The 115,343-nt window shown below is 44.4% G+C and carries 85 protein-coding genes, 2 tRNA genes, 1 pseudogene and 2 other annotated features (2 of these 90 running past the window's edge); of the genes and pseudogenes, 74 read left to right on the top strand and 14 right to left on the bottom strand.

The window, feature by feature from the left end:
- Positions 1–1,216, top strand: partial view of a YcdB/YcdC domain-containing protein gene (locus MHH52_RS23655; RefSeq protein ID WP_340004727.1) — the 3' portion only. The gene continues 1,151 nt to the left of window position 1, outside the view; 1,216 of the gene's 2,367 nt are visible here — the last part of the coding sequence; its start codon lies beyond the left edge, outside the window; the stop codon is at positions 1,214–1,216.
- A gap of 222 nt (positions 1,217–1,438) precedes the next feature.
- On the opposite strand, the gene MHH52_RS23650 is transcribed toward MHH52_RS23655, so the two are convergent.
- Positions 1,439–2,260 carry a TerC family protein gene (locus MHH52_RS23650; RefSeq protein ID WP_340004726.1) on the bottom strand — a complete coding sequence of 274 codons (822 nt, stop codon included), beginning with the start codon at positions 2,258–2,260 and terminating at the stop codon, positions 1,439–1,441.
- Between the two features lie 519 nt (positions 2,261–2,779).
- Between MHH52_RS23650 and MHH52_RS23645 the strand changes: the two are divergent.
- From MHH52_RS23645 to MHH52_RS23605, 9 genes and pseudogenes are all read left to right on the top strand, one after another.
- Positions 2,780–3,598 (top strand): annotated as a pseudogene (locus tag MHH52_RS23645) (nitrogenase component 1).
- A gap of 223 nt (positions 3,599–3,821) precedes the next feature.
- A complete protein-coding gene (locus tag MHH52_RS23640) occupies positions 3,822–5,609 on the top strand; it encodes a sensor histidine kinase (protein ID WP_340004725.1) in 1,788 nt (595 codons plus the stop codon).
- Positions 5,599–6,702 carry a response regulator gene (locus MHH52_RS23635; RefSeq protein WP_340004724.1) on the top strand — a complete coding sequence of 368 codons (1,104 nt, stop codon included), beginning with the start codon at positions 5,599–5,601 and terminating at the stop codon, positions 6,700–6,702. Before MHH52_RS23640 ends, MHH52_RS23635 begins: the two co-directional genes overlap by 11 nt.
- Positions 6,703–6,775: 73 nt before the next feature.
- Complete coding sequence (locus MHH52_RS23630) at positions 6,776–8,077, top strand: extracellular solute-binding protein (protein WP_340004723.1); 1,302 nt, start codon at positions 6,776–6,778, stop codon at positions 8,075–8,077.
- Between the two features lie 92 nt (positions 8,078–8,169).
- A complete protein-coding gene (locus tag MHH52_RS23625; protein ID WP_313641063.1) occupies positions 8,170–9,051 on the top strand; it encodes a sugar ABC transporter permease in 882 nt (293 codons plus the stop codon).
- On the top strand, positions 9,048–9,875 hold the full coding sequence (locus tag MHH52_RS23620) for a carbohydrate ABC transporter permease (RefSeq protein WP_340004721.1): 828 nt from the start codon (positions 9,048–9,050) through the stop codon (positions 9,873–9,875). The genes MHH52_RS23625 and MHH52_RS23620 overlap by 4 nt, the downstream gene beginning before the upstream one ends.
- A 248-nt stretch (positions 9,876–10,123) precedes the next feature.
- Positions 10,124–11,815: an alpha-glucosidase gene (locus MHH52_RS23615; RefSeq protein WP_340004720.1), complete on the top strand. Its 1,692-nt coding sequence runs from the start codon at positions 10,124–10,126 to the stop codon at positions 11,813–11,815.
- A gap of 150 nt (positions 11,816–11,965) precedes the next feature.
- Complete coding sequence (locus tag MHH52_RS23610) at positions 11,966–12,700, top strand: methyltransferase domain-containing protein (RefSeq protein WP_340004719.1); 735 nt, start codon at positions 11,966–11,968, stop codon at positions 12,698–12,700.
- 96 nt (positions 12,701–12,796) lie between these two features.
- Positions 12,797–13,837: an MBL fold metallo-hydrolase gene (locus MHH52_RS23605; RefSeq protein ID WP_340004718.1), complete on the top strand. Its 1,041-nt coding sequence runs from the start codon at positions 12,797–12,799 to the stop codon at positions 13,835–13,837.
- Between the two features lie 758 nt (positions 13,838–14,595).
- Here the strand turns inward: MHH52_RS23605 and MHH52_RS23600 are convergent.
- A complete protein-coding gene (locus MHH52_RS23600; protein WP_340004717.1) occupies positions 14,596–15,204 on the bottom strand; it encodes a phosphatidylglycerophosphatase A in 609 nt (202 codons plus the stop codon).
- Between the two features lie 272 nt (positions 15,205–15,476).
- Here MHH52_RS23600 and MHH52_RS23595 point away from each other — a divergent pair, with 272 nt between their 5' ends.
- The 15 genes from MHH52_RS23595 to MHH52_RS23525 all read left to right on the top strand — a co-directional run bounded on the left by MHH52_RS23595 (position 15,477) and on the right by MHH52_RS23525 (position 36,497).
- Positions 15,477–16,598 carry a GerMN domain-containing protein gene (locus MHH52_RS23595; protein WP_340009798.1) on the top strand — a complete coding sequence of 374 codons (1,122 nt, stop codon included), beginning with the start codon at positions 15,477–15,479 and terminating at the stop codon, positions 16,596–16,598.
- 164 nt (positions 16,599–16,762) lie between these two features.
- Positions 16,763–17,521, top strand: coding sequence for a ribonuclease PH (gene rph, locus MHH52_RS23590; protein ID WP_340004716.1), 759 nt, complete (start codon positions 16,763–16,765; stop codon positions 17,519–17,521).
- A gap of 1 nt (position 17,522) precedes the next feature.
- Positions 17,523–18,164, top strand: a complete 642-nt coding sequence (locus MHH52_RS23585; RefSeq protein WP_313636628.1) for an XTP/dITP diphosphatase — start codon at positions 17,523–17,525, stop codon at positions 18,162–18,164.
- Positions 18,165–18,569: 405 nt separating this feature from the next.
- On the top strand, positions 18,570–18,998 hold the full coding sequence (locus MHH52_RS23580; RefSeq protein ID WP_340004715.1) for an NfeD family protein: 429 nt from the start codon (positions 18,570–18,572) through the stop codon (positions 18,996–18,998).
- Complete coding sequence (locus MHH52_RS23575) at positions 18,998–19,933, top strand: SPFH domain-containing protein (protein ID WP_340004714.1); 936 nt, start codon at positions 18,998–19,000, stop codon at positions 19,931–19,933. The genes MHH52_RS23580 and MHH52_RS23575 overlap by 1 nt, the downstream gene beginning before the upstream one ends.
- Before the next feature lie 102 nt (positions 19,934–20,035).
- Complete coding sequence (locus MHH52_RS23570; RefSeq protein ID WP_313636630.1) at positions 20,036–20,491, top strand: cupin domain-containing protein; 456 nt, start codon at positions 20,036–20,038, stop codon at positions 20,489–20,491.
- Between the two features lie 233 nt (positions 20,492–20,724).
- On the top strand, positions 20,725–21,675 hold the full coding sequence (locus tag MHH52_RS23565; RefSeq protein ID WP_313636631.1) for a sugar ABC transporter permease: 951 nt from the start codon (positions 20,725–20,727) through the stop codon (positions 21,673–21,675).
- Positions 21,676–22,491: a carbohydrate ABC transporter permease gene (locus MHH52_RS23560; RefSeq protein ID WP_313636632.1), complete on the top strand. Its 816-nt coding sequence runs from the start codon at positions 21,676–21,678 to the stop codon at positions 22,489–22,491.
- Positions 22,492–22,522: 31 nt separating this feature from the next.
- Positions 22,523–24,883 (top strand): glycosyl hydrolase family 65 protein, encoded by a 2,361-nt coding sequence (locus tag MHH52_RS23555; RefSeq protein ID WP_340004712.1) that lies wholly within the window; start codon positions 22,523–22,525, stop codon positions 24,881–24,883.
- The gene (gene pgmB, locus MHH52_RS23550) at positions 24,867–25,559 is read left to right on the top strand and encodes a beta-phosphoglucomutase (RefSeq protein ID WP_340009796.1); all 693 of its coding nucleotides are present in this window, start codon (positions 24,867–24,869) and stop codon (positions 25,557–25,559) included. Before MHH52_RS23555 ends, pgmB begins: the two co-directional genes overlap by 17 nt.
- Positions 25,560–25,710: 151 nt before the next feature.
- On the top strand, positions 25,711–27,507 hold the full coding sequence (locus tag MHH52_RS23545; protein WP_340004710.1) for a sensor histidine kinase: 1,797 nt from the start codon (positions 25,711–25,713) through the stop codon (positions 27,505–27,507).
- A complete protein-coding gene (locus tag MHH52_RS23540; RefSeq protein ID WP_340004708.1) occupies positions 27,504–29,108 on the top strand; it encodes a response regulator in 1,605 nt (534 codons plus the stop codon). Before MHH52_RS23545 ends, MHH52_RS23540 begins: the two co-directional genes overlap by 4 nt.
- Positions 29,109–29,219: 111 nt before the next feature.
- Positions 29,220–30,494 carry an extracellular solute-binding protein gene (locus MHH52_RS23535; protein WP_340004706.1) on the top strand — a complete coding sequence of 425 codons (1,275 nt, stop codon included), beginning with the start codon at positions 29,220–29,222 and terminating at the stop codon, positions 30,492–30,494.
- 78 nt (positions 30,495–30,572) lie between these two features.
- A complete protein-coding gene (locus MHH52_RS23530) occupies positions 30,573–35,423 on the top strand; it encodes an S-layer homology domain-containing protein (protein ID WP_340004705.1) in 4,851 nt (1,616 codons plus the stop codon).
- A 237-nt stretch (positions 35,424–35,660) separates the two neighbouring features.
- On the top strand, positions 35,661–36,497 hold the full coding sequence (locus tag MHH52_RS23525) for an aldo/keto reductase (protein WP_340004703.1): 837 nt from the start codon (positions 35,661–35,663) through the stop codon (positions 36,495–36,497).
- 101 nt (positions 36,498–36,598) lie between these two features.
- On the opposite strand, the gene asnB is transcribed toward MHH52_RS23525, so the two are convergent.
- Entirely contained in the window at positions 36,599–38,443 is a 1,845-nt protein-coding gene (gene asnB, locus MHH52_RS23520; protein WP_340004702.1) for an asparagine synthase (glutamine-hydrolyzing), read from the bottom strand.
- Between the two features lie 145 nt (positions 38,444–38,588).
- Here asnB and MHH52_RS23515 point away from each other — a divergent pair, with 145 nt between their 5' ends.
- The 4 genes from MHH52_RS23515 (at position 38,589) to MHH52_RS23500 (ending at position 42,357) form a co-directional block, all read left to right on the top strand.
- On the top strand, positions 38,589–38,945 hold the full coding sequence (locus MHH52_RS23515) for a hypothetical protein (protein WP_340004700.1): 357 nt from the start codon (positions 38,589–38,591) through the stop codon (positions 38,943–38,945).
- 171 nt (positions 38,946–39,116) lie between these two features.
- Positions 39,117–39,190, top strand: a tRNA-Arg gene (locus MHH52_RS23510).
- A gap of 271 nt (positions 39,191–39,461) precedes the next feature.
- Positions 39,462–40,822 (top strand): IS1182 family transposase gene (locus MHH52_RS23505; RefSeq protein WP_340003511.1). Its coding sequence is split into 2 segments (ribosomal slippage): positions 39,462–40,032 and positions 40,032–40,822, totalling 1,362 coding nucleotides; the frame shifts between segments, so codons are not numbered across the junction.
- A 326-nt stretch (positions 40,823–41,148) separates the two neighbouring features.
- Positions 41,149–42,357 (top strand): IS4 family transposase, encoded by a 1,209-nt coding sequence (locus MHH52_RS23500; protein WP_340004463.1) that lies wholly within the window; start codon positions 41,149–41,151, stop codon positions 42,355–42,357.
- Between the two features lie 426 nt (positions 42,358–42,783).
- Here MHH52_RS23500 and MHH52_RS23495 read toward each other — a convergent pair whose 3' ends face one another.
- The gene (locus tag MHH52_RS23495) at positions 42,784–43,692 is read right to left on the bottom strand and encodes a serine hydrolase (protein ID WP_340004699.1); all 909 of its coding nucleotides are present in this window, start codon (positions 43,690–43,692) and stop codon (positions 42,784–42,786) included.
- Between the two features lie 405 nt (positions 43,693–44,097).
- Between MHH52_RS23495 and MHH52_RS23490 the strand changes: the two genes are divergently transcribed.
- The 4 genes from MHH52_RS23490 (at position 44,098) to MHH52_RS23475 (ending at position 51,538) form a co-directional block, all read left to right on the top strand.
- A complete protein-coding gene (locus tag MHH52_RS23490) occupies positions 44,098–45,111 on the top strand; it encodes a LacI family DNA-binding transcriptional regulator (RefSeq protein ID WP_340004697.1) in 1,014 nt (337 codons plus the stop codon).
- Positions 45,112–45,136: 25 nt separating this feature from the next.
- Positions 45,137–45,886 carry an alpha/beta hydrolase family protein gene (locus MHH52_RS23485; RefSeq protein ID WP_340004695.1) on the top strand — a complete coding sequence of 250 codons (750 nt, stop codon included), beginning with the start codon at positions 45,137–45,139 and terminating at the stop codon, positions 45,884–45,886.
- Positions 45,887–45,980: 94 nt separating this feature from the next.
- Positions 45,981–48,146, top strand: coding sequence for a glycoside hydrolase family 3 N-terminal domain-containing protein (locus MHH52_RS23480; protein ID WP_340004694.1), 2,166 nt, complete (start codon positions 45,981–45,983; stop codon positions 48,144–48,146).
- Between the two features lie 47 nt (positions 48,147–48,193).
- The gene (locus MHH52_RS23475) at positions 48,194–51,538 is read left to right on the top strand and encodes a cellobiose phosphorylase (RefSeq protein ID WP_340004693.1); all 3,345 of its coding nucleotides are present in this window, start codon (positions 48,194–48,196) and stop codon (positions 51,536–51,538) included.
- Positions 51,539–51,598: 60 nt separating this feature from the next.
- Here the strand turns inward: MHH52_RS23475 and argS are convergent, their stop codons facing one another.
- From argS to MHH52_RS23445, 6 genes are all read right to left on the bottom strand, one after another.
- Positions 51,599–53,464: an arginine--tRNA ligase gene (argS, locus tag MHH52_RS23470; protein ID WP_340004692.1), complete on the bottom strand. Its 1,866-nt coding sequence runs from the start codon at positions 53,462–53,464 to the stop codon at positions 51,599–51,601.
- Between the two features lie 40 nt (positions 53,465–53,504).
- Positions 53,505–53,721, bottom strand: a binding site (T-box leader).
- Positions 53,722–53,801: 80 nt separating this feature from the next.
- Entirely contained in the window at positions 53,802–57,146 is a 3,345-nt protein-coding gene (locus MHH52_RS23465; protein ID WP_340004691.1) for an SNF2 helicase associated domain-containing protein, read from the bottom strand.
- An 83-nt stretch (positions 57,147–57,229) separates the two neighbouring features.
- Positions 57,230–57,919: a TetR/AcrR family transcriptional regulator gene (locus tag MHH52_RS23460; RefSeq protein ID WP_340004689.1), complete on the bottom strand. Its 690-nt coding sequence runs from the start codon at positions 57,917–57,919 to the stop codon at positions 57,230–57,232.
- 56 nt (positions 57,920–57,975) lie between these two features.
- Positions 57,976–59,031, bottom strand: a complete 1,056-nt coding sequence (locus tag MHH52_RS23455; RefSeq protein ID WP_340004687.1) for an ABC transporter permease — start codon at positions 59,029–59,031, stop codon at positions 57,976–57,978.
- Complete coding sequence (locus tag MHH52_RS23450; RefSeq protein WP_340004685.1) at positions 59,028–59,759, bottom strand: ABC transporter ATP-binding protein; 732 nt, start codon at positions 59,757–59,759, stop codon at positions 59,028–59,030. The genes MHH52_RS23455 and MHH52_RS23450 overlap by 4 nt, the downstream gene beginning before the upstream one ends.
- A 459-nt stretch (positions 59,760–60,218) precedes the next feature.
- Entirely contained in the window at positions 60,219–60,872 is a 654-nt protein-coding gene (locus MHH52_RS23445; RefSeq protein ID WP_340004684.1) for a GntR family transcriptional regulator, read from the bottom strand.
- 224 nt (positions 60,873–61,096) lie between these two features.
- On the opposite strand from MHH52_RS23445, the gene uxuA reads away from it, so the two are divergent.
- The 6 genes from uxuA to pstA all read left to right on the top strand — a co-directional run bounded on the left by uxuA (position 61,097) and on the right by pstA (position 68,302).
- Positions 61,097–62,173: a mannonate dehydratase gene (gene uxuA / locus MHH52_RS23440; RefSeq protein WP_340004683.1), complete on the top strand. Its 1,077-nt coding sequence runs from the start codon at positions 61,097–61,099 to the stop codon at positions 62,171–62,173.
- Positions 62,174–63,796, top strand: a complete 1,623-nt coding sequence (locus MHH52_RS23435) for a mannitol dehydrogenase family protein (protein ID WP_340004682.1) — start codon at positions 62,174–62,176, stop codon at positions 63,794–63,796. It abuts the gene before it with no gap.
- Positions 63,797–64,042: 246 nt separating this feature from the next.
- Positions 64,043–65,479, top strand: a complete 1,437-nt coding sequence (locus MHH52_RS23430) for a stalk domain-containing protein (RefSeq protein WP_340004681.1) — start codon at positions 64,043–64,045, stop codon at positions 65,477–65,479.
- Between the two features lie 54 nt (positions 65,480–65,533).
- A complete protein-coding gene (locus MHH52_RS23425) occupies positions 65,534–66,394 on the top strand; it encodes a phosphate ABC transporter substrate-binding protein (protein WP_340004680.1) in 861 nt (286 codons plus the stop codon).
- Positions 66,395–66,476: 82 nt separating this feature from the next.
- Entirely contained in the window at positions 66,477–67,424 is a 948-nt protein-coding gene (gene pstC / locus MHH52_RS23420; RefSeq protein WP_340004679.1) for a phosphate ABC transporter permease subunit PstC, read from the top strand.
- Positions 67,421–68,302 carry a phosphate ABC transporter permease PstA gene (gene pstA, locus MHH52_RS23415; protein ID WP_340004678.1) on the top strand — a complete coding sequence of 294 codons (882 nt, stop codon included), beginning with the start codon at positions 67,421–67,423 and terminating at the stop codon, positions 68,300–68,302. The genes pstC and pstA overlap by 4 nt, the downstream gene beginning before the upstream one ends.
- A 71-nt stretch (positions 68,303–68,373) precedes the next feature.
- Here pstA and MHH52_RS23410 read toward each other — a convergent pair whose 3' ends face one another.
- A complete protein-coding gene (locus MHH52_RS23410) occupies positions 68,374–68,604 on the bottom strand; it encodes a hypothetical protein (RefSeq protein WP_340004677.1) in 231 nt (76 codons plus the stop codon).
- 874 nt (positions 68,605–69,478) lie between these two features.
- A tRNA-Arg gene (locus MHH52_RS23405) sits at positions 69,479–69,552 on the bottom strand.
- A 280-nt stretch (positions 69,553–69,832) separates the two neighbouring features.
- On the opposite strand from MHH52_RS23405, the gene MHH52_RS23400 reads away from it, so the two are divergent.
- From MHH52_RS23400 to MHH52_RS23265, 28 genes are all read left to right on the top strand, one after another.
- Positions 69,833–70,678 carry a hypothetical protein gene (locus tag MHH52_RS23400; RefSeq protein ID WP_340009794.1) on the top strand — a complete coding sequence of 282 codons (846 nt, stop codon included), beginning with the start codon at positions 69,833–69,835 and terminating at the stop codon, positions 70,676–70,678.
- 98 nt (positions 70,679–70,776) lie between these two features.
- Positions 70,777–72,111: a trigger factor gene (gene tig, locus MHH52_RS23395; protein WP_340004675.1), complete on the top strand. Its 1,335-nt coding sequence runs from the start codon at positions 70,777–70,779 to the stop codon at positions 72,109–72,111.
- A gap of 387 nt (positions 72,112–72,498) precedes the next feature.
- Positions 72,499–73,089 (top strand): ATP-dependent Clp endopeptidase proteolytic subunit ClpP, encoded by a 591-nt coding sequence (gene clpP / locus MHH52_RS23390; RefSeq protein ID WP_036685049.1) that lies wholly within the window; start codon positions 72,499–72,501, stop codon positions 73,087–73,089.
- Positions 73,090–73,101: 12 nt separating this feature from the next.
- The gene (gene clpX, locus MHH52_RS23385) at positions 73,102–74,358 is read left to right on the top strand and encodes an ATP-dependent protease ATP-binding subunit ClpX (RefSeq protein ID WP_042130648.1); all 1,257 of its coding nucleotides are present in this window, start codon (positions 73,102–73,104) and stop codon (positions 74,356–74,358) included.
- A 109-nt stretch (positions 74,359–74,467) separates the two neighbouring features.
- Positions 74,468–75,595: a flavodoxin-dependent (E)-4-hydroxy-3-methylbut-2-enyl-diphosphate synthase gene (ispG, locus tag MHH52_RS23380; protein ID WP_340004673.1), complete on the top strand. Its 1,128-nt coding sequence runs from the start codon at positions 74,468–74,470 to the stop codon at positions 75,593–75,595.
- A 129-nt stretch (positions 75,596–75,724) separates the two neighbouring features.
- The gene (locus MHH52_RS23375) at positions 75,725–76,396 is read left to right on the top strand and encodes a BlaI/MecI/CopY family transcriptional regulator (RefSeq protein ID WP_340004672.1); all 672 of its coding nucleotides are present in this window, start codon (positions 75,725–75,727) and stop codon (positions 76,394–76,396) included.
- A 733-nt stretch (positions 76,397–77,129) separates the two neighbouring features.
- On the top strand, positions 77,130–78,839 hold the full coding sequence (lonB, locus tag MHH52_RS23370) for an ATP-dependent protease LonB (RefSeq protein ID WP_340004671.1): 1,710 nt from the start codon (positions 77,130–77,132) through the stop codon (positions 78,837–78,839).
- Positions 78,840–79,154: 315 nt separating this feature from the next.
- The gene (lon, locus tag MHH52_RS23365; protein WP_340004670.1) at positions 79,155–81,518 is read left to right on the top strand and encodes an endopeptidase La; all 2,364 of its coding nucleotides are present in this window, start codon (positions 79,155–79,157) and stop codon (positions 81,516–81,518) included.
- Between the two features lie 12 nt (positions 81,519–81,530).
- Positions 81,531–82,199 carry a ribosome biogenesis GTP-binding protein YihA/YsxC gene (gene yihA, locus MHH52_RS23360; protein ID WP_340004669.1) on the top strand — a complete coding sequence of 223 codons (669 nt, stop codon included), beginning with the start codon at positions 81,531–81,533 and terminating at the stop codon, positions 82,197–82,199.
- 104 nt (positions 82,200–82,303) lie between these two features.
- The gene (locus MHH52_RS23355; protein WP_340004668.1) at positions 82,304–83,086 is read left to right on the top strand and encodes a CpsB/CapC family capsule biosynthesis tyrosine phosphatase; all 783 of its coding nucleotides are present in this window, start codon (positions 82,304–82,306) and stop codon (positions 83,084–83,086) included.
- Positions 83,087–83,227: 141 nt separating this feature from the next.
- On the top strand, positions 83,228–85,252 hold the full coding sequence (locus tag MHH52_RS23350) for an S-layer homology domain-containing protein (protein WP_340004666.1): 2,025 nt from the start codon (positions 83,228–83,230) through the stop codon (positions 85,250–85,252).
- A gap of 125 nt (positions 85,253–85,377) precedes the next feature.
- Complete coding sequence (locus tag MHH52_RS23345; RefSeq protein WP_340004664.1) at positions 85,378–86,169, top strand: Wzz/FepE/Etk N-terminal domain-containing protein; 792 nt, start codon at positions 85,378–85,380, stop codon at positions 86,167–86,169.
- Complete coding sequence (locus MHH52_RS23340) at positions 86,150–86,836, top strand: CpsD/CapB family tyrosine-protein kinase (RefSeq protein WP_340004663.1); 687 nt, start codon at positions 86,150–86,152, stop codon at positions 86,834–86,836. The genes MHH52_RS23345 and MHH52_RS23340 overlap by 20 nt, the downstream gene beginning before the upstream one ends.
- A 41-nt stretch (positions 86,837–86,877) precedes the next feature.
- Entirely contained in the window at positions 86,878–88,710 is a 1,833-nt protein-coding gene (locus MHH52_RS23335; RefSeq protein ID WP_340004662.1) for a nucleoside-diphosphate sugar epimerase/dehydratase, read from the top strand.
- A 25-nt stretch (positions 88,711–88,735) separates the two neighbouring features.
- Positions 88,736–89,431, top strand: a complete 696-nt coding sequence (locus MHH52_RS23330) for a hypothetical protein (RefSeq protein WP_340004660.1) — start codon at positions 88,736–88,738, stop codon at positions 89,429–89,431.
- 2 nt (positions 89,432–89,433) lie between these two features.
- Positions 89,434–90,435, top strand: coding sequence for a stalk domain-containing protein (locus MHH52_RS23325; protein WP_340004659.1), 1,002 nt, complete (start codon positions 89,434–89,436; stop codon positions 90,433–90,435).
- 98 nt (positions 90,436–90,533) lie between these two features.
- Positions 90,534–91,091, top strand: coding sequence for a sugar transferase (locus tag MHH52_RS23320; protein WP_340009792.1), 558 nt, complete (start codon positions 90,534–90,536; stop codon positions 91,089–91,091).
- A 6-nt stretch (positions 91,092–91,097) separates the two neighbouring features.
- Positions 91,098–92,069, top strand: a complete 972-nt coding sequence (locus MHH52_RS23315; protein ID WP_340004658.1) for an NAD(P)-dependent oxidoreductase — start codon at positions 91,098–91,100, stop codon at positions 92,067–92,069.
- A gap of 106 nt (positions 92,070–92,175) precedes the next feature.
- The gene (locus MHH52_RS23310; RefSeq protein WP_340004656.1) at positions 92,176–93,291 is read left to right on the top strand and encodes a glycosyltransferase family 4 protein; all 1,116 of its coding nucleotides are present in this window, start codon (positions 92,176–92,178) and stop codon (positions 93,289–93,291) included.
- 52 nt (positions 93,292–93,343) lie between these two features.
- A complete protein-coding gene (locus MHH52_RS23305) occupies positions 93,344–94,144 on the top strand; it encodes a glycosyltransferase (RefSeq protein ID WP_340004655.1) in 801 nt (266 codons plus the stop codon).
- Between the two features lie 18 nt (positions 94,145–94,162).
- Positions 94,163–95,374: a glycosyltransferase gene (locus tag MHH52_RS23300; protein ID WP_340004654.1), complete on the top strand. Its 1,212-nt coding sequence runs from the start codon at positions 94,163–94,165 to the stop codon at positions 95,372–95,374.
- Positions 95,375–95,432: 58 nt separating this feature from the next.
- Entirely contained in the window at positions 95,433–96,617 is a 1,185-nt protein-coding gene (locus MHH52_RS23295; RefSeq protein WP_340004653.1) for an O-antigen polymerase, read from the top strand.
- Between the two features lie 24 nt (positions 96,618–96,641).
- Positions 96,642–97,967, top strand: coding sequence for an oligosaccharide flippase family protein (locus MHH52_RS23290; RefSeq protein ID WP_340004652.1), 1,326 nt, complete (start codon positions 96,642–96,644; stop codon positions 97,965–97,967).
- Positions 97,968–97,982: 15 nt separating this feature from the next.
- Positions 97,983–99,620, top strand: a complete 1,638-nt coding sequence (locus MHH52_RS23285) for an asparagine synthase-related protein (protein WP_340004651.1) — start codon at positions 97,983–97,985, stop codon at positions 99,618–99,620.
- Positions 99,621–99,640: 20 nt separating this feature from the next.
- Positions 99,641–100,867, top strand: coding sequence for a nucleotide sugar dehydrogenase (locus tag MHH52_RS23280; RefSeq protein ID WP_340004650.1), 1,227 nt, complete (start codon positions 99,641–99,643; stop codon positions 100,865–100,867).
- Between the two features lie 302 nt (positions 100,868–101,169).
- Entirely contained in the window at positions 101,170–102,567 is a 1,398-nt protein-coding gene (gene hemA / locus MHH52_RS23275; protein WP_340004649.1) for a glutamyl-tRNA reductase, read from the top strand.
- 5 nt (positions 102,568–102,572) lie between these two features.
- Positions 102,573–103,400, top strand: coding sequence for a cytochrome c biogenesis protein CcsA (gene ccsA, locus MHH52_RS23270; protein WP_340009790.1), 828 nt, complete (start codon positions 102,573–102,575; stop codon positions 103,398–103,400).
- A 5-nt stretch (positions 103,401–103,405) separates the two neighbouring features.
- Positions 103,406–104,053 (top strand): NAD(P)-dependent oxidoreductase, encoded by a 648-nt coding sequence (locus MHH52_RS23265; RefSeq protein ID WP_340004648.1) that lies wholly within the window; start codon positions 103,406–103,408, stop codon positions 104,051–104,053.
- On the opposite strand, the gene MHH52_RS23260 is transcribed toward MHH52_RS23265, so the two are convergent.
- On the bottom strand, positions 104,038–104,385 hold the full coding sequence (locus tag MHH52_RS23260) for a hypothetical protein (protein WP_340004647.1): 348 nt from the start codon (positions 104,383–104,385) through the stop codon (positions 104,038–104,040). The genes MHH52_RS23265 and MHH52_RS23260 overlap by 16 nt on opposite strands.
- Before the next feature lie 173 nt (positions 104,386–104,558).
- Here MHH52_RS23260 and hemC point away from each other — a divergent pair, with 173 nt between their 5' ends.
- The 5 genes from hemC to MHH52_RS23235 all read left to right on the top strand — a co-directional run bounded on the left by hemC (position 104,559) and on the right by MHH52_RS23235 (position 110,842).
- Positions 104,559–105,518 carry a hydroxymethylbilane synthase gene (hemC, locus tag MHH52_RS23255; protein ID WP_340004646.1) on the top strand — a complete coding sequence of 320 codons (960 nt, stop codon included), beginning with the start codon at positions 104,559–104,561 and terminating at the stop codon, positions 105,516–105,518.
- A 5-nt stretch (positions 105,519–105,523) separates the two neighbouring features.
- Positions 105,524–107,083 carry a uroporphyrinogen-III C-methyltransferase gene (cobA, locus tag MHH52_RS23250; protein WP_340009788.1) on the top strand — a complete coding sequence of 520 codons (1,560 nt, stop codon included), beginning with the start codon at positions 105,524–105,526 and terminating at the stop codon, positions 107,081–107,083.
- Positions 107,084–107,531: 448 nt separating this feature from the next.
- On the top strand, positions 107,532–108,530 hold the full coding sequence (gene hemB / locus MHH52_RS23245; RefSeq protein ID WP_042191201.1) for a porphobilinogen synthase: 999 nt from the start codon (positions 107,532–107,534) through the stop codon (positions 108,528–108,530).
- Positions 108,531–108,623: 93 nt separating this feature from the next.
- Entirely contained in the window at positions 108,624–109,910 is a 1,287-nt protein-coding gene (hemL, locus tag MHH52_RS23240) for a glutamate-1-semialdehyde 2,1-aminomutase (RefSeq protein WP_340009786.1), read from the top strand.
- Positions 109,907–110,842, top strand: coding sequence for an RluA family pseudouridine synthase (locus tag MHH52_RS23235; RefSeq protein WP_340004644.1), 936 nt, complete (start codon positions 109,907–109,909; stop codon positions 110,840–110,842). The genes hemL and MHH52_RS23235 overlap by 4 nt, the downstream gene beginning before the upstream one ends.
- 152 nt (positions 110,843–110,994) lie before the next feature.
- Here the strand turns inward: MHH52_RS23235 and MHH52_RS23230 are convergent, their stop codons facing one another.
- Positions 110,995–111,222, bottom strand: a complete 228-nt coding sequence (locus MHH52_RS23230; RefSeq protein ID WP_340004642.1) for a hypothetical protein — start codon at positions 111,220–111,222, stop codon at positions 110,995–110,997.
- A 76-nt stretch (positions 111,223–111,298) separates the two neighbouring features.
- Between MHH52_RS23230 and MHH52_RS23225 the strand changes: the two genes are divergently transcribed.
- Both MHH52_RS23225 and MHH52_RS23220 read left to right on the top strand, forming a co-directional pair.
- Positions 111,299–112,672, top strand: coding sequence for a LysM peptidoglycan-binding domain-containing protein (locus MHH52_RS23225; protein WP_340004641.1), 1,374 nt, complete (start codon positions 111,299–111,301; stop codon positions 112,670–112,672).
- Positions 112,673–112,916: 244 nt separating this feature from the next.
- Positions 112,917–113,200: a binding site (T-box leader), on the top strand.
- A 252-nt stretch (positions 113,201–113,452) separates the two neighbouring features.
- A protein-coding gene (locus MHH52_RS23220) for a valine--tRNA ligase (RefSeq protein WP_340009784.1) crosses the window boundary here: on the top strand, positions 113,453–115,343 show its 5' portion. 746 nt of this gene lie beyond the right edge of the window; only the first 1,891 of its 2,637 coding nucleotides appear in the window; the start codon lies at positions 113,453–113,455; its stop codon lies beyond the right edge, outside the window.

Raw genomic sequence — 115,343 nt, 5'->3', positions numbered from 1 at the left:
CATTGGTGCTGGCTATCCAGATCAATCCTCTGCCGAGATAGATGCAAAGACCGGTGAAATATTGCAGTACCAGGCTCAAGCCTATGGTGTTACTCAGGATAAGAAGAAGGAAGAGCAGGCTCCTGCTGGAGGGAAGAAGCTTAGTGAGGCTGAAGCTAAGACTAAAGCGCTTAGTATAATTAATAGCCTATATCCTCAGGCGAGCCAGAAGCTAAAGCTTGTAGAATATGGAGATAACTCAAGCGTGACGTCAGACGGATCAGGATACAGATATCAGTTTATTAGATATCATCAAGGGATTCCTGTGAGTGACAGTACCCTTACGGTAAGCTTGGATCTATACGGCAGACTGATCTCTTACATGGGGAATCGGATAAATGGTATCGATGAAATCAAATTATCGCCTGATGCTACAATATCCAAGAAGGAAGCGCTCGAAAGTTATAAACCTAAATATCAGACTAAGCTAAGATACACTCAGGTTGGTGGATACAATACTTATAATAGCTATGTCGCGCCAAAGGTGAAGCTGGTATATGATACAACCTTTAATGAATCTAATGGATTGTATCAGGTTTTAGATGCAGCCACTGGAAAATGGGTTGCGGTCTATGATTACCTCGGTCAGCAAGATGCTCAAATATCTGCGACGGATATCAAAGGCCACGCAGCGGAACAACCATTATCAGAATTAGTAAAATACCATGTGATTACTCCGGATGCCGATGGTAAAGTGAACCCGGATCAAGAAATAACGGTTGGCGATTGGTTAACCTATCTTGCCAAGGCTTCTAATCCGAATTTCAGCAATTATTATAATAATAATGAACGAAAAACTGTGGCAGGCGTGAAGCCTGAGAATTCATATTATGATGCTGTTACTTATGCTGCAGATCGTAAGTGGATCAACAAGGATGAAAGCCTGCAAATAGAGAGTAAGTTAACCCGGGAACAGCTTGCTGTTCAGCTAGCTAATTTTTTGAAATACAACAAACTCACAGCCTATCTTGATAAAGATGTAACTGTAAGTCAATTTAGCGATAGTTCATCTATTAACAATAAGGGAGCAGTGGCTCTTGTTGTGAAATTGGGAATCCTAAAGGATGACAACGGCAAGTTTAATCCGCAGCAGACGGTAACGAAAGCGCTGGCGGCATCAGCGATTATGAAGCTAGTGGAACTGCAAGGAAAGACCGATCAGATTATAGGTCAATAAGAATATTTAATGCAAAGCCTGCTCCCCATTTGATGGTGGAAGCAGGCTTTTTTATTATGAAATTATTTACATTCTTCCGATTCTTCAAAAAAACCGTTGGCTGCACACCGCAGGAATATCGGGAGCAAAATAGGGGATAAAAGAAAATAACCCGAAAGACGAACACCTTTACTGAAAGGGTGCGTCTTTCGGGTTATATTTGTTTCTGTGATTCAAAAAGGATTAATTGAGCTGTTTATCTACTTCTTTAACTGGATTTTCCCCAACATTCTCTTCTAACTTGCTGCTCATAAACCAACCAATTGCAGCGATGAGTACGAGTACAACATAGAAGGTGAGTTTCCACCAAGTGCTATGCGCGAAATCCTCGGAAAGAACACCAAGTGAAGGGTGTGCCAAGGTAATGACGGCCAGCTTAACTCCGACCCAACCTACGATGAAGAAGGCTGCAATTTCAAGTCCTGGACGGGTGTGAAGCAGCTTAACGAAGAAGGAAGCTGCGAAACGCATAATGACCAGACCGATAAATCCACCGGCAAAGATGACGAGGAATTGTCCGCCGTCAAGTCCCCCGATTTTTGGAAGACCACTTGCAGGAAGCGCAACAGCGAGGGCAACTGCAGCCAAAATGGAATCAACCGCGAAGGCGATGTCAGCGACTTCTACTTTAAAGACAGTAAACCAAAAGCTAGATTTCTTTTTGCTGACTGCAGCGTCAGTACCACTTTCAGCTGCTTCATCCGTAACTGGTTTCTTGAACAATAGTTTTCGGAAGATATGGTTCCCTGCGATAAATAATAAATAAATCGCGCCGATGGCTTGTACTTGCCAGATATCAACCAGGTAGGAGATGACAAATAGTGAACCGAAGCGGAACACAAAGGCTCCGGCTAATCCGTAGAATAGCGCTTTTTTTCTTTCCTCATCAGGAAGGTGTTTAACCATAATTGCCAATACCAGTGCGTTATCTGCGGCTAGTAGTCCTTCAAGTGCTACAAGAACGAGCAATACCCAGCCGTACTCTAATAATAATCCCCAATCCATTACTGTTGTCCTCCCTTTTCTAATGCAAATATCTACTAAAAGATATTCATCATACCATCTTAACCAATTTTATATAAAAAAGACCTTTACCAAACAGATTAGCCTTTGGAATAAAGGTCTAACCTGATTGGTAAAGGTCTCGCTAACAATGTTGAATTGCCAATAAAGCCGGAGAATATCCTCATATTCTCGTATTGACGACTTTATTTAACAGCTACTCCCCTTTACGGGATATATTAAATTTCAAGTTTATTCATTGCACTTTTGCCTAATGAGATCATATACGAGTTGAAAGTTAATGTCAATAATAGTTTAAAGAAATAACTGGGATTCTATTCTCTTCGAATCAAAAAGGTGATCACAAACATGACATCGTTATGGAGAATAAAAATGAAATAAATAAAATGGAAACGGAAACATGATATACTTATGTTATATAACATAACATTTAACATGACGAAACTGCAAACATAAGGAAAAATAAGGGTTTTTAAGGGAAGTCTTAGTTGGCGATAACCGGTGGGGTTGATCGGAGACGATATTGAAGCTGTGTCCAAAAAAATATCCACCGAGCTAGACATTCCGATCATTCCCGTTCGCTGTGAAGGATTTCGTGGGGTCAGTCTTTAGGCCATCATATCGCTAATGATGCAATTCTTGATTTTTTTGATGGGAAAGAGAGAGCTTGCGGAGTGTGGTCCTTACGATATCAATATTATTGGGGGTTATAACATCGGCGGGGATGCTTGGGCTTCGCGTATACTGCTGGAGGAAATGGGACTGCGTGTCATTGCTCAGTGGTCCGGGGACGGTACCATCAACGAACTGGCTATTGCCCATAAGGTGAAGCTCAATCTGATTCACTGTCATCGTTCCATGAACTATATAGTAACTACGATGGAGAGGGATTATGGCATTCCGTGGTTGGAATACAACTTCTTCGGGCCTACTAAGACCGCTGAAAGTCTTCGAGCCATCGCCGCGCTGTTTGATGAGCATATTCAGGAAAATTGTGAGAAAGTGATCGCTAAATATACTCCTCAAATGGAGGCGATTATTTCTAAATTCAAACCCCGTTTGGAAGGGGACAAGGTCATGCTGCTGGTAGGCGACCTGCGTGCTCGTCATACACTGGGGGCTTATGAGCTGGAAGAGCTGGCGCAGAGGCTAGATATTGATTTGATGGGGTTGGGCGTGAAGAAGAAATACGTGTGTATCACAAGATGGGGATTCCTTTTCGGCAAATGTTTTCTTGGGATTATAGTGGTCCTTATCATGGTTATGATGGGTTTAAGATTTTTGCCAAGGATATGGATATGGATATGGACATGGACATGATCATAAACAGCCCTGTGTGGAGCTTGATCAAGCCAGGAAAAGCAGGATCACTCCATAAAAAGGTGGCAGTCCTTATATTTATGCGCTAGGCGTACGAATGTGCTGAATATGAAGAAGGATTGACAATTCAAGGAACCTTGATGTAGTTTACCTAGACCTATACAGCCGAAGGCTGGCACTCTAAAATATACTAACGCATAGCAGTTATGACTGAAGGGAAGAGATGCTTTTGAAATGGCTGGGCTATATCTATCGAATGCTGTCAGCGCCGTTCAAACGAACGATTCGCAGCAAGCTAATTATCATTATGCTTTGTATATCCGTTATTCCGATTGGGGTGGTGACTTTGCTGGCCACTGAAAATACACGTAAAGTGATGGAACAGGAGGTTATACAGTCTAATCTGTCCAAAATCGCCTGGTCTGGCGAAGCCGTGGACAAAAATTTCACGCAGCTCAATAATCTGATCTACACTATCTTAATCAGTCCGACGCTCGGTGAGTATACGAGGGAAGAAGACGGCAGTCTGTCGGACAAGTTCATGCTTCAGCGGAATGTGGTTAACACGATTACGTCGATTTTTTATTCCGGTAATAACAGCCTAGAGGAGATTCAGCTTTATTTAAAAGAAAAGGACAAGCTGTTCACGATTAATGATATGCGTGACCTTATTCAAACACCGACCACGGAAGTTCCCATCTGGCGCGATATCGTGGATCAAAAGGCTGATTTTATTATAAAAGACGATCCAGGTTCAGCGGCTAACTTTAGCCTTATCCGTAGTATTAATCGGTTTGAGAACAAAGAAAAAATTGGTAGTATCAGGTTTGAAGTGAAGTGGAAAATGATGGACAATGCACTCGGCCTCTTGAATTCGGAGCAGGAGTCCGGCGTATACATCGTCGATTCCGGTGGCAAGGTGATGTATCAGCTTAAGGAAGGGCCAGTTCCGGCCATGAAGAATGTTGATCTGTCCGCACAAGGAAGTGGTTACGTTCGTACGCCGGAGCAATATATTTTTTATCATTATCTGGAGCCGTGGGGACTGACCTTAATCAAGGTACTGCCTGTTAGCTATATTAATCAAAGTGCAACGATGACCCAAAAATACGGTCTGATCGTCGGAGTTGTCTCCGCACTATTGTCGGCCTTGATTGCAGCATTTGTCGCCTATAGAGTGTCAGGACCGATTATCCGTCTGGCAAGATCAATGAGCGTACTGAACTGGCTAAAGGGAGAAGATGCGTCTATCTCGAATCGACAGGACGAAATCGGCATGCTGGAGATGAGATTCCAGACGATGTCTATCCGGATTCGTGAGCATATTCGAAATGAATACACCATCAACATGGAGAAGCAGACCGCGCAGTTGAAAGCGCTGCAAGCGCAGATCAATCCTCATTTTCTGCAAAATACTCTCCAGTTGATTGGGAGCATGGCATTTTCTAAGAAACCAAGTGATATCTACAGTGTCATTCAGTCCCTAAGCGAAATGTTCCGCTACGTCATACGCGACCCGGAAGAGCTGACGACAATTGGAATGGAAATCAAGCACTTAAACAACTATATGAATATCCAGCAGCAGCGTTATGCGGGAAAGCTGAACTATGAAGTGGAAATCTCACCGGTATGGGAAGATTGCCTCGTACCGAAGCTGACTCTGCATCCCTTGGTGGAGAATGCTTTTATGCATGGCTTTGACCGGAAAAAGGGTTCCTGGAACCTAAAGATACAGTTAATTCCTCATGAGAATGGTCTGTTGATTCAAGTTCAGGATAATGGAATGGGGATATCTCCGGCACGGCTAGAGGAGGTTCGTACCCGGTTGACCGAACAATTGGACCCTTATTGGAAGAGTGGGAATTCGATTGGACTCTATAATGTGGGTGCCCGGATCAAGCTGCATTTTGGCGAAGATTACGGGATTCTTATTGATAATAATCCTGCGGGCGGTGCGTGGGTGAGTATGTATATTCCTATTGTGAAGGTTGGTGGTTTGAATGCAGATTAATGCCATTATTGTGGATGATGAGAAATGGAATCGGGAAATTATTAAGACCTTTGGAGCCTGGGAGGAGCACGGCATTCATTTAGAGGCTGAAGCTGAGGATGGGGAAGAAGCCATCCAACTGATTGAGAGCCGTGAGGTTCACATTGTTGTCATGGATATGAATATGCCGGGTGTGGACGGGATTGGACTGCTCCAATATTTGAACGATCATCATCCGGACATTCGAATCATCGTCATCAGTGGATATGATGATTTTATGTATACACGCCAAGCCATAAGATGCAGGGCAGATGAGTATCTGTTAAAGCCAGTGGACTCACAGGAGTTGAATAAGGTGCTGTTTCAATGCAGACAGAAGGCGGAGGTGACGCTTCACAATAAATCGGGGGCTTCTTTAGGTCTACGGCTCGATCTGCTGCAAGTGATACAAGCATGCAAGCCGTCATTGGCGGCTCATTACAATGATTTGAATGCTGCAAGTGTAGAGGGCAGTTTAGAGGAACTTAAGGAAAAGCTAATCCTACTCGGGGTGGATCATTCTGCCCTGCCCCGGATTGGACAAGAGCTGTTATTGCTGCTCAAGGATCTGATGCAGAGTAATTCTCAGGATTATGAGGAAGACTTTGTTGTACAGAAGTTTACGGAATCCAATACCGTAGCTGAATTGACGGCTTTGGTCTCGGATATGTATGTTTCTGCTGTGAAGCAGCTTATTCAGCAGCGGAAGAATAAAAATAGACTGAATTTGGATGAAATAAAACGATTCGTTGATCAGCATTATACAGAGAATATAAAGCTAGAAGCGCTGGCGAGATCGTTTTTTGTCAGTAAGGAGTATTTGAGCAAGGTGTTCAAGCAAGAATTTGGGCTGAATCTGACGGATTACATGACCAAATTGCGCATGGAGCGGGCGCGTCACCTGCTGCTTCATGAGAACCTCTCGATCAAGTCGGTAGCAGAGCTGTGCGGCTATGAGGAGTTGGGCTATTTTTACAGAGTATTCAAGAAGCAATTTGGTGTAGCGCCGGGTGAAATGAGAAAAGGAGAAGGTCAGGTTCAAAATAATACAAGTCAAGAGACTAATAGTGTGTAATTAACCGCTTTCATTTTGCAAGTACAATGAAAGCGTAAACAACAAGAGACATCATTTAAGGGGGTAACACACAATGAAGAAGACTTGGAAAGTTACGGTCAGCGCTTTGATGACTGTTCTGCTTCTGGCTGGATGTGGTTCCAACAGTGGCGCAGGCAATGGCAACACCAACACTGGAACCAGCGGGAAAGAGACAGGCTCAGAAAAAACAGTTACGCTCAAATTGTTCATCGCAATGCCGCGTTTCAAAGATCAATTTGATTCATACATCGAGAAGTTTGTTGCAAAAGAGAAAGCGGACAAGAACATTGATGTAAAAGTTCAACTGGAAATGCCTAACTCCGACAATGCTTCCCAAATTCTTAAAACAAGACTTGCTTCTAATGATGCACCTGATATTTTCTCCATCCACGCCACTAACGAAATTCCATCTTTCTACAAAGCGGGATATCTGGAAGACCTGAGTAGCCAGCCCTTTGTAGGCAAATTGTTGGAAAGTGTCAAGCCTTCCGTTACCATCGACAATAAAGTCGTGGCCCTGCCTTTGGAGACTGTCTCGTGGGGTTACCTGTATAACAAAAAAATCTTCTCTGATTTGAACCTGAAGGTTCCAACAACATTATCTGAAATGAAGCAGGTTGTGGAAACACTAAAACAAAACAATATCACACCATTTGAGCTGGCGTATAAGGAAGCATGGATTCCACAATTGTTCCTTCCGCTCGCTGTAGGTGCACAAATCGAAACTGCCAATAAAGATTTCGTTGAACGGATGAACAAAAACGAAGGTTCTTTCACAGAAATGAAATCCATGTTCGACATCATCGATCTGGTTAACGCCAACGGCACGAACAAAGCGCTTGAAGTGGGTGGTGATGATGGTGCAGCGGCATTTGCCAACGGAAAAGCAGCGATGTGGGTACAAGGACCTTGGTATGCTGAGACCATTCTGAAGGCCAATCCTGATCTCGACTTTGGCGTAGCGCCGCTTCCAATCAATGACAACCCGGATGCCACACTGATCAACCTGGGTGCATCAACCTCACTGGTTGCCTCGCCAACAAGCAAGAATAAAGAAGTTGCGCTTGATTTCATGAACTTTGTTCTGGATGACCAAGCCTCTGGCGAATTATTCCAAAGCCTGAAATTCAACCCTGTAGCATCAGTACACAATTATGAGAGCTACCCTTGGGTTGACGATGCTACAACCTATGTGAAAGCTGGAAAAGCTTATCGTGAACCATCCATCCCGCAATCAGTTAAGGATGAAGTGGGTAAAGCACTGCAAAGTTACTTCTCCAAACAACTGACTCAAGATGGTGTATTGAAAGCACTCGATAAATCATGGAAAGACTTCAACAAAGTAAACAAATAGAGAAAAGCAATAGCCGATAGGAGGGCGGAAGGCGGTTTCACTTAAAATTGCCTTCCGCCTCTGGTATTCAACACATAAAGAGGTGTGCCATTATGATAAAGAATTCTCGTAAAATCCTGTCCATGTTCTATTTTGTGGCCCCAGCCTTACTTTTATACACCGCGTTTATGCTGATTCCAACCATCGGCGGAATGTACTACAGTATTACTGACTGGAACGGGCTGAACCGCAGTTATGATTTTATTGGCCTTGCCAACTTTGTTGAGGCACTTACGGATGACCCAGATTTCATTAACGCTTTGCTGTTTACCTTAAAGTACGTAGTCGTAATGGTTATTCTCCAGAACGTACTGGCTCTGTTGCTTGCTGTGTTTATTGAATCGCGGACACGCTTTAAAGGCTTTTTCCGCACCATCTTCTTCATGCCTAATATGATCAGTGTGATCATAAGCGCATTTATGTGGACATTCATCTTCACTCAGGTGTTGCCGCAGCTGGCAGAGAAAACTGCGCTGCTGTTCCTGGATCAGTCTTGGATTGGCGATCCTAAATTTTCATTCTTCTCCATTGTAATTGTGTCGCTATGGAACGGCGTTGGTTATATGATGATCATTTATTTGGCCGGCTTGCAAGGCGTTCCACAAAGCTTGAAAGAAGCGGCTGTTATTGACGGTGCCAATCCGGTGAAAACCTTTAGACATATTACACTCCCAATGATTTCTCATGCCATCACCATCTGTTTCTTCCTGACGCTTAATGGGGCATTTAAAGTATTTGAGGTTGTATTCGGCTTGACGGGTGGCGGTCCTGGCCGTAGTACACAGGTTATTACGATGAATATTTACGAAGAGGCGTTCTCCAATAACTTCCGTTACGGGTATGCAAGCGCTAAGTCGGTTGTACTGTTCATCATAATCCTGATTGTGACCCTTATCCAAATTAGAGTTACGAAGAGAAACGAGGTGGAGGCATGATGACACGCAAACTGTCCTCTACACTGATCCTGATTGTACTGATTATCGGCGCTGCATTAGCCTTCTTCCCGATCTATATGGCGATCATCAACTCCTTCAAGACCCAAGGAGAGATATTCGATTCCATTTTGGCCTTGCCAACCAAGCTTCATTTTGAGAACTATAAGCAAGCCTTTGATCGAATTCACTTGTTCAACAGTGTCAAGAACTCAGTCCTTGTATCGGTAGTGGGGATTGGCGGGATTCTGCTGTTTTCCTCCATGGCTGGTTATAAGCTGTCCCGAACTTCGGGGAGAATAAGCAGCGCTATTTTCTTCCTATTCGTCGCTTCCATGCTGGTACCTTTCCATTCGATTATGATCTCGCTCTCCCGTGTAACCAAAGCTTTGGCGGTTCAAGGCAGCGTCTTCGGTCTGGGACTGATCTATATCGGTCTTGGCGTCAACATGGCGGTGTTCCTGTATCATGGGTTCGTGAAGGGCATTCCTAGAGAGCTTGAAGAGTCGGCGCACATCGATGGCTGCGGAGATTTCCAAACTTTCTTTAAAATTATTTTCCCGCTCTTGCTGCCCATCACAGTAACTATCGGAATTCTAGACTTCCTGTGGATTTGGAACGACTTCCTGCTTCCATTGCTCATGCTTACGGATGTCAACAAATACACCCTGATCTTGTCCACGAACATGCTGTTCGGTGAGTACAATAAGGAATGGTCACTGATCCTGGCAGCGCTCGTACTGACAGCTATCCCGGTTGTCATCATCTACGCTTTCTTCCAACGCTTTATCATGGAAGGGATCACAGAGGGTGCGGTTAAAGGTTAAGACCAAGTATAATTAGAGTCACAATATATACTTAATGTAAAATAAGCTGGTAACCTCTCGGAAGAGAAGGTTGCCGGCTTTTTCTTTTTTCAAGCCAAGGAGGTAGTTCATGTGTTTCTTAAATTCGATATCGTTATTTTGAATAAGGTATCGTGGCACAAGGGACTAGGGAAGTAGGGGGGATTTGTTATCTACTAAGCTCTGTGTGGTTAAACTCTACATATAGCTAAATAGGAGGTAACCGAGAAATGAACCCGAAATGGTGGAAAGAAAGCGTCGTGTACCAGATTTATCCGATCAGCTTTATGGACAGTAACGGAGATGGAATCGGAGACTTAAGAGGTGTTATATCCAGGCTGGATTATTTGCAGGACCTTGGTGTAGACGTGATCTGGGTCTGTCCTATTTATAAATCGCCTAACCATGATAACGGTTATGATATCAGTGATTACTGTGACATTATGAAGGAATTCGGCACGATGGATGATTTTGACGAATTACTCAGGGAGTTGCACTCACGTGGGATGAAGCTGATGATGGATTTGGTGCTGAACCATACGTCACATGAGCATCCTTGGTTTGTTGAATCTAGATCGTCGAAGGACAATCCAAAACGAGACTTTTATATTTGGCGAAAAGGTAAAAATGGCGGACCCCCGAATAACTGGGAATCTTATTTCAGCGGCTCTGTGTGGGAGCTTGATCCACAGACAGATGAGTATTATCTTCATCTCTACTCCAAATACCAGCCCGATCTGAACTGGGAGAATCCAGTGGTTATTGATAAGCTGCATGAGATGGTAGAGTGGTGGCTGAAGAAGGGTGTAGATGGATTTCGTTTTGATGCGATTGCACATATCGTGAAGACGAAAGGGTATCCCGATGCGGACAACCCGGACGGAACCCCCACCGTAAGGGCCTATGGAATGTTCTCTAATCTGGAGGATGTGCATACTCTGCTACAGAATCTATACGATAAAGTACTCTATTTCTACGATATTATGACGGTAGGAGAGACTTCAGGACTTGGGCCTGAGCAGGCTTTGGATTATGTAGGTGACGGACGCCGGGAGCTAAACATGACTTTTCAGTTTGAGCATATGTTTCTGGATGCCGCTTCGCCGGGTAGTGGAAAATGGGATGTTGTTCCATGGAGTCTACTAGAGCTGAAAAAGATCATGAGCAACTGGCAGACGGTTCTGCATAACAGAGGCTGGAATGCGAACTATTTATGTAACCATGACCAGCCGCGCTCGGTGTCTCGGTTCGGGAACGATCTCTTTTACAGGATTCCTTCGGCCAAAATGCTAGCGACCTTCATTCATATGCTGGAAGGCACACCTTATATTTATCAAGGAGAAGAAATCGGCATGACAAATGTCTATTTCGATTCCATCGATGAATACCGGGATGTGGAGACACTTAATTATTATGAAGAAAAGCGAAGAAACGGTGTTCCAGAAGAACAGATTATGTCTGCGATTCATCATAAAAGCCGGGACAATGCCCGTACCCCCATGCAATGGGACGATGGACATGCAGGTGGTTTTACAACGGGGACTCCCTGGATTGAAGTGAATTCCAACCATATGGAGATCAACGCTGGCAATGCGGTTAAAGATCCGGATTCCATTTACAACTACTATAAACAGCTGATTGCCTTAAGAAAAAAACACAAGGTGATCGTTTACGGATCGTATGATCTTCTGCTCGCAGAGCACACAGAGATTTATGCGTACACCCGATCCTTAGAGGATCAGCAGCTGCTGGTTATTCTGAATTTTTTTGATGGAGAGCCTGTATTCGAATGGCCAGCGGAGTTCAATCCAGACCATCTGGAGTTGTTAATCTCTAATTATACAGTGTCTAAAGATGAGGATATGAGTTCTCTCAAGCTTCGTCCTTATGAAGCAAGAGTATATTTGCAGCAGCTTGTGTAAAGTAAGTTACAATAAGAGTTGTCATTAAGGGCCGAGAGGTCCCTGTGGCGACTCTTCTTTGAGTTTGTAAGTATAAGACTGTACAATGGCGTTACATTAACATACATAGAGTGGAGTCGCAGGAAGACGCCTGTAGGAGGGAGAGATAACATGACTGAATGGTATGAAAAGAGCTTTGGAGAGGATTATCTGATCGTATATAAGCACCGAGATTTCGGTGGGGCTCGTAAAGAAGTAGATCAGATGATCGCCTGGCTGGGACTGCCTCCAGGTTCAAGAGTGCTGGATTTATGTTGTGGAATGGGACGTCATTCTTTGGCACTTGCGGAGGAAGGATATGAGGTTACTGGAGTAGATTTGTCGGAGGTATTGCTACGTGAAGCTCGATCTCAAATCGGGGCGGAGAAGGTAACTTGGCTTCGTTCCGACATGCGTGATTTACCACTAGATGGAGGATTCGATGCAGTAGTAAATCTGTTCACTTCTTTTGGTTATTTTGAGAAGGATGAGGAGCAGGTAAAAGTGCTGCGTGAAATTTACCGCCTGCTGAAGCCGGGTGGCAAGTTCGTTATTGATTTTTTGAACCCTGCGTATGTGATTCGCAATCTTATGCCGCATTCTACTCGTGAGGATGGAGAGAATTTGATTGATGAGTCACGCCGGATTGAGGATGGTTATGTGAAAAAGGACATCATTCTAACCACCAAGAATGACCCTACACCTCGTCAATATCATGAGCGTGTGAAGCTGTATTCACTGGAGGATTTCAGAGCGATGATCGAGGTAGCGGGCTTGCAGCTCGAAGCTGTACATGGCAGCTATGAAGATGAAGTTTATAATGCAGAAAGTTCCACACGGATGATCTTTAGTGGAATTCGGCCCTAAATGGTTTCCGGAAAAAGATTCAAAGGTGGTGAACGCTCCATGTCTAAAGCAGAGATTACATCATGGGACGAGAACATTCTCCAGGTCTCGGTGCCCATGGACTCGCCTCTTCGTCAAGTGAACAGCTATATTCTGTCGGATGAAGATGGCAGAGTGACTATTATCGATCCGGGTCCGCGTAGCCCGGATACAGAGAATTGCTGGCTCGGGATTCTGCAGGAGCTAAACTTGTCGTGGATGGATGTGCGGGATATCGTCGTTACGCATCATCATCCCGATCATTACGGATTGGCGGGCTGGCTACAGGCGCAGAGTGGCTGTAAGGTGTGGATGACGAAACGCGCTCATGTGGAGGCGTTGTTGATGTGGGGCGATGGGTTAGGCAATGATGCTGGTAAAGACGCGGATGAAGATGCATGGAATGGCGCGGGATATGCTTTGGGCAATGATGTAGATAAAGACGCGGGAAATGACAAAGGCAAAGACATCAATGATATTTTACCGGTTTATTTCTCCCGGCATGGAATGACAGATCAGTGGTCGAACGGGATTAAAGTACATTTGGAAAGCTTTAATTCCCAAGTGGAGCCGCAGCCTACTGTATCCTACCTGGATGTGGAAGAGTCCTTTAGCATGGGAGGCCGCGATTGGCAGCTCATCGTAACGGGCGGACATGCGCCGGGGCATGTGAGCTTGTATCATGCGGGCAGCGGGCAAATGATCTGTGGCGATGCTGTGTTGCCGCAGATCTCGCCCAATGTCAGCCTGCTGCCAGGCAGCGATCCGCAGCCGCTGCAGACGTTCCTTCAGGGGCTGCAGGAGCTGGGCAGCTACCCGGTCAGCATGGCGTTCCCGGGACATCGCGAGCCCTTCGCTGGCTTCGCGCACCGAGTAAATAGCCTGCTCGCTCATCATGAGGAGCGGCTGGATACCGTGGCAGCCCTGCTAGCCAGCGGCCCGCTGAGCGGATTCGCAGTGTGCGAAATCCTGTTTCGCAGCCGGGTAACGAGCGTTCACCAGATGCGTTTTGCGATGAGTGAAACACTAGCGCATTTGGCGGAATTGGTGCGCCGGGAGCGGACAGTAATGCTGGAGGTAGACGGTGGTATTTTGTTCGCTGTGGCTGAACAAGTGTAAGAGCTAGGTATTGCTAGAGTAAATAGATCTCAAAGATCGAATGATGATCATGAATTGAATAGAACGTACGGTGAAGGAGCAGTCCAAGAATTTGGATTGTTTTTTTCGTTTTGACGGAACGGAATATGTAGATAAGTGTAATTAAGCGCTTGATTGAATATATGAAGGGAGAAGCTTAGTCAGTGATATGGGAGGGCAGGAGAAGGTATATGTAGGTAAGAGTTGCTGGGTCGGGTGAAAGTATTAGAAGTTTAGAGTTTCCTGGTGGACGAAGGTAGTTGTAGATGAAAGTGTCTAGGTCAGGTGAAGGTACATGTAGGAAGGAGATGCCAAGTTAGTTGAAGTTAGTTGAAGTTAGTTGAAGTTAGTTGAAGTTAGTTGGGTCTTTAGTTCGATAGCATTGCATCACCATTCTATATGCCAAGAAAAGGTTTGTTAGTAGTGAATTATAAGGAATTCTTCCCTATAATTTTGGATTTAATGATTCTAGAGCTGATTATAGGGAATTTCTCCCTATATTTCTGTTGATTTGGCTTTAGATTGAGGTTTTCATAGAGATTATAGGGAAGAATTCCGTATAATCTCTGGATTTGAGTTAATATCGTTATTTTATAGGGAGGATTTCCCTATAGCCAACGAACCCAACGAACCAGCCTAAGCATCCCCATAAAAAAGCGATTGTCTCAACAGCCCATAGGGCTTTACGAAACAATCGCTTTTTGTATCCTTAGAGTTTCATCTGGTGTATCTGAAACTCCTTACTCTGAAGTTTCATCATATTCCGCAAGTTTCCTAGCGGCCTCTTCACGATCCTCCGGTGTATGAGGTAGTTCAAGCTCAACCTCGCGCTCCGCTTGCTTGCGGTGTGCGATTCGGCTGCTGGCTGCAGCCGCCACGGCTCCGACGATGTCGTCGAGGTATGTGTGGATCTGCCCGGTGGTTTTGTCATTTAACCTTTGAAGAACACCTGGCTTCAGCTTGTCCACATAGCCATAGTTGGTAAAGCCGATACTACCGTATACGTTCACGATAGAGAAGGCAAGAATCTCATCGACACCGTACAATCCCTCATCATTTTCGATCATATCCTGAAGTGGGGAGAACAGCTTGCCCTCTTCTGCCATTACATCTAATTGAATGCCTGTGAGTACTGCATTTTGTACTTCCCGCTTGCTGAGCACCATCTCTACATTATGGATGCATTCATCCATCGTTAAATTCGGATAGTATTTCTGTTGCAGAAATATAACGAGTTCCGCGATTTCCTCCAGGGTTACTCCACGTTTGTTCAGCCAGAATTTGGTCGCATCAGCGACGGCCTTGCTGTTCAGACTGTACGGGATTTTTGCGATTTTTTCATCAGCCATGTTCAGTCACCTCGTTGTTTAGTAAGTCATTTCATTACAGCAAACGTTAGTATGATGTTAAGGCCTGTTGTTATCTCAGATTGTACGTTTACCGGAAGTAATTGTCCAGCGAGGGGAGTTTCAGTGAACTGAAATCCAGGCTCTACTAGACATGAAAAAGTAGCTCACAGGCTTTTCCAACAATTTAGGATAAGCTGTTGTTATTTTTTGGACAAAGGTCTCGTATACATAGCAGTACAAATGATATCTAACCTTGAAAGGGGTAATAAATGATGAAACCAATGCAACAAATTCGCGGAATTTCCGCAGTCTGCCTACTTGCAGTTCCACTGGCGCTGTCCGGTTGTGGCTTGTTCGGTTCGGAATCAGCATCGATAGATGCTCCGCCACCAGAGGTTGAAGCGCAAATGTTACAGACTAGTGGAGATACTACTTTGGATTCAGGTGTATTTGGTCCGGTGGCACAGGATGATGCACAGACAGCAGTTAAAGGCAGCACTAAAACTTCTAAGGGCACCGCTTCCGGAGACCGGACAACCGTATTTTTGGAAGATGGTAATGGATTACTCGCTCCGGTATCTTTAAGCTTGCCAAAGAGCAAAGATTCCACCGCACTCAAAAACTCGTTAATGGCATTAGTGAGCAAGGGAGAATATACCTCATCACTGCCTGAAGGATTCCAAGGCGTTTTGCCAGCTGGAACGGAAGTCAAACATATTACGGTAGACAAGTCGAATTTAGCTGTTGTCGAATTTAATTCAGAATTCAATAACTATGATCCTTTGGAGGAACGCAAAATCCTCGAAGCTATCACTTGGACGCTGACCGGTCAAGATGACATTAAAAGCGTACAGCTCTGGGTAGATGGTAAAAAGCTCACGGAAATGCCGCTTCAAAGAACTCCGCTTGATCGTCCGTTGTCCCGCACAATGGGCATTAACTTGCCGAAGCAAGGTCCACTTCTTATGAACTCAAGTGCGGTTACTGTTTATTTTTCCACAACATCTCCTGATGGTACCCAATATTATGTACCTGTAACTCGCTTTGTACCCGCCGGACAAGAACAGTTGACTGCCGCTTTGAACGAATTAATTGCAGGACCTGAATCCGGAAATGGGCTGGAAATGGTCATGACGCAGGGAACGATACTTGATTCCGTGGATGCTGGGCAGAACGGTGTAGTTACCGTGTCCTTGACTGATGATATGTTCGCGGACGGTAAAGGTGTACCGGCCGAGATGTTGGAATCGGTTGTACTGACGGTTGCGCAAAATTCGGACGATTCTCTTGTGCAAATTCGCTTAAACGGCAAGGAGTCGATTACAGATACGGATAATGTGGACTACAGCAAACCTGTTTCCGCACCAGAATATTTGAACGAGCTTCCGTTATAGAATGACCCCGTAGGGTTTAAAAGATGCTTTTGTGCCTCCTCTTTGGTAGAATAAAAGTTGCTCAAAAAGACGTAACGTCCCGAGCGATGTGCTTCCCGCTATTTATGGCAGGGAAATGGGACTCACGCTAAACTATTAGCTATACGATGTAGGAGGCAGAAAAGATGAGATCAAACGGGCGAAACGACGACCAGCTACGGCCGCTGACAATAACGACCCAAACGAATAAATATGCTGAGGGCTCCGTGATCATTGAAATGGGAGATACCAAAGTCATTTGTACAGCTACTGTAGAGGAAAAAGTGCCTCCGTTTCTTAAAGGACAAGGAAAAGGCTGGGTAACCGCTGAATATTCGATGCTTCCTCGGGCAACACAGTCCCGTAATCAGCGTGAAGCCGCACGCGGTAAGCTTACTGGACGCACCATGGAGATTCAACGACTGATCGGACGAGCGCTTCGTTCCGTAGTGAATTTACAAGCGTTAGGCGAGCGTAGTATTACGCTGGACTGTGATGTGATTCAGGCAGACGGTGGTACGCGGACCGCTTCGATTACGGGTGCTTTTGTTGCCATGGCATTTGCTATTAACAAAATTGCACTTCAGCACAAGCTGGCTGTATTTCCTATAACAGATTTTTTGGGCGCAATCAGTGTCGGTGTTGTAGGGGATAAAACGCTGCTGGATTTGAATTATGAAGAAGATTCCAAAGCAAAAGTGGATATGAATGTAGTCATGACTGGCGGCGGTGCCTTTGTTGAATTACAGGGGACTGGCGAAGAAAGACCTTTCACACGTCAAGAGCTGGATCTTTTACTAGGTCTAGGTGAAAAGGGGATCTATGAATTGATTGCTGCGCAGAAAGAAGCGCTGGGAGCGCTTGCTCTCAAAATCCCTTCCGGCCAACCGGGCCAAGAGGTGTAGCATGAAGTCTGACGGCGGCATTCTTATAGTTGCGACGAAGAATAAGGGGAAAGTACGCGAATTCGAGCATGCTTTTGCCCCGCTGGGCCTGACAGTAAAAAGTATGTATGACTATCCGGATCTGCCCGATGTGGTAGAAGACGGAGCTACTTTTGCAGAAAATGCATTTAAAAAATCCAAAGCCGTAGGTGACGCACTTGGAATTCCGGTACTTGCTGACGATTCGGGTCTTTGCGTAGATGCTTTGGATGGCAGGCCGGGTGTATACTCTGCACGTTATGCAGGGGAAGATGCGGGAGATGAAGAGAACAACTTGAAGCTGCTTAGCGAGCTGGGTAAGCTGAAACAGGGTGAGGACACCGGTCAGCCTTTGCTAAGTACAGCACGTTTTGTCTGTACGTTGTCCTTATACGATCCAAGTTCGGGACGAGAATTAACCTCTGAGGGTACAGTAGAGGGATGGATCACATCCGAACCTGCTGGTGGTGGAGGGTTCGGCTACGATCCGCTGTTTTACTTGGCAGAATATGAAAAGACAATGGCCGAACTAACCATGGAAGAGAAGCAGCGGATCAGCCACCGGGGAACTGCGCTGCGGTTGCTGACGGAGAAATTGGCGGCTGCGGACGACTTGAATTCCTAATCCAAACGCTCCATGCGGTCGGTCGTATGAGAGATGAGATAAAGAAGCTTGCAGGTTCAAGGTGTGTACCTTGGTTTGCAAGCTTCTTTTGGTTTATAAGGTTAAACTTATAAATTCAATGGGTTAGATCAGCTTCCAGAGCGCGGGTGTTGTCACCGGTTCCCAGCCCTGAAGTGAAGTATGGGGTGTAGGGGGAGGTTTTTCTAATTAATGGATACTTGTTTAGGGAAACTTTGATAGAGTGGGCGCATGTCCTCTTTTTCAGGAACCTCATGCGGAACACATAACCTTCGATGTTATGAATATAAATTATATACATGCCTGTAATATTTTTACGGAACTACGCAACGCATCGCTGTTTTTTTTCGTTATAGTAGTATCATACGGAAGGTGGTGGGTTCACCGATGGTTGTGTTTTGGTTGATCGCAGCCGGTGTCCTGTTTGTTGTAGAGATGATGACACTTACTTTTTATCTGCTATGGCTCAGTATTGGTGCGTTGGCCGGAGGAGTAGTGTCGTTATTCGTTCCCGAATCTATTTTGTTTCAGGTGGTGATCGGATCGTTGGTCGCGCTTGGTTTGACCTTATTCTCGAAGCCACTGGTTTCTAAATTTCGTAGCTCACGTGGATTCAAGGATACAGGCACGGAAATCGTCGGCAGGCAAGGAGTCGTCATTGAGCCGATTGAGCAGGGGCGCTACGGGCAAGTGAAGGTAGGCGGAGATACGTGGAGCGCGAGCTCTGACCAATATCTGGGCAAGGACGAAGTGGTCAGAGTAGTGAAGAGAGGCACGACCATTATTGAAGTAGAACGATGGGGGGATATGAACTAATGGAATGGGCAATTATTTCAATTATTCTAGTGGTAGTCGTAGTGTTTGTGGCATTAACTGTAAAAATTGTGCCGCAGCAGCGGGTAGGCGTAGTGGAACGTCTGGGTAAATTCAATCGTCTACTGACACCGGGTCTGAACATTCTGATTCCTGTGATTGATCAGGTGCGTACGTACCATGACCTACGGATTCAACAAGCGAATGTGCCTCCGCAAACGGTAATCACGAAGGATAACGTGCAGGTGCAGATCGACACGATTATTTTCTATCAGGTAGTTGGACCAGAGGAAGCCACTTATGGCATTTCTGATTATGTGTATGGGGTAAGGAACATTTCGACGGCAACGATGCGGCAAATTATCGGTAAGTTGGAATTGGATGAAACGCTGTCTGGGCGTGAAAAAATCTCAACCGATATTCGCCTGGCGCTGGATGAGGCTACAGAGAAGTGGGGCGTACGGATCGAGCGTGTGGAAGTCATCGATATCAAGCCACCGCTGGATATTCAGGAAGCGATGGATAAACAAATGAAAGCGGAGCGGAGCAAACGGGCGATTGTCCTAGAGGCGGAAGCTGCCAAACAGGATATGATTCTGCGTGCAGAAGGTGATAAGCAGAGTAAGATTCTGAAAGCGGAAGGCGATAAGGAAGCGCGTATCCGCCAAGCAGAGGGTTCACGGCAGGCGCAGGAGCTGGAAGCTCATGGTGAGGCGAAAGCCATTCAAGCAGTGGCAGAAGCGGAAAAAGTACGCATTGAGCTGATTCGCTCAGCTGGTCTGGATGAGCAGGTGCTCGCTTATCGCTCCTTCGAGGCTCTGGCTGAAATAGCCAAAGGTCCTGCGAATAAAGTGTTCTTGCCAACAAGCGCAGTAGAAACGCTGGGAAGTCTTGGAGCGATTGCTGAAGTATTCAAAGCGAGTAAGGATAGTAAATAGATTTTACAATTTCAGCTTATTCCGTTAAAGTAAAAAGCAAAAACAACCTTATGCATACGAAGCTATTGTTGTTCATGCAAACTTTGAAGGAGAGAAGCTAACGTGACACAAAAAGAAATTTCACCGCTAGTTGAACTGCTCGGACTACAGCCTCACGTTGAGGGTGGTTGGTACAAAAGACTTTGGAACTCCGGGTTTGAAATTCCGCAGGAAGTGCTTGGCGATAGCTATTCCGGATCGCGGCAATCAGCATCTTCGATTTATTTTCTGCTTCATGAGGGTGAACAATCCGAATGGCATACGGTATTGTCCGATGAAATATGGTTCTGGCATTCCGGCAGTCCAATAGTGCTGAGTCTCGGAGGCAGTGGAGATAAGCCTGAGGATGTGAAGGAAGTTATCTTAGGTCTCGATATTGCTGCGGGTCAGCAGCCGCAGGTAGTAGTTCCAGCAGGCGTATGGCAGGCCGCTCGTCCGTTAGGAAAAGAACCGGTACTGGTATCCTGTATTGTTTCTCCTGAATTCCATTTTGATGATTTCAAACTGATTGAGAAATAAAGCGTTGCTCCTGTCAAAATAGTAAAGAACCAATAAAGTAGCGAGTCTCCGTTCATGGGGGCTCGCTTTTTTTGCGTCCGGTCGTTGGCAGCCTGCCTTATGTCATAAATGCACAATGTAAAAATCCTCGGAGTCTTGTAAATATCCTCTATTCCAGTGGAACCGGCCAATTCTTATGATGGAGTTACAACAAATATACGAACAAGGGGTTCGTAAGTGGAAGGAGTAACACCATGAAGCCAAATTTAGAAACTAATCTCTCTCAGCACAAGTCAAAGCGCGGGTTCGGGACAAGATTGTCCGAATTAGGGAGTTCATCAACGTTCGTAGGCTACTTGTTTGTCGCCCCCATCCTGATTTTGATGGGAATCTGGTTTTATTACCCGCTGGTACAATCGTTTATCTACAGCTTTAAGGATATCAGCTTCCTAAATCCGGATGCAGCCAAATTTATCGGATTCGGAAACTATGTGGAGATTGTCCAGGATAAGGACTTCTGGACGGCTTTGAGCCATTCCTTATTGCTGACCGTAGTAGCGGTACCGCTGCAGGCGATCATCGCCTTGGTGATTGCAGTGAACCTGAACAAGGTGATGCACCTTAAGGGTGTGTTCCGCACACTGTATTACATGCCATATATTACCTCAACCATTGCGGTGACGACTGTATTTATGTATTTGTTCATGCAAAATGACGGAATTGCAACCCAGTTACTGACCTGGTTTGGTTTCCCCGACGTTTCATGGTACGCCAACGTCAAGTATGCACTTCCATTTTTAATGATCCTTACCGTTTGGACGTATGTAGGATTCTACATGGTAGTGTACTTGGGTGGCTTGCAAACCATTCCAAACGATATTTATGAAGCGGGTCGTGTGGACGGAGCAAATGGATGGCAGCAGTTCTGGAAGCTTACGGTTCCTATGTTGAAACCAGTGACCTTCCTTGTCATAATGTCCGGGATTATTAACGTCATGCAACTGTTTGACCAGCCTTATGCCTTGGCGAGAAACGGCTCGCTCGGAAGTCCGGCCGGTGCAACGAGCACGATCGTAACTTATTTCTACAGCCAGGCATTCAGCTTCAACCGTTCCGGTTACGGTAGTGCTGCAGCATTTATTATTTTCGCCCTTATTATTGCGCTGTCTATGCTTCAAAAACGCTTTCTTAAGGAGGAGATTTAGATGATGCTTAACCGGAAAACTCAAATTTTACGCTATGTACTACTGTTCGCATTCTCCATATTCTTCGTCGTGCCGTTTGGTTATGCCATCTATACTTCGCTTTTGTCCAAAGCAGACATCGGGCATCTTGTGCTGCCAAGCCAGTGGACATTTGAAAACTACAGGGACATCTTCGAAACCTCCGATATATTGATCTGGTATAAGAACTCGATCATCGTAACGTTCGGTATTTTGATTGGTAACTTGTTTGTTAATACGACGGCTGCCTACTCCTTGGCTCGTATTAATTTTCGGGGTAGAGGCGTAGTGTTTTTCCTAGTGATCGGGATGATGATGGTGCCTTACCAAGTAATGATTATTCCGATTTTCTCCATGATCGTTGATTTGAAATGGCTTAACAGCTATCAAGGTCTCATTATTCCATTTCTGTTCCAGGGCTTCCTTGTCTTTCTGATGCGTCAATTCTTCTTGACCGTGCCGAAGGAGCTTGAAGAGGCAGCGGAGGTTGACGGATTAAGCAAGATCGGTATTTTCTACCGGATTATGCTTCCGCTATCCAAAGGTGCGATCGGCACACAGATTATATTCAGCTTTACCGGTACATGGAACTCTTTCGTTTGGCCGGTGACCTTGGTGAATGACAGTCGTTGGTATGTAATGACTGTTGGTCTGAACACACTTAAGAATCGTTATTTTGAATGGCCAAACCTCACGATGACCGGTGTTGTACTCTTGACCCTGCCAATCATTATCGTCTTCTTGATGTTCCAGCGCCATATGGTGCAAGGAATTGCCACTACAGGACTGAAAGGTTAATACAGAATATGTTCAGACAGGGGGATGTAAAGTGATTGAATATAAAGGGTTGAATGCGCTCGATGACGGATGGGTGATTGCGGAAACAGAGTTTGACGCTAGATTTTTAGGGAAGTTCGAAACCATTTTTTGTCAGGGGAACGGATATCTTGGGCTAAGAGCTGCTACAGAGGAGTCCTATCCGGGTGAACGCCGCAACTTGTTTGTTGCAGGAGCGTTTAACCGCTTTGCCAATCAGGAGGTTACAGAGCTTCCGAATGCCGCAGATATGGTGCAGCTCGAAATCCGTCTGAACGGTAAACCATTTCATTTAGAAAAAGGAAAAATTCACAGCTACCGTCGGGAGCTGGATTTACGGCAAGGAGAGCTCCGGCGTGACATCCTCTGGGAGGATGAGCACGGCGATCAGTTTAAGATGACTTTCCTGCGGTTCGTATCGCTACAGGACCGGCATCTAATGGGTATGCGGGTGGAAATTACCCCGCTGACGAAATCCGCGGAAATTTTTATTTCTTCCGGTATCAACGGGCAGATGACAAATTCGGGCGCACAGCATTTTATAGAAGGTGAGCGGCGGGTGTTTGATAAAGAGCTGCTCCAGCTTACCGCAACGACATCGGAGTCGAATATTGAATTTGTACATACCTGTGTCCATCAGATGTATGAGGGGGGTGTACGTCTTACAACTGCGCCAGCTCCGAGCATGGATCGCAGAAAAGTTTCACTGACTTACAAGCTTAAAGCGGAAGTCGGCAAGTGCATTACGCTGGATAAGGTGGCTTCGGTGCATACGAGTCATGATAAGGAGTGGAGAGATCGGGGGGCCGCGCATCAAGCTTTGCAGGATACCGCCCGGGAATATCTCAGCAAGAAGGCAGAGAAAGGCTTTGATGTACTTGTTAATGAAAACGAGCAGGCCTGGAAAAGCGTATGGGCCAAAGCCAACATTGAGATCAAGAGCAACGACGTCTTTGATCAGTTGGCCATCCGTTTTTCACAGTATCATCTGCTTCTGATGACACCTGCTCATGACAGTCGTTTCTCTGTAGGAGCCAAGGGACTGACAGGAGAGGGATACAAGGGACACGTATTCTGGGACACAGAAATTTTTATTCTGCCATACTTTTTGTATATGGACCCGCAGACAGCCCGTAAGCTGGTGGAATATCGTTATCACACCTTGAACGGTGCGAGGACAAAAGCGCGTGACAATGGTTATCGCGGCGCGATGTACCCTTGGGAATCCGCAGCAACCGGCGAGGAAGAGACTCCTGAGTGGGGCCCTGTAGATATCGTTACCGGAAAGCCAACCTTTATTTGGACAGGCAAAATCGAACAGCATATTACAGCGGACGTGGCATATGGCGTGTGGCATTATTATCAGGCTACCGGTGATCAGGAATATATGGACCGGTACGGATATGAGATTATATTTGAAACAGCCACTTTCTGGGCAAGCCGGCTGGAGTGGAGCGATAAGGAACAGAAGTATCATATCTGTGATGTGATTGGTCCGGACGAATATAAGGAACATGTCTCTAACAATGCATTCACTAACTATATGGCCTACTGGAATATGACAAAAGCAATCGAATGCACCCGCAAGCTTATGCAAGCGCAAAGTGATGTTTATTTGACTTTGGAAAGTAAGTTGGCTCTAACCGAGCGATTGAAGGAATGGGAGGATAAATCCAAGCAGATCTATCTGCCGCAGCCGGATATGCATTCGTTCATCATTCCGCAGGACGATACTTATTTGAACAAGCAAATTATTGATCTGGAGAAGTACCGTGATCAGGATCAGGTGGCTTCCATTCTTGCCGACTACAGCATGACCCAGCTCAGTGAAATACAGGTTTCGAAGCAGGCGGATATTCTCGTTTTGTTTTACTTACTGGAGGACTGGTTCTCTAAAGAGACTAAAGCGGCGAATTGGCATTATTACGAGCCGAAAACGTTGCATGACTCTTCGCTCAGCTTATCCACGCACAGTATGCTGGCTAGCGATGTCAATGAACTGGAATTGGCTTATGATATGTTTGCCAAGGCAGCCCGCATTGATTTGGGTACAAACATGCATAGCTGCGATGAAGGTATTCATTCAGCTTCGATTGGCGGCATTTGGAAGGCAGCGATCATGGGTTTTGGCGGGGTTCGTTCCTGGGAGGGCTCTCTTCGCCTGAACCCGAAACTTCCACAGGCCTGGGAGCGCTTGTCTTTCCCGCTTGCCTGGCAGGGTGAGCGTCTGCAGGTGACGGTTACCCGTGGCAAGCTGGAGGTGGAGCGCCTAACTTCAGGATTGGGTGAGCTTACCTTGCTCATTCATGGCCGAGAATACGTGTTGAAGGATCGTATCGTTACAGACTTGAAGGAGGCTGAGCGAAGTGAATAAAGAACATCAGGAGATTCAAGCCTTAATTTTTGATCTGGACGGAGTGATTACCGATACGGCGAAATATCATTATGAAGCCTGGAAGCAGTTGGCGGAGGAACTGGGTATTCACTTTGACCTAGAATTTAATGAGCAGCTCAAGGGTATCGACCGCATGGCTTCTCTGGAAAAAATACTGAGTCAACTACCGGACGGCGGTGCAGCCTTCACTTTGGAACAAAAACAGGAATGGGCTGAACGGAAGAACAACAACTATCAAGGCCTGATTCAGAGCGTGGATGAATCGGAAATTTTGCCAGGCATTCTGGAATTGTTCCATGATCTCAAGCAGGCTGGAATACCGATCGGGCTGGCTTCGGCCAGCCGCAATGCCGGAACACTGCTGCGGCAGTTGAAGGTAGAGTCTTATATTCATGTGATCGCCGATCCGGAAAGCGTGGCTCATGGAAAACCTGCACCGGATATTTTTCTGAAGGCGGCGGAGGCGCTAGGTGTTGACCCCCGTTATTGTGTTGGAGTAGAGGATGCAGAGGCTGGAGTTCAGGCGATAAAAAGTGCAGGGATGTTTGCCGTAGGGGTTGGTGATGCAGAGATCCTATCGAAAGCGGATTACATTGTTCCGGAAACATCGAAGCTCTCTTTGTCCAACATCCGGCAGCATATGGTAGGCCGTTGATCATAATTTAATTCTCAAAATACTATGTAAGTTGAACGAATTCGTCTTATCCGTTCAGCTTACATAGTTTGCTATTGAAGAAAAAGAGGATATAGCATAAGATTAATTCGTCAAAATACAACAAAATGTTACAAAAGGAGAGGATCTCATCATGCGGAAATGGAGTAGGTTTCGGGATCGCAACATACGGCAAAAGCTGTTTTTGACCTACACGCTGTTGATGATTGTTCCTCTCGTGGTGATTAGTATTTACTTCTACATATACGCCATGTCCGTTTTTGAATCCCGCATTGTGAAATCGTTTCAGGAGACGAATCAGCAGATGGTATCCACTGCGGACTCGTTTGTTAGCAGTATGTTCAAATCTTCGGAGCAGCCTTTTTATGACGAAAGACTGATGCAGATTTTGTCGAAGGATTATTCTGCTGAAACCTATGAGACGTTTGAAAAAAGTATGGATTTTCGCTACATAAGTGATAACGTTTTCAAAGAGTTGATGTCATTTAATCCGGATATTGATTCCATTCTGATCTACCCTGTAAATAGTTCATTAATCTACCGTAGGGGTTATGATACGACTTTCAATTATAGATATAGTCCGGTACATGAACCATGGTACCGGACCATTGTGAATAATGCGGAGAGGCCAATTCTGGTCGGCATGCACGAGGAGAAACAGATGTACGCCAAGCCCCGCCCTGTACTATCTGTAGGCCGTGTACTGGTGGATGTGGGTACCTATCAGAAGCTTGGTGTGCTGCTCATTAATTTCCGGATGGATAAGCTTGAGAAGCTATTCAGCGGACTGGGTGACAAACAGGACGTAAACCAGTTCATCGTGGATGATAAAGGGATGGTTGTGTTCAGTTCAGATCCGGCCATGATTGGGATGGAATATAGTCAGGTCATGGCAAAAATGAAGCCGGACAAAGAAAACTACTATGTTGTTCACGATAAGTCCAATGTGTCAGGATGGCAATTCTACAGCATCGTTCTTCGTGACAAGCTGCTCGCCGAAATTAACCAGATACGCAATTTTTCTACACTGCTGCTTCTTTTGTTGATTATGTTGGGTTTCGTAACAGCATACCTTGTATCCGGCAGTATCACCAATCCGATTCGAAGGCTCAATCGGCTGATGCGCAAGGTAGAGAAGGGGGATTTTGATGTTACGGCTCAGCAGGACAGTCTGGATGAAGTGGGACATTTGTCGCGTTCCTTTAACCGGATGACTGCCGAAATCAAAGAATTGATTGAGCAAACCAAAATTGAAGAGAAGAAGAAGCGGAGTGCGGAACTTAATGCGCTGCAAAATCAAATTAATCCGCATTTCATTTATAATACGCTCTCCGTGATTAAATGGATGGCGCAGGCTCAAATGGCGAACAACATTACGGAAACGGTAGATGATATGATCAAAGTTCTGTCCTTTTCCACACGTAATACTCAGGAGTTTGTTTCTATTGAAGAAGAAGTGGCCTTTATACACAGCTATCTGGAACTGCTGCAGCTCAGGTACTTTAATGTGTTTGATTTTGAAATCGATGTTGCACCGAATGTTTTGGAATGCAGAACGTTAAAATTCATGGTGCAGCCTTTTGTGGAGAATGCGGTGTTTCACGGCTTTGCAGAAGACTCTCGTCAATATAACTTGAGTATACGTGTGCAGAGAAAAGGCAACGATATTCAGTTTACGATCTCGGATAACGGGATGGGGATCTCGGAGGAACAGCTAAGTAGGCTCTTGCAACAGGAAATGTCGGACGGGCAAACGATGAATTCCATTGGTGTGGGCAATGTCTCCAAAAGACTAAAGCTTCATTTTGGAGCGAGGTATGGGGTGACCATACATAGCCAAGAAGGGGAAGGAACTACCGTTCTTATCCTGATACCTGCCATGGAGCATCCTCAGAACCACGCTGGAACAAGGAAAGAGGGATACGCATGAAAATCATGATTGTGGACGACGAGTCCTTTATCCGAATGAATTTTAAGACATTTGTGGACTGGAAACATCATGGCTATTACCTAGTAGGCGAAGCTACAAACGGCAGAGAGGCTTTGGAGAAAATAGATGAGCTTCATCCGGATGTGGTTTTTTTAGATATCCGAATGCCACTGATGGATGGGCTTGAGGTTCTAAGGCAGCTCCGGCACGCCAAACATTCCTGTAAAGTTATTATTCTCAGCAGCCATAATGAGTTTGAGTATGCCCAAGAGGCGCTTAGGCTAGGTGCATGCGATTATATTCATAAACCGAATCTGACCCAGTCCGCTGTATTTGAAGCGTTGGAGCGTGTCCGGACACAGGTGAATCATCAGCCTGTGGGGGATCATCTTGTTTCCTTACAGCAAAATGTGGAGAAGAACCGGAATGAGTTGAAAACGCTTTTTTTTCGGGATTTAGCGGTCGGTGTTGTTCGTCATGAGTGGGAAATTGAGCAAAAGACAAAGCTGTACGATCTGAAGCTGAAACAGCCCAATGTGCTCTGCATTGTTATGTTGATTGATCAGTATGACAAGGTGAAGGAACGTTACAATAAGGGAATGGAGCATTTACTCGGGTTCTCGATCCTGAATATTTTGCAAGAAGTGCTTAATCGGTACAGCGAGCTAGAGCTGTTTCTGATGAGTCCGAACGAGCTGGTTATTATAAAAACGTATTCCGGCATCAGAAGTATGAATGAGATTCTGGAAGAACGCTGGGGACTCATCCGTAAAATTGAAAAGACATTGAAGCAGTTTCTGAACATACAAGTCAGTTTTCTTATCAGCGGGCTGCACGCCCGTCTGCTTGATATTCCTAAAGCTTATCATGAAGCCCAGGAATCGGCCGAAATGCTATTTTATGAAGATCGCAGCAACGTTGTTGTCTACGAACCAGGGAGCATCAAGGAATTGAATGATAAGGCGTCGTTCACTCTGTTTGAACAGCGCATTCGCAAGGAAATGGACGAAAAGAACGTATCTTCTGCTATCTCCGTAGTTCATGAGATGTTTGCCGCGATCAAGGAGAAGAGATCTTTGGGACGTCATGCCACTTTGGAAATGTGCGTGAATTTGCACTGCCAGATTCAGTCCCACATGAAGGAGGACAGCGGCGAGGAAGACTATAATGGGATGCAGGAAATCATGTCCGCCGAGCGTTTGGAGCATCTTCACCTGCTGCTGATCCAGGAGCTGGAGAGTCTGCAGGAGAGCTATACGGATGCGGCCACATCTACGAACTACAAGATTAAGCGGGTCATTGATTATATTCACCAGAACTACAATCAAGATTTGACACTGAATGAACTAGCCGGTTATGTCGGTCTGAACAACAGCTATCTGAGCCGTATTTTTAAGGAGCAAACCGGTTCCATGCTGATCCCGTACATCAATGGACATCGTGTGAAAAAGTCTCTAGAGCTACTTAAAGAAGGAAAACTGAAAACGTATGAGATCGCGGAAAAGGTAGGGTTTAACAGTATTGACAACTACTATATCAGCTTTAAGAAGATCTATGGGCTCCCTCCGAACGAATACCGAAAGACAAGCATGGGAAAGTAAAAAATCACAAAGATATGTAAAGATCCTCTGTTTGCTCTCGAATGCTGTATAGCTAAGATGAAGATAACACCACTTACGGTGAATCTTCTTAAATAAAAGGGGTAGTGACAAATGAGAAAGAAGTCAGTCCTGTTATTGTGCTCTCTGATGTTGATGCTGTCTACGGCAGCATGTGGCAACAAATCCAATACCGGTAACTCTGGCAACGGAGCTTCAGACAACGCTGGAGCGGCAAAGACGGAGAAGCAAGAAACCGTCGAAGTCACGATGGCATACTGGGCCAATGCGTCCGAACAAAAGAACTTCGAATTTATGGTTGACGGCATTGATAAAGAATATCCGAACATTAAAGTTAAGATGCAAATGTATCCAACCAGTGATGAGTTTTGGAAAGCGGTTCCAACGGCGATTGCTGCCGGGGTAGGGCCTGATATCATCGCAATGTCGGATGAAGGAAACTATGAGTATATCAAGAAAGGCGTACTCTCTCCACTAGATGAGATGATCGACAAAGTGGGGTTTGATAAAGACCGCATTACTGGATCGCTGTACAAAGGCTGGACAGATGATAATAAACTTTATGGAATTCCTTACGATTCTTCTACTTCCATGATGGCGATCAACAAAGAGATGTTTGAAAAATCAGGAATTACTAAATATCCGGAAACGATGGATGAGGTCGTTGAGCTGGCCAAAGCCATGACTAAGGATGGTGTGAAAGGTATTATCGGCAGTATCGATCCATTTCACATCACTCAATATGTTCACGCTTTCGGCGGAGACTGGGGCTTCGGAAAAACGATTAATTCTAAAGAAAACGTAGCTGGAGTGCAGTTCTTCGTGGACCTTTTCCTCAAAAATAAGGTTGCTATTGCTCCGATCGAAGTAGGGGCTCCATGGGACGGCGAAGTATTCAGTCAAGAAAAAGGTGCTATGTCCACAGCTGGTCCATGGTATGTAGGCCATTTGAAAGAAGCCAACCCTGACATGGGATTGATTGCTTTGCCGATGCCTAAAGGTACGGTAGAAGCACAAAGCGCTTACTCTCATGGCTTGTCAATTCTGGACGGCAGCAAGCATAAGGAAGAAGCTATGCAAGTGATCAAGTATGCGCTGCGTGATGAAGCACAATTGAATGCGATTGAGGCGGTTGGATATTCACCGTCAGTATCTTCTCTGCTTCCTAAATATTTGGAGAAGAATCCTGAATTGAAAGCAGTATTCGACAATATGGAAAAAGTGGGCATGCCTTTTGCTTACCCTGAACAAACCAAAGCGTTTCATGCTGATCTGCTTAAAGGCGTAGAGGAAATCATCTTTAAGCAAGACGGATTGACGGTTGAACAATTGCTGAATGATCTCCAAAGCAAATACGGAGAAAAGTAGTTATCGAGCGGTTGGACTTTGCCATAACCAAAGTCCAACCATTTTTTTCACAATCAAATAAGGAGGTCAAAGGGGAAAATGAAAAGGTCGCTTAACAGTGTCATTTCAAAGATTGTACTCATGTGCTTGTTCATAACATCCATCGGTCCCGTGTACTCTATGCAGGCAGCACCCGCAGCACCCGCTCCTAAGATTAATGAAGGCGTGGTCAATGGCGAGTTTCCACTGAATTTAACACAAACGGGGGATATCGACTGGCTGCATTTTAAAGCGGATAACTTGAATCAGCTTCAACGAATTCAGAAGGCAGGCCCAAACTCGGTCACCTTCAGCGTATATGGGGATACGGCAACTGAGGGCAAATTGAACAGAGGCACCGATGCCGATTACATGTCCTATACCTGGAGCAACGGTATGCCAGGATTTGAATATGGTTTAAATGACACGGGGACAGGTCTATTTTATCCAAAGTCCAGTCGAGATAAAGGGAGCTATAACAATGTTGGCTGGGATATTGAAGTAGCAGCGCAACCGCAGGATTCCACCCTAGTATTTGGTCTTGGGTTGTGGCAAGCGGATGTAGATCTTAACATCTATACTGATGATGTACTTTCGGTAACCCGAAACGTCTACGGCGATTCTGTTTCCAAGAACTATAAGTATCAAGTCAACGTGCCTGCTAATGTGAAGCTGAAAATTGAAGGGCGTTTGACAAAGGTTGTAGCGAAGAACGGAAATATGTCATTCTCTGGACTTGCTTTAAGCAGTATGGCACTTGCGGATAAATTGGCGCTGCAAAATGAATACAACAGAGTTAGCAATATGACGCAAGGTCTTTATACAAATGAGACGTGGCAGGTTCTGGTGAATACGCTGGCTGCTGCCAAGCTTGTACTTGATCGAACAGAGGCAACCCAGCCAGAAGTTGACAGCGCTATCAATGCTTTGGTAGCGGCGCAGGTTGGTCTGGTGAAGAGAGAATCGAACATTGTAATCGATTTTACGGATAAAGCGTTCAAGGAGTATACTTTCGGTGCTAAAACCGATCAACAGGACAGATATCAAACCTTCACAGTGAAGGAAGCTGTTGATATGAAGTATGTACAGGTGAATGTCAAAAGATATAAAGAGCCTGTGAGCGACTTGATTATCAAATTGTATGCAGTGAACAGTGAAGGGCTGCCGACTGGAGATCCACTAGTCCAAACGACAGTGGACAAAAACCGGATTGTGGACGGAGGACTCACTACTGCGGAGTTGAGCTACAGTCTCCTTCAGGATACGCGGTATGCGCTCGTTCTGACTCAACAAGAGCGGGGCTCCGGGGAATACCGCTGGGTCATCATGTCCAAAAACTTTGAATCTCAAAAGGAGTCCTTTGGTAAATCGACATCAGGTGTCTTTAAATCTGAAGCGAGTCTGGGCACGGGCATCATGAGAATTGTGAAAGAGGGTAACGTGGATCGGGCCCCGCTGCAGGGCTTGATTGAAGAGCTTAAGCAATATAACAGACAGCTTTACACGCTCCAGAGCTGGTCTTCCTTGGAGATAGCATTGAGCAGCGCTCATGAGCGCTTGAACGATGTGGATGTTAAACAGGTAGAGCTTGATACGGCATTAAATCAGGTGCAAACAGCATTTAATAACCTAGTGCTAAGTACGAACCTGGATGTAATGGCTAAACAGATGGAGACGATCAGCCAAGCGGCCCTGATTGGCTACACCAGCCAGTCGGCAGATGCTTTGCATCAAGCGATCCAGGAAGCACAAGCTTTGAATACCGGTGCATCCGAGCAAGAACGGATCAAGGCATATTCAAAAGTGCTGAATGCCTTGGACGGATTACAACTGGAACTGAAATATCAGTATGAATTGAACCCTAAAATGACAGCTGGGTTTGGTTTTGAAGGTGACAAGAACGCCACTCTGGCTTTCCTCGATGGATCCTATCAGATCGGCGGAACCCGTCCTATGCAGAATGGGTTTGTGGCAACTAAACAAATCGTTACGTTCGGTGCGACAAATACGTCGGGCATCAAATGGTATAACGCAGAAGGCTATCTGCCGGTATTTATAAATGAGTTTGCCAAAGACAATATGGACTATAAAATTGAATCGTTTGGCAACAAGCAGACGGTAGAAAGCAAAGACTACGTTATTAACTATTCCAGAATGACGGTTACCAATCATTCGGATGAGATGCGCCTGCTGCCGGTTGTATCTGCCAATCTGGTTCCGATGAATCAGGCTGCAAACGAAGTTTATACGATCAAACCTGGTGAGACTGTTATCAGAGAGTTTGCCATCGAAGGGGATAAGTATGAATATTTCGATGCGGGAAAAACGAGCTTTACATCTTTAACGAGAGAGCAAGTATCGAAACTGGGTACGTTTGATAGCAACTACAGTGAGATGAAATCATACTGGAATAACCGGCTGTCCACAGTAGTTGATATCGATCTGCCGAATAAAGAGCTAGTCAATGCTTTTAAAGCGGGCTACATTTACAACATGATCATTAAAGACGGCAATTATCTGCATGTGGGTGAGAATGGTTATGCCAGACTTTACTCTCACGATACCATCGGGATTGTTGTTCAATTGATTCAGAGCGGCGACTTTGCACACGCAAAAGAGTATCTGAAAAGCATACCTCTTACCGGAGGAATCAACATCGAGACTGGTCAAGTGGATCCGAACCTGTTCTGGGATGCCAACTGGAAGCTTCCGTGGACTTATGCCGTATATTTGAGTAAAACAGGTGACACATCCATATTTGATGAAATGATGAAAGCGGATGACGGATCAGTGGGTTCCGTTTTCGATAAGAGAGTAAAATTCGGGGCAAGAAGTATTGAAAGCGACCGTGCTGGAGACGGCCGAATTATGAAAGAAACGAAAGCTATAGATTCATTGGGGTATTGGACGATTGACAATTACTCCGCACTGACTGGTTTGGCATCTTATGAATATATCGCGCGTGAGCTGTATAAGGTGAAAGGCCATGAAAGTTATCTGGCAGAGGCGGAATGGGCCAAGGCTCAATACGAAGATCTACTCGCTGCTTTCACAGCCAAATTGCAAAAAACAATCACTGACAAAGCTCTGAACTATATTCCGGCATCTGTCGTGCAAAGTAATGATGAGAACCGGATGAAAGACTCCCGGGATGCCAACTGGGCTTCTATGTTCCTGTTCGGAAGATGGCTGTGGGATGGATATTTGTTTGGAGCGAACCAGCCAGAGGACAATATCAACCTGACGATGCTCGACGACACATACACCTATGGTATGGAGCGACGTGTCAACGAAGGGACAACCGATTCTCCGTATAACTTTGGCGGTTATCCTCACGGTTTCTACTCCAGTGCTTATAATGCCGGTTACGGAAGCTCCGCGCTTCGCGGTGAGAAATACAGAGACATGGGAATTAAAGCTTACGAGTTTATGATTGAAAATTCCATGAGTGGACCGTTCAGTTGGTGGGAAGGTGTTGCTTACCCTGCTACAGAATCCAGCCCTTGGACGGCAGTCAATGATGAACTTGGTGTTCGTAATACGCCTGGCGGGGGCGGATCGGCCCAGCATATGTGGGGGCAGGCCGTCAACTCGAAGGTATTGGTGGACTCGCTGATCACTGAGCGTATCTATGATCAGAACACAAAATACGAAATTATTGTGGGCCGTGGCATTCCTAAAGAGTGGGTTACGGATGCCGATAAGAACAACAATGTGGTAGCGGATGTTCAGAACTATCCTGCATTCCAAGGCGGAAGAGTAGGATACAATGTGGTTAGAAAAGCAAACCAGCTTGTGTTTACATTTACGACCAGTCTGGAGCAGGCTAAAGCTGATACGAGCAATGCACAAATCAGCATTCAATTGCCTAGTATGGTTAACAACATTCTGAAGGCTTCCGAGGGTGTTGTAGACAATGTCAAAGGTATCGTTACCGTTCCGCTCAATACAAAAACGGTGGCCATTACTTTGAGTGATCTGCCTAAGCCTGCCGATGTCGACCTTGATAGGGAGGATCTTGCCATTGGATTCGCTACCGGTGACTCCAATGAATCGGTAACCCAAAACGTGGTGTTGCCAACGGAAGGAAAGCGCGGTAGCTTAATTACTTGGTCCTCAAGTGAGACGAATATAATTTCGAATACCGGTAAGGTGAAACGCCCATCCGTTTCTACTCAAGTGACGTTGAAAGCAACTTTGGAAAAAGACGGCGTTCAGGTTCAGAAGACGTTTGTCTTAACTGTTGCCAAGGCAGATGAAGATACGGGCAATAACGAAAACAACGGAAACAACGGAAACAATGGAAACAACGGTAATAACGGTAACAATAACAACAACGGTAACAATGGTAACAATGGTAACAACGGAAATTCGGTTAACCCGCCGAAGTTTACGGACATCTCTAATCACTGGGCACTCGATTCTATTGTTACCGCAGTAGAACGTGGAATTATCAAGGGTTATGAAGACGGAACATTCCGTCCGAATGCTGTGGTGAACCGCAGTGAGCTGATGGTTATGCTTGGCCGTGCGTTGAAACTCCCGCAGGCGGACACAACTCTTCCGTTTGAAGATGCATCTAGCATTCCGGCATGGGCGAAGTCTTACATCTCCAGTGCAGTCAAATCCGGACTTATTAAGGGATATGAGGATAATTCTTTCCGTCCTGACGGTAAAGTGACCCGGATTGAATTCGTAGCGCTGGTTGCGCGGGCACTCGATTTGAAGAGCGGTGCGAAGGCATCCCTGCCTTTTGCCGATGCCGATCAAATTCCTGCTTGGGGAAAAGAGTATGCTGCAGCGGTATATGAGGCAGGTCTGATCCTAGGCAAAGGCAATGATCGGTTTGCTCCGAATGATCCGGTAACGAGAGCTGAAGCGATTACCTTGCTTTTGAGAATGTCTAAATAAGAACAGAGGATAATGATTTTGGATTAGATTATTAAAACAGAGGTTTTGCGCATAATACGCAAGACCTCTGTTTTTTTATGCCTATATACAGAGGAGGGAGAAGCCGGATTATATGGAGTACCCATTTTGGTATGCCGGGACAGTCTGCTATACTTTCTGTGTCAGCGCTTGCTTCTGAAGCGTGATATTAGGTTAAGTAAGATTAACTAAATAACAATAAGCTTGGAGGGCTAAGCGATGAGTGAATTGAATGCACCGTTCTCAGGTGGACCCACTTTAAATGACGGAGTGACCATACCCTGGCTGGGCCTCGGTGTGTGGCAGTCTAAGGACGGCGAAGAGGTTATTCATGCGGTCAAAACTGCAGTGGAAGTTGGGTATCGCAGTATTGATACGGCAGCTGCTTACAATAACGAAGAAGGTGTTGGACAAGCTATTCGTGAGTGTGGAGTGGCCCGTGATGAGCTGTTTATTACAACTAAAGTATGGAATGCAGATCAAGGCTACGAATCGACACTCAAAGCGTTCGAGGTTAGCCGGCGTAAGCTGGGTCTGGATTACATTGATTTGTATCTCATTCACTGGCCGGTGGCAGGGAAGTACAGGGAGACATGGAAAGCCTTGATTCATCTGCAAAAAGAGGGCCTCATCAAATCCATTGGTGTGAGCAATTTTCAGATTCATCATCTGAAGGATATCATCGAGGACACCGGAGTGCTGCCAGTGGTGAATCAGGTGGAATTCCATCCATTGTTGACTCAACGCGAGCTGCTGAAGTATGCCAATGAGCAAGGCATCCAGCTTGAGGCTTGGAGTCCGCTAATGCAAGGGAATCTCGATCTACCCCTCCTCAAAGAGCTGTCAGAGAAGTATGGTAAGACCCCTGCTCAAATTGTACTTCGCTGGGATTTACAGCAAGGCGTCATTACGATTCCGAAATCGGTACATGCGGATCGAATCAAAGAGAATGCGGGATTCTTTGACTTCACACTTAGCGATGAAGACGTCAAGGCCATCGAAGATTTGAACAAAGACCATCGTTTTGGTCCAGATCCCGATAATTTTAACTTCTAAATGTAGCCACAGCCTATTGGGTAAAATATAAACCAAACAGCAAGTCACCAGATGAACGGTGACTTGCTGTTTGCATTTGGAGTACCTATTAGTTTTTACGTTTAACTAATGGAGACATTATATTTTCGCAGCCAGAGATCCACTTGGGCCAGATAAGCAAACAGCTGTGGGCCAGACATGAGTTGACCGAACCAAGGCAGATTGGTAGAGGATTCTGGGGAGGCGGCGATCTCACGGATTTTGGTAGCATCAATTAAAGGGAGTATAGGCGAAGTAGAGTCATCTAGAATGTTCAGTACTTGCGTTCGTACCGCATTTAAATAGGCTGGATTGTGGGTTTTTGGGTAGGGGCTTTTTTTACGATAAAGTACATCGTTAGGAAGAATTCCTTCAAGCGCTTTGCGCAAAATCCCTTTTTCACGACCGCCCAAGTTCTTGATTTCCCAAGGAATATTAAATACATATTGAACAAGCCGATGATCACAATAAGGTACACGTACCTCTAGTCCTGCACCCATACTCATTCTGTCCTTGCGGTCGAGCAAAGTTGGCATAAAGCGGGTAATATTTAAGTAGGACATCACGCGCATTTGTGCTTGTTTGCCTGTCTCTCCATCCAATTTTGGGACTTCTGCTACCGCATCGCTGTACCTGTCGCCCAAATATTCTAGCGGACGAATCCACTCGTTAAATTCAGGGGATAGTAGACTTGCACGCATTTTCGGAGCAACAGACCAAGGGAAAGTGCCTGACGAGAGCATCTCATCTCGATGGAACCAAGGATATCCGCCAAAAATCTCATCGGCAGCTTCACCGGAAATGGCCACAGTGGCATTCTTTTTAATCTCTCGGCAAAATAAATACAGGGAAGAGTCCACATCGGTCATCCCAGGTAAATCCCGTGAGTACAACGCATTATCAAGTGCTTCTACAAGCTCCGGCGTATCGAATGAGATATATTGGTGGTTCGTATTTAATTCATCGACCATTCGCTTAATCCACGGTCCATCTGCTCCGGGCTGAAAAGTATGACTCTTGAAGTGCTTGTCGTTATCGACATAATCGACGGAATACGAATCTACTCGTCCCTGACCATTTCTGTTGTAGTAATCCACTGCAAGTGCTGTTAGCGCACTGGAGTCCAGTCCTCCTGATAAAAGCGAGCAGACAGGAACGTCAGAGACTAGTTGGCGCTCTAGTGTATCTTGCAGCAGTTCACGCACCTTAGACGCTGTCTCTGCTTCGTTGTCAGTGTGCGCTCTACTCTCCAGCTTCCAATAGGCATAGCTTCGCAGACCTTCGCGGCTATAGATCATGGCATGCCCCGGGCGAAGTTCCTGCATATCCTTATAAACACCGTGTCCTGGTGTACGGGCTGGACCGATAATAAAGATTTCTGCTAGTCCTTCGGGACCTACAACCGGCTGTACCTTAGGGTGCTGAAGCAGTGCCTTAGGCTCCGAGCCGAATACTAAGACATCATCCACTTTGCTATAGAACAGGGGCTTCACACCTAAGCGGTCACGTGCAAAAAAGACCTGATCCCGAAGACCGTCCCACACCGCAAAGGCAAAGATCCCATTGAGCTTCTCTGCACAATCCGGTCCCCATTCGATATAGGCATGCAGCAGAACCTCGGTGTCACATTGGGTACGGAAATGATGACCCCGCTGCTTAAGTTCTTGTTTGAGCTCGGGAGCGTTATATAATTCGCCGTTGTAAACAATCGCGTATACCTGTTCCTCATGGCGGATGATCATAGGCTGTGCGCCGTTCTCTGGATCGATAACGCTAAGTCTGCGGTGACCGAAAGCACAGGGGCCTGAAATCCAAGTTCCAGTTGCATCGGGTCCGCGGTTTGCTAAAGTTTCAGTCATTTTGACCAGCAACTGAGAGTGCTGAGTGAGATCTCCGCGCCACTGGATAAATCCGGTTATTCCGCACATGATGGTTCATCCTCTCTTTTTGTGCGATTGTTGTCCTTACTTTTTTGCCAAGTAATACAGATATATGCCGAAGGAAGGCATAAAATGTATGTCCTTATCCGAACACTAGAGGAGAGGAGAATTTGCCAGGAGGGAAGGATGACAGGTGTATTATATTAAAGATGCCAAAATTCGCAGAATGATGGAGTATGACGGTGCACCTTGTGCAGAGGTAGGTGTGTTGCCAGGTGCTGTTAGTGATCCTGCGCTTTTGGTGTATATCGTAGAAGATCAGCGCGAAGAAGGATATGAGATTGTCCGTATCCTCACCAACGACGCGGATACTTCTACGGATTGGTTTGATAACAATATGCATGAAGCTTTTAAAGACGTAACTACGAGTGCGTTCACAGGTAGCTTGATTATGACACCTGATGATGAGCGTTCTAAGTTTCAGCGGGAATTAATGACTTATGGTGATTTGAAAAAGCAGCTGGAGCAGCAATTTCGAAATCTGGAGTAATATGGAGTGGAAACGAGGGTATTCTTACGCTATGAAAATAGCTAGGATACCCTCGTTATTATTAAAACAGGATTATAATTACTTTTTTTCCAAAATGTTTGATCTTGAAAAATCTGCTGAATACGGTATAATAAAGATCGTTGCGTCAATAGATATCATTATTTCTTATATGTCCCGGTAGCTCAGCTGGATAGAGCATGCGCCTTCTAAGCGCACGGTCAGGGGTTCGAATCCCTTCCGGGACGTCAAGTAACAGCCTTCCCTCGGGAAGGCTGTTTTTGCGTTCGGGGGATGAGAAGCCCGAGGTTCGTCGGAGCATGAGCATCGAAAGGGTAAGCTTCGCAGTCAGCCCGTTAGGGCTGCATCCTGCCCGGGACAAGTAACAGCCTTCCCTTGGGAAGGCTCAGGCTGTCGAGAAAGTCTCGACAGCCTTCTTTATGTCTTAATAATTTCACACGACACCGCGTTAATGTTGTATAATATAGGTAACTATTTATAGAACGGATGGTGATTTGTATGTTGCGTTCCAACCGAGAAAAACAACAAGCGTACGAGTTTGTCTCTATCGAAGATTTAGTTCCTCAAGATCATTTGCTACGAAAAGTAGATAAGTATATTGATTTTTCCTTTATCGATGAAAAAGTTAGGCCGTTGTACTGCGCAGATAACGGACGTCCTGCTGTTGATCCAGTTATCTTATTTAAGATGATTTTTCTTGGATACTTTTACGGCATTCGTTCCGAACGTCAATTGGAGCGAGAGATCCAAACCAATTTGGCGTACCGCTGGTTTTTAGGACTGGGATTAACCGACAAGGTTCCAGACCATACGACTATTAGTTGGAACCGGCGAACCCGATTTAAAGATACGAACATTTTTCAGGACATTTTCGATGAGATTGTTCTTCAGGCTATTTCGCACCGGATGGTCGGTGGACGGGTTCTCGTGACCGACTCAACCCATGTAAAAGCAAATGCGAATAAACACCAGTACACCAAACAACAAGTACTGCAGAACACCAAAGATTACGTGAATGAACTCAACGCTGCTGTGGCCGAAGACCGGAAAGAGCATGGAAAAAAGCCCTGAAACCAAGAGAGGAAGTGAACGAGGAGAAAGAGATTAAAGTGAGCAAGACCGACCCAGATAGTGGATATATGATCCGGGATGGCAAACCGGAGGGCTTCTTTTATCTAGATCACCGTACCGTAGATACCAAATACAATCTCATTACCGATGTACATGTAACGCCCGGCAATGTTCATGATTCCGTGCCATATTTGTCGCGTTTAGACCGTCAGCAAGAACGTTTTGGATTTAAGATTGAAGCCGTTGCGCTCGATTCAGGTTACTTAACCACACCGATTTGTCGAGGATTACAAAGCCGAAAGATTTTTGCGGTGATTGCACACCGGAGATTTCATCCCAAGCAAGGATTGTTTCCGAAATGGAAGTTCACCTTTGATGCCGAGCGAAATTTGTATGTTTGTCCAGCCAGTCATGAACTGAATTACCGGACCACAGACCGAAAGGGTTACCGGCAGTATGCTTCTGATCCGGACCATTGTAAGAGTTGCCCATTGCTGGACCAATGCACTCAGTCCCGAAATCACCGAAAGGTGGTGACCCGGCACGTCTGGGAGGACAGCAAGGAATGGGTGCGGAATAACCGACTCAGTAAGTCGGGCAAGCAACTGTACCGCAAACGAAAAGAGACGATTGAGCGAAGCTTCGCGGATGCTAAAGAGCTCCATGGGTTTCGCTATTGCCGGTTGCGCGGACTTCCGAATGTCAGAGAACAGGCACTGATGACGGCAGCCGTGCAGAACATGAAGAAGATGGCGATCCACCTGGATCGCCTGGAACAGAGGGGGTAACCCCCTCCCTTTTCCGATTCTACTTATGCCAGAACCTAAAAAGAAACCCGCGGTCGTAAAATGACCTGGGTTTCTCGACACTCTGAGCCTTCCCTTGGGAAGGCTGTTTTTGCGTATGGAGCATCCTCACAAGGTAAACTGAAGCTCTGATAAATAAATAGGGAAAATATCCACTAGCCTTGCATTAAACCTAACATGAAAAATCATTTTTGCATAAATTACTTTATTTTCAATATATTGATGTAATTTTACTGGTTAAACCCAAAAAAACCCCTAAAGTAGAAGGATAGGCATTTTACCCATTCCACCTACAAAAGGAGCAACCAATGGGTACTATACCAAATCAATCTGTCATTTGTAAATGCCTTGATTTACTTCCGCTTTCCGACGAAGCGTTTCCGCTGTTTAATCATCGACGTAGATTGACGTTGGTCAAGGCCGTGAAACTACTTGTCGAAGCCCAACTCAACCAACGAGCAGACCTCGACGAAATTAGCCAGGCCTTACGAGCGAACCGAGAACTTCAGCAAGCAGTAGGTCTAAAATCGATTAGTCCTTCTCAAGTGGTGCGTACACTGGACAATCTACCGCTCGAGGTGTTGCAGCGCGTGTGGCTCCTGCTTACGCAGCAAGTCGCACAGATGTATCCTGAACAAGGCGTTACCGGTCTGGGTAAACTTCATCTCATTGATTCTACGAGTCTGTCTCTCCCTGAACTCGCTGGGAAGTGGGCCTATTGTTCCAAGCATAGTAACGGGGTCAAGGTTCATTTGAAGCTTGTGATTGCAGATAGCGATACGGTGTACCCGACCCAAGTCATTTGCTCGACGCTCGGGGTCGCCGACTCTGAAGTGGCCTTGGATTTAGTCGTCGACAAAGATGCCATTCATGTCTTGGATCGTGGGTATAGGGTGTACCGTTTGTATGAAACTTGGCTGGAGCAAGGTCTGCGGTTTGTCGCACGCATCCAGCAGAACAGCAGAACCCTCGTTCTTCATGAGCGTGAGGTCGCCCCCCATACCCCCGTGTTGCGGGATGCCGATGTGCTTGTGAGTTACAAAAATGCGGAAAAACAACTCGTCGAGGTTCAGCTGCGTTTAGTGGAATATACTGACGAAAAAGGGCGTCAATATCGGGTTATAACCAATGTGTGGGACAAAACGGCCGAGCAGATTAGTGAAATCTATCACCACCGGTGGCTAATTGAGATCTTCTTCAAGTGGATGAAGCAGCATGTTAGCTTGATCCACCTGTATAGTTCACGAGAAAAAGCGGTGTGGAATCAGATCTTTTTAGCACTGATTGGATATGCATTGGTTCTTCTGCTTCGCAATGAGACGGACGCAGCGCAGTCCCCGTGGTCTTTTTTGAAGCTTTTACGGTGCTACATGTGCCAGGCATGGAACCGATTTCTACAAGAACTCCAGCGAAAACCAGAGAAGTTCTCAAAGGGAAGGCAGAAAAAAGGAAAGACAGGTCGTCCCCAAACGAAGCCGAAGAAATATAAGACGGTAAAGAAGTACGCCAACCAGTAAAACAGGCAAACAAATACATTAATTGGTAAAATGATCCTAGGTTTATATGGTGTTCAACCTTTTTTCTTGATGAGGAAGAGAGTGATTGTAAATATTTTTTATAATAAAAATATAAATCCATATTTGCCAAACAACCCCTTCATGTGTCAGGTTCTGTGCAATGCTAGTGGAAAATATCCCTATAATTCAGACCTTTCTGCTCAATAGACTAATAATTCGGGAATTTCTCCCTGTAATTATACTAATTCGTTGGCGAATATAGATATTACCCCATTTTTTAGGGAGGATTTCCCTCTTTTCATTCATTTTAAGCTATTATCGGTTAAATACAGGGAGTTTTTCCCTAATTACTCTGAAAAAAGAAGCTGTCACATAAGTAGCATTCACTACTTTTGAAACAGCCTCTTTTTGCGTACGTGCCCACCTTTATAAAAGCGGCCAGATTTCCTCCCAGACGGTGTCTAGAATAGCTTGCATATTATCTTCCAAACTGTTAATGGCAATCACCACTTGAGCATCCGGGGCAACAAGGCAGAATTGACCGTGAGCGCCGTCGGCACGATAAGCATCGTGAGAGCACAGCCAGAATTGACAGCCGTAACCTTGCCCCCAATCGCCGCTCCCATCGTTTTCGATCTGCTTTTGCGTGATAAAATCGATCCAAGCTGCAGGAATAAGCTGCTGCCCCTGCCACATTCCTTTTTGCAAAAGAAGCTGTCCAAATCGACTTAGTTCTTCCGTGTTGATCTGAAGTCCGGCACAACCGAGGGTGATCCCTTGTGGGGTCGTTGCCCAATCGACATTTTCTATGCCTAGTGGGGCAAAGAGACGGGGAATGAGGTAATCTTTTACGGTTTGTCCGATACGGGCCTGAACCATTGCAGAGATCATAATGGTATCCCCACTGCTGTAGGTAAACTGTTCCCCAGGAGGTCTGTCTAAAGACAGAGACAAATAATGTTGTATCCAGTCTATATCCTTTAAGGCTAATCTCTCTTCAGCCCAAAATGGAGGGGAATCATGCCCTGTACTCATACGCAGTAAATCAAACAAGGTCAATTCCCCAGGTTGCATGGAGGGAAGGGCCTCTTTATGAGTAAATGCGTAATCCGGAAACACATCTTTTAGTGTTGTATCTAGTGTTAGCTTTCCTTCTTCGATGGCCAGGCCCACCGCCATGCATGTAAAAGATTTGCTAACAGAATGCTGCAAGCGCCGGATATCCTCTGCGAGATCCACTTTCCCTACAAGAGTTCCGTTTTGAAGCACACGGACATTGAACACGTTCAATCCACGTTCGCGGATCTGAGCTTCGAAGCGAGCCATGTTTATCATGGAATTTAACCCTCTTTCTTTAAATAGTCCAAGCTGGGATACGGAAATTCGTTGATCGAATTGATTGAAAATATTGTGGAAACGTTTCCTATCATGAGAAATAAAATAGTTAAATTGATGGTATTCTATTCTTTTTTTAAAGTCAATAAAGGCAGGAAAACTACTACTCAAGATCAATCTCCTTAAAATTTAAAGTGAATTCAAGACGCGAATCATTTTTAGTCAAGAAACATAGGTTGACTTCTAAAAAATATCTGTCCATAATGAACGTATTAAGCGATTTAAATACGAAAACATTCAAAATGATGTCATGGGAAACGTTTCCCATCATTTCATGCGTTTCCACTGAACTGATTTTTATCAGCTCAAAGGGGAACTCATTATAGGGGTGAAACAGGGGGAATTATGAATATAAAGGATATTGCAAGGCTATCAGGAGTTGGTATCGCCACAGTCTCCAGGGTAATTAATAACTCAGGTGTCGTAAGTGATGCAACTAGAGCTAAAGTAATGGCTGTTGTTAGAGAGCATAATTATATTCCGAATGGAAATGCGAGCAATCTGAAGAAAACGCGTTCTAATACGATAGCGCTTATGGTTAAGGGAATTGCAAACCCATTTTTTGCAGACATGATCAAAGAAGTAGAGCGTCAAGTGAATTTACGTGGCTGCCCACTTTTGATCCAGCATGTAGAAGATGGAGTGGATGAGATCAATGCTGCTCTGCAGCTAGTGAAAGAAAAGAATTTATACGGCGTAATCTTTATGGGTGGAACATATGACCATTCCGAAGAGAAGTTCAAACAATTGCCGATCCCATTCGTTCTGACTACCATCACGACTACAAAGGATGTTGATCCTGCCGTATTCTCCAGTGTGATCATTGATGATATGCAAGAGTCTTATAAAGCTGTGAGCTATCTGATCTCACTCGGACACCGAAATATTTGCTTTTTGGCCAGATTTCCTTTGGTTCAGCATACGACCGGAAACCGACGTCTTATGGGCTATATCAAGGCGCTTGAGGAACACGGGATCGAGTATGATGCGTCCATGGTAGAGGATTGTGAATATAGTCCAAGTTCCGGCTTTACGGCTACGAAAAGACTGCTCAATAAGAAAAAAGACATCACCGCTGTATTCGCCGCATCAGATACAATTGCTATCGGAGCTGCCAAAGCTTTATTGTCTTTGGGTCTATCGATTCCAAATGATATTTCGATCATCGGATTTGACGGTATAGAGATGGCAGAATATTATCACCCATCGCTGGATACGATTAGCCAACCTGGGGTGGATATGGCGAAAGCCAGTGTTGAAATTCTGTTTGACCTGATTTCGGGACAATCGGAGAACAAACATGTGGTATTCGAGTCTGTTTTGGTTAAGCGGGGATCTTGTAAGAAGATTAATAAATAAAAAAGGTTCCGTAAGGAGATGACATATGGCACTTCTAACCGTTGAGACTGGTTCTCCTACCTTAAGAATGACAACGTCCATCAGTATCATCTCCCCCGTCGATTCGGGCAACACCACCGGAGGAACGCTCTATCTATTACATGGTGCTGGAGATAATGCTAGCACATGGTACAGGCTGACAACCATTGAGCAGTATGCTAACAAGTATGGCTGCACAGTCATAATGCCTCAGGTAGGCAGAAGCTATTATACAGATATGGAGTACGGACTGGGTTACTTCCACTATGTTACTCAAGAGCTTCCTGAGCTTTGTGGCCGAATGATGAGATTGGATGATGATCCGCAGAAGACGTATGTTGCCGGTCTATCGATGGGCGGATATGGGGCTCTAAAATGCGCGCTTACTTATCCCGAGCGTTACAGCAAAGTGGTTTCCTTATCGGGAGTCACAGATATTCAGAAAAGATTGAACGACCCGCAGATGTCCTCGGATATGGCGAGGGAGATGATGGGCACTTTCGGAAAACGCTTACAAGTCAAGCCTGATCAAGATCTGTATGCTTTAGCTACTAAATCGGTCGACGATAAACGTAAGTTGCCTTCGATTCTGACCTGCTGTGGTTCGGAAGATCCATTCGTGGAGATGAATCGGGAATTTGCTTCTTACATGCAGGCAAGTCCTTATAAATATCAGTATGTTGAGACCCCTGGAACTCATGAATGGAGATTCTGGGAAGAGCATCTGAAGACAACTTTTGATTTCTTGTACAACTAAAAGAACTGAACAATTTAAACAGATAGCATTTAGCCCTATGTATGTTGGTATGCATTCATGAGCAATTGCAGAATGGGATTATGGAGGATTTGAGATGAAAGACCAGCAACTGATGTCGCTGTTGAACCAGATGACGCTTGAAGAGAAGATTGCTCAATTGCAGCAGCTTGCCGCTAATTTCTATGAAGGAGCGGAAGAGGGAGGGCAAATCACTGGCCCTATGGCATCCATGGGGATTACGGATCACATGGTCGAGAGCAGTGGTTCTGTACTTGGACTTTCGGGCGCAGCGCAAGTCATTGCGGTTCAGGAAGCTCATTTACGTAAAAATAGATTGGGTATACCACTATTGATGATGGCGGATATCGTGCATGGCTTTAAGACGATTTTTCCGGTGCCACTGGCAATTGGTTGTTCGTGGGATATGGAGCGAGCGGAGCTGAGTGCCGAGATTGCGGCTAAAGAAGCGGCAGTCTCCGGTGTGCACGTCACTTTCGCACCAATGGCGGATCTTGTACGGGATCCGCGCTGGGGAAGAGTGATGGAATCTACCGGTGAAGATCCTTATTTGAATGGTAGGTTTGCCCGTGCGTTTGTACGCGGATTTCAGGGTAGTGATTTGACGGGTGACGTTAACCGTCTGGCAGCTTGCGTTAAGCACTTTGCCGCCTATGGTCTATCCGAAGGCGGACGGGATTATAATACGGTGGATTTATCAGAACGTCAGCTACGGGAATATTATCTGCCAGCCTACCGTGCAGCGCTGGATGAGGGCGCAGAAATGGTTATGACTTCGTTCAATACGATTGACGGGATTCCGATAAGCGGAAACGTTAAGCTACTTCGTCAGCTACTGCGTGAGGAATGGGGCTTTGACGGTGTCTTGATCTCGGATTGGGGCGCGGTGAAGGAACTGATCCCGCATGGTGTCGCTGAAGATGAGGCTGAGGCAGCACTAAAAGCCATCAAAGCTAGCGTGGATATCGAGATGATGACGGAATGTTATGTGCACCAATTGCCAACTCTTGTAGCTGATGGACAGGTGGACGAAAGCATCATTGACGAAGCCGTACTTCGTATTTTGAAATTGAAGCAAAGATTGGGCTTGTTTGAGAATCCGTTACGTGGGGCAGATGTGGAGAAAGAGCGTGAGGTAATCTTCTGTGAAGATCACCGGACAGCAGCGCGAGAACTAGCGATTAAATCTTGCGTACTACTCAAGAATGATCTGGTTCTGCCGCTTGCTGCAGATCAGCGGGTTGCGCTAATAGGACCGTTTGCTAAAAGCGGAGATATTCTTGGACCGTGGTCCTGGTTGGGTTCAACAGAAGAGGCCAGCCGACTTGCCACAGTAATGAAAACTCGTGCTGGTGCGGGTAAGATTACCGTTGCAGAAGGCTCCGGAATAGATAGCTTTACAGAAGAGCAGTGGCTGGAGGCGAAAGCGGCAGCACTGGAAGCTGATGTGATTGTGCTGGCGCTCGGTGAACATTCGGAGATGAGTGGAGAAGCGGGAAGTCGTTCAGATATCCGCTTGCCGGAAGCGCAGCGTGAGCTTTTGCAACGTATGAAGACGCTGGATAAGCCTATTGTGGTGGTGTTGTTTAACGGACGACCACTGGATCTAAGTGGTGTGATCGAGAACGCGGATGCCATTCTGGAAGCTTGGTTCCCAGGAAGCGAGGGCGGTGTGGCGATTACTAGTCTTCTTTATGGGGACGAGAATCCTTCAGGAAGATTGACTATGTCTTTCCCTGTATCTGTTGGACAAATTCCAGTCTATTACAATCATTTCAATACTGGACGTCCTCTTGCACCGGGTGCGGACAAACGTTATGTCTCACAATATCTGGACATTCCTAATGAGCCGTTTCTGCCATTTGGTTTCGGTCTAAGTTATACGACATTTAGCTACAGTGAACCGATCCTTTCCGGAGAAATAATGACGAAGGATCAGCCCATTAAGGTAACTGTTACGGTGACCAATACTGGCAATGTGCAAGGAGAAGAGGTAGTGCAGCTCTACATCCGAGACATTTCAGGAGAAGTCGTCAGACCGATGAAGGAGCTGAAAGACTTCGCTAAGATCAGTCTCTCCCCGGGAGAAAGCCGGGAAGTGAGCTTTACACTTACGGAAGAACAGCTTTGTTACTATCATAGCGATTTAAGCTTTAGCAGTGATTCGGGACAATTCAAATTGTTCGTAGGTCCTAATAGCCAAGAGGTTAAAGAACGAGATTTTCGCTTAACATTAGCTTAAGTAGAATATATACGACACTGGCTGTCGTAATAGAGGAGTGCACGAATATGACTACTAATATGAATTCTAACATCCATTTAAACGCCGGGGACTTATCATTCATTTTTACAAACAGTGGGGACTTGTTCCAAGTTCTTCATGAACGGACGATGATCAATCAATTGCTGCCAAGTATTGTGGATGGCTCCTTATCCAATCTATATTTACGTATTCATAGTAATGGAAGCATTCAAGCTGTTCCTTTGCTTGGCATTCATTCTTCAAGCACTGTACGTAAGGCTGGGAACCGCTTGGTTTGGGAAGGTACTGCGGAAAATATCGAGTATCAGGTTATTTTTACTCCGACGGCTCAAGACGCTTGGTTCTGGGACGTGAAGCTTTCAGGGCAAGATGCAGATGTGGATCTCGTGTACGGACAAGATGTGGGTATTGCCGATATCGGCGCAGTTCGCAGTAATGAAGCCTACCTGTCACAGTATATTGATCATGCGGTATTCGAGGATCAAGCCAAGGGGTACGTTGTTTGCTCCAGACAGAATCAGCCACAAGGTGGTAAATTCCCATATCTGCAACAGGGCTCAATCACTAAGGTAGCAAGCTTCTCGACAGATGGTTTTCAATTCTTTGGATTGTCCTATAAAGAGACCAATCAACCGGAAAGTCTGAGTCGTGAGCAATTAAGTAATGAAATCTATCAATATGAATTTGCTTATACTGCGCTGCAATCAGAGCGGGTGAAGCTGAGCGGTGAAGCCCAATTTGTATTTTATGGATTGTTCAAGCAAGATCATCCAGAAGCGATTACCTCGTTAGAATTTACGAAGGATATTGCTGCGGCTTGGGATACGGTAAAAGATTTGCCTTTAGAAGCTGAAACGGCATTTGAGCGTTCTTTCCTCTCGAAGGAACTGGGAGCGCCGCTGGTAGCAGATTCTCTGTCAGAAAAAGAGATCGAAGTCTTGTATCCAGTTCGCTATCAAGAGGAGAAAGAGGGAGACCTACTACTGTCTTTCTTCACGGAAAATTATGAGCATGTTGTACTGAAAGAGAAGGAATTACGAGTAGAGCGGCCGCACGGTCATATTCTAATGAGTGGGGATAACGCTCGACTTAATGATAAAGTCATCACGACAACTTCTTATATGTACGGAATCTTTAACTCCCAAGTAGTCATTGGGAACACCAATTTCAACAAGCTAATGTCCAATCCTAGAAATGCCCTTAACATTCCAAAAGCTTCGGGACAAAGAATCTATGTGCAGTGGAATGGCGAATATCGCCTCTTGACCATGCCTTCGCTGTTCGAAGTTGGTTTCAACTATGCGCGTTGGTATTACAGAACAGATGGCGAATGCTTCATTATTACGAACTACACTACTGCAGATTCTCCGGAGATATTCTTGAATGTGCGTACGGAAAGCGGAAAAGCTTATCGCTATTTGGTCACTAATCAAATCACTATGAACGTTAATGAATACGAGCTTCCGTATCAATTCAAGCAAGAAGAGGGAACCGTAACCTTCTCGGCTGACAGAAGCGCACTAAGTGCAGGAGAATATTCTGATCTGCAGTATAAATTCCAAGTACAGGGTGCGGATTTTACGCTTCAAAATGAAGGTAGACTTGTCTCTCATGCTGAGCCTTCTAATGCACCGCTAGCTGTTCTGGAACTGTCGGAGAGCAGTGAGTGGACATTGAACATTCAAGGTCTTCTGGATGGTAAGGAGATTCAATCGAGCAGCCGTACAGCTGAAGAGGAAATTTCTGCATACCGCGAGTTCTATAGCGGGGTTATGAATGGCTTCCGCTTGACGCTTGGCGATGGGTCAGAAGGTGAGTTATTTAAGGTAAATGCTTTAGCTTGGTGGTATACACATAATATGCTCGTCCATTATTCTGTCCCTCACGGATTGGAACAATATGGCGGCGCTGCTTGGGGAACCCGTGATGTGTGTCAGGGACCAGTGGAATATTTTATGGCTACGCAAAAATACGAACAGGTTCGCGAAATATTGCGGACGTTATATGCTCATCAATATGAAGACGACGGTAACTGGCCACAGTGGTTCATGTTTGATAAATATACGAAGATTCAGCAAGAGGAGAGCCACGGAGATATTATTGTATGGCCACTCAAAGTGCTTGGAGACTATTTAGCGGTAACTCAAGACTACAGTATATTGCAAGAAAAGGTGCCGTATACTCGTAAGCATAGCTTTGACTTTACAGAGGAAAAAGCAACGCTGCTGGATCATGCACGGAAGGAAATTGCTTATATTAAGAATCACTTCCTGCATGATACGCATTTGTCTTCTTACGGTGATGGAGACTGGGATGATACGCTCCAGCCTGCGAATCCTCAGCTGAAGCAGTATATGGTTAGTAGCTGGACAGTGGCGCTTACCTATCAGACTCTTAATCAGTTCTCGGAAGTAATTCGTTCAGTTGATCCAGCAGGTTCGGAGGAGCTGAAAGCGATGGTGGAGGGAATCCGTGAGGACTTCAACACACATATGCTCCAATCTGAGGTAATTCCTGGCTTCTTGTATATGGAGGACCCAGAGCAGGTGAAGCTTTTGGTGCATCCAAGCGATATGGAAACAGGGATTCAGTACCGTCTGCTGCCAATGACTCGCAGTATGATCAGTGAACTGCTGACACCAGAACAAGCCGAAGCGCACTATGAAGTAATCCAAGATAAACTCTTCTGTCCAGATGGCGTACGTCTGATGAACCGTCCAGCCCAATATGTTGGCGGCGTTAGCAGTCACTTCAAACGTGCGGAGCAAGCTTCTAACTTTGGTCGGGAAATTGGACTTCAATATGTACATGCACACATTCGTTATGTAGAAGCTATGGCTAAGCTAGGTAAAACGGATCAGGTCTGGAATGGCTTAGCGGCGATTAATCCGATCGGAATCCGCGACGTGGTGCCAAATGCTGAACTACGTCAGGCTAACTCCTACTTCAGTAGCTCGGATGGTAAATTTAACACCCGTTATGAAGCGCAGGAGAATTTCGATAAACTGCGTAATAGTGACGTAGCTGTTAAAGGTGGCTGGAGAATCTACTCAAGCGGTCCTGGGATCTATATGAACCAGTTAATCTCGAATGCACTGGGGATCCGTACGGAAGGTGGAGACTTAATCGTTGACCCAATTCTGCCGGAGTCGCTGAACGGAATGCGCTTTAGCTTTGAATATGCAGGCACTAAGGTAGACTTTATTTATCACCTTACGGGCTCTGATAACAGTCGGATTACTGTTAACGGTACGGAAGTGCAAGCCGAAGGTACGCTTAATCGCTACCGTAGTGGTGGTATCCGGATCAAGCGTGAGGACTTTGATCGTCTTTGCGTGGAAGCTGGAAATGTGATAGACATTTATAAGTAACATAAACAATAGAAGGGCAATCTCGCGATAACGCGGAGATTGCCCTTTTTTCTATACCTTCTACATACGGCTCGGTGTCGGTAACCCAAGTACTTCTAGCACATCACCTAAGGTGTCTTTAAATCTCGAAGTGAGCCAGAGGCGAAATGCGATGGTAGCCGCTTCACCTTTTAAAATAGGACATATAGAATAGAAGTTATTGAAGAGTGTGGCTAAGGTATGCGCGTAAGTGCAGAGTATATTCGGCGTCAATTCTAAGCTGGCAGAATACAATGTCTCCTGCCAGAGACTAAGCTGCCTCAGCAAAGCAAGCTCTGCTTTTTCCATTTCGAGTGGGAATTGAAGCTGTGAGGCATCAGTAATTAATGGGATCGTTGATTTGCCCAAAACACTGTTGGCACGCGCATAGGTGTACATCAGATAAACCCCAGTATTGCCGGATATTTCGGTAGCCTGCTTGAAATCAAACACGATTTCCGTTCCCAGATTAAACCGCAGCAGATAATAGCGAATGGCAGCAGCTGCAATAATGTGGCTGGAAAGTCCATCTTTATCGGAACGCGAATGTTCTATGTTCTGTTCCATAAGCTTCACTAAATCGATCACCTTAATGCCAATTCCTTGGCGTCCGGACATAGCATAAGAGGATTTCCCTTCTGAAATATCTATTCCTAGCTCGGCGGCCGAGGCTGGACTAAGAGCAACAACGCCATAACTTACATGATGGAGTTTCTCTGCTTGATCGTTATAACCTAGTGCGCCTAAAGCCTGCTTAACCATCTGTTGCGGATATTCCTGTCTATAATCGATCACGTTAATGACACGGTCCGCATGTCCATAGGGCTCCTGGGTTCCAGTTAATCCAGTTGTCCATAAACCGGACGAGAATTCACTGTAGGTGAAATCTTTAGCTAGTAGACCGAATTTCCAGAGATGATAGGCGATGTCCTTGGCCGTGTACGTCAAAATCCCATTCGAACGAACTAGCACCTTATCCATATGATGATCCTCTGAATCCGCCCCAATGATAACCTCTGTCCCTTGCTTCAGCACCCAGCAGCCCGCCAGCTTACCTTCAGTCTCCTGTACAAAAACTGCTGTTTGCTTCAATAGCTCAGATGCGGATGCCCAGAATCCCTCTTTTAAAATATTGCTCTCCCATACCAGCAGGTCATAGTGAATACCGAAACGCTTCATTTCCTCTACATGTTCTCTCACAATACGTTCAGCGACAAGGTTGCCCAGCCACGCCTCATTGCCTCCGCCTTGTTCAAGGGCATGCAGGATATCCGTGCGTTTGTGTGTCATCTCTAGATTCCGTGCATATTCTTTGTTCACTTTGGCATAAAGATCCCAGCAATAATCACCGAAACGTTGATGATCACCCTCCAAAGGTACATTTAATAAACCAACGACTGTATCCGCCAGCTGGTTGCCCAGATCATCAATGTAGTTATGGACCTCTACGTTGTATCCGGTTCTTTTCATTATTCTGACCAGCGCATCACCAATACAAGCATTTCTTAGGTGACCGACATGAGCAGCTTTGTTGGGGTTAATAGAGGTGTGCTCGATGATAACCTTTTCCCCCGTGTTATCTGGCAGATCAAAGGAATGTTTAGCCCATACCTGCCAATCCATGTACAAATTAATAAATCCGGGAGCGGCTACCTCGACTTTTTGTAAAAGACCTGCGTAACTCTCTTGTAATTTAATTTCCGCTTTTACTAATTCGGCTATGGCGAGAGGGGATTTGCGCAGGGTTTTGGCTAGCTGCATAGCAATATTGCAGGAATAATCACCATGCTCTAGATTAGCTGGCTGTTCGATCAGAATAGCAACATCGTTTGGATAGGCAACTTCTAAGGTGTGGAATACTTTTTTTACACTTTGTTCAATGCTGGTTTTGATGATTTGACTTAACATTTCATACCCTCCTTTAAAAATACAAAAAAGCCCTCATCTCAAAAGAGACGAGGGCTTAAGCGCTCGCGGTACCACTCTCGTTGCTAAACAGACGTTTAGCCACCTTACAGGATAACGGTCTTCAGCCGGGACTTCCTACTTGGGTTCAGAAATCCATCTCACGGGTGCGCTTCATTAGGTGATCTGTACCGGCTTACACTTACCCGGCTCGCTGAGGACTAGAACACGTTAACTACTCTCCCGTTCATCGATGCTTGAATAATTTTAATCAGTATAACTAATATTTCAAAAAAAGCAATAGGGGGTATGCTTGGTGAAATCTGGACAATCAATTATGTTAGATCATCAGAATCTCTCGGATGTCTTGTTCTGTAAGCGTAGATAATCCTTCCTGACCTGGTTGGATCACCTCATCGATCAAGTTCCTTTTCTTCTGTTGTAGCTCATACATCTTATCTTCCACAGTGCCTTGGGTGACGAGTCGGATCACTTGCACTACTTTTTTCTGCCCGATTCGGTGAGCCCGATCCGCAGCTTGTTGCTCGACGGCAGGGTTCCACCATAGATCGTAAAGGATTACAGTATCTGCCCCAGTTAAGTTAAGTCCGGTTCCGCCAGCCTTTAAAGAGATCAGGAAAATATCTCGCTCTCCTTCATTAAACTTATTACATAAATCTACCCTTTGAGACACAGGCGTTTGACCATCTAGATAAAAATATGGAATTCCTTGATATCCGAGTTCACGTCCAATCAGACCGAGCATCTCTGTGAATTGGGAGAATACTAGTATTCGTTTACCCGAACTGCGGCATTCCTCTATGATTTCGAGCAGCTGCTCGAACTTGGCGGAGCTTCCTTCATACCCTTCCACAAATAGAGCCGGGTGACAGCATAGCTGGCGCAGACGAGTGAGACCAGCAAGGATTTTAATCCGATTATTATTACCGAAACTATCCTGGGTCAGATGCTTTAGCGCCTCTTTTTTCAAACGGGCGAGATAAGCGACATATAACTTCTTCTGCTCAGGTAAGAGCTCACAGGCTTGAAGGGATTCGATTTTCTCAGGAAGTTCTTTTAACACATCACTCTTTAAGCGCCGCAGCAAAAAGGGACGTGCCCGCTTCGCAACCGTTTCCCTCGGTAAATCGTGGAAAGCTTTCTTGCCTGGAAAGAGCCCGGGGAACACAGTGCCGAAGATGGACCAAAGATCTTCCAGCGCATTCTCCACAGGAGTCCCAGTAAGTGCAAAACGATGCCGGGCCTGCAGAGCCATCACGGCTTGGGCGGTCTGCGTAGTGTGGTTCTTTATAGTTTGCGCTTCATCGAGAATCAGGGTATGAAAAGACTTCTTAGCATACAACTGAACATCTCTACGAAGTAGCGGGTATGAGGTGATGATTACATCAGCCTTCGCTGTATTTTTTAAAATCCGACCTCGTTCTGTTAAACTTCCATCAGCAATAACAGCTTTGATCTCAGGCGTGAACTTTTTAAGCTCATTATGCCAGTTGTACGTGAGAGAAGCGGGAGCGACAATAAGAGCGGGCAGACCATTCTGACGAATATCCGGAAGCTCGGAGAGCAGAAAAGCGATACTCTGCAGCGTTTTGCCAAGTCCCATATCATCCGCTAAAATCCCCCCGAAACGGTAGTGGGCCAGCGTTTTCAGCCACTGAAATCCATACTGCTGATAATCCCGGAGCACAGGAGCTAAACTCTCTGGTATAGGAAAATCAAGGTTCTCAGGATTGTGCATGTTCGCCAGTAGCCGCCTGAAAGATCTGCTAAGCTTGACGGAGTCGCTTTTCTCGTCTGCAGAGGTCAAATGTAATCCACGAACAATCGGAAGAGAAAATGCTGCACCTTTGATCTCACCTTCTCGAATGCCCATCTCGTTCATAAAGGTGATGATTTCTTGGAGCTCCTCGCTTTCCAGCGGTAGCAGCGCCCCTTCGGGCAAGCGGTAGTATTTACGTTTATCCTGAAGTGACTTTAGAACCATAACAATCTCAGATTCGGGAATACCACCCATGTCGAATTTAAAATCAAGCCAGTCCGTTTTCTCATTCCAACTAATACTTACCTTGGGTGGTGTGGTCCCCGTGAACAATCTTTCTTTGACAGAGGTGGTCGCATATACCGTAAGCAAGGGTTCTAGCAACGGAATCGTATGATACAAAAAATCGTACTCGCCATCCTCATCGGTCATAATATAGCCACCTTCGGTTTTGGCGAAGGATTCATGCTCCATCAGCTCCAGAATTCGGGATTCCCCGTCCCCGTCTCTGATAAGAATCAAGTCTGTACCGCGAACATGGGTTTTTTCGTCTAAGGGATTGATGATGATATCACCATACTGGAACTCCAGCCCGGCGAGCAGTCGATCTCTCACACGGTCTAGATAGAGCCTCGCCGTAAGCTTATGTTGAACAATTCGATCAGCAATGGAGTCAGCGATATGGACGTTTCCCAGTTTTTTTAGACCAGGAATAACCTTGTCCATAAAAGGCTCCATTTGCTCGGGTGCAATATCGATGCCATCTCGCCGGGAGGAATCTAGCATTTTCTTCATCTCAGCTAGACGCATGCATTCCTGAGCGGAAAGCTTCAGTATTTTTCCTTCAGACAGCACAATCCCGTAGTCTTCCAGAACCAAAATCTGCTCAAACCCCTGAATATCCAGGTGGTATCCTTCGCCTTCGGCTTGCTCGAACGCAAAGTTAAGGGGAGGTGCTTCATTTGACATATGAATGCCTTCGTACAGAATCTCTCCTTGTTGCAGATATACCGACGAAACCTCTGAAAGTGCGGGCTGAACCTTCTCCCAGAAAAAAGGAGGGACAGCCAGCAGGCGATCTCCTCCCAGGTTGCCGCCATATGGAGAATGGTGAGTGACGTTATCGCGATACATTTTTTCATTTAAGACAATTTCAATAAGCTTCTGAAGAACGGCGTTATCTTCCTTCCGAAAGCTATGAATTGCAGGATCATAGATAAAATGCTTCGAGAATTCGAAGGTTTCTCCACGGTGTACGCGTTCTAGAAAACCTCTTATTTTTTGAACGATATATATACGTTTTAAGCCGACTTTTATTTCTATACCTAGCATGGTGCTGCTGTAGCTATAAGTGAATGGCTTGCAGATGAACTCTACATTTAGCGGGATTCTATTATCCACAAAAGCTCCAGTACCGCTTGGACGAGGACTATGGTTGCTGAACATGCCTAGTAGGCTGCTCACAAGATGATGATCTCTGGACATTCCTCCCATGTCTCGCGTAGAATCTGTAACCATACGTGGGGTTAAGACTCCAGTATCTTCAATAGTAGAAAGGCTAGAAGTTTCGGTACGATCTGGCCGTTCTCCAGCAGTCTCAAGGGCATCAATGCTGATCAGTACGGCTGCGATATGTTTGCAGAAAGGCCCCCCATGCGAATAAGCAGGACAAGTACACTCTGCCTTAACATCACCATCAATATCGATGACAACCATGACTTCGTAGTCAATGCCCCCTTGAACGAGCGCTTCATAACGAGATCGGGGCAGATCTGGGATGGATTCATTGCGTTCTTCAATATCAATGATATCGACGCTTCCAGACTGGTAATAAGCCAACCCTTTTTCAAAAATAGACTTGCCGCACAGCAGCTTAATTACCCGTTCTGTTACACTAAAGCCCATAACATAATTCCTTCCTCGTAACTTGTTCTTCGAAAAGTCCGAATTATTATATATTCCTTATGATAACAGAACGGGCGTGCGCATCAAATAGGGGCCGGTGCTCGACTAATCCCATGCATTATAAAATGGATTGTCAGGTTAATCTCTTCCTCGTCATTCCAGTCCTTCTCTGGCTGTAGCAGCAGGCGATTAAGCACATACCCTACAACGGATGAAATAGTGAAGCGTAGAATAGCGGGTGTAGGTAATTCAATGACTTCGCCTTTTGCCTTGAAGTGCTCAACAATTTCGATGACGCGCTCCAGCACCTTGCTTAGTATATTCTGCGCGAATTGCTCTCTGAGCACCGGTTGGAAAGGGATTTCCTGAATTAGAATCTTTAGAATTTTAAAATTCCTGCGGGCGAACTCCAGCCGATTGATGATAAACGTCCGCAGGAATTCTTCAAAATTGTCATAGGGAACATCGAGTACCCCGTTGAAATTTCGCATTACAAAAGGAGCGAGCATACGACTCATGGTGGGACCTACGATGGACAGCAGTAGATCTTTTTTGGTCTTGTAATATCGAAAAATCGTTCCCTCCGCCACGCCCGCCTTCTGGGCAATCTCACTAGTCGCAGCAGCAGAGTATCCTTTTTCGGAAAACACCTCAATCGCCGCTTGCAGAATGGAAATCTGTTTCGGTGTCAGCTTCTCGTCTTCACTTCTGGCCAGCAGCTCTTCAATCCACTGCTCTTCTATATTTTGTTCCGTAGAATCGTGTTCCTTCATTACACTTGCCCTCCAAATTTAATCCATTTCGTTCAACCGATAAAACCCTTTTGAAGCTACATTTTGCGGTGCTTGCGCAGTGCCAATACATTCAGAACCATGAATAGTAGTGAAAATCCGATCAGCACATAGACATCCAGAGCGATTGCGCTCCATCCTTTGCCGCGGATCATGATGTCCATAAGCGCTTCTGATCCATAATAAATTGGCGTTGCGTAGCCTACGCGCTGTAGCCACAGCGGAAGGGTGTCGAGCGGGAACAGTCCGCTGAGAAAGACTTGTGGCACGATAATGAGCGGGATGAACTGAATCATCTGCAACTCGTTAGCCGCAAAAGCCGACAAAAGCGTGCCAAGCGTCAGAGCTGTCATCGACAGGAGTAAAGTGATCAGCATGACGTAACCAAAGCTACCTGTCATCATAATGCCAAGAATCTGAATGGAAAACCACGAGATCAACAGCGCTTGGAATACGGTGAAAATACCGAAACCACATACATACCCGAGTACAATCTCCCATCTTTTTAAAGGAGTAGAAAGTAGGCGTTCAAGCGTGCCGGTGGTCCGCTCCCGTAGGAATGACACACCCGCAATTAGGAATACGAAAAAGAAAATAAATACGCCAATCATAATCGGACCGAAACGGTCGATTGTCTTCATATTCTCAGAACCGTAAAGATAGCTGATCTGCGGTTGTAATTGCAGTTGTTTCTCTATATTAGGAAGAAGTTTTTGTGATGACTGTTGAAGCGTCATGATTACCGCCTTATTGGCGGTAGGATTGCTGCCTTCTAACAGCACTTGGGGAATGACTGCTGAATCCCCAGCCTTTCCGTCTAAAGTGAACAAAGCGTCAATCTTTCCTTCTACTAAAGCACTTTTTCCTAGCTCTGTGCTGGCATATTCTTCGACTGTTGCGTGTTGTTCTTTTAGCGCAGCTGTCATATTTAGAGGTACACCGGACACACCGATTTTTGGCTCATAGGCGTCACCGTTGAATACCAAACTCATTAAACTTAAAACGAGGAGCGGTGCGATGAACATTAGAGCCATCGTTCTTTTGTCGTGAATAAACTGTCGTAAAATCCGTAAGGTAATCGCTCGAATTCTCATGAACGGACACCTCCATAGTATAGAAAGGCTTCCTCAATAGAGGTTGAACCGGTAGCTTGCAGCAGTCCAGCAGGCGTATCGGCGGCAAGAAGCTTGCCATCACGGATCATTCCGAGTCGATCGCATTTTTCAGCCTCATCCATGACATGCGTAGTCAGTACAATCGTGGTACCTTTCTGGTTCAGAGCTTTTAGTTCTTTCCAGACGGATAGTCGGAGTACTGGATCGATACCTACTGTTGGTTCATCAAGAATAAGTAGCGGAGGCTCATGGAGTAGCGCAATCGCCAGCGATAGGCGGCGTTTCATTCCGCCAGAGTATTGATCTACTCTTTTGCGAAGATGCTCTTGTAGATCCACCAGTTCCATAACAGCTTTGATACGCTTGCCGCGTTGCTCACCCTTTAGTCCATATAGCGCAGCAAAGAACTCCAGATTCTCCTTCGCACTGAGTTCTGTATATAGGGCATCGGACTGAGCCATATATCCAATTTGCTGCAGCATGGATAACTTAGGCATGGTGACACCAAGCACCTTCACCTCGCCAGAGGATACCTCATCAATACCTGTAAGTAGCTTCACTAGCGTTGTTTTTCCGGAGCCAGATGGCCCTAGTATGCCGAAGGTTTCCGCACGCTCCACTTGAAGCGAAATATCTTCGAGCACCTGTTTGTCCCCAAAGACTTTACCGATATGGCTCACTGAAATGACTGGAACTTCTGAACCCATGTTCATCTCCTCGATTCTGAATGGTCTAGGATACAAAATGTTGTTGCTGAATGCTCTCCACAACAATAATGAGTGAGCGCTCACTCATTATTGTGCTCCGGAATCCAGTAAATGTAAAGTGCTCAATTTTTTCTTCTTGAAATCTGTAATAAAGCGCAAAGTAGCGGCATTTTTGCACAAGATGCGAATACCTGCTCACGAACCAACTTGATGCAGAAATGAGAGCAATTCGTGATCCCGACTTCCTCTTGAGTTGGAGAAAGTGATAGGGGAGCAGAAGCTAACGTTTATCTTCTTGCCTGGAAGTCAGTTCGATTTCGGCTGGTTTCGATTTGAATGATCGATTGTCATTTTCTGTGAACAAAATAATTCACGTTATGAAAAAAAGAGGCCGTTCCAAAAGCCATGAAAATGGCTGCTTGGGTCGGTCGCTTTGTGTTTAAGTAGTTTTTTGCGTTATTACGCTTTAATATAATCCGCAAAATTCTCCAGCAAGTATAAGGAGTTAATATCTTCACGCAAATGATGCTGGACTAGCTCATCAATTTTGTCTGTTTCATGGTTTGTCATACAATCCAGGATCATATGATGCTCGCTCAAAATTTTCTCCAGCTTTTCTTGTTTTAGCATATGCAAGCGCCGATACCTTTCATAATGCACATTGGAGAACTTAATTAGCTTCCACAAAAATTCATGTCCTGCTAATGTGAATAGTGTCTTATGAAAGGTGTCATCCAAGGTAAGAAAGTGCTCAAGTGCATGATCCTGATGTATGGCGTTCCTTTGCTCTTCTAAGTTCTTCTTAAGTTCCATAATACCTTTAAGAGTAAGGCTACCGGATAGACCTTTGATAATATCTTTTTCCAGAACACTTCTTAAATAGATGATTTGCTCGACCGATTCTAAACCAATGTACGAAACAATATTCCCTTTTTTCGGATACACATCAATATAGGATTCAAGTGATAGTTGCTTTAGTACATCGCGCAAAGGCGTTCTGGATATCTGAAACCGCTCGGACAATACCGTCTCACTCAGAATGGTTCCAGGCTTTAGGGTTAGGTTAAGAATTTCATGCTTTAATAGGTTCAAAATATCTTTTTTGGTGGACATGAGGTTACGTCTCCATTGCCATTGAATTTGTAATTAGTATACATGAAGCCGGATGTTGACAGAAGAAAGTTATTTCAATTATATATTTGTGACATCTTGTATACAAGTTGTAAATAAAATATATTACATTGTTGACAATAATCATAATTTCATTCTAATATTTGAGTATATTATCTTGTATACAAGATATCGACATGTGAAATTATAGGAGGTTTTTTTTCCAGATGAACATGACATGGAGATGGTATGGAGAAGGGAATGACAACATTACGCTCGATCATATTCGGCAAATACCGGGGGTAATGGGAATTGTCTGGTCACTGCATCATAAGGTGGCAGGCGAAGTGTGGGAAATGGATGAAATTCAGAAGGTTGCGGATCAAATTACGAGCAAAGGGTTCAGTACTGCTGTAGTCGAGAGTGTAAATGTCCATGATGATATCAAGATTGGACTCCCAACGCGTGATAAATATATCGATATTTACATAGACACCATCCGGAAATTAGCCAAGGTCGGTGTTAAAGTGATCTGTTACAATTTCATGCCGATCTTTGACTGGACTCGGACGGAGCTGTACAAAGAATTGCCGGATGGCTCGAATGCTCTTTTTTATGAAAACGCGGCTATTAATGAGAACCCACGTGACATGGTGAATCGCATTTTGGAGGGTGCTGGCGAATTTACGATGCCTGGCTGGGAGCCGGAGCGACTTGCGAAGCTCGATGAGCTATTCGCCGCTTATGCAGATGTAACGGAAGAGAAGCTGTTCGAGAATTTGGTCTATTTTCTGAAGCGAATTATTCCTGTCTGTGAGGAAGTGGACATCAAAATGGCGATCCATCCCGATGATCCTGCGTGGCCGATCTTTGGCTTGCCCCGCATTGTCCGTAGCCGCGATACGATCCGCCGTTTACTCGACGCAGTAGATAGTCCGTATAATGGATTAACCTTCTGTACAGGGTCACTCGGTACGAATCCGAAAAACGATCTGCCAGCTATGATTCGGGAATTCTGTAATCGCATTCATTTTGCCCATATTCGAAATGTTAAGGTTTTTGAGAACGGTGATTTTATCGAGGTATCTCATCGTGGACGGGACGGCAGTGTGGATGTGGCAGAGGTTGTCAAAGCGTATCATGAGAATGGATATACGGGATATGTACGTCCAGATCATGGTCGTCACTTGTGGGGAGAAGAGAAGACTTGCCGCCCGGGATACGGACTGTACGATAGAGCAATGGGGATCATGTATTTACTTGGTGTATGGGACAGTCTTAACAATACAATGGAGGTGAAGTGAATGCTTCTCCTGACAAGAGAGAGTATTCAATCATGTGCAGAGGAGTGGAAGGGCGCTGACGTGGAGCTTCCACAGTTTGATTATGAACAGGTGGCGGAGAATACACGCGTTAGACCGGAATGGGTTCATTTTGGAGCAGGGAATATTTTTCGGGGATTTGTTGCGAATGCTCACCAGAAGCTGTTGGAGCTTGGAAAAGCAGATACAGGTATTATCGCCGCTACCTCCTCTGACTACGAGCTGATTGACAAGATTTATAAACCGCATGATCATTTAACACTTCTCGTGCTAATGAATGCGCGTGGCGAGTTTACGAAAAAGGTCATTAGCAGCATTACTGAGGCCATTATGGCAAACAAGAATCGTGCGCAAGATTACTGCCGTTTGGTTGAAGTATTTGAAAATCCGAGCTTGCAGATGGCCAGCTTCACTATTACAGAGAAGGGTTATACCTTGACGGATCCTAATGGAATGTACCTTGATATCGTGAAGAATGATATGGAGCAAGGGCCAGAGCAGCCTTCCCACAGCATGAGTGTTATCGCTTCTCTTGCTTACCGTCGATATCTTAAAGGTCAATATCCAATGACTTTTGTTAGTATGGATAACTGTTCGCACAATGGGGATATGCTGAAAAAAAGCGTGATTACAATCGCCAAGACATGGGCTGCAAAAGGGTATGTGGAGGAAGGTTTTGTAGCGTATCTCGAAGACGAGAGTCGCATAACCTTCCCATTGTCGATGATCGATAAAATTACACCTCGTCCGTCCAAAGCTGTTCGAGATGCCTTGCAGGAGCAAGGGATTGGCGGTATGGATATACTTATTACCTCGAGAAACGCTCATACCGCACCTTTCGTTAACGCAGAGGTCAGTGAATATCTGGTCATTGAGGATAAGTTTACGAATGGGCGCCCATTATTAGAAAAAGTGGGAATTACATTCACAGATCGTGAGACCGTGAATAGGGTGGAAACGATGAAGGTTACAACCTGTCTGAACCCCTTACACACTGCATTAGCGGTCACTGGCTGTCTGTTAGGATATAAGCAGATTTCAGATGAGATGCAGGATCAGACACTGCGTACATTGGTTGAGAGGATTGGGTACAAGGAAGGATTGCCTGTAGTTGTAGATCCTATCATTCTAGATCCACAGCAGTTCTTGGATGAAGTGCTGCAAGAGCGATTGGCGAATCCATATATTCCAGACACCCCGCAGCGAATTGCGACAGATACGTCGCAGAAGGTGGGTATTCGTTATGGGGAAACGATCAAATCCTATGTACAACGAGAAGATCTTAATCCTACTGTGTTGACGGCAATTCCATTAGCAATTGCTGCGTGGTGCCGCTATTTGATCGGAGTGGATGATGAAGGAAATCCATTTGAGCTGAGTTCCGATCCATTAATGGAGTCACTTCAAGAACATCTGCAAAGCGTGACTTTGGGAGATTTGACTTCTAATGTTCATAAGATTCTAGATAATGAGAAGATCTTTGGTGTACTGTTATATGAAATTGGCCTTGGTAGCAAGATTGAAGGTTATTTCTATGAAATGCTGAAGGGCCCAGGAGCTGTGCGGAGAACGTTGGAGAAGTATTTGAATGAAGAGTTATTGTAGATCACATTTACAAAAAGCCTCATGGAGTAAAGCCACTGCACCCCGCAGAGCTATACCCAATGAGGCTTTTTTTCGTGTCTAGTCCATTTGGTTTACCTTGGATAGAGCGGTCTAGCACGCCAATATACCTACTTTTTCAAAAAAATAATTATAGTTAATATTTCCATAACATTCCTCTGCAACAGAATTGACATTTGTAGACGAAAATGACATTAGCAGTTACCTATACGAAAAGGGTGAATCTAATTGAAAAACAGTAAATGGATTAGCGCAACGTTGGCTTCAGCACTTCTTGCAACAGTAGGCGTTGGGAGTGTATCTGCAGCCAGCATCGGCAGTAATGTGAAATCTGTAGCTACCAATCAAGTCGCTGCTAAAACAGCAGTTAAAGAAGGTACAACTACTTGGAATGTGAACGGTACGCCGATTGTGTTTAACACCATTAATAGCAGTGGTTACAAGCTTTACTCGCTGAATCAGGTAGCTGGTGAAATTGGAGCTAAGCTAGTACTGGGAGCAGGCGGGTTTGAACTTAATGACAGCAAAGGATTACATAATGTTCAACTTAAAACAGGCTCAAAGAGCTATCAAGTAGATGGTAATTCCGAATCGTTCACAGTTGCTCCAGTATTTTATAACGGTAAAACCTATGTAGAGCTTACTAAATTAGTTAATGCATTAGGTGGAGAGCTGGATGCTGATGCTGGCACGATTCTAAGCTTTGCTCGTCCTGAAGGATTGTTTGATACTTTGCACTGGACAGCTGCTGGAAGCCTTATTGCGAACAAAAGTGATGCGGAAACCGCTCAGCTTATCAAATTTACTACTGACCCAGGTAACTACGAAGTATTTTCTTCGGATGACAGTGCGGTGGATTTTGCAGTATCGCCGGATGGGCAGTGGGGAGCGTTCAATGATGAGAATGGTTTGCTGAATCTGATTAACTTGTTTAGTGGTGCTATTAAGAAGCTGGGTACTGACAACAGTGTGAAGACGGATCTAGTTTGGTCCAAGGATGGTAAAAGTATTTACTTCATCCAAGGTGACAAGCAGGAGAAAATCGCAAAAATCGCTGTAGACACTGGTGTGGTTAAGTCCGTTTTGGCAGATAAGGTTGAGAATAAATCTGAACTGCGCATTTCCGCTGATGAGAAGAGTGCGGGTTACATCGTTAACTTAACGGGTGTGGCTAAAAATGATGCAGATAGCACAGAAGATTCCCTCACCGTAGACTTCAGCTCTGCTGGAGAGCAGCTTTACAAGCTTGATCTGATTACGAAAGATGCTAAGCCAGCTGCCCTGACCACTACACCTGATAACAAGCTGTACCCTGAAATTTTGGCTGATGGAAGCCTCGTATACCTGAGCGCAGATGCAGATGGTAATGCAGTTAACACACTGAAGGTTATAAAAGCAGACGGAACAAGCACTAACATTTCACTTGATGTTGAAGTGAATTGGTCTACTGGTGTTAACAATGGTTTGGTTGTAGCAGGTTCAGCTGCAAACGGAAGCACAGTAGTCTATTCCATTGATAATAATGGAGCAAAGACTGAGCTATTCCGCTCCACTGAAGACGTATCTGAAGTAGCTGTTTCGAATGACGGAAGCAAGCTTGCCATCGTAAGCGACGGCGTTGTACAGGTGATCCAAGGCGGTAAAGCATTGCAACTGTCTAAATAATAATTATCCCTAATCATATTTTAACGGCGTAGAGCCGAGAGGAGAAATAATACAATGAAGATTTTCAAGAAGCTAACAGTAACAGCTCTAACAGCTGTAATTGCGGTAACCGCATCTTTCGCAGGGGTTGCAGCAGCAGCCGATTCACTTAAAGGTAAAATCACAGTTAACGGTTCGACAGCACTTCTTCCATTGACCCTTCAAGCGGCAAAAGAATTCCAAAAGCTGCACCCTAAAGTGAAAATCGCAGCATCGGGTAAAGGTTCTGTCACTGGACCTCAAGCTGTAAAAAAAGGCATCGCTGATATCGGCGCTTGCGACTGGGATGCTAGCATCGACGTACCAGGCTTCAAAGCTTTTGACGGACAGGTAGCAAACAAAGTAGCTGTCATTCCTTTTGCTACAATCGTGAACAAGAATGTTGGCGTAGATAACCTTACAACAGAACAACTTAAAGGTATTTTCGCAGGCAAAATCACGAATTGGAAAGAAGTAGGCGGTGCAGATGCTGACATCGTAGTTATCACTCGCTCTTTCGGTTCCGGTACACGCGTTAACTATCAAGCTAAAGCTTTGGATGGTGGAGATATCGTTAAGAAAGCTAAGAACTACAAAGAAACAGGTTCATCCGGTGACATGAAGACTGCCGTAGGAACAACTCCTAACTCTATCGGTTATATCGACCTTGTATATGTAAGTGGCGACGTGAAAGCTGTTAAACATAACGGTGTAGCTGCTACTACAGACAACGTAATCAATGGATCTTATAAGATCTGGGCTTATGGTTACTACATGACTAAAGGCCAACCTACTGGCGCAACAAAAGAATTTATCGAATACGTACAAAGCAAGAAGTTCCAACAAGGTTCCCTGAAAAAGCTTAAATTTATTCCGATCGAAGCAATGAAGGGCTAATATCATCTAAAGATCATATTGAACGGTAACAGCGGCCAGCTCCGATCTTGATACGGGGGTGGCCGCTTACAGGAGGGAAAGTATGGGGGCACCAGTCCACGGCTTGGCAACTAGGGGAAAAGAGAGCGTAACGCAGGTTAGCGCTAACTCCAAACGTCATGGTAGACATTTGTTTAGCAACAAATTGTTTAAGTTTTATTTTCTATTCAGCATTCTCGCGCTTTGTTTCGTGCTTGGACTTGTAATTCTATTTATCGGCAAAACGGCTATGCTTCTGTTCGGCCATCTCTCGCCTGCGGACTTTTTCTTTTCCTTTAACTGGACGCCGGAAGAGGACTCTTTTGGAGCGGCTGCCTTCATTGTAAATACACTTTCACTAACTGCATTGACGCTGCTGATCGCAGTGCCTATCTCGGTAGGGATGGCAGTACTTTGTGCAGAAATTGCTCCAAAATGGATGAAGACTTTTATCCGTCCAGTACTCGATTTATTGGTGGGTATTCCTTCAATTGTTTACGGTTATCTGGGCTTGACGGTATTACTTCCTTTCCTGCGTAGAGTTAGTGGTGAGAGCTTAGGCGATGGCTTGCTAGCTGCTGCACTTGTGCTCGCATTAATGGTGCTGCCAACGATTTGCCGAATCAGTGATGATGCCATTGTCTCTGTGCCGCGCAAATATCGGGATGCTGCCTATGCTCTTGGATCTACCCGCCTACAGGTAATCATGCGTGTAGTACTGCCAGCGGCTAGCAGAGGGATTATCTCTGCTGTCATTCTGGGTATGACTCGTGCTGTGGGTGAGACGATGGCTGTAGTTATGGTTATCGGTAATACACCGCAATTGGCGAAGTCATTATTCACGCCATCATCGGTGCTGACTAGTAACATCGTTATGCAAATCTCCAATGTAGAGTTTGACTCGACTTGGAACTATGCGCTACATATGATGGCATTTCTTCTGCTAGTAATATCATTTGTATTAATTCTGATTATCCGCGTGCTGGGTAGAAAAAGGAGGGATGCAGCGTGAACGGATTCGCAAGTACAAAGCATACAGCGCGTGCTCAAAGAAACAATAAAATTGCGACCATAGGGTTTTATACGCTTGGGGCCTTAGTCATGCTGCTGATCTTCTGGATGCTCTTCACGATTCTTAGTAAAGGTCTACCGGCACTACGGCCCGATTTCTTGATTAAACAGCCTGAAGAGATTGACGCAGGTGGTGGGATTGGTCCTGTGCTGTTCAACTCGTTCTACATTTTGTTCATCTCGCTGTTTATTTCCGTTCCAATCGGTTTGGGTGCGGGAATCTATATGGCCGAATATGCTCCGGATAATAAATTTACAGGCGGACTTCGTATTTGCGTAGAAGCTCTGTCATCGGTTCCTTCGATTGTGTTCGGTATGCTCGGACTTGCGATATTTGCTGAATATTTCGATATCGGTCTGACGATTCTTGGCGGGGGCGTCAGCTTGGCGCTGCTGAATCTACCAATGCTTGCGCGGGTAACAGAGGAAGCGGTACGTGCCGTTCCTGGGGAGATGCGCGAGGCTGGATATGCGCTTGGGATGACTAAATTCCATGTGATCCGCACGGTAGTACTGCCAGTAGCAATGTCTGCAATTGTTACAGGGATTTGTCTCGTTGCTGGACGCGCCTTCGGGGAGTCAGCGGTTATTATCCTTACCGCTGGCCTCAGTACCTCAGGCGAAATGTGGGACTTCAATCTGTTCTCGCCGGGTGAAACCCTGGCAGTACACCTATGGTATGTACAATCCGAGGCGATTGTAGAAGATGCACGTCAAATTGCTGACAAGTCAGCAGCAGTACTCGTATTTGTAGTTTTGTTTATCAATTTTGTATTTCGATTTCCGCTCTGGCTCGGAAATCGCCGCAAAGGACACTAATTCGTTCACAAGGTACGTAAAAACTGTCACCCGGCAATGGATATCGGTGGGTGACAGTTTTTTTTGTTTTCTTATGATGAATTATTTAATGTAGCATTTCCTCCGGATACGTCCAAAAGAATAACCTCGCAAAACACTCGTGGCAAGGCTGAGACAATATCGCACATTTCACCATGTCTAAATTGAAAATACTCACTTTCGGCGGACGAACTGCACTCATAAGGATAGATAGTATCGACCAGAACAATCTGGGGGGCGAATTGTTTTCGTTTAAAGTCCTGCGTAACGTTTTTGGTAATCATAAACAGCCAGATTTTAAATGAGGAATCACCACGGAATTAATGAATGGAGCGAAATACTCGCACAAACACATCCTGCGCTATTTCTTTTGCGTGCTCCTGCTTCCCAGCATACGAATAGTTAAAAACATCTTTTTCGTAATGAGCCACGATTTCCTCAAAGGATAATGGATAATGGATGATGTGGTGAGTTACATGGAAATTTCCCATTTTCAAAAATAAGAAGTAGTTGAAGTGAAGGGTGCTGTGTGGTGAGATTTGAGTGGTAGTGTAGTGGGTGGAATAGTGTATCTGGCGGGTAGTGAGAAGTTAGTGGTAATAATGAGGTATGTGGTGATAGGTGTAGTAATGGTGTGAAGTTAGTGTTGAGTGTTGAGTGTTGAGTGTTGAGTATTGGTGTTAAGGGTGGCTTTAATTGCACTTTATGCAGCTATTTATCATGGTTTAGGGTTTATATTAGAATTAATTGTACTTTGTGCAACTAAAAATGGAGAAAATGACATTCTAGGAGTAAATCAGAGAATATAAGTGTACGGAATGCAGTTAAACCGAGTTGTTGAGGTAAAAGGGAAACTTTAGTTGCACAAAATGCAATTAGAGTGTTCGAGTTGGTGCAACCTTAGCGGAACGTTGCCTAAGATCTGACTGCGACGTGGGTGTATAACGTAGTAAGGGGTTTGACGAAGCTTGAGCTCCACAGAAGCCTGAACTCCATTGAAGAGTGAGCTACATCGAAACCTGAGCCTTGGGAACCCTAAGCCCTAGGCACTGCTCCTAGGCACTACTCCTAGGCTCTGTCCCCAGGGCTAGGCCCTCTCCCTGCTTCTCATCCCCTGAACGCAGAAACAGCCTCCCCGAAGGAAGGCTGTTACTCTGACGTCCCGGAAGGGATTCGAACCCCTGACCGTGCGCTTAGAAGGCGCATGCTCTATCCAGCTGAGCTACCGGGACATGACTGATGGCTGAAAAGCAAGCAGGATTTATCTTATCATATGCGATGAAGTTTTTCAAGCTGTTTTTTAAAAAGAGTACGGGGTATGCTATAATCTACAATTATTAAGTTTCGGATGAAGCTTAAGATCTTAATAACTTTTATGACGGTTAGGATTCAATTTCACATACTTAGCTATAAGGAGGTGCCCTTATTAAAGATTCAGATTCCCCCGCCACCAAAGAGAATATCGTCCTGTTCCCCAAGACATTGGACTATTATCAAATCCAGCTTACGGTGATGCTGGAAAGTGAACGATACGGGGAAGCAATGGAGCTGCTTCGTTTTTTGCTGCAGTGTCAAGGACAGGAAGAACGAAATTACGAGGAGTGGCGGTCTCTGCTGGAATGGCTGGAAACGGCTTTCCCCTATGCCTCCCAGAATGGAGATGCGGAAGGAGCCGTTCACCCCGAAGACGAAGATTTAAGGGAAGAAGATATGGCACGTCTACTGGCCAAATCAAAAATGACCGAGGATGCGGGGTACCCAGAAAAGCTGCTGCAGCGGGTAATGAATGAGCCACTGTCAGAGGCGACAATCTTAGCACTAGAGCAGCTTTCTTATCTGGAAGGCGGCGGAGTCGATGAGGCGCTGACGGCTTGGCTGCAGGGGAATAATGTTCACCCACTGCTGCAATATCGAACGCTGCAGACCCTTCGGCGGCGTGGGATGCAGGGAACGGTCAAGCTGATTCGTGGTCATGAAACAGCAATAGTAGAGATTGAAAGTGTGCCGCTACAGACGGAGGATTTTCCGCCTCAGGTTAGTCAGGTTCTGGAACGGGTAGCCGAGCAAGCAGAGGTGCACGAGCCTACGCTATATTATTTTGCACAGGAGCTTTGGGGTCAGTTCGTCATGTCGATTTATGGATCGGAGGAGTACCGAAAATTGCTGGATGGGGAAGACGCGCTGCTGGATATATGGGCAGGGGCGTTGCACCAGTTTGTATCTGAGAGCTTAAATGGTACTCGGCAAGAGGAGGAGACTCGCGGAATGTACGGCATTACAGACGGCATGCGCTTTCAATTTGAGGGGGCTTATCGTGCTCTCAAGGGTTTTGTAAAGACTTCTCTACTTGATAAATAAAGTAATGTTGTATATAATATAATGGTTATTCTGTGCGTGGATTGTATCATTTTTTGAAGTGAACTTGTGAACCTATATTTTGGAGGGAAAAGTATAATATGAAAGCAACATGGGAAAAAATAGAGAAGAACCTTGGAGTTCTTGAAGTAGAAGTTGACGCAGATCGCGTTGCAGCAGCACTTGATAAAGCTTTTAACAAAGTCGTTAAGAAAGCTAACGTACCAGGCTTCCGTAAAGGTAAAGTACCACGCCCGATCTTTGAATCCCGTTTTGGTGTAGAAAGCTTGTACCAAGATGCAATCGACATTCTTCTTCCTGAAGCTTACGGTGAAGCAGTTGAACAAACTGACATCTTCCCTGTAGACCGTCCTGAAGTTGATATTGAGCAATTTGCTAAAGGTCAATCCTTTATCTTCAAAGCGAAGATCACTGTTAAACCTGAAGTGAAGCTCGGCGATTACAAAGGTCTGGAAGTTCCAGTACAAAAAGCTGAAGTGACTGAAGAAGAGCTGAGCGCTGAGCTTGCTCGTCTGCAAGAGCGTCATGCTGAACTCGTAGTAGTTGAAGAAGCAGCAGCAGCTAACGGCGACATCGCTGTGATCGATTTTGACGGATATGTTGATGACGTACCGTTCGAAGGCGGAAAAGCTGAGCGTCATTCTCTTGAACTTGGTAGCAACTCCTTCATTCCTGGATTTGAAGAGCAAGTAGTGGGAATGGCCACTGGAGATTTCAAAGATGTAGAAGTTACTTTCCCTGAAGAATACCATGCAGAGAACCTTGCGGGTAAGAAAGCAGTATTCAAAGTGAAACTGCACGAAATCAAACGCAAACAACTTCCTGCACTGGATGATGAGTTCGCTAAAGATGTAAGTGAATTCGAAACTTTGGAAGAGTACAAAGCAGATCTGAAAGCTCAGCTCGAATCCCGTAAACAGGATGAACTGAAAGGCCTTCGCGAAAACGCAGTTGTTGATAAAGCAGCAGCAAACGCAGAAGTTGAGATCCCTGAAGCGATGATCAACAGCGAAGTTGAGAACATGGTTCGTGACTTCGACACTCGTCTTCGTCAACAAGGTATGAACATGGATATGTTCCTTAGCTTCTCCGGCCAAACTCGTGAAGACTTGCAGAACCAAATGAAAGGCGATGCTGAAAAACGCGTTCGCAACAACTTGGTACTGGAAGTTATCGCTAAACAAGAGAACATTGAAGTTTCCGAAGAAGAAGTTAACGAAGAGTTGGCTACTATGGCTGAAGCTTACAAACGTACTCCAGAAGAAATTCGCAGCATTTTGACAGCTAACGGTTCACTGGGCAGCCTGAGCGAAGAACTTTCTTTGCGCAAAACCATTGATTTCCTTGTTAGCAATAGTGTAGAAGTTGAAGCGGTAGAAGAAGCACCAGCTGCTGAAGACACTAAAGCTGAGTAAGATTTTTTAAAATTATAAGAAAGTATAAGCTTGACGTTATACTTTATCCTTATAATTCTCGCATAAACGCTTACCGTCCTTAAAAGGACGCCGAAGGCGTTTTAGCTTGACACTACCTAGAACGGCCAAGCAAGTCGGCCTCCATACAGATATGATAAGGCACGTAAGTTTCGTTACGTGCCTTATTTTTATCCTCGGCCACAGATATATGTGATTACATAGGTATCCGTATGAACGTATGGCATTAAGGGAATTGGCATGGCAACGTCACTATTGACAAACAGTGGACAGGTCTGCTGTAGTGAAAAAATGACACAGCGCCGTGAACGTGTTAAAATATTTTTGAAACGATAAGACTAATCTGTAAAGAGAAAAGAGGTTGGTGGCATGAGTCTGGTACCAATGGTTGTGGAATCAACAAGTCGTGGGGAACGTTCATACGATATCTATTCCAGATTGCTCAAGGATCGCATTATTTTCTTAAGCAGTGCGATTGACGATGATGTCGCCAATCTGGTTATTGCTCAATTGCTGTTCCTTGCAGCAGATGATCCCGAGAAGGACATTCACTTGTACCTCAACTCACCCGGTGGTTCAGTAACGGCCGGTATGGGTATATACGATACGATGCAATATATCAAACCGGATGTTTCTACCATTTGTGTAGGAATGGCGGCAAGCATGGGATCGCTCCTTCTAACAGCTGGGGCTCCGGGCAAAAGATATGCGCTGACCAACAGCGAAGTTATGATTCATCAACCGCTCGGCGGTGTTCAAGGTCAAGCGTCCGACATTTGGATTCACACCGACTGGATCCTCAAGACGAAACAGAAGTTGAATCAAATTTATGTAGATCGCACAGGTCAGCCCCTTGAAAAAATCGAACGGGACACAGACCGCGATAACTTCATGAGCGCGGAAGAAGCCAAGGAATATGGGCTTATTGACCAGGTTCTTTCTTCACCGATGAAATCTTAAAGGGGTGGTTAGATGTTTAAATTTAATGATGAAAAAGGGCAATTGAAATGTTCTTTTTGCGGCAAATCACAAGAGCAGGTTCGTAAGCTTGTAGCTGGACCGGGCGTTTATATATGTGACGAATGTATCGAGCTTTGCACGGAAATCGTGGAAGAAGAGCTTGGTCATGAGGAAGAACTCGATCTGAAGGATATTCCGAAACCAAAGGAAATTCGTGATATTTTGGATCAATATGTAATCGGTCAAGAGCAAGCGAAGAAATCGCTGTCTGTTGCGGTTTACAATCACTATAAGCGTGTGAACAGCCAAAGTAAGATCGAAGATGTTGAACTTACGAAGAGTAATATTCTTTTGCTCGGTCCAACAGGTTCGGGTAAAACTTTGCTCGCACAGACGATGGCGAAGATTATCAACGTTCCTTTTGCTATTGCAGATGCTACTTCCTTAACGGAAGCTGGTTATGTCGGCGAGGATGTTGAGAACATTCTGCTTAAGCTGATTCAAGCGGCAGATTATGATGTGGAGAAAGCCGAACGCGGCATTATCTATATTGATGAAATTGATAAAGTGGCACGTAAATCCGAGAACCCGTCCATTACTCGTGACGTATCCGGTGAAGGTGTACAACAGGCGCTTCTGAAGATTCTGGAAGGAACGGTTGCTTCTGTACCTCCACAAGGTGGACGTAAGCACCCTCACCAAGAGTTCATTCAGATCGACACGACGAACATTTTGTTCATCGTTGGCGGTGCCTTTGACGGTCTGGAGCAAATGATTAAACGCCGTATCGGTAAAAAAGTCATTGGCTTCAACGCAGCTGTTGAAGGACAAAAGGATCTCAAGCCTGGCGAATATTTGTCGATGGTATTGCCTGAAGACTTGCTCAAATTCGGACTAATCCCTGAATTTGTAGGCCGTCTGCCAGTCATCTCGACATTAGAGCCGCTTGATGAGAATACGCTTGTGCGTATCCTTTCCGAGCCTAAGAATGCTCTCACGAAACAATATATCAAGCTGCTGGAAATGGATAACGTAGCGCTGAAGTTCGAACCGTTGGCACTCGAAGCGATTGCCAAGGAAGCGATCAAACGCAATACGGGAGCCCGTGGACTGCGCGCGATTATTGAGAGCATCATGCTTGATGTGATGTATGAAGTTCCTTCACGCGATGATATTAAAGATTGTGTGATCACGGAGCAGGTTGTTCAAGAGAAGGCTTTGCCTGAATTGAACCTCAAGAAAGACAAGAAGAAAGAGGAAAGCGCGTAAGTCGCTTGCCTTAACAATACATGTCACTGTCTCCACCTTTCTTCCGCTTATCCCGCTTCACTAGCGGGGGCGAAGGGGTGGAGCTTTGGCGTTATGGGGGAGAAAAATCATGTTCTTGAGACACCAAACCCGTCCTGTCAACGTTGGCGGGCTCATTATTGGGGGAAACAACGAGGTTGCGATTCAAAGCATGTGTACAACCAAAACCGCTGATGTGGAAGCTACTGTAGCTGAAATATTGCGGCTTGAGGAAGCAGGCTGCCAACTGGTACGCGTAACTGTCAACAATGAAGAGGCGGCTGCCGCGATCAAGGAGATCAAGAAGCAGATTCATATCCCACTCGTAGCGGATATACATTTCAACTATAAGCTAGCACTGATGGCTATTGAGAACGGCATCGATAAGGTACGGATTAATCCAGGCAATATCGGTCGTCGTGAGAAGGTAGAAGCGGTAGTTAAAGCGTGTAAAGATAAAGGAATTCCGATTCGGATTGGTGTAAACGCCGGTTCTTTGGAGAATCATCTCTTGGAGAAATACGGATACCCGACTCCAGAAGCTATGGTAGAAAGTGCGCTATACCATATTGGTATTCTGGAAGAGCTGGATTTCCACGACATTATCGTATCTCTAAAAGCATCGGATGTGCCAATGGCCATCGAAGCTTACCGCCAGGCCGCGGAAGTCATTCCTTACCCGCTGCACCTGGGGATTACAGAATCCGGCACATTGTTTGCCGGTACGGTAAAGAGCTCCGCAGGTATCGGTGCACTGCTCTCAATGGGCATCGGCAGTACCTTGCGTATTTCGCTTAGCGCTGATCCAGTGGAAGAAGTTAAGGTGGCACGCGAGCTGCTTAAGACCTTCGGTCTGATCTCTAACGCAGCGACACTAATTTCTTGTCCGACGTGTGGACGACTGGATATTGATCTTTTCTCCATCGCTAATGAGGTGGAAGAATACATTTCGAAGCTTAAGGTGCCTATTAAAGTATCCGTGCTCGGCTGCGCCGTTAACGGTCCTGGTGAAGCGCGTGAGGCGGATATCGGTATTGCTGGTGCCCGTGGAGAAGGTTTGTTGTTCCGTTACGGCCAGATGATCCGTAAAGTGCCTGAAGCGGAGCTGGTGAACGAGCTGAAGAAGGAAATCGATGCGATTGTTGTGGCGTATGAGGAAACTGGTGAAATTCCAGGCCGTGCCCACGCTAACCTTGCGCCACCGGTGCAAGCGAAATAACGGCATTTTACGAAATTATGATTCAGTTGATAATAAGTGGCGAAGAACGCCCTGTTACGCTCCGGTATATCCGGTTGCGAGAACGGGGCGTTTTTTTGCGTGAAATTAATGATTAAGGGGTAACATCGAATGAATTATGAACAAGTCCATGAAGCCTTTATTGAGCAGCATCTAGCAAGCAGAACGGGTGAACGGCGGGGAAGGCTGGAGAGAGGTCATCGCCACGCCGAAAGATTATTTTTGCAGAATGTATGGTGGCCGCTGCGTGGTGATTTCAATGATCTACATCCAGAGTATGAAGTGTTAGATTGGCAGAGACAAACTTATTTTGCTGATTTTGCTTTTTTACCAGGGCCCATTAAGCTCTTGTTCGAGATCAAAGGGTATGCTGCACATGTAAGGGACATGGATAGGCTAAAGTATTGTAATGAGCTAAATCGTGAAACTTTTCTGTACGGAATGGGTTACCAAGTAATTTCATTTGCCTACGATGATGTGGAACAGCGTCCGGAGCTATGCATTACACTGCTTCGTGTGGTGTTAAGTCGCTACCTAATTATAGATGCACCGCATGGCAGTCTGCTACTTGCTGAGAGGGAAATCATGCGTTTAGTGATTCGCCAAGCGGGAACAGTCCGTCCTAAAGATGTTGCAGATTATTTTACTTTAGACCCCAAAACGGTACGTTTGATGCTGACGAGATTGTGTGAAAAGGGTTGGCTGAAACCTGTGAGAAGAGGAAACGGGGTTAGAAATGTTGGTTATGAGTTAGCTCGAGATATTCTTTTTTACTGGGATTGAGGGTAAGTGGACGTGGAGAAGTATCGAGGGGTAAAGGTGATAGACGAGTACATGAGGAGAAAAAGGCACTTTTTCAAAAATAGCTATGTCTGCATGCTTGTTATAGGGAAAAGCTCCCTATATATAGACCGATTTTGTGAAAAAAGAGGGTTTATACGGAATAACTCCCTATAAATTAACGAAAAGCATCCGATTTTGCGTGAAACCAATGGATTATAGGGAGAATTTCCCTATATGCCACTTAGTATGACTCGCCACCTCCAACTACAGGGAGTTTTTCCCTATAATTCTAAGAGGGTGAGCCGTACTAAGGAGATGGACGGTTATTTGGAGAATTTAGCAGTGCATTAACATAGTTACTGGGCGAACTTAGCGAATTCAGCGGATAAAGGTAAGTCCATATACCGAGGATCCAAGTCTAATCATGTTACTTCACCCATTTAAGTCAATATAACAGCATATTTAACCAGGTTCGATACAAGTAGCATACCAAGCTGACAAAGTGATCATTTGACGTAGATAACAAATTCAGGTCATATAGGTTACTCGGCATAGATAGCACAGTCAAGTCCTAAAGTTACTCAGCACATAGTAAATTCAGTGATGTAAAGGTGTTCTACACCAACAATTCAACAAATCCTCAATTGTGCGTTTACTAATTACCGAAACGGCTATACTACCTAATAGTAGCCAAAGGTGGAAAGGTAGACTGAACGAAACAGGAGGATGACCTATGGAATTAAGTATAGTTGTGATGATCGTGCAGCTCTTTTTCGCGCTGGTTATCGGCGTATACTTTTGGAATCTGCTGCGGGGTCAGAAGACGAACAAGACGGCGGTAGACCGAGAGTCGCGTAAGGAACTGGATAAACTACGGAAAATGCGAATGATATCACTGACCAAACCATTGTCAGAGAAGACTAGACCGGCTTCTATTGGAGATATTGTCGGACAAAAAGACGGGCTGCGCGCCCTGAAGGCCGCACTATGTAGCGCTAATCCGCAGCATGTGATTATTTATGGTCCGCCGGGAGTCGGCAAGACTGCAGCGGCGCGCGTGGTCATGGAAGAGGCGAAAAAAAATGTACTTTCCCCTTTTAAAAACGACGCCAAATTCACAGAGATTGATGCCACAACCGCTCGTTTCGATGAGCGCGGCATTGCCGACCCTTTAATCGGATCGGTGCATGACCCTATCTATCAAGGCGCCGGAGCCATGGGTGTGGCTGGTGTGCCACAGCCGAAGCCGGGAGCGGTGACGAAGGCGCATGGCGGGATTCTTTTTCTGGATGAGATAGGAGAGCTTCACCCCATTCAGATGAATAAGCTGCTTAAGGTGCTGGAGGACCGGAAGGTACTGTTAGAGAGTGCATATTATAATTCGGAGGACAATAATACTCCAGCTTATATTCATGATATTTTTCAAAATGGCTTACCCGCTGATTTCCGGTTAGTTGGGGCTACTACGCGTTCCCCGGATGAGATCTCTCCCGCGCTGCGTTCGCGCTGCATGGAGATTTATTTCCGTCCGCTATTGCCGGATGAGATTGCGGTCATTGCGCGTGACGCGATACAGAAGATCGGACTGAAGCCAAGCCCAGAAGCCGTTACTGTTGTGCAGCAATATGCAACAAATGGCCGGGAAGCAGTCAATATGATTCAGCTCGCAGCTGGATTAGCGCTAACTGAGCAAAGGGATACACTAAGTGCTGCTGAGGTGGAATGGGTAGCAGGCAGTAGCCAGCTTCCGCTCCGTACAGAGCGCAAGATTCCTTCGGCGCCGCAGATTGGATTAGTTAACGGACTTGCAGTGTATGGACCGGGAATGGGCACCTTGTTGGAGATCGAAGTATCCGCAGCGCCTGCACAGAACGGTCAAGGTAGATTGAATGTAACAGGAGTGGTAGATGAGGAAGAGATCGGTGGGGGTTCCCGCACGATTCGGAGAAAGAGTATGGCCAAAGGCTCGGTTGAGAACGTATTGACCGTACTGCGCACCATGAATCTGGAGCCGGACCGTTATGATCTGCATGTGAATTTTCCCGGTGGAACACCGATTGACGGTCCTTCAGCGGGGGTTGCGATGGCAGTAGCTATCGTTTCCGCCATTCGTGGTCTTCCCGTAGATAATACAGTAGCAATCACAGGTGAAATAGGAATACATGGCCGAGTGAAGCCTGTTGGTGGTGTAATCGCGAAGGTAGAGGCTGCTTTTCAAGCGGGAGCTACTACGGTACTTATTCCAAAAGAAAACTGGCAATCACTATTCGCAGACCTTGCCCCGCTACGCGTTATTCCTATGGAAACGGTAGAAGAAGTATTCCGTCATCTATTTGGAGCTGATACAGCTGACGTAAGGCTTCCTGCTGTAGCTGGCGAGCTATTCTCAGCAGCACCTTCACTCCTGAAGGCCGATGCCGCTGGCGAGTCTGCAAAGGGTTGAGCTTAAATCTAACCTTAAATGTGAGCTAGTGTGTTCCCGGGGCTGAACGAGCCTTGATCTCAAATTTTAAGCGTAAAGTGAGAGTTGTCGTTGTAAAATAAAGGAGGCTGCAGGCGTGTCTGCTGCTTCCTTTTTTAAAAATATAGTTTCAGACTTTACATAATCCTCAAATTTCTACGAGAAACGTTGTCGTCTTTTAAGGACAATAAGGTTGTTTCTTCTTAAATTGCAAGTACTTTGTTGGTGTTTTGGGGCTGCTTTTGTTAGAATGAATTCATATGAGATTAATTGAGAGCCATGGGAGGTGCGAAAGCGATGATGACAAATAAAACAAAAGGTCGTCGTTTTCCTTTATTACCGCTAAGAGGTCTTCTTGTGTACCCAAGCATGGTTCTTCACTTGGATGTGGGCCGTGAGAAGTCAGTTCGGGCACTAGAAAAAGCTATGGTTGAAGATAATTTAATTCTTCTTTGTTCCCAGTCGGAAGTGAATATTGAAGAGCCTGGTCAGGACGATATTTTTCGGGTCGGCACCGTCGCGAATGTGCGGCAAATGCTGAAGCTGCCAAACGGTACGATTCGTGTACTGGTTGAGGGTGTAGAACGAGCCGAAATTATTAATTATATCGATAATGATGAGTATTATGAGGTTATGGCGCGCGAGCTACCAGAAGAGGAAGATAGCGATCAAGAGTGTGACGCGCTGATGCGTACAGTACTTAATCAGTTCGAACACTATATAACGTTATCCAAAAAAGTGACACCAGAGACACTGGCTGCTGTATCCGATATTGAGGAGCCTGGTCGTCTTGCGGATGTCATTACGAGTCATTTATCGCTAAAGATTAAGGATAAGCAAGAAATTCTAGAGACGATTGATGTAAGTAAACGGCTAGAGAAACTTCTTGATATTCTTAATAATGAGCGTGAAGTGTTGGAGCTTGAACGCAAGATCAATCAACGTGTGAAGAAGCAGATGGAGAAGACGCAGAAGGAATATTATTTGCGCGAGCAAATGAAAGCGATCCAGAAAGAACTCGGCGAGAAGGAAGGTCGGGTGGGAGAAGCGGAAGAGCTGCGGACTCTAATGGAAGAGAAGAATCTGCCGGAACGCGTGAAAGAGAAGATGGAGAAGGAAATCGATCGTCTGGAAAAAATGCCAGTGAGCTCAGCGGAAGGTGGCGTAATTCGCAATTATGTGGATTGGCTGCTGGGTCTTCCTTGGAATGAACAGACAGAAGATGATCTCGATATTAAGAAGGCAGAGCAAGTATTGGATGAGGACCACTACGGTTTGGAAAAACCAAAAGAGCGGGTATTGGAATATTTAGCCGTTCAGCAGCTGGTTAAGAAGCTTAAAGGTCCAATTCTATGTCTTGTAGGGCCTCCAGGTGTGGGCAAAACCTCACTGGCTCGTTCCATCGCCCGTTCACTCAATCGTAAGTTCGTTCGCATTTCGCTTGGTGGTGTGCGTGATGAAGCAGAGATCCGTGGTCATCGCCGGACTTATGTGGGTGCGATGCCAGGTCGAATCATCCAAGGGATGAAGACGGCAGGCACGATTAATCCGGTTATCTTGTTAGATGAAATTGATAAGATGGCTGCAGATTTCCGTGGAGATCCATCCTCAGCATTGCTTGAGGTACTGGACCCAGAACAAAACAATTCGTTCAGTGACCATTTCGTAGAGCTGCCGTTCGACTTGTCGAACGTAATGTTTGTTACAACAGCGAACGTAGTGCATAACATTCCGCGTCCGTTACTCGACCGGATGGAAATGCTGTTCATTCCGGGATACACGGAATTGGAGAAATTGCAGATTGGTAGCCGCTATCTTTTGCCGAAGCAGAAGAAGAACCACGGTCTTGCAGAAGATCAACTGATCATCGAAGACGACAGTTTATTGCGTATCGTGCGTGAATATACTCGTGAATCCGGTGTGCGTAATTTGGAGCAGCAGATCGCGGCGTTATGCCGCAAAGCAGCGAAACAGATTGTGACCAAGGAAAAAGAAAGTGTAGTCATTCTGCCTGATGAGATCAAGGATTTCCTAGGTGCATCAAAATACCGTTACGGTATGGCTGAGCTTGAAGACCAGATTGGTACAGTAACTGGGCTGGCCTGGACTGAGGTTGGTGGCGATACGCTGCTGATCGAAGTTACTGTTGTGCAGGGAACGGGTAAGCTAACACTTACTGGACAACTGGGCGATGTAATGAAGGAGTCGGCGCAGGCCGCCTTCAGTTATACACGTTCGAAGGCGGAGGAGCTGGGGCTCCAGCCCGATTTTTATGAGAAGATTGATATTCATATCCACATTCCTGAAGGTGCGATTCCGAAGGATGGTCCGTCTGCAGGGATTACAATTGCTACCGCTTTGATCTCTGCACTCACGAAGCGTTATGTTTCGAAGGATGTGGCCATGACCGGTGAGATCACCCTGCGTGGACGTGTATTGCCGATCGGTGGACTGAAAGAGAAATCTCTAGCTGCACATCGTGCTGGATATAAAAAGATCCTTCTTCCCAAAGACAATGAACGTGATCTGAAAGAAATTCCAGAGAGCGTACGTAATGATGTGGAGTTCATACCAGTATCTAACATGGATCAGGTCTTGCATCATGCGTTAGTAGAACATCATAATGAAATTAGCAGTGAGCCACCGAGTAGTGTGCATTAGAAAGGAAGTCCTATGAAAGTTAATATTGCCGAATTTATAATCAGTGCTGTTGGCCCTGATCAATACCCTGATGATGCTTTGCCAGAGGTTGCTCTGGCAGGGCGCTCCAATGTAGGGAAGTCATCCCTCATTAACCGAATGATTAACCGCAAGAATCTGGCTCGGACAAGCTCCACCCCAGGTAAGACACAGCATATGAACTATTACCGTATTAATGAGGATATCATGTATTTTGTTGACTTTCCAGGTTACGGATATGCTAAAGTGTCGAAGACGCAACGTGCGACATGGGGTAAGATGGTGGAAAAATATCTCTCTGAGCGCGATACGTTGAAACTTGTTCTGCTCATCGTGGATCTACGTCATCCGCCGACCAGCAATGATAAGATGATGTTCGATTGGTTGAAGCATTATGATCTTCCTATGTGTGTAGTAGCGACAAAGGCGGATAAGATTCCGAAGACTCGCTGGCAAAAGCATATCAAGATCATGAAGCAGGAGCTTGGCGTGCTGCCAGGGGATAACTTCATCCCATTCTCTTCGGAGATTGGGCTTGGTAAAGAAGAACTTTGGGGATTAATCGATGGGTATGTTCTCTCTTCGAAGAATGAAACTCCAGATTCTGAGGATGCTGAAATAGCCGCAAATGAACCTCAGCAAGAGGAACCTACTGAAGCTTAAGACAAGAACTCATTTACAATCAAGCAACCATTCCTGTTGGGAATGGTTGTATTTTTTTGTTGATAAATCTAAATTTTCTATGGGAAGGGACCGATAGATAACATATGATAGATATCCATTGCCACATATTACCCTTTATGGATGACGGAGCCACTGATTGGGAATCCGCTCTCGTCATGGCGCAAGACGCCTATAGAGACGGGATCACTTCCGTCATTGCCACACCACATCACGCCAACGGTCAATATATGAATAACGCCCCCGATATAAGAGAAGCAGTGGATCTGATGAATGAAAAACTTCGTCAGCATGGAAATCCACTGCTTGTTCTTCCAGGTCAGGAAATTAGAGTCTACGGAGATTTACTGGATGATCTGGAGCGGGGGCAACTGCTAAGTCTTGCAGACTCGCGGTACATTTTACTAGAAATGCCTTCTTCACGAGTCCCACGCAACATGGAAGAAATCTGTCACGAGTTGATCATTCAAGGTTTCGTTCCGGTCATCGCCCATCCGGAGCGTAATGCTGAAGTGGCTGCCGATCCTTCTAAATTAGAAAGATTGATAGATCTGGGATCACTGAGTCAGGTAACCGCACAAAGTCTTGCAGGCGTCTTCGGGAATAAGCTTCAGAAGCTATCACTGGAGTTATGTCGTAGAAATGCAGTACATGTGTTGGCCTCTGATGCACATGACAGTGTTCATCGTCCATTTGGATTAAATGCTGCTTATGTGGTTTTAGAGAAAGAATTAGGTCCTGAGATGCGCGACTATATGCGCGGTAATGCTCAGCAAATTGTGGCAAATGGTGAGGTTAATCATGGTAATTACGTACAAATCAGGAGGAATCGACACAAATTGTTTGGGATTTTTTCCCGAAAAGGCTGACTAATCTACCTAATAGTGGTAGAATGGGTTTTATTGGGTGAATCGATGCTATACGTAATAGTGTAGGCAAGGGCGAAATAGTCTAGGACTATAGTAACACAGAAATATAAATACATATAAAGAGGTGCATATTTAGTGACTTTGAAAAAGAAACTAGTAGTATCGACATTAGCGGTTAGTATGGCAGCGGTTGCAGTAGCAGGACTTCCGCTTAGCAGCAAAGGATTCGCAGATCAATTTGGGATTGTTGGAACAGCATCCGCTGCGACTAGCACGGATTTTGCTAGTTTGAAGGAGCGTGCAACGAAGCTTTATGGCACACTTACTGATGCTGATAAGCAGACGCTTCGTGATTTCCGTGCTGATCTTCAAGGTCTTACACAAGATAAGTTAGAAGCGGATTTCGCACCTGTTCTGACTCAACTTAAGCTCAGCGATGAAGATAAAGTTACTTTGTTTAATTTCTATAAAGAAGTAGTATCGTCTATCTATGCTCCGGATTTATCCGCAGTTACGGATATTCTGAAGTCCCCTAATTATCAGGCTTATCAAGCACTACTGAAGGAGATCGGTAAACAAGCTGGTATTACAGATCTTTCCGTTGAAGAGGTTTACAGTTTCATTTTTGGCGCAAACGGCGTTGAACAGAAGCTAATCACCTTGCTAAAAGGAAAATCAGAATCGGATCTGGGTGACCTTATTATTCATCCAAACAGTGAACTGGCGAATCATGTGAAGACTATTGTTCTGGATAGCACAATTGGTACAGCTAACTATTCTTTGAGAGCGTCTCTTGCAAATCTCAAAATTACTAAAGATATGATTGTAGCAACCAAGAATAATGTTGAATCTAGACTAACTAATGAAAAAGCAGCAGCTTTAGTTCTGGCGAAAGCTTACTATAACGCCTATCTTAAACCAACTACACCTAAACCAACTGATCCTAGCACTTCTGGAAATTCCAACTCTGGTTCAGATTTCACAACGAAACCTCTAACTGTGGATCAGAAATTTGCAGCTGCTAGTACTTATGATGTATCTAAACTGGTACAAGTGGTAGATGGCAAAGCAACTGTGAAATTGGTAGACACCGATACAATCAATGCCTTGGCTAATCTTGCTGCTGCAGCTAAAGCTGCCGGTAAGGAAGGTACTTCCCTTACGCTGACATTGAATCTTGGTAAGATCACTTCGCCTACTGTTGAAGTTCCACTGTCCAAAGCTATTGTTGAAGCAGCTAAGACCAATGGTATTGCAAATATCGCAGTAAACTTTAATGGCGTAACCGTAACGATTCCTGTGAGTCAGTTCAGTACAGCCATTGCGTTGACAGTAACAACTGCTAAACCAGAAGTCGTAACTTCCGTTACACAATTGAAATTGGCTTCGGATGTATACGAGTTTGGACTCAGTGTAGATGGTGTAGCGACAAGCACATTTAAACAACCAATTACCATTAAACTGCCGCTTAAGAATACTGATGGTCTTGATAAAGAATTGTTGTCCGTAGCGAAGCTTGTATACGGCAACCTGCAATTCCAAGGTGGTGTGCTTAACGGAGAGTTCATCGTAGAACCACGGGATACTTTCTCTTCCTATGCAGTGCTTGAGAATAAAGTAAACTTCTCGGATATTGCTAGTGTACAAGCATGGGCTGGCAAACAAATTCAAGTCGTGGCTGCCAAAGGCGCGATTGAAGGTGTAGGAGAAGGGAAATTCGCACCGAAGAGCAATGTAACTCGTGCAGAGTTCGCTAAGATGCTGATTCGTGCGCTTAACCTGGAGAACAATTCAGCCGTACAAAGCTTTAGTGATGTAAGTTCAACTGCTTGGTATGCACCATATGTAGCAGTTGCAGCGGAGAAAGGGATCATTACTGGCCGCAGTGCCGCTAAGTTCGATCCTAACGCAACCATCACACGTGCAGAGATGGCAACAATGATTTCCCGCGCATTGAAATCTATCAATCCAGCAGCAACAACAAATGCAACGGCAATTAGTAAATTCTCAGATGCTGCTAAGATCAGCGCATCCTTGAGAGATGGCGTGGCATTCGCAGCAGACCATAACTTGGTTATCGGAAATGCTGGTAAGTTCAATCCGAACGATACAGCTACTCGTGCTGAAGCAGCAGTAATTATCTACCGTACCATTAACTTCAAGTAAGTAAATAAAAAAGTATAGTAAACAGCCTCCTCTCATGTAGGTGAGAGGAGGCACTTTTTTGCAAATAGGGAAGTGCTCGAATATAGTATCGAAATATTTCAGAAATAGCTTGGAGGTAATTTCACTTGTCATCACAGGAATTGGATCTTCGCGATTATTTTCAGATTGTCAGGAAGAGACTATGGCTGATTGTTAGCATAGTTGTTTTAGTGTGCGGTGTTGCTGGTGTATACAGTCTGTATATTAAGAATCCGGTGTATGAAGCATCCACGAAGATTATCGTCAACCAGACACCGACTCAGTCGGCAGCAGCGCAGCTTGATTTAAACCAGATTAATACTAATATTCAATTGATTAATACGTATAAGGAAATTATTAAGACTCCAGCCATCCTTGATATTGTTACGAAGGATTATCCGCAATTCAATATTACCGCGGAAGAACTGTTGAAGAAGGTTAATGTGAGCTCCGTCAATAACACGCAGGTGATGACACTTGTCGTTCGAGATAACTCGTATCAACGAGCTGCTGAAATCGTGAATGCCATTTCACTTGTATTCAAGGATGAGATTCCTAATCTATTTAACGTGCAGAACGTATCGATTCTGAATGAGGCTAAAGTGAATCCGCTTATCGAGCCAGGACCCGTAGAACCGAATGTCTTAATGAACATGGCTATAGCTTTCATCGTTTCTTTGATGATTGGCTTAGGGATTGCTTTCCTGCTGGAATACATGGACGATACGCTGAAGACAGAAGCAGACATTGAGAAATATTTGGGTCTGCCAACGATAGCTATGATTACAAGATTAGGTCAAGAAGAAAGCAAACAAGGTGCAACACAGGCACAGACACAGACACAGACGCAATCATCCAGAAAGGCGGGGGACCTCGAACATGTCACAGCTGCCAAATAAACAACGTCATCTGATTACCGTTACGAACCCGCGCTCGCCTGTATCGGAAGCGTTTCGCGCGCTGCGCACGAATATTGATTTTTCCTCTGTGGATGAGACCATTCAAGTAATCATGGTAACTTCGTCCGGTCCGGAGGAAGGTAAATCTACGGTATCTGCTAACCTAGCGGCGGCATACGCACAGGCAGATAAGAAAGTACTCTTGATTGACGCGGATTTGCGGAAGCCCACAGCTCACAAGACTTTTTCACTTAGTAACCGTTTCGGTTTATCGTCGCTGTTGTCTCAGCAGGCTGTTCTTGAGGACACTGTCCAAGACTCTGGCGTTCCCAATCTTTCCATCATGACCTCTGGACCGATCCCGCCAAACCCTGCGGAAATGATGGCTTCCAATCGGATGAGTACTCTTTTGCAGGACTTGCGTCAGCGTTATGATGTCATTCTTATTGATACCCCACCGTTATTGGCGGTTACGGATGCGCAGATTATGGCTTCCAAGAGTGATGGTGTCATTATGGTCGTCAGCTATGGCAAGGTAAAACGCGATATTGCAGTGAAAGCTAAAACCAACCTTGATCGTGTAGGTGCTAAGATGCTTGGGGTGGTTCTCAATAATGTGAAACGTAAAGCCAGCGAAGGTTACTACTACTACTACTATGGAAATTGATTTGTTCTTTAACAATAATGTTATTTTTGGAGGCACTGAAAATGACAGCGAAATCTAGAGTGGTTCTTTTATTCTTCATTGACCTTGCGATCATCTGGTTCAGCATCGTGACATCCTATTTGTTCCGGTTCTCTAACCAACCTCTTCAGGATTATCTTGTTCAAATGCTGCAATTTGGTCTGATCGCAACGTTTGCATTTGGAGGAAGCCTGATTTATTTTGGTCTATACCGAAGAATGTGGCAGTATGCCAGCATCGGAGAGATCATATCCGTTTCAAAAGCTATTGTATCAGGTTCATTACTTTCATTTTTATTAGCGTATTTTATTTTGCCAGAACGAGTGCCCTTTGCAATAGAAGTTCGGACCATGGAGACTGTTCTATTGTTAGTAGGTGGGGTTCGATTCTTGTGGAGAGTGCTCCATAATGACCGAATCAATTCCAAAGAAACTCAGACCCATACACTAATTGTTGGTGCAGGCGATTGCGGAATATTGATTGCTAGAGAAATGATGGGACTGTCTTTTGCTCATACCAAGCTGGTGGGTTTCATTGATGATAGTGTTAATAAATATCATATGTCTATACTGGGTGTGCCAGTGTTGGGCAATCGTTACGCTATTCCTGCTATTGTGAAAGAACGTGAAATTCATGAGATCATTATCGCTATGCCTTCCGTCTCACGGACTGAGATTTCTGAAATTATTAATCTTGCGAAGAAGACAGGGGCCAAGCTTAAGATTATACCGGCACTTAACGATCTGATCGCTGGAAAAATATCGGTGAAGAAACTGCGGGATGTTAGCGTTGAAGATTTGCTAGGCCGTGAGCCGATTATAGCGGATTTGAACAGTATTCTAGGTTATGTACACCATAAGACTGTGTTAGTTACGGGAGCTGGTGGATCTATTGGTTCAGAACTATGTCGGCAGATTGCTCCATTTGGCCCGGACAAGTTGATGCTACTTGGACACGGTGAGAATAGCATTTATACGATTGAGATGGAGCTTCGCAAGATATTTCCTGATCTGAATATTGTTACCGTGATCGCGGATGTACAGGACCGCAGTCGGATGATGGACGTATTCAGTAGCCATAATCCACATGTTGTCTTTCATGCGGCAGCACATAAACACGTTCCATTGATGGAACGAAACCCTTCGGAAGCCATTAAGAACAATGTCTTCGGTACAAGGAATGTTGCAGATTGTGCAGATAAATATGGTGCGGAGAGATTTGTCATGATCTCTTCGGATAAAGCGGTTAACCCAACGAGTGTGATGGGGGCAAGTAAGCGGATTGCTGAAATGTATGTGCAAAGTCTGCATACCACAAGTAGAACGAAGTTCTCAGCAGTGCGTTTTGGGAACGTACTTGGCAGTCGTGGTAGCGTAATTCCGGCTTTTCAGCAGCAGATTGCTGTGGGTGGTCCGGTCACCGTTACTCATCCAGAAATGGTGCGTTATTTCATGACGATTCCAGAGGCCGTTCAGCTTGTAATCCAATCTGGTTCTTTTGCCAAAGGTGGAGAAGTCTTCATTCTGGATATGGGAGAACCGGTCAAGATTCTAACATTGGCTGAAGATTTGATCACCCTCTCTGGTTATGAGCCCTATAAGGATATTGATATTCAGTTCTCCGGTATTCGTGAGGGCGAGAAGTTATATGAAGAGTTGTTGACAGATGAAGAAAATTTAGGCTCTACAGATCATGGAAGAATCTTTATCGGTAGACCTAATGCGATAAGTCTGAGTCAGCTAGAACTGGAGTTTAAACGATTGGATCGAGTGCTGGCTGAAAATCCTGAAGTCATTCGTGAAGTGATCAATCAAATTGTACCAATGCAGCCTGTTGTTCAAGTTGCTATCAGCTAATTAATTCATAAAGGGGGATACATAAGTGTTTAACAAACGATGGAAAAAGATCCTTTTATGGATGCTGTCAATCATTGTAGTTCTGGGTGTAGGTGGTTTGTTCGCTGCTAATTATGCCGTCGATAAGTTGATGAATTCAATGGCAGATGGCTTTGATCTGGAGTCTGAAAGTAATGTTAGCGGAGGTCAAGATCAAGGAACTACGCCTGAAGATACAGCAGTGGATGGTGATGTCGAACCTGTAGCGTCTGCAACACCTACTGCTCCATCAACAGATGATAAGGGGAATAGTGACCAAGGTAGCAAAGATAACGGTAAAACTGGTGGAGAAACAACAGCGACTACTACTAGTGAACCAACGAAAGTTCCTTCGAGTAAAAAAGAGGGTGCCTCAACAGATGGCTATACGGCACAGGTTTCAACTGATAAAGCTAAAGAGATTCAAGAGAATGTAACCATTAAAGACAAAGCAGATGTAGCTTCGATTGTACTGGGTCAACTTAGCGTATCTGATATTAATCGCCTAAAAGATTTAGCTAAGGGTGGCTTGAATCTAGATGAGAAGCGGGAAGCACGCAGCATTATTCTAGGTAAAGTATCCGAAGAACAATACAATGAGCTTTCACAGGTTGCTAAGAAGTATGGCGTGAGTCAAGGGAAGACACGAGATCAAGTTCTTAAAGAAGAACAAACAAATGCGAAAGAAAAGGGAAGTGAATAAGCATGTCTAAAGCAACGCTACCAGTCATAGCTCTATCGTTAATAGCTTCAATAGGGTTAGCGCCCTTAACGGCATCCGCTCCTATTTCCGTATCAGCGGCGGCGGTACCAAGTGCAACAACTAAGGCTGCAAATACTACGATTAAAGTGCAGAGCATGAACGTGAATATGATTTTTGATGGAGTGAGTATTGGGACGCCTGCAGGTCAATATGTATTCATGTACAACAATACAACTTATGTTCCATTGCGGTTCATGTCATATGCCTTGCAGAAGAGTGTAAGTTGGGATGCTAAGAACGTTAAAGTTACCGTAGCAGAGCCAAGCAGCTCAGAGCTTGTTGCGATTAAAGAGTACTTGATGAATGCAACAAATGGTAACAGTTCTACAGCTGTAACAAAGAACATCGTCCTTAATCAAGTTAAGGCTAGCTATGTATTTAAAGGTTCCACCAAGGCACTGCCTGCGGGCCAATCTAGCTTTATCCTGAATGGCTCTTTATATGTGCCCTTACGGTTTTTATCGGAATCTGTAGGTAATAACATTAGCTGGGATCAGAAGACGAAGACCATTACTGCTGCTTCTAAGGCTTATCAAGAACAAGTTGGCGCTAAGGATCCCTCTGCAGTTGCGACACCAGCGCCAAAGGATACAACTGGTGCAACAGGAGGTGGTGCTGCAGGAACTGGAAAGGTATCTTATGAAACCATTACTAGTGAAACGGAAGCCAAACTTACTGCACTTAAAGAGCAAAGCGAATCGACTTTAATGAGCATTTTGAAAGAATATATCGGAGCAAAAGATGAAGCGAGTAAGAAAAGTATTAAGTCTAAAGGGGCACAACAACTATCCTCGTTTAGTGCTACCTTCAATAGTATAGTTGCCGACACTGAACAAAAACTGAACAGCAATGGTTATAGTACGGCAATTATTAGTCAGTATAGAAGTGAATTTGAAGCACAGCTTGAAATCGGGAAAAAATGGGCTGGGGGAATGGCGAATTAAGAGAGCGGTAAGGAGAATTTAATTCACAGATTCAAGGAATGAGTATTGCAGATGAACTATTAAATAAGCGTAAAAAAATAAGTAGTCGGGTGATTATTGTGAAACGTGTTTTCGATATTTTTTTAGCGACCTTCTTATTAATCTTGTTGTCTCCCTTTTTTATATTTATACCTATTTTAATAAGGTTGGATTCTCCTGGATCAGTTTTTTTCACACAACAACGAATCGGGAAAAACAATTGTATGTTTACTATATTTAAATTCAGAACAATGGCTATAAATACACCAAATCTACCTACACATTTAATTGAGTCGAAAAGTTACATAACTGCTTCTGGTAAGTGGCTTAGAAAATCAAGTCTTGATGAGATACCTCAACTAATAAATATTTTGTTGGGTCATATGAGTTTTGTAGGTCCAAGACCTGCCTTATATAATCAAGCAGGTTTGATTACTGATCGAACAAAAAGGGGAATTCACTCATTAGTGCCTGGTCTTACAGGATGGGCACAAGTAAATGGACGAGATGAGATCAGTGACTATCAAAAAGCTGATTTTGATGAGTATTATTTAAAACATCGATCCTTACGTTTTGATTTTAAAATTTTATTAATAACTATCTCTTCTGTCATTAGAGCAAGAGGTGTAAGTGGGTGAATATGGATGGAACTAACAGGAAAAGTAATATTTATCACTGGTGCTACTGGATGCGTTGGTAATCATTTACTAGATAGATTGTTGGATTTTGATTGCAAAGAAATTAGATGCTTAGTTAGAAATAAAGGTTTTTTGTCATCTTCTGATGAACGAGTCGTCATTATTCCTGGCGATCTTTCTTCAGAAGATGTAATCAACCAGGCATTAAGTAATGTTGACATTGTTATTAACTGTGCAGCTCAAGTCCATTCATATAATTCTTCTGAAGAAGATTTTATTCAAATTAATGTAATGCAAACTGATAATCTTATGAAATTAAGTATGGCAAATAATATTTCTAGGTTTATTTTAATAAGTACAGTGGCTACATATGAAGATAGTTCAATTGTTAGTGAATCATCCAAACGTATTCCAGTCAGTGTATATGGAAAATCGAAACTTGCAGCTGAAGAAATTGCTCTGGGATATTTCCGCGATTTTGGATTTCCTGTTAGTATAGTGCAATTAGGGACATTGTTTGGAAAATATGATAGAGGGAACTTTGGAGGGTTAATAAAAATTATTAAGAAGGGATTATTCCCGATACTTGGGTTTGGTGAAAATGTAAAATCATTCACTTATGTAAAGGATGCAGTTAATGGAATTGTTTCAACTATTATCACAGATAAGACTTTGGGGAAACGGTTTATTATTTCGGATTCTTTAGAAGTTTCTTTCATTAATTTAATACGACTAGTTTCAATTGAAATAAATACTAAACTTTATATTATTCGTATTCCCTATAAAATTTCATTTTCTGCTTTACTATTGATTGACAAGTTCTTCAAACGCAATCTATCGTACAAAGCTAAGGCTTTAATAAAAGAAACAAAATATGATGCTTCTTTAAGTAAAAAATTGATTGGTGACTATATTGAATTTGGTTTTGTAGATGGATTTAGAGATTGCAAACAATGGTACATAGAAAATGCAAGATAAATTACGAAGTGAATTTTTTATACTTTGGTTATTATAGATCCATTAATAGAAAGAAATTTTATTTAATTATGTTTTTTGAAATTGATAAAGTTAGGATGAGCGTAAAGTGTCAAAAAAGGTTTTATTTTGTGCAACTGTTATTTCTCATATTAAAGCATTTCATTTACCTTATCTACAGTGGTTTAGAGAACAGGGATGGGAAGTTCATGTAGCCACTAATGGATGTGAAAAGCTCGAATTAGTAGATAAACAATTTAATGTGCCTTTTGAACGATCACCATTTAAAAGTGGTAATTTGAGGGCTTTTTTTAATTTAAGAAAAATTATAAATGAAAATAAGTACAATATTATACATTGTCACACACCTGTTGGAGGTGTTGTTACTCGTTTAGCTGCTAAACCTGCTCGTGAAAATGGAACAAATATAATTTATACTGCACATGGATTCCATTTTTACAAGGGAGCTAATTTCTTGAATTGGTTAATTTATTTACCTGTAGAAAAATATTTGTCACGATATACGGATTGTTTAATAACAATAAATAATGAAGATTTCAATTGCGCGTTGAAATATAAATTTAAAGCTGAAAATATTAAGCACGTGCATGGAGTTGGGGTGAATCCATCAATTTATCGACCAATCACTATAGAAAGAAAACAAGAACTAAGAGCTAGGTATGGGTTTGATATTGAAGATTTTTTATTAATATACGCAGCAGAGTTAAATAAGAATAAGAACCAAAGGATTCTAATAGAAGAAATTATGAATCTCAAGGCAAGTATTCCTGAGATTAAGCTGCTGTTAGTTGGTGAAGGATCATCTACTCAAGAGTACAAAATTTTAGTTGAGAAGCTGGGTTTGCAGGATAATGTTAAATTCTTAGGATATAGAGAGGACTTAAGCGATATATATCCAATGTGCGACATTGCTGTAGCATCTAGTATTCGTGAAGGATTAGGACTTAATATTATTGAAAGTATGTGCTGTGCTCTGCCAATTGTGGCGTCTGTTAACCGAGGTCATCTTGAATTAGTGAGGGATTTTCAAAACGGTTTTTTATTCGATTTAAATAAAACTCAAGATTTAAGTAGATTTATAGAAAAGATTTATAATTTGAAGAATATGAAGCTTGAAATGGGTCAAATGAGTTTGGAATTTTCCAGTCCATACATACTTGAGAATGTTATGGAAGAAATGAAAGATATCTACAATATGTTTTGAAGTATGCTCATTAGCGGTTTAGTTTGATAGAGAAAATGGGGAGGTGCTTTAATTGCCAAAAATATCGGTTGTAATGGGAGTTTATAATCCGAGTAATAAAGAGATGTTGTTACAGGCTATTAATTCTATTTTAAATCAAACATATTCGGATTTTGAATTTATTATATGTGATGATGGTTCTAATAATGAATCGTTTAAGTTCTTACAATTTGTTTGTCAAAAAGATAATAGAATTATTCTTTTGAAAAACGATATAAATAAGGGCTTAGCAGCGACATTAAATAGTTGTCTTCAAATAGCAAAAGGGGAATACATTGCTAGAATGGATGCTGATGACATCTCAACGGAAAAAAGGTTTCAAAATCAAGTTGATTTCCTAGATAATAATAATGAATATGCGTTAGTAGGATGCAGTGCGGTTCTATTTGATGATAGTGGTGACTGGGGACATAGAAAAATGATCGAAAAACCAATAGATAAGAGTTTTCTATTTAACTCTCCATTTATTCATCCGAGCATAATGATCCGAAAAAGCGCTTTAATGAAAGTAGATGGATATCGAGTTTCAAAAGAGACATTACGATGCGAAGACTACGATTTATTTATGCGACTATATAGCTTAGGAATGAAGGGTTGCAACTTGAATGAAACTCTATATAGGTACAGAGAAGATTCTAGTGCCTATAAAAGGCGTAAATACAAATTTCGCATTGATGAGGCTAAGGTGAAATATAAAGGATTTAAACAACTTGGATTATTACCTTTAGGTTTAATTTATGTGTTAAAACCAATAATAGTGGGGCTAATACCTTATAAAGTTATAAATGTTTTGCGAAACGAAAGGACAACATAATGAAAATAGAGGTGGAGTGTGAAAATCTTATATTTAGTATACTTTGATTTATTCGATACATCTTCTATTGGAATTCGAAAAAAAGTATTATGGCAATTTAAAGCAATGGAGAAACAAGGATTTGAAATGGAATTAGCTTATAGAAAGGAAGATAAATTGATTTTTATTAATACCGCAGAAGTTGTATTAAAAGAATATAATATTTCAGGTTTATGGTATCGTTCTAGTATTTATAAAGCTTTAAAAATACTTCTATCCCATAATGTTTATGATGTTGTCTATATTAGGACCCCTGGCTTTGTAGACCCAGCGTTCTATAAAACCTTGAAATTATTTAAAAGAAGAGGGATTGACGTATATTTAGAAATGCCAACCTATCCTATAGGGAAAGAATATATTACGTATTGCAAACAGCTTTTTAAAAATAAAAAAATCAAAAGATTAGTTTTCCAAATAATCGGAGGACTTATACATAAGCTATTAAGTAGAAGAATTAAAAGATTTGTCTCATATATAGTCACTTTCATGTCTTATAAAAAAATATGGGGAATAGATGTTATAGAGATCGAAAATGGTGTAACAATTGAAGATATTCCTATAGTAACAAAATCAATAGAAAGAATTACTAATGCTGCAGATAATTTAGTATTATTAGGAGTTGCGAATGTTGATGTATGGCATGGATATGATAGAGTGCTTCATGGATTAGCTAATTATTATCAGAGCGATCAACGATCTAATTTGAAAAACATTAAATTTTATATTGTAGGAGAGGGAAGAGAAATTGAGAATTTAAAGTTACTAAGATCGAAGTTATCATTAGAGGAAAATGTGTGTTTTTACGGAATGCGTAGTGGTAAGGAACTAGATAATCTATTTGATGAAGCTGATTTAGGAATTTCCTCATTAGGAATGCATAGAATAGGGGTTTTACAAGGGTCTACCTTAAAGACTAAAGAATATTGTGCTAGAGGGATTCCCTTTGTATATGCGTACAATGAAAAACAGATTCCAGAGGATTTTACTTATGCTTTGAAAATACCGCATTACGAGGAAGCCTTAAATATTAATACTGTTATGAATTTTTTAGAGAGAATTGCTGAACTACCCATTGAAGAGACATTAAGAAAATTTGCTGAAGATAATTTTACTTGGGAAAAACAAATGAGTATAGTTGCAAGTAAAATCAGAGAAAGGAAATTAGATGAGTCACTTAATGGTGGATTATAACAACTTTGCGATAATTATTATATTTGGTTGTTTTTTAATTTTCGTGAGTTATTTGTTTTTGAATAAATTTATTGAAAAATTATTAATTATTATTGCAATAACAATGTGTACTTTTTTTTCCGGTGTTGGAATATTTACGAATTTCACTGATAACACAGAATATTTAATTTCATTCTTGATTTTTATGTTTTTTTTAGTAGTTCCCTTATCAATTATAGTAAAGTCTAATTTATTTGTTGCAAAGAAAAATTATGATGAAATATTTACTGACTTTAAAAGGTTGTTCATTGTTTTAGGTATTTTAGCTTTACTAACTCATTTTGCAAAATTACTATATCCTGAGTTTAGATTATTTGATATCTTTCAATTTAATAGATATCACTTTTCTAATGATACTTTTATAGTTCGATTAGAACAAAGAAATGATCCTATATATAGTTTTTTAAATTCACTTTCAATTATAATGCTTCCTTTTTATTTTATATTCCTTTATTCTCTTCGAAAAAAGCCTTTTCTTTTTATATTATTTATAATGCTATACCCTTATATTTCTTTTGTACAAACGGGTTATGTTGGGCGAACTGAGATGTTCCTGTGGCTTAGTATAATTCTAATTTATTTCTATTCTGAGAATATTATTAAAAAAAGAACATTATTCATAATAATCCTAGTAACACTAATCTTTTTAATACCAGTAATGAATTTTTTATTCTATTATCGACAAGGGATTGATGTAGGGAAATTTAGTTTTAGTGAAACTTTGAACGATTTCTTGCGACAAGAATCTATTTCCCAAAGTTATTTATACATTACTGAATTGTTTGCTGGACAATTGAATTTTCTTGAAATGATAGAAAGATGGCTCTTTAACATGGTCCCTTTTTACCCAGATAATAATTTCCCTGTGTTATCTTACATCTTCTCGACAGCTATTACTGGAATCGAGTATGGAGGAAGAAACTTTTATATACTACTTCCAAGTGCGTTTGGTGAGGGAATTATGATGCTTGGCAAATCAGGAACATGGATTTATGCCTTGTTTATTGCGATTTTTTGTGGAGTGATTATAAATGCAATGAAAAATATCAAGTTTCTAAGATATTGGAATGTTTTCTTTGTATTGAATTTTGGAATGGCATTCCGAGGTGGGTTTCAAACCTTTTTTTCTCAATATTTTTATACTACTCTTATACTATTTCTTGTGATGTTTCTGATGCGATTTATTAGTGAAAAAAATGTCTGATTTCTACTAGGAGTTGTAAGTAATTTGTTTGGTAAATTAAATATCAAGAGATTTTTATATTCAAATGTCACCAAGCTTGCAACAGGAACTTTAATTAGTCAACTTATTAATATTTCTTTTTCTCCACTGCTAAGTCGCTTGTTTACCCCAGAAGATTTTGGTGTTAGCGTTTTTTTTCAGTCAATAAGTAGTATTTTACTTGCTGTTTGTACACTTAAATTAGATAGTGCAATTATAGTTTCTAAAAGTGAAGAGAAGGCAAAGAAATTAGTTGTTATCTCATTGTTCTATACAACCCTTTTTGCAATATTAATGTATTTCTTAATGCTCATATTAAACAAAACTGATATTCATTTATTTAACTCAGGCAGTAATATTGTACTTCTAACTTTATTGCTGCTTTCAATATTACTAGGAGGTTCTAATAGCACCTTCACCAATTTGGCTAACCGAAAAATGGATTATAGAGTTATGATGTGGATACCAATAATTAACACTTTGTCAGCAACTTGCTTGAATATAATCTTAGGATTAGCAGGGATAACAGGCTACGGATTGATCTATGGAATGATTTTAGGACAACTAATCTCTACAATTGTTCTTATAAGAATATATAGAATACCTAAAATAAAGCCTGAAATAATTAAAACAACTAAAGAGTTTTCTGATTTTCCTTTATATCAAATGCCTGCAATTTTATTGAACACAATATCGGTCCAATTCCCTATTTTTGCATTTTCTTATTATTTTAATGATTCTGTAACAGGTTGGTATTCGATGTCTCAAAGGGTTTTATTGCTACCGCTTACAATTATAGGGAGTGCAATAGCTCAAGTTTACTTCAGAAAAGCCGCAATTCTTTACAATAATAATGAGAGTTTGTATTCACTAACGAAAAAATTACTAACTAATTCCTTTATAATAGCTTTTATACCTATGTTAATTATTTTAAGTGCCGGTGATAAGATTTTCGGCATTGTATTTGGAAATGAGTGGGTTGAAGCAGGGAATATTGCGAGATATTTAGTTCCCTGGTTCTTAATGGTATTCGTAGCATCACCTTTATCAAATGTACTTATTGTATTAAAGAAGCAAAAACAAAATTTAATAATGAATGTAATTATGTTATTTACAAGATTAATTGCTATAGGTATTGGGGCAACAGTATTTACAGACTATAAAAGTACAATACTACTATTTGGAATTGTTGGTTTTTTTCTTTGGTACATGTTTTCTATTTATATAGCTAATTTGACGGGAATTAAGGTTTGGACATATCTATATAAAAGTATAGCCTTTTTTACTTTATTATTTGTAATATCTTATTTCTTTAGAATTATGCTTCTATAGTGAGGAGGCTTAAATTTGATTATTGATAACAATGAAGGATTTAAGTGGTTTGATAAAAATAATACGATAACAAAGGGCTATTTTTTTTACGAAGGCATTTTTTATAAAGACAATGACTTGAATGATTTCTGCGCAGAAATTGAGGATTATGAAACATTGCTGTATATAGTAAAACGTGTGAATGGATTTTTTTCTATAGTTCTTTACAGGGGGAATGAAACTTTTGCAGTTGTAGATCGAGTGCGATCATTCCCTATTTTTTTTACTTCTAATGGTAAATCTATAAGTGACTCTGTAGAAATCCTTAAAGAAAAATATAATATTAGTACAGATGATGCTGACGAAACAGTGTTGTGTGAAATAATATCATGTGGTTATTCTCAAAATAATGACACTGTGTTTAATATGATACTTCAATTAGCAGCTGGACAAATATTAAGAGTTAATTCGAATAATGTACATCTCGAATATTATTATAAGCATACACACAAATATGTGGATTATAAATTTGAAGATGTTATCGAGAAAATTAGTAAAACAAGCAGTAATCTTTTTGATAGATTAATAGATTCTTTAGAGGGTAAAACGGTAATATTGCCCTTGAGTGGCGGCTATGATTCACGATACATAGCCGCCATGTTAAAGAAAAAGGGATATGAAAAGGTAATTTGTTATACCTACGGTCAAATAGGTAGTTATGAGGTTGAGACATCTAAATCAGTAGCGGAAATCTTGGGATTTGAGTGGCATTATATCGAATATGATAAAAAAGTATGGAATCAGCTTCTGGACAAAGATTGTATTAATTATGGGGATTATTCTCACAATTATTGTGCTATTCCTCACTTTCAGGATTATCCTGCTATTAAGAAACTCATCGAGATGGATATAATCCCTCAAAATTCAGTCGTTGTTACAGGGTTTTGTGGTGATTTACCAGCTGGAAGTTTTGTATTGGCTAAAGAAGATGAAAGTGGTCTTCAATATGAAATGGATTGGTTAGTAAATTATATTTTTAATGAACATTATAAATTTGTCAAAATACCTGAAGTTAAAGTTAATGATATAAAAAAGAAAATAAAGAAATTTCTTGTGGATATGAATGAAGAGCTGAAAGATTTCGAATCATTTACGAGTTTATATGAAGCTTGGTTTACAAATAGTAGACCTATTAGATGGGTTGTGAATTCCAACCGATTGTATGAGATCAACGGGATGGAGTGGAGAATGCCTTTATGGGATAATGAGTTTGTTGATCTTTTCTACAGTTTGAGAACAGAATTTCGCCGTAATTCTTTTATTTATGAAAATTTTTTATTTAGTAAGTTATTTATTCCACTTGGAATTGATTTTAAAAAACCTAGTTTCGTTAACTCAAAACCAAAAATAAAACACAAAAGATTTAAACAGTGGAGTAGACGGTTTGTTTATATATTATTAGTACGCATAGCGTTTATAACTGGTTGGAGTTCATGGAACTATTTTGATGTGAATAATTATAGTAAAGCAGCATTCTTACTACATAAGCAAATTAAAAATAAAAGATTATTTGATTATAAAACTATAAATTTTCATCAGATGAATGCTATTTGGTGGTCAGAAAAAAAATATGGTTCTATGAGGTTGAGGAGAATTTTATATAGAAAGAAATAACTTTCAAGGAGCGGATGATTATGAGGGAAGTTTCGGTCATTGGTCTAGGATATATAGGTTTACCAACAGCTTTGATGTTTGCAAAGAGTGGTGTAAGAGTAATAGCCACTGACTATAATGCAAAATTAGTAAATTCTTTAAAAGATGGAATGCTTAGTTTCGAAGAAAAAGGGCTAGAATTACTTTTCAGAGAAGCTCTGTCTAGTGGGATTGAATTTACAACGAAATATCATAAAACTAATATTTATATAATTGCAGTGCCAACACCGTATATTAAAGAGAGTAAAAAACTTGATCCTAAATATGTTATCTCAGCAGTTAATAGCGTATTAGATATTTGTGCAAAAGGTTCGATAATTATCATTGAATCAACAGTTTCACCTGGCTCTATCGATAAATATATCCGGCCTGAAATAGAGAGTAGAGGGTTCTGTATAGGAGAAGATGTAAATTTAGTTCATGCACCGGAAAGAATAATACCTGGAAATATGATTCATGAACTTGAATATAATTCTAGAACTATTGGTGCAGATGATTTGGAAATAGGAGAGAAAGTTAAAGATCTATATTCAAGTTTCTGCAAGAGCGAAATTGTAGTTACTGACATCAGATCTGCAGAAATGTCAAAAGTGGTGGAAAATACATATCGAGATATTAATATTGCGTTTGCAAATGAACTAGCGAAAATTTGTCGTACGGACAATATGGATGTGTATGAGATCATTAAAATTGCGAATAAACATCCAAGAGTTAATATTCTACAACCTGGTCCGGGGGTTGGTGGTCATTGTATTTCTGTAGACCCTTGGTTTTTAGTTGGGGACTATCCTGATTTAACTAATATGATACTAATGGCAAGAAAGACAAATGATGCAATGCCAACGCATGTTTTAGGAAGAGTTAGGGATATTATGAGAGCACATAGTATAAAAGATACATCAAAAGTAGGTTTATATGGATTAACCTATAAAGAAAATGTTGATGATATAAGAGAAAGTCCTACCTTACAACTTTTAGAAAAAATGGATGAGCATTTAGCGTTTGGAGTTAAAGTGTTTGATCCTTTTGTAAAAACAAGAATGGTAGAACATCAATTCATAAATTTCGAGGATTTTCTAAATGAGATAGAGATAATTGTTATTATGGTTGCTCATGATCATATAAAATATAATATGGATTCATTAAAAGGTAAGTTGATTTTAGATACTAGAAATATTTGTGATTTTGACGATGTCTATAAACTATAAAATATAAAATAGATTCCTTAATTTTATGAATTAATAGCTTATAAATTCCCTCCCCACTTCCACCAACCTAATAATTAATCACAAAATAACCCATCCTAACCGTAGCGAACCTACGGTTTTTTATTTATAATAATTATTATCTGGATTTCATAAAGCGTTCAAAAAATCTGCAAAAAGTCGTATTTTCGTGTGATATACTTAACACAGTGTTTTGAGATGTTGTGAAAGTGAATGTTATGTAAGTTATTCTTTAATATAACTGTATTACAGTAATGAATAGAGACTAGGATGGTGAACTATCGATGCACATCGTCGTCGTTGGCCTGAATTATCGTACGGCTCCCGTGGAGGTTAGGGAACAGTTTGCTTTTGCGGAGAGTGATCTTCCGGCAGCGCTTCATCAACTGATGAAGACGAAGGGTGTGCTGGAAGGGGTCGTAGTAGCCACCTGCAACCGTACGGAAATTTATGTGGTCATGGACCGCCTTCATATGGGTGGTTATTTCATCCGCGGATTTATGGAGCAGTGGTTTGGAGTGAAAAACGAGCAATTTGCACAGCATATGTATATATATGAAGACGAGCAGGCGATTGCACATTTGTTCCGCGTGACCTGCGGCCTGGATTCCATGGTGATTGGCGAGACGCAGATCCTGGGACAGGTACGGAGTTCTTTTCTCACGGCTCAGGCTGAGGGTGTGACTGGAACTTGGTTCAATCGGCTATTTAAACAAGCGGTGACGCTGGGCAAAAGAGCACATAGTGAAACGTCAATCGGCGAAAGCGCAGTATCTGTCAGTTATGCGGCAGTGGAGCTGGGCAAGCGTATTTTTGGCATGTTCACTGGTAAAAGAGTGCTGATTCTCGGCGCCGGCAAAATGAGCGAGCTCACCGTAAAGCATCTATATAGTAGTGGTGCGGCTGAGGTGATTGTCGCTAACCGTACGCTGTCGCGTGCGATTGAACTGGCCGGTAAGTTCTCGGGTAAGCCGAGTACGATAGAAGATGCGTTAAAAAATCTTAATGAGGTAGATATCGTGATTAGCTCGACGGGAGCAGACGGGTATGTACTTACGGCAGATCAGGTAGCTCATGCTATGAAGCGCCGCCCTTCGCGGCCGCTTTTTATGATTGATATTGCTGTACCGCGTGATATTGATCCTGCGGCGGCTGATGTGCCAGATGTTTTTTTGTATGATATTGACGATCTGGAGGGCATTGTGGAGAACAACCTGGAAATGCGCCGGAGTGAAGCTGCGAAGATTGAAGTGATGATCGGTGAGGAAATGGATGAGTTCCAACTGTGGCTTAAGACACTTGGTGTCAGACCGGTAATTCGGGCGCTTCAGGATAAGTCGAATGCGATTCATGAGGAAACGATGGAGAGTCTGTTCAATAAGCTGCCTGAGCTGGACGAGCATCAGCGCAAGGTAATCCGTCGTTTGACCAAAAGCATTGTGAACCAGATGATGCATGATCCAATCAATGTAATTAAAGAGATGTCCGGTGGCAAGCAGGGGAATGAAGCCCTTGATTATTTCTCCAAAATCTTTGCGCTACAGGAACAGATCGACTCCAATTCAGATGGCGGAGATTCCGCCCCGGTTAAGCAGTCTAGTTCCGCAGAACGTTCTGCCGGTAGCGGCGATTTTTCTGTGCCTAAGACGGTGCTTGCTCCGGCAGGTCTGTTGGGTAGGTGAGTGATATGCAACTGCTGAACGGAATATATGACGCCGCTCTGCTGCTATATGCCCTGAGCCTGCTGTTTGTTTTCTCGGATTGCCTTCATCGCAACCCGAGTGGGAAGCGGCTAGGCACGGGGCTTCTTGTTGTTGTGGGTCTTTTGCAAGCTGCTGGGCTCGGGATTCGCTTCTCTCAGGAGAAGGGGTTGCCCATTTTTACACCTTATGATTTCTTGTTCTGGTTTGCATTCAGTATTGTACTGACTTCGCTTGCAGTCGCTTTCACGCGTGGAGGCGAGTTTACGATTCTGCTGCTTAGTATGGCTGGATTCAGTGTTTTTCTGCTTAATCGGGTGTGGCTGACGGCGGGGGGGCATACGCTTGAGACTTGGAGTGCGGTGTATGGCTGGCTGACGATGCATGTGATTTTGGCCAACTTGAGTTTTGCCGCACTGACACTCGGGACGGTTTTTGCAATATTGTATTTGTTCCTGCACACCAGACTCAAAAGCAAGAAATGGAATGACCGAATTCGTCGTTTGCCGAGCTTAGAGACTACAGATAAGTATTCTTACACCGCTATCCTGGTGGGTACTCCTTTGCTAGGAATATCTCTGGTTGTGGCTGGCTTATCCATTGTATCTGAGGGGCGGACGCTATTATTTCAGGATTTAAAAGTGTTAACGACACTAATAGGCCTCGGAATTTACATATTTTATATTATCTTTAAGAAATCCGGGCGGAAAAGTGGAGTAAGTATGGCTCGCTGGGCGATTTTAGGATATGCTTTTACTATCTTGAATTTTTTGTTGAATTCTTGGTCTGGTTTTCACGGTTGGAGTGGGGAGTGAAGGGCATGACGCGTTATTTACCCATAATGCTGGATTGTGAAGGGCGACAGATTGTTGTTATTGGCGGTGGTGTCGTGGCTGAACGGAAGGTGGGTGGGCTGCTGGAAGCAGGAGCGGTGGTTATGGTGATTAGTCCCTCTTTGACAGATACACTTGTCGCTCTAGCGAAAAAGGGTCTCATGACCTGGCATGACCGGCCTTATGCTCCCGGAGATCTCCGTGGGGCCTTTCTCGTATATGCAGCCACTAACGATAGAACGGTTAATGAAGAGGTTGCGCAGGAGTCTAGGCGACTTGGCATTCATGTGAATGTGGCTAGCCATGCGGAAGCGGGGAGCTTTATCACGCCCGGAGTTGTACGGAGGGGTCGTTTGACGGTAGCTGTATCTACTTCGGGTGCTGGCCCGCTTGCGGCTGCGAAGATTAAAAGTGTGCTTGAAGAGGCGCTGGATGAGGCGTATGAGCCTTATTTGGATTTTGTACATACCATGAGAACCCGGATTAAGGAAAAAGAACCTTCTGCTGATGTTCGTGGAAGGCTTTTGCGGAAGCTTGGGGCGCTGGATGTGTTGAATGAGATGAGAAATGGTAGCTTTATAGCGTGGAGCCCGGAGGATATGGACGCTTGGATTGCTGATCATCGGGCGGAGTAAAAGTGCGCGTAGACACTGTGAAAATTAGAAAATTGGGTTAGATTAATGATATGAAGTGGAAACCGGGTTACTGGCTGGAATAGTTGGAATAGCGGTATAAGTACGGATGGTTTGGCTGAAGTGGCTGGAACGGTCGAATGAGCGGTATAAATCCCGTTGAATTGGGCTGAAGTGGCTGGAATGGTCGAATAAGCGGTATAAGTACCGTTGAATTGGGCTGAAGCGGCTGAAATGGTCGAAAGAGCGGTATAAGTACCGTTGAATTGGGCTGAAGTGGCTGGAATGGTTGAATGAGCGGTATAAGTACCGTTGAATTGATCAGAAACGACCAAAGTAGCAAAAAGAGAGGCGAAAATGCCCTTGAAATGAGCTAAAGTCGCCGAAGGAGCTAAATGAAAGGCATAAATGCCTTTGAATAGTGCAAAGTAACTTTTGGTTAGTTTGGATTACTATATACGTTCTACGGTGAAGAGTAAGCGGCAGACGTTATCAGGAGGAATGGACAATGCGTAAGATAATAGTGGGGAGTAGACAGAGCGCGCTTGCATTGACGCAAACAGGGCATGTGATTGCTGATCTGGAGCGACTTAGCGAGGAGCATGGGTTTGGATTCACTTTTGAAGTGAAAAAGATTATTACCAAAGGGGACCGCATCCTAGATGTCACCTTATCCAAGGTAGGCGGCAAAGGGCTGTTCGTGAAGGAAATCGAGCAGGCCATGCTGGAAAAAGAAATCGACATGGCGGTGCACAGCATGAAGGATATGCCCTCCGAGCTACCGGAGGGGCTGATCAACGGCGCTGTGCCGAAGCGCGTCGATCCGCGCGATGCACTGATCTCTAGCGGAGGCGTCTCGCTAGACGAGCTGCCTCCGGGTGCACGCGTAGGCACGAGCAGCCTACGCCGTTCCAGCCAGCTAGCGGCGCTGCGGCCTGATCTGGTCATTGAGCCCGTGCGCGGCAACATTGACTCGCGGCTGCGCAAGCTGGAGAGCGGCGAGTACGACGCGATCCTGCTGGCGGCAGCGGGGCTGTCGCGCATGGGCTGGCAGGATCGCGTGAGCGCCTACCTGCCGCCGGAAGTTTGCCTGCCCGCTGTGGGGCAGGGCGCACTCGGCATAGAGTGCCGCGCAGATGACGCTGACCTGCGGAAGCTGCTGGCGTTATACAACGACGCTGATACAGCGTTGACGGTGGCGGCGGAGCGCACGTTCCTTGGCGCGCTTAACGGCGGCTGCCAAGTGCCGATTGGCGCTTACGCGGTGCTTGACGCAGCCGCCGATGCTGCTACCTCTGGAGCCGAGCACAAAATGATCTCCTTAACCGGAATGGTGGGAACACCTGACGGTTCAATGATTTTGAAAGAAACTTGCACTGGGGTAGACCCGGTACAGCTTGGCGAAGAAGTCGCTAAGAAGCTGATCGCAAGAGGCGCGGAGAAGATACTGTCAGACGTTAGGGGATGAGGGGATTGACGGGGAAGGTTTATTTGGTAGGTGCAGGTCCCGGGGACGCAAAGCTGATTACTGTAAAAGGTCTCGAGTGTATCCGAAAAAGCGACGTGCTGGTGTACGATCGGCTGGCAAGTCCTAGATTGCTGAAATGCATGAAACCCGGCGGCGAGAAAATTTATGTAGGCAAGCTGCCGGATCGCCATACGATGAAGCAGGAAGAGATTAATCAATTGTTAGTTGATCTAGCTTTACAGGGGAAAACAGTGGTGCGGCTTAAGGGTGGGGACCCTACGATTTTTGGCCGAGTGGGTGAAGAAGCGGAACTGCTGCGCAAAAATGGGATCTATTATGAAATCGTACCGGGCATCACGTCGGCGATCAGTGTACCAGCTTATGCGGGTATACCTGTCACGCACCGCGATCATGCTTCTTCCTTGTCGATTATCACCGGACACGAAAGTCCGGATAAACTGGATCATTCCATTCATTGGGATAAAGTAACGAACGCCACAGGGACGTTAGTGTTCCTGATGGGTGTAGCGAAAATAGGTTATATCAGCGCACAGCTGATTAAGCACGGACGTCCGCCAGAAACACCAGTGGCGCTTGTGCGCTGGGGCACCCGCGCAGATCAGGAGACGCTGACGGGAACCCTCGCCGATATAGAGGCGAAAGTGAAGGCGGCAGATTTTCAGCCGCCGGCTGTGATCGTCGTCGGCGACGTGGTGCTGCAGCGCGAGCAGCTCAAGTGGGTTGAAGCGATGCCGTTATTCGGCAAACGCATCGTGGTGACACGGGCTCGCAGCCAAGCAAGCGAGCTGGTGGATATTATTGAGGAACTCGGCGGGGAACCCTATGAGTTCCCGGTGATCGAGATGATCATGCCAGAAGGCGCAGAGAAGAAGGCGAAGATTGCAGCGGCACTTGGCGCGCTGGAATCGTACGACTGGGTATTCTTCACTAGCGCTAATGGCGTGGAGTTTTTTTGGCGCCACTTGGCGGAGCTAGGGGCGGACATTAGGGGGCTTCACCGCGCAAAGATTGTAGCGGTGGGGCCAGGCACGGCAGCCGCGCTGGCGCAGCGCGGGGTGATTGCAGAGGAACTTCCGGCGAAGTTTCAGGCGGAAGGACTGATTGAGACTTTCGGTCCCCGGCTGCTGCCGGGGCAGAACGTGCTGTTGCCGCGCGGCGATCTGGCGCGCGACTGGCTGCCGGACAAGCTGAGAGAGCTTGGTCTCCAAGTGACAGACGTCGATACCTATGAGACGGTAGTGACTGGCGAGGATGATGACGAGCTGTTGAAGCTGCTGGAGGAGGGGCGCGTTCACGCGGTGACCTTTACCAGTTCTTCGACAGTACGGAATTTCATGCACATCCTGAAACGGATGGGACTCGAAGATCCACTTCCGCTACTGGCAAACGTAAAAATAGCATGCATCGGGCCATTAACCGAGCAGACTGCCTTGGAGGCGGGGCTGACTCCGGGACTGCTTTCTGAAGAAGCGACTATTAATAGTCTGGTGCAGGAACTCTGCCGCTGGAATGCGGAGACTCAGCTTCAAAAGAGCTTGAATTGACACTTGAACAATATCGCTCGTATTTGCATCTACACTCGAAAGTGTCACACCGCTATTTTAAGTAACATTTAAGTTGGACTCCGTGCATAGTTACTGTTGGAGCTCAGAGTATAATGACGGCTGGTTGTAAACTAACTGGTGTGTAGAGTATATGTGAGTAAACATAATGTTACTCTAAATGATACGTGTGAGATATGCTTGAGTTTTAGTTGTACAACATACACTTAAATTCCCTGAATATCAGCTGAAATCGAGTTTAGTTGTAATATGTGCAATTAAATATGCGGTACGTGAGGGGTTTTTGTTCTTTTGTAATTTATAAGTGTAGAGAATGCAACTAAAGCTCATAGTTACGACGAAACATCGAAATAGTTGTACAAACTACAACTAAGCCGCAGCTAGTTTGCGATTGGTGGTTTTGTATTTTATTTTTCAGGAGGATGAACAAATGAGCTTTCCAATTACACGTCACCGCCGTCTGCGCGGTTCTGCTGGAATTCGCGGTATGGTGCGGGAGACAGTACTGAATGTGCTGGATTTTGTACAGCCTATTTTTGTGACTTATGGAACAGGTGTGAAGAATGAGATTAGCTCGATGCCGGGTGTGTACCATTTTTCGCTGGATACTTTAAAAGCTGAAGTGGACGAGATTGCTGCACTAGGCATCCCGGCTGTGCTGTTGTTCGGGATTCCTGAGACGAAGGATGCTATTGGCTCTTCCGGTTTTGCAGAGGATGGAATTGTGCAAGAGGCTACGCGCTTGATTAAGCAGTGGTACCCCGAGCTGTTGGTCGTTGCAGATACCTGCCTTTGTGAATTTACGGATCACGGACATTGCGGAATGGTGCATACGCATACGGTGAACGGTGTTGTGCATGGTGATGTCATTAACGATGCTTCGCTGGAGTTGCTGACTCGTACGGCGGTATCCCAAGCTAAAGCTGGAGCGGATATTATCGCCCCTTCGAACATGATGGATGGATTCGTACACGCGATTCGTGCTGGGCTCGATGAGAATGGTTTTGAGCATGTGCCGATTATGTCGTATTCGGTCAAATATGCTTCGGCATTTTATGGCCCTTTCCGTGAAGCAGCGGATTCGGCACCACAGTTCGGGAATCGCAAAACGTATCAAATGGACCCTGCCAATCTGCGCGAAGCGCTCCGCGAAGCAGAATCCGATGTGCTGGAAGGCGCGGATATGTTAATGGTAAAGCCTGCTCTGGCTTATCTTGATGTGATTCGTACCATTCGCGATCAGTTCGATCTTCCCCTCGTTGCTTACAATGTGAGTGGTGAATATTCGATGGTAAAAGCAGCGGCGCTACAAGGTTGGATCGACGAGCAAGCCGTTGTGCTGGAAATGCTGACAGGCATGAAACGCGCGGGAGCGGATATTATTATTACTTATTTTGCAAAAGATGCAGCCCGCTGGCTACGTGGTTAATCTCAATCACACCGACATCGCTGCATAAGCAGCTGCCTTATACTTATGTGACCAAGAACAGAACAGGAGTGAAGATAGATGAGTAATGTGCCAATGGCGCGTAAAGAAGAAGCATCCCGCAAGGCTTTTGATGAAGCAAAACAATATATTCCTGGTGGGGTGAATAGCCCTGTGCGGGCGTTCAAATCCGTAGGTCTGACTCCGATTTATGTGGATCATGGAGAAGGCTCGCGTATTTATGATATCGACGGTAACAGCTTTATCGACTATGTGTGCTCATGGGGACCGCTGATTATGGGTCATGCGCATCCTGAGGTTGTAAAGGCATTGCAGGAGACGGCGGTAAAAGGGACAAGCTTTGGCGCACCGACGTTACTCGAAACAGAAATGGCAAAAACAGTTGTCGAACGTGTGGCATCTGTAGATATCGTACGCATGGTTAACTCCGGAACGGAAGCTACGATGAGCGCTATTCGTTTGGCACGTGGTTACACAGGACGCAGCAAAATCCTAAAGTTCGAAGGCTCCTACCACGGCCACGCAGATAGTCTGCTTATTAAGGCGGGTTCTGGTGTGGCTACATTAGGCTTGCCGGATAGTCCGGGCGTTCCCGAAGGCGTTGCAATGAATACAATTACAGTTCCATATAATGATTTGGAGTCCACTCAGGTTGCTTTTGAACGTTTTGGCAGTGAGATTGCCGCAGTGATCGTAGAGCCAATTGCCGGGAACATGGGTGTTGTACCGCCACTTCCAGGCTTCCTAGAAGGACTTCGCAAGTTAACTTCAGATCATGGATCATTGCTTATTTTTGATGAGGTAATGACAGGATTCCGTGTCAACCGTGGCTGTGCTCAAGGTTTGTTCAACATTACTCCGGATATCACTTGCTTCGGCAAAGTCATCGGTGGAGGACTTCCAGTAGGCGCTTATGGCGGCAAAAGAGAGATTATGGAGCAAATCGCTCCTACGGGACCGATCTATCAGGCTGGGACACTTAGTGGTAATCCATTAGCGATGGCAGCAGGATTCACTACGCTGAAGCTGTTGACACCGGAAGTATATGATCGTCTGGAGCAATTAGGTGCGCGTCTGGAAGCAGGGTTGAAAAAGAATTCAATCCAGACTGGTATTCCGCTGACGATTAACCGAGTAGGATCGATGGTCTGTCCATTTTTCACTGAAGGACCTGTAACTAATTTTGAGACGGCTAAGACTAGCGACACGGATCTATTCCGTCGTTACTTTGGTCATATGCTGAGCCAAGGTATTAGCGTGCCGCCTTCACAGTTTGAAGGTATGTTCGTATCTGCTGCGCATAGTGAGCAAGATATTGATGATACCATTGAGGGCCATTATAACGCCCTGAAGGCCCTTTGAGTACCGGAGCCGGAGAACGAACCGGTGGTGGAGCTTGGACTAGACGTGGAGAGTGGCTGGAAGTAACACCCGGCAAAATCATTACTGGAGCCGAGGATGCTGAGGCTGCGATTGACAAGTGGCTGCTGGAAACTGTAGGCATGCCTGAGAAGCTTCATCTGCGTCTGCGCCGCGAGGGGGGCATTCAGTGGAAGGGCGATAGGCTTCGACTGGCGCTATTCCCGGATCGTGAAGCCGGTATTGAACCGGTATGGGAAGAGCTTGAGGTGCTGTATGAGGATGATTTTTGCTTGGTTGCCCACAAACCGGCAGGCATGGCGGTTCATCCTGATGGCAGTGGCTTAGGTGTAACGCTGGATCACCTTGTAGCTGCGCATTATGTCGCTTCTGGAGAAGGTGTGGCTGTGCGCCATATTCACCGGCTGGACAAGGATACAACAGGCCCGGTGATGTATGCGAAGAATGAGTTCGCACAGCTTGTCCTAGACGAGAATATGCGTGAAAAAAGCATCTCGCGGCTATACGCCGCGATCGTAGAAGGTACAGTGCCGCCTACGCTTAAGGTGATCGACGCACCGATAGGGCGCGATCGTCATCATGCGGCGCGGAGACGGGTCTCGCCCGGCGGACAATCCGCCGTGACTCGAATCATCGAGTGCGAGCCCCTGCATGGCGGGAGCCTGGTGCATGTGCAGCTGGAGACCGGCCGGACGCATCAGATTCGCGTCCATCTCAGCCATATGGGTCATCCCTTGTATGGGGATGCGCTATATGGCGGCCCAGTCTGGGCCTCCAGCGCTGCTGGCCGCCATGCGCTTCACGGTAAGTCGTTGTCCTTCTGCCACCCTTGGAGCGGAGAACAGTTGGAAGTCAATGATCCGTGGCCAGAGGATATGCTACAGCTGCGGGAGCTGCTGTCTGAAGCGCCTTGACGGCTATGTCGTAACCCAAAGAACCGTATAATCAGCAAAAGCTGGTTCTACGGTTCTTTTTTACATCTAATTTTCGTAGAGTGAGTAAATTTCTATTTTTTTTCAAAATATAAGAAATTATAAGTTTCACATTATACATTATCCTTATATTTCTACGAGAAACGGTTGTCATCTTTGAAGGACGACAACGTCGTTTTTTCTTGGAAAGAAACATCTATCCATGTTCTAATAGCAAAAGCAGCATATAATACTTTGTTCATGCGGAGCAGGGTATATTTGCACAAGGAGAGTTCGATCATCCCTTTCAGTTCACATTTTTTGCATCCTGTCCGGTTAGTGCTACCAAAGTTGTCATGCCTTCCTGTTTGAAGCATATACATGTGGGGAGTAACATTTTGGGCTTATGCTCTGGGCCTGTCTCAGGGTTAGATTATGCCAAGAAGGAGGACATATCCCGTGTTTGATCAGTCCCACGGCTTGCGGTTTGATATTTATGAACGCATTCACCTATCGGAAGAGCTTCCGGGAATAGCTGAGCTGGAGGAGGTTGAACTACTTCCGGAAATCCAGGTGATTCAGCGGGAGGATCGTGCCGAGTTATATGGTCAGCTGTTGCTTACCGGACTCTACCGGAGTGAGGATGACCGAACCCAGCGTCTGGAGCACGCCATTCCCGTTGAAATCACTGTTCCGCTTACACGCGTCAGCTCGATTGAAGATATTGGGGTGGAGATCGAGAATTTTGATATTGATCTGCTCACGATGCGTACTGTGAATATAACTGGCGTACTATCGCTGCGGGGAATCGGTGGTGCGGAACCTCAACCACAACCGGCCTGGCAGCAGGAAGAGTATACAGTTGCCTATTCCCCTCTCGAAGATGACAGGGTGATAGAAGCATCTGCAGAGAACCAAGAACACGAAAGTGATGCGCTTTATGAAAATTCACAGTGGACCTTTGGTGAGGGTGCATCGGAGGTTGCCGTAGAAGAACATGAGCATGCCGAAGCGAATGCAGGAGCATCAGAGGCCCCACTGGTCTCGAGCGGAGCTGGTTATTCGTCCCCTATAGTTAATTTCTCATCCGCTCATGAGAAGGACAAGGGCGCGAAAGCTCGGACGCATAGTCTGGATTCGCAATCAGAGGATTCCAAAGCAGGAATAGCGGATTACTGGTTTAAAGCTGAGTCACAGAATGAGGAAGCTGAGGTATCTCAGCTGAATCAAGTTAGCCAGGCGAGCGAAGTGGATCAGGAACAAGAAGCTGAATATACTTTTGCCTCTAGAGAGCCCGTTGTTCCAGCAGCTATTGCTGATGCAGACCAAGATATCGCTGTATTCGCTTCAGAAAACGAGGCAAACAATAAGCTTCACGCACAAGAAGAGAATGCTCAGCCGATTAGTGAGAATGCGAACGAAGTCTTTGTTTCTCAGGAGACTGTGCCACAGCCAGAGGAGAAGCAAGATCTTAAGATTGCTCTAGGAAGCAAGAAAGAAGCAGAGGTTCCGGTAAAAGAACATCTCACCTTCTCTTCATTACTCAGCTCTAGTCGTTCCCGTAAAGAACAGGAAGCTCTCCAGTCTGAAGGAAATGCATCTGCTGCAGCGATTATTCCAGAGGCTGGAAATAATACGGAGTGGAAGAGCAGATTCATTACCGGAGCAGATGGCACTAACTTGTTCCGTAAGGTTCGCCTTTGCATCGTGCAGCGTGAAGAAACGCTGGATACGATCGCAGAGAAGTATCAGCTAAGTGCACGGGAACTGGGGATGTATAATCGTTTGTCTGGGCAGAGTGTAGAGGAAGGGCAAGTGTTGTACATTCCGTAATAGAAATGCAATGCTTAGACACATGAATAGGTGAATCCCGATCTGATAGAAGATCGGGATTTTTGTCATGTGACCGTAGAACATTAGAACACTGGGCCTCTACTACAAGCGGCGTGTTGAAATAAATGAAATTTCGGTATAAGTACGCCATAAGTCGAAGTTCAGCGTCAAAGTCCTGCTGTAAAGGCTTATCCAGGTTGACTAGGGATGACTCAAAATGTATTATGGAGTAAGCAATATCTAAGTAAAGACTGGGAACGGGAAGAGTAGGCGGTCAGCCCTTCAGAGAGCGGAATGCAAGTGCTGTGACATTCCGTAGGATACAGCCACCGAAGTCGCCCCGGAGTCGCCCTTCTGAGCTTGTCTTCATAGGTATGAAAGATAAGTTAGGATGTGGCCGGTAGCAGCCGTTATCTGTATGAGTGTCGCGCTAAGCTTCTGAACCGTAGGGTGAGAGAAGTGTAGGTTTATTTTTCATTGGCGCGAAACAAAGGTGGTACCGCGAAAGAATGGCCTTTCGTCCTTTGAGACGAGGGGTCTTTTTGTTTTCTCAAAATATAAGAATGTATAAGTTTCACTCCGTACATCGTTCTTATTTTTTACGAGAAACAGTTGTCATGGGTAAAGAACGAGACAACGTTGTTTCTTATTAAGAAACTACAAGTAACCAAGTGGAGGTATCAGAGAATGGCTGACCAAAACAATCTATCAGGGACAGAGTTGCCGAATCTGCAAGATACAGCGGCAGATGCTGCCGCTGCGAATGACTCTAAGAACGAAATGCCAACAACGTATGATCCGAAATCGGCAGAAACCAAGTGGTATTCCTACTGGACAGAAGGTGGGTATTTCCGTGCAGGCGGGCGTCCAGATGCGAAAGCATATAGCATTGTAATCCCACCACCAAATGTAACGGGAATGCTGCACATTGGGCATGCGCTCGATTTCACGCTTCAGGATATCCTGATTCGTACGAAACGGATGCAGGGCTTCGACACGCTTTGGCTACCGGGTACGGACCATGCCGGTATCGCAACACAGACGAAGGTAGAGCAAAAGCTGCGCGAGCAGGGAATTTCTAGACATGATCTCGGACGTGAGAAGTTTCTAGAGCAGGTGTGGGACTGGAAAGATAAATATGCCAACACCATTCATGAACAGTGGGCTAAAATGGGGCTTTCCCTTGACTATTCCCGCGAACGTTTTACCTTGGATGAAGGTTTGTCGAAAGCTGTACGCGAGGTATTCGTTAAGCTCTACAATAAAGGCTTGATCTACCGCGGCAAACGCATTATTAACTGGGACCCTGCTGCCCGCACGGCATTGTCGGATATCGAGGTTGAATATAAGGAAGTTAACGGACACTTGTATCACCTGCGTTACCCGCTCAAAGACGGTAGCGGATTTATTACAGTAGCGACTACACGTCCGGAGACGATGCTGGGCGATACGGCGGTTGCTGTTCATCCGGAAGACGATCGTTATAAAGATCTGATCGGCAAAACGTTGATCCTGCCGATTATCGGTCGTGAGATTCCAATTATCGCTGATGATTATGTAGACAAAGAGTTTGGTAGTGGTGCAGTTAAGATTACTCCGGCTCATGACCCGAATGACTTCGAGATGGGTCAACGTCACAACTTACCGCAGATCAACGTAATGGATGAGAGCGGTACGATGAATGAGGAAGCAGGACCTTACCAAGGTCAAGACCGGAGTGTATGCCGTAAGGCTATCACGGCTGACCTGAAGGAACAAGGTGTACTGATCTCTATTGAAGATCATGTGCATCAAGTGGGACACAGCGAACGCTCTGGAGCCGTTGTTGAGCCATACTTGTCCACACAATGGTTCGTGAAGATGCAGCCCCTCGCCGAAGCTGCGATCAATGCACAGAAGGATGGTAACGGGGTTAACTTTGTACCGGACCGTTTCGAGAGAACTTACCTGAATTGGATCGAGAACGTACGCGATTGGTGTATTTCCCGCCAGCTGTGGTGGGGACATCGTATTCCAGCTTGGTATTCCGAGTCTACTGGTGAAGTGGTTGTGGCGAATGACGAGGAAGAAGCGCGCCGGATCAGCGGCTTAACTGATTTGAAACAGGACGAGGATGTACTGGATACTTGGTTCAGCTCCAATCTGTGGCCGTTCGCCACTCTAGGGTGGCCGGATGAGAACAGTGCAGATTTCAAACGCTACTATCCGAACGATGTGCTCGTAACGGGCTACGATATTATTTATTTCTGGGTAGCGCGGATGATCTTCTCAGCCCTCGAATTTACCGGAGAGAAACCATTCTCCGATGTATTGATGCATGGATTAGTACGGGATTCCGAAGGCCAAAAAATGTCCAAGTCGCTCGGAAACGGCGTAGACCCGCTTGAAGTCATCGAGAAGTATGGCGCAGATGCAATGCGCTACATGATTTCTACCGGAAGCACAGCTGGACAGGATCTGCGTTTCCGCTGGGAAAAGGTTGAGCAGGCGCGTAATTTTGCCAATAAGATCTGGAATGCGTCACGCTTTGCCCTCATGAATTTGGAAGGTGTAAGCTTTGAGAATATTGACATTACTGGTGAGTTAAGTACTGCTGATCGCTGGATTCTGCACCGTCTGAACGAAACTTCTCGTGAAATTACGCGTCTAATTGACTCGTACGAGTTCGGTG

Origin of the sequence: Paenibacillus sp. FSL K6-0276, assembly GCF_037977235.1 — a bacterium.
Taxonomy (GTDB): domain Bacteria; phylum Bacillota; class Bacilli; order Paenibacillales; family Paenibacillaceae; genus Paenibacillus_AQ.
Note: the sequence above shows the minus strand (reverse complement) of the source record. Positions and strands in the feature narration are given on the sequence as shown.

Coding starts and splice junctions, on each gene's coding strand:
- MHH52_RS23650 (WP_340004726.1), bottom strand. CDS start 2,260: ATGGATTGGGGATTATTATTAGAGTACGGCTGGGTATTGCTCGTTCTT.
- MHH52_RS23640 (WP_340004725.1), top strand. CDS start 3,822: ATGCTTTTGAAATGGCTGGGCTATATCTATCGAATGCTGTCAGCGCCG.
- MHH52_RS23635 (WP_340004724.1), top strand. CDS start 5,599: ATGCAGATTAATGCCATTATTGTGGATGATGAGAAATGGAATCGGGAA.
- MHH52_RS23630 (WP_340004723.1), top strand. CDS start 6,776: ATGAAGAAGACTTGGAAAGTTACGGTCAGCGCTTTGATGACTGTTCTG.
- MHH52_RS23625 (WP_313641063.1), top strand. CDS start 8,170: ATGATAAAGAATTCTCGTAAAATCCTGTCCATGTTCTATTTTGTGGCC.
- MHH52_RS23620 (WP_340004721.1), top strand. CDS start 9,048: ATGATGACACGCAAACTGTCCTCTACACTGATCCTGATTGTACTGATT.
- MHH52_RS23615 (WP_340004720.1), top strand. CDS start 10,124: ATGAACCCGAAATGGTGGAAAGAAAGCGTCGTGTACCAGATTTATCCG.
- MHH52_RS23610 (WP_340004719.1), top strand. CDS start 11,966: ATGACTGAATGGTATGAAAAGAGCTTTGGAGAGGATTATCTGATCGTA.
- MHH52_RS23605 (WP_340004718.1), top strand. CDS start 12,797: ATGGACTCGCCTCTTCGTCAAGTGAACAGCTATATTCTGTCGGATGAA.
- MHH52_RS23600 (WP_340004717.1), bottom strand. CDS start 15,204: ATGGCTGATGAAAAAATCGCAAAAATCCCGTACAGTCTGAACAGCAAG.
- MHH52_RS23595 (WP_340009798.1), top strand. CDS start 15,477: ATGAAACCAATGCAACAAATTCGCGGAATTTCCGCAGTCTGCCTACTT.
- rph (WP_340004716.1), top strand. CDS start 16,763: ATGAGATCAAACGGGCGAAACGACGACCAGCTACGGCCGCTGACAATA.
- MHH52_RS23585 (WP_313636628.1), top strand. CDS start 17,523: ATGAAGTCTGACGGCGGCATTCTTATAGTTGCGACGAAGAATAAGGGG.
- MHH52_RS23580 (WP_340004715.1), top strand. CDS start 18,570: ATGGTTGTGTTTTGGTTGATCGCAGCCGGTGTCCTGTTTGTTGTAGAG.
- MHH52_RS23575 (WP_340004714.1), top strand. CDS start 18,998: ATGGAATGGGCAATTATTTCAATTATTCTAGTGGTAGTCGTAGTGTTT.
- MHH52_RS23565 (WP_313636631.1), top strand. CDS start 20,725: ATGAAGCCAAATTTAGAAACTAATCTCTCTCAGCACAAGTCAAAGCGC.
- MHH52_RS23560 (WP_313636632.1), top strand. CDS start 21,676: ATGATGCTTAACCGGAAAACTCAAATTTTACGCTATGTACTACTGTTC.
- MHH52_RS23545 (WP_340004710.1), top strand. CDS start 25,711: ATGCGGAAATGGAGTAGGTTTCGGGATCGCAACATACGGCAAAAGCTG.
- MHH52_RS23540 (WP_340004708.1), top strand. CDS start 27,504: ATGAAAATCATGATTGTGGACGACGAGTCCTTTATCCGAATGAATTTT.
- MHH52_RS23535 (WP_340004706.1), top strand. CDS start 29,220: ATGAGAAAGAAGTCAGTCCTGTTATTGTGCTCTCTGATGTTGATGCTG.
- MHH52_RS23530 (WP_340004705.1), top strand. CDS start 30,573: ATGAAAAGGTCGCTTAACAGTGTCATTTCAAAGATTGTACTCATGTGC.
- MHH52_RS23525 (WP_340004703.1), top strand. CDS start 35,661: ATGAGTGAATTGAATGCACCGTTCTCAGGTGGACCCACTTTAAATGAC.
- asnB (WP_340004702.1), bottom strand. CDS start 38,443: ATGTGCGGAATAACCGGATTTATCCAGTGGCGCGGAGATCTCACTCAG.
- MHH52_RS23500 (WP_340004463.1), top strand. CDS start 41,149: ATGGGTACTATACCAAATCAATCTGTCATTTGTAAATGCCTTGATTTA.
- MHH52_RS23495 (WP_340004699.1), bottom strand. CDS start 43,692: ATGATAAACATGGCTCGCTTCGAAGCTCAGATCCGCGAACGTGGATTG.
- MHH52_RS23490 (WP_340004697.1), top strand. CDS start 44,098: ATGAATATAAAGGATATTGCAAGGCTATCAGGAGTTGGTATCGCCACA.
- MHH52_RS23485 (WP_340004695.1), top strand. CDS start 45,137: ATGGCACTTCTAACCGTTGAGACTGGTTCTCCTACCTTAAGAATGACA.
- MHH52_RS23480 (WP_340004694.1), top strand. CDS start 45,981: ATGAAAGACCAGCAACTGATGTCGCTGTTGAACCAGATGACGCTTGAA.
- MHH52_RS23475 (WP_340004693.1), top strand. CDS start 48,194: ATGACTACTAATATGAATTCTAACATCCATTTAAACGCCGGGGACTTA.
- argS (WP_340004692.1), bottom strand. CDS start 53,464: ATGTTAAGTCAAATCATCAAAACCAGCATTGAACAAAGTGTAAAAAAA.
- MHH52_RS23465 (WP_340004691.1), bottom strand. CDS start 57,146: ATGGGCTTTAGTGTAACAGAACGGGTAATTAAGCTGCTGTGCGGCAAG.
- MHH52_RS23460 (WP_340004689.1), bottom strand. CDS start 57,919: ATGAAGGAACACGATTCTACGGAACAAAATATAGAAGAGCAGTGGATT.
- MHH52_RS23455 (WP_340004687.1), bottom strand. CDS start 59,031: ATGAGAATTCGAGCGATTACCTTACGGATTTTACGACAGTTTATTCAC.
- MHH52_RS23450 (WP_340004685.1), bottom strand. CDS start 59,759: ATGGGTTCAGAAGTTCCAGTCATTTCAGTGAGCCATATCGGTAAAGTC.
- MHH52_RS23445 (WP_340004684.1), bottom strand. CDS start 60,872: ATGTCCACCAAAAAAGATATTTTGAACCTATTAAAGCATGAAATTCTT.
- uxuA (WP_340004683.1), top strand. CDS start 61,097: ATGAACATGACATGGAGATGGTATGGAGAAGGGAATGACAACATTACG.
- MHH52_RS23435 (WP_340004682.1), top strand. CDS start 62,174: ATGCTTCTCCTGACAAGAGAGAGTATTCAATCATGTGCAGAGGAGTGG.
- MHH52_RS23425 (WP_340004680.1), top strand. CDS start 65,534: ATGAAGATTTTCAAGAAGCTAACAGTAACAGCTCTAACAGCTGTAATT.
- pstC (WP_340004679.1), top strand. CDS start 66,477: ATGGGGGCACCAGTCCACGGCTTGGCAACTAGGGGAAAAGAGAGCGTA.
- MHH52_RS23410 (WP_340004677.1), bottom strand. CDS start 68,604: ATGATTACCAAAAACGTTACGCAGGACTTTAAACGAAAACAATTCGCC.
- MHH52_RS23400 (WP_340009794.1), top strand. CDS start 69,833: ATGCTGGAAAGTGAACGATACGGGGAAGCAATGGAGCTGCTTCGTTTT.
- tig (WP_340004675.1), top strand. CDS start 70,777: ATGAAAGCAACATGGGAAAAAATAGAGAAGAACCTTGGAGTTCTTGAA.
- clpP (WP_036685049.1), top strand. CDS start 72,499: ATGAGTCTGGTACCAATGGTTGTGGAATCAACAAGTCGTGGGGAACGT.
- clpX (WP_042130648.1), top strand. CDS start 73,102: ATGTTTAAATTTAATGATGAAAAAGGGCAATTGAAATGTTCTTTTTGC.
- ispG (WP_340004673.1), top strand. CDS start 74,468: ATGTTCTTGAGACACCAAACCCGTCCTGTCAACGTTGGCGGGCTCATT.
- MHH52_RS23375 (WP_340004672.1), top strand. CDS start 75,725: ATGAATTATGAACAAGTCCATGAAGCCTTTATTGAGCAGCATCTAGCA.
- lonB (WP_340004671.1), top strand. CDS start 77,130: ATGGAATTAAGTATAGTTGTGATGATCGTGCAGCTCTTTTTCGCGCTG.
- lon (WP_340004670.1), top strand. CDS start 79,155: ATGATGACAAATAAAACAAAAGGTCGTCGTTTTCCTTTATTACCGCTA.
- yihA (WP_340004669.1), top strand. CDS start 81,531: ATGAAAGTTAATATTGCCGAATTTATAATCAGTGCTGTTGGCCCTGAT.
- MHH52_RS23355 (WP_340004668.1), top strand. CDS start 82,304: ATGATAGATATCCATTGCCACATATTACCCTTTATGGATGACGGAGCC.
- MHH52_RS23340 (WP_340004663.1), top strand. CDS start 86,150: ATGTCACAGCTGCCAAATAAACAACGTCATCTGATTACCGTTACGAAC.
- MHH52_RS23335 (WP_340004662.1), top strand. CDS start 86,878: ATGACAGCGAAATCTAGAGTGGTTCTTTTATTCTTCATTGACCTTGCG.
- MHH52_RS23325 (WP_340004659.1), top strand. CDS start 89,434: ATGTCTAAAGCAACGCTACCAGTCATAGCTCTATCGTTAATAGCTTCA.
- MHH52_RS23315 (WP_340004658.1), top strand. CDS start 91,098: ATGGAACTAACAGGAAAAGTAATATTTATCACTGGTGCTACTGGATGC.
- MHH52_RS23280 (WP_340004650.1), top strand. CDS start 99,641: ATGAGGGAAGTTTCGGTCATTGGTCTAGGATATATAGGTTTACCAACA.
- hemA (WP_340004649.1), top strand. CDS start 101,170: ATGCACATCGTCGTCGTTGGCCTGAATTATCGTACGGCTCCCGTGGAG.
- ccsA (WP_340009790.1), top strand. CDS start 102,573: ATGCAACTGCTGAACGGAATATATGACGCCGCTCTGCTGCTATATGCC.
- MHH52_RS23265 (WP_340004648.1), top strand. CDS start 103,406: ATGACGCGTTATTTACCCATAATGCTGGATTGTGAAGGGCGACAGATT.
- hemC (WP_340004646.1), top strand. CDS start 104,559: ATGCGTAAGATAATAGTGGGGAGTAGACAGAGCGCGCTTGCATTGACG.
- hemB (WP_042191201.1), top strand. CDS start 107,532: ATGAGCTTTCCAATTACACGTCACCGCCGTCTGCGCGGTTCTGCTGGA.
- hemL (WP_340009786.1), top strand. CDS start 108,624: ATGGCGCGTAAAGAAGAAGCATCCCGCAAGGCTTTTGATGAAGCAAAA.
- MHH52_RS23230 (WP_340004642.1), bottom strand. CDS start 111,222: ATGTATATGCTTCAAACAGGAAGGCATGACAACTTTGGTAGCACTAAC.